This window comes from Geobacter sp., from assembly GCF_030834625.1.
In the GTDB taxonomy this organism is placed as follows: Bacteria; Desulfobacterota; Desulfuromonadia; order Geobacterales; family Geobacteraceae; genus Geobacter.
Map to the genome: position 1 here is coordinate 1 of NZ_JAUQXO010000072.1, position 115,343 is coordinate 115,343.

Genomic DNA, 115,343 nt, shown 5'->3' on the forward strand with positions numbered 1-115,343 from the left:
AATGCCAAGCAACTTGAGTCAAAGGCCAGAAAGCATATGCGGCATTTACAGAACAACCGAACCAAAGTGAAAAAGTTCTTCGAGCACCCCTGTGCTGCCTATGCATCTTAATTGCTCTGTTTATTTGCCGGAGTAATACCATAAAGTCGTTGCCACCGAGGTAATCTATGTCAAAGTGCAATAAGATCATTGATTTCGTTAAACATACAAAAAATGGATATGTAATACCGGAAAATATTTCGTTAGAAGAGCGTATGGATAAATTCCCAATTATATCTGATGTTGTTGCAGTAAGTTGGTATTGTAATCACAATGAAATAAAAATAGAACTCGGTGCAGATTTTCTATCACCCGGAATATTGCCAGATCGGACAGGAGTAGTATTACTTCAGCCTAGTCATAAATTTGGTCATAATAATGCTGTAATAGTTAATGCTGATGGTACTACAAGATTTACATTGATAAACCCTTATCGGAAAAACCCTTATTATTACGATGGAGATGAATACGAATTCCTTTGCACTAAAATTGAAGGCAATCGTTTTGGAATGATAGTAGGAGTTGGTAGAAAAGATAAAGATACTGGAGGATATTTAACTACTGAATGGTTTTACGAGCTTGATGCTAATACAGGTAGTTTTGACAGTTATCATGTTGTGAGATGATTAGACAATTGCATTGAAGTTTTTCTTGGGAGGCCAGGATGGCATTATTCGATTCCGCATCTGATGCGCGATTCCTCTTTGAAATAACAGGGCTTGATTTTGACCTGTCACTGGTGAGTTTCACCGTCAGCGAAGCCATTTCTGCTCCCTTTTCGGTGAGTATGTCCGTCGCGAGCGAGTTCGACATCCCCGACATTGGCGCCGTGGTCGGCAAGGAAGCCCTCCTGACCATCGTTAACGACACCAGCGGCGGCATCACCCTCGACCTCGACGCGGACATCGACACGAGCCGGTATTTTCACGGCATGGTCCGCAAGTTCGAATACTCCGGGATGTCCGGTTCCTACTACCTCTATGATGTGCACCTCGTGCCGACCCTCTGGACCCTCTCCCTCAAGACCAACTGCCGCATTTTTCAGGACAAGAACGCCCAGGACATCATCAAGGAGGTTCTTGAAAAGGTGGGAATCACCGGAGAGAGGGTCCGCTTCGCCCTGACCAACAGGAACCGCATGCGCGGCTTCTGCGTCCAGTACCGGGAGACCGATTTCAACTTCATCTCGCGCCTCATGGAGGAAGAGGGGATTTTCTACTTCTTCGAGCACTATGAGGACAAGCATGTGGTCGTGCTCAGCGACAGCCGGGTGGTCCACGTCCCCATCGAGGGTGAGCCGGAAATCTGCTTCCGCCAGGGGGGAAGCATGGTGGCGGATCAGGAGAGCGTCCATGCGTTCACCGTTTCCCACCGGCTGCAGCCTGGGGCGTACACCGCGCGTAATTTCAGCTTCAAAAATCCCGCCCTCAATCTCACGGTTGAGAAAAAGGCGCAAACGAACCAGCACTACGAGATCTACGACTACTCGGGCAATTATGTTGATCCCAAGCGTGGAGGGGATTTTGCCAGGGTGCGCCAGGAGGAGTTTGCGGCCCAGGCCCAGCGGGGCCACGGGGCCAGTTCTTCCCCGCGGCTGATTCCCGGCTATACCTTTTTCCTGGCGGATCATGACTGTGCGGATTTCAACCAGGAATACCTGCTTGTGAGCCTCGAACACTCAGGTACCCAGCCCCAGTCCCTCGAAGAAGGTGCCGGCGGCACCGCCTCATACCACAACCAGTTCACGGTCATTCCCTACACCGTAACCTTCCGCCCTGCCCAGAACACCCCCAAACCCTTCGTCACCGGTGTTCAGACCGCCATCGTCGTCGGACCGAAGGGTGAAGAGATCCACGTGGACGAGTTGGGCCGCATCAAGGTTCAATTTCATTGGGACCGCCAGGGGCAGGGGGATGACAAGAGCTCCTGCTGGATCCGCGCTGCCCAGGCATGGGCCGGCGGAGGCTGGGGGGCGGTCTTCACCCCCCGCGTGGGAGACGAGGTGCTGGTGGACTTCATCGAGGGAGACCCCGACCGCCCCATCGTTGTCGGCAGCGTCTATAACGGCAACAACCCGACCCTCTACAATCCTGCCGCGAGCAAGACGGTCAGCGGGTTCAGGACCAAGAGCTACAAGGCCGCCGGATTCAACGAGCTGCGTTTCGAGGACAAGGCGGGGAGCGAGCAGATTTACGTTCACGGGCAGAAGGATTTGGCCATCCAGGTCAACAATGACCGGACCCAGAGCTATGGCGGCAATAGCACCACGTCGGTCAAGGGAAACACAAATGCCACCGTCGGCGGCAACAGTCAGACCAGCGTCACCGGCACCATGACCAAGAGTGCCAAAGAGATCACCCTCTTGGCTGATTCCAAGATCACCCTGGTCTGCGGGGGGAGCACCATCGTCATCGACCCGGGCGGCATCAAGATCAACGGAACGCTCGTCAAAATCAATACCTGACAGGCAGTTGGAGCGATACATACGGAAACAGAGAACCCCGGACCCTTTCATGACTATTGCTGACACCCACGATCCTGTAACCGATTCCATCAAACAGAAAGCGCTTGAAGTCCTATGCAGGCAGGGCAAACCGCTCTTTGCGCTCCTTGACACCGCCCGTAACAACGAGATCCTGCCCCTGCTTTCCGGAAGCGGCTGCACGTTCGAGTGCCTCTACGGGGGCGCCTTTGCCGCAACCATGTCCGATTATGCCCCCTATCTGGTTGCCGTGCCTTTCGACTCCCCCTTTCTCCGGGCGCTGCTCGATCGGGGCTGGGGAGAGAGTTGGGGGATATTCCTGGCGACCGAAGCGGAGCTGAAAACCCTCAGGAGGCACCTCAGGCGGTTTCTTTCCGTCAAACTCCCCGACGGCAGACAGGTGCTCTTCCGTTTCTATGACCCCCGGGTGTTGCGGGCGTTTCTCCCCACCTGCACAGGCGAAGAGCTGGAGCGGTTCTTTGGCCCGGTAGAAACCTATTTCCTGGAGTCCGGCACCGGCGAGGAGCTTCTCTCCTATGGCATCACGTCGACCACAAGTCAGGAAGGGGCAATAGAGCCCCCTCAACTTTTGCAGCGTAGTTGGAAACTCGGATAGGAAAGGGAATGGCAGTGTTTCAGATACGGCCGGAACAGATGGAGATGTTTTCGCAGCAGCGGGAAGAGCGTTACATTGACACGCTCGTCGAATACATCCACACCACCTTCCCGGAAGTTGCCTGGGAAAAGAGTGATGAGCAGATTCGCGGCCTTGTCAGCGTCATCCTCGAAGAGGCCGAAGGGTTCGACCTGACCACCGAATACACCATCGGCCGGTTCCTCGTCTATCGACTGCTGATCCAGGAAGAGCTTTATACCGACCCTGACTGGAAGCCGATACTCGACATCCTCGGCAATGACTATCTGCATGAAGACGACAAGGTCGAGCAGGTCGACACCCTTCTGTTCGGCGGGCCAATCAGGCCGGAGGAAATGGAGTATGAGTAGTTTTGTGTCATTTGGGGATAAGCTGCAGAAGATTCTTTCCCGTCGCGGAGCGCAGCTTGCGAAGATATTGTCCGCCAAAGGCAGTGAGGCCGAAGCCAGGATGAGCAAGGCCGGCGATACTGTTCGCAAAAATGCGGAAAAGGCTGCCGAGAACGTCAAAGCGGAACAGCAGGCGCGTAAGGAAGGGGACAAGAAGAAGACAAAGGATGCGGCGAAGAAGGGTCAAGCCCCACAGGGGAAGAAGCAGTCGCCGAAGCAGCCGTGTAAGAAATGTGGGGAGAGGGATGAGCCTCAGTGGAGATACTACAAATTGGGTAATCCGAATGGTGGCGGGTATGTTATTAAGGGAAGCGAAATCAACTCTTTGAGGAATTATTCCAGGTGGAATGACTTGTTTAACGCTAAAGATTCGAAGGGAAGGCCACTGAAAACTGTTCACGAGAAAAAAGTTATGTGTGCAGTGTCAGGCAGCGAAGGTTTTTTTGATACAGTACAGACTTATGACAGTGAAGTAGCAACTGTAGGTGCTATGCAAAAAACACTTAAAATAGGTGGTGGAGGTGAATTCAAAAATCAACTAGAAGAATTTAAGGAAGAAAGTCCTAAAAAATATCATGAATTGTTTGAAAGTAAAGGCTGGAGCATTGTAGAGCGTGAAATAAAAACGAAGAAAGGAACAACAGTTAAAGATACAACCCTCCAGTATAAAGATCCATCTGACAGATCAATGAAGCCGCTCAGTGGTGAAGAGTTGAAAGCTTGGCTAAATAGAAAAGAAGAACCTGTGCCCAATAATATTAAGAAGGCCATGGAAGTACTTCGGGATGCAGGTCGCGATCCGGCCTTTCAAGAAAAACAAGTTATGGATTTCAATGCTCGGCTATTACGTGCCCTCAATAAGAAACCGGAAGGATATAGCCATCCAACTAAAAAGTACCTTACGTCTGAAAAAGGACGTGCAATGGTGCTGGACACGTCGGTTAATGCGGGCGAGAGTGGAGCAAATAAAGCTTTTGGTCAAGTGCTTGACAAATTCTACAAGCGGCATCCAGATGCTAGTCAGGATCCTTCTCTTTGGCCTTCGGAGAAAAAACAGTCGTATGAGTATGAAATACTGGAGATATTTCAAGAAAGAAGAATGAAGATATACAAAAACGGAAAAACTCTTGTTACGAAACCAGACAAAAGAAATGCCGCTATTATGGGCAACAACGAATTAAGTGGCATCATTGGTTCCATGCTACTGCCGGAGGATTTCTGATTCACATTGTTATATAGCAAGAAATTGATTTAATAGGAGGAGACAGTGGAGACAAACCATCTAACTAAAAAGCTTCTAGCCAGTTTGACTATTGTTTGTATCACCTGTTTACCAGTTGCAGGACCTGTAAAAGGCAATGATCTAGAACCGAAAAAAAGTTCTAGGCATAGGTTTAAGGAAAAGAAGCAGGTTAAGGAGAAGAAACAAATGAAAAAACTCGAACTGGAAAGCCCTGATAAGCAACATATAGTTATCTTTTCCAAGCCAACTCCTGGATACGAAGATAATGACATGGCATATTGGAGAAAGGTTGAGCTACTGGATAAAAACAGTGATAATATTAATGTGATAGAAGACGCTACAATAAGTGATCAGTCTGATTCAATAGCGTTTGAACCACTGGATGAAAAAGATATAAGATGGTCGCCAGATGGAAGGTTTTTTGTCATGTTTCACTACCAAAAAATTGAACCTCAACCAGTTAAAGAAGAAAAAAAATATTTGGATGTATGCCTTGGTGAGTATCTCATGTTTAAAAGTAAGGATCGTAAATTCTTAGCGACAAGCGATAGATTTTCGGGCTGGAAAGATGGCGAACCTCATACAATGATTATTCTTGGACGTGGACAAGATTATCTTGATGCTTATCCAGACTTAACTGGCGAACTACCTCCCTGTGATTGAAGAGCTACTTTAGCATGAATGTTAAGGCTAACCCCCTCCGTATAAGTCTGTTTGTCAGTTTGTGTGTTGGGTTTGTTTCATGCTTGCCCATTGTCGCATCTGCACAAAAGAAAGCTTTGGCCAATAAAAGTTCCTCACAATTAACCTTCAAGGAAGTAATCACGGAAGAAGACATTGAGAGAAGCCCCGATGGCAAACACTTTGTCGTATTTGCCGGATCGGTCAAGAGTGGTATCGACCCAGAACGAAGTATTCAACTCGCCTCGAATTTCACCATATAAGCAAGGGATTGATTAACGTGGTTGATGTTAGTAGATTTGATGTTGCATTTGACTATTATTATTATGATCCAGATGAGAGTTGGTCACCAGATGGAAGATATCTAGCCGTTTACAAACTTGGACCAATTCCTTCACGGTCAGAAAGATATTGGCTCAACTTTTTTGATGTTTGTACTGGTGAAGTGGTGGGATTCAAAAGTGATAAAGAAATAGTTGATTACACCAATTTTGTCGGCTGGAAGGAAGGTGAACCCCATACCGCGTTGGCAATGGGTAAAGCGCCTAAATTTAAAGATTACAGTGAAAACTGCCCTAACAACAATCCAGACCCAAAGCAGTGCGAATAGCGTAGAGCGGTTGTTTTTTTATTCAGATTAAAGAATTGAGTTAATAGAGAATTAGATATTATGAAGACAGTTCCAAGATGCAAACTGCTGTCTCTTTGGTTTATCATCACTTGCATTTCCTGCATACCCATAGCAGCATCAGCACAAGGCAAAATTTTGACAAAGAATAGTGCTTCAAAACAAATAAAGAGCCCTAATGGAAAACGAGTAGGTTTGTTTTCTGAGCCATTGAATGGCAGGGATAGAAACATTAATTACTGGGGGAAAATTACTGTCTATCAAGTTGAGGGAAGAGGACTAAAGGAGCTCGATATTCAGCCCCTCTACGAGACAAGTAATGCAGAGGCATTTCTTGCTGACAGTAGGGATGTTCAATGGTCTCCTGATGGACGCTATTTGGTTGTTTGGAAAATAGACAATTTGAATTCAGACAGTGAAAAGCAAACTGTTGATTTTATCGACGTTTGTGTTGGAATGTGGGAAGGTTTTCGAGGAACACGATGGGCTACCAGTGATAATTTTGTTGGATGGAAAGAGGGCGAGCCACATACGATGCTCCTCGTTAGTGAAAGAGGCAATATTGAGGCGCAACCGATAAACAAGCCTGAACCGAATGCTTGTGAGTAGGCAAATGCGTCTAAACTAAGGAACATGATACCATGGGACAACCGGCAGCACGTATCGGCGACATGCACACCTGCCCCCGGAAGGAAGGGAAGAAGCCCCACAAGGGAGGCCCCATCCTGGAGGGCTGTGGTTCGGTCATCATCGGGGGCCAACCGGCCGCGCGGGTGGGGGACAAGGCCCAGTGCGACGGGCCTGTTGACGTCATCGCGAAAGGGGAGCCGTCGGTGATTATCGGCGGCAGGCCCGCCGCCAGGCTCGGTGATCAAACGGTCCACGGCGGCGTCATCGTGACCGGCTGCGCCACGGTCCTGATTGGCCCGCCGCCCCAGGGGCGCTGCATGAAGCGGGCGGCCCAGGAGGGGGCGATGTTTGTGGAGCTGCTCCCTCCTGCTCCCTGGCAGGGGAAACCTGCCCCCGAAATGACCTCGGCTGATGAGGTTCCGGAGAAGCCGAGCGACGCAGAGTCACCTCCCGCCGAAGCGTCTGCGGAGCCTGCCGAGATGGCTGACGCCGACCTGCCGGACGACGCCTCTTCACTCCAGCCTATCGAAGCGGCCCTCCCCCACGGCGGGCCGACACCGGGGGGATGGGGTAACCCCTCATCCCCGCTCACACGGGGCACGATGCCATCCTCAACCGGCATCGGGGGCTTTGCCGGGAGGGTATCCGGCGTTGCCAGCTCGGGGATGGGGATTGATCCGTCAAAACTTCGGGTCAGCGGCATTGCCGGCAATCTGGAACTTCCCCAGGGGATGGGGAGCAAAGGTGCCATGGGCGATTTGGCAAAGATCGGGGTTGGAGGGTTTGCCGGCGGGGGAGCCGGCATCTCCGGCAAGGGTGTTGTTGAATCCCTCAAGCAGAAGGCGATGGACGAAGCTGCCGAAGCAGTTTCCTCAAAGGTAGGGGAGCTTGCGAAGAAAATCGATCTCCCCGTGGACCAGTTGGTGAAGAACTACAAGCATGCGGTGGACTTCGGCATCGTCGAGCCGATGGGGCCAAAGGGGATTGAACAGTTTGGTGCTCGTATTTCCACGTTCATCAACGAACCCGCCACCACCTCAATCGGGGGGACATTCCAGGGCAGCCCTGCCGTATTCCACGTGAACCCGCAATCCCGCCTGGCAGTGGTGCAGAACTCTGCCGGCGCCCTTGAGAAGTGCGGCAGGCTCAATGCCACCCAATATGGAGATCTTCTGGTGAAGGGCGGGATTTAGGCCGGCATTGTCCCTATGACAATATTGCCAGAAGCGGCTCTCTCCGGTTTTCCCCCTCCGTGTGCCAATCATCTGGAAAAACCAACACCAATCTGCTACGGTTCATGGTCTCGGAGGGGGGTATCGGCAGCGTCTGCGGCGGTTCCCCTCCGGGCCTTTCCCTTCCGGCAGGGGGAGGCACCATTCGGAACCGAAGGAGAATTGTCGTTGTGACCTCCAAGTACGACCGCTACAGCAAGGAAGAGCTGATCAAGATCATCGAGGAGCGCGACCGCAAGCCGCGGCTGGGGCTGGTGTGGGAGCGGGACGAGATCGATCACGACCGCTCCCTGAATCAGGATTTCGTGGCCCTCGACCTGCTGCCGGAATTCTCTCGCGGCGACGGGCCGTGGCACAACCTGCTCATCGAGGGGGACAACTTCGACGCCCTCCGCTACCTGCGCATGACCCATGCGGGCCGGGTCAAATGCATCTACATCGATCCCCCCTACAACACCGGCAACAAGGATTTCATCTACAACGACCGCTTCGTGGACAAGGACGACGCCTGGAAGCACAGCAAGTGGCTGGAATACCTCTACCGCCGCCTGCTCCTGGCCCGGGATCTCCTGGCCGAGGATGGTGTGCTGCTGGTCTCCATCAACGACGAGAACCGGGCCAAGCTGGAGCTGCTGCTGGATCAGGCGCTGCCGGGGATGCGGCTCGGCTCCTTTGTCTGGCGGACTCGGCAGGGGTCGAACGCGGATCAAGGCTGCTTTCTGAGCGTGGACCACGAACATGTCCTGGTATATGGGAATGTTGGCTTTCAGTTTGTTGGATACGGCAAAAGTTATGAGATGTATTCCAACCCGGACAACGATCCGAGAGGCGATTGGAGAACAGGTGATTTAACTCTCGGATTTTCATATCAAGAACGTCCAAACCTTTATTATCCGCTAAAAGACCCAAAGACAGATATTTATTATCCTGCAAGCCCTATTGGGGTTTGGAGATACGCGACGAAAGAACGTGTGAAGCCTGGCCAGCGTTTGCAAGCCAAAACAATGGAAGAATTCATTGAACTCGGTCAGATTCTCTTTCCGCAAGAGCAGCGGGTGGTGGTCTGGAACAGCCGGGAAGAGCTGCTTGCCGCCATCGAAAATGGTGAAGTTCCGAAAACAGGCAAGGTTCTGATGCTCAGGCCTGACCTGCCCGACCTCGATTTCTGGATCGGGAAGAAGGTTGGCTTTGGCCGGCCCGCCTTCAAGCGGTACAAGGCCGATCTGCGAAACCTCAACCAGCCCCTCAGCAGTTGGGTCGTCCCCTCGGCGGAACAGAAGAGATACGAGGCGGAAAACAGCTTTGTCTCCGGCACCAACCAGGAGGGGGCAAAGGCTGTTTCCGCCATCTTCGGCACCAAATCCTTCAACTATGCCAAGCCCCCCTCACTCATCAAGGAGCTGGTGCGCCAATCCACCGGCGCCAACGACCTGGTCATGGACTTCTTCGCCGGTTCCGGCACCACGGCCCAGGCGGTGCTGGAGCTGAACCGGGAGGACGGGGGGGAGCGGCGCTTCATCATGGTCTCCGCCACCGAGGCGACGGCGGACGACCCGGACAAAAACATCTGCCGCGACGTCTGCGCCGAGCGGATCCGGCGGGTCATGGCCGGCTACGGCGGCCGGGAGGGGACCGGGGGGGATTTCGCCTATCTGCGGGTGCAGCGGATGCCCCAGGAGGATGTGCTGACGGAGATCGACCACTCCCAGGTCTGGACGGCGCTGCAGCTGATCCACCGGCAGAGCTTCATGCCGTTCACGCACGGCATGGCGCTTCAGGAAGCCATCAGCCCGGACGGCGGCTTGGTGTATGCGACCGCCATCAGCAACGACACCGCCGATCGGATCGCCGCCCTTGCGGCGGAGACGGCGCACCTGACGGTCTACACCTGGCAGCCGGGCCTCCTGCGGGAGCGGCTGGCGTCCCAGGGGATCACCGTGGAGCAGATTCCCCAGTTTCTGGTCAACCGGTTCGGAGGGGTGGCATGATTGTCAAACCGAAAGGCTACCAGTCCGCCGCCAAGGAGAACGTGCTGGAAATCTTCCGCTATGCCTGTGCCCAGATCGACGGGGCGCCGGACCCGGACAGCCGCCGCGCGGCCAGCGCCCACAACGGCTGCGTGCTGATCCAAGCCCCCACCGGCGCGGGAAAGACCCTGATCGCCGGTCTGGTGGCGGAGGAGTTCTCGAAGGAGACCGCCATCGTCTGGCTCTGGTTCACCCCCTTCGCGGGGCTGGTGGAGCAGGCGCGCATCTCCATCAGGAATCATTTCCAGGGACTGCGGGTGCGGGACATCGGCTGCGACCGGGTGGCCCACAGTACCCGGAGCGGCGACGTGTTCGTCACCACCTGGGCCGCGGTGGCCGGGAAGAAGGACGCCAAGCGGCTGCGGCGGGACGGGGATCTGTCGGTCTCCCTGGATCACCTGCTGGGGCAGCTCAGGCAGCGGGGCTTCAAGATCGGCGTGCTGGTGGACGAGGCCCACCATACCTTCACCGCCGGGACGGAATCGGTCAGGTATTACCGCGAGGTGGTGCAGCCCGATTTCACCCTGATGATCACCGCCACCCCCGACGACCAGGACGCGGAGAGCTTCCGCAAGGCCTCCGGCATCGCGGTCATGCACCGGGTCACGGTGAGCCGCCTGGATGCCGTGGAGGCCCGGCTCATCAAGGGGGGGATCAAGTCGGTGGCCTATCTGGCCGGGGACCAGCACCGGGAGCTGATCGACTTCGGCCAGGCGGCCCTGGCCGACGGGGTCCGGGTCCACAACGCCGTCAAGGCTCAACTGGCCGCGGACGGGATCGATCTGGTGCCGCTCATGCTGGTGCAGGTGGCATCCACCGACAAAAGCGTGGACAAGGCCCGGAAGGATCTCATGTCCCTCAGCATCCCGGAGGAGGCCATTGCCGTCTACACCGCCGACGAGCCCGATGATGACCTGATGGCCGTGGCCCGGGACGAGGCGAAGGAGGTGCTGATCTTCAAGATGGCCGTGGCCCTGGGCTTCGACGCCCCCCGGGCCTTCACCCTCGTCTCCATGCGGGGGGCCCAGGACAAGGATTTCGGCACCCAGATCGTGGGGCGCATCCTGCGGGTGGACTGGCGGCTCCAGGGGCGGGAGCTGCCGGAGCTGCTCCGGTACGGCTACGTCTTTCTGGCCGACGCGGAGAAGCAGGCCGGCCTGGTGGGGGCCGCCGACCGGATCAACACCCTGCGCACCGAACTGGCCACGGTGAGCCCCTTCACCATGCTGGTCAAGGTGGGGGAGGCCGCCTCGGTGCAGGTGGTGCAGAACGGCCAGCCGACCCTGATCCCCAAGCCGTGGACCCCGCCTCAGGCGCCGCCCCTTAAGGACGCCCCTGCCGCCGGGGAGCCAACGCCGGCCGTGTCAACCCAGGATCTCCTGGCGGGCTTCATCTTTCCTTTCTCGGCACAGCCTGAATCCGTCAAATATCCCGAAGCCGCCTACTCCGCGCCGTTTCCCCCCGGCACCCAGCAGTATCGCCTGAAGGAGGGGATGCAGCGGGTCTTCAAGAAGGAACAGCTGAACCTGAACACGGCGGGGCTGTTGCAGTGCGTGGAGAAGCGGCTCCGGATCGACGACCGGGTGTTTACCGAGGCATTCCGGCAGGCGGTGAACGTCAAGCGGAAGGAAGAAGAGATCTTCACCCACGACATCAGCTACGGCGAGTTCCAGGCCACCCTCTCCGATGCCGAAATCGCCCGCCGGGCCCAGCGGCTCCTGTTCGAGCCCGATTACCTTGACCCCCGAGACCTCCAGAAGGCCCTGATCAACAAGCTGAAAGCCGAGATCAGGGAGCGGGGGATCTTCCTCGAATTTCTGGACTCGCCGGAAAAGCTGCGCCGGGCGGTGCACCTGATCCTCGTGGCCTACCCGAACCTGCTCCGCGACACGGTGCGGGGTTGCTGCGCCGACAACGCGGAGCTGGCGGACACCGCGCCGTTGCCGGAAACTGTCGATTGGCCCGCCGGCTGCGCCACGGCCCTCCTCGGCGACTACGGGGCGTTTCCGCCGGACATGAACAACGACGAAACCGCCTTTGCCCGGCTGCTGGACGCCGACCTGGGGGGGACGGTGGCGTGGTGGCACCGCAACGAGCCCCGCAAGCCCTGGTCCGTGGGGCTGGTCATGCCGGACGGGAGCCACTATTACCCCGACTTTGTGGTGAAGGTGAAAGGGCGAACCAGGGGGGGCGGCATCCTGCTGGTGGAGGTGAAGGGGGAGCACCTGATCAACAGCCTGAAGAACCCCGACAAGGCGGTGGCCTCCCACAAGCTCTACCGTCAGCCGCTCATGGTGATGAAGGAAGGCTCGGGGCGCTGGATGACGCTGCGGTTCAACGACAAGAGCGGCCGGAACGAACCGGACGCGGTCTTCCGGATCGAGGCGATGACGGAGTATTAGCCCGAAGAAATCACAAAAGCCGCCCGGAACATCCGGACGGCCTTTGCTTTTACCCTATCCGCCGAACGCGCAACCTACCAGTTCCGCCTGATTTTCTCCAGGTTGCCGGCGATGACGGTGGCGGTGGCGGCCAAATTGGTTAATTGCTGCGTCCCTGGCCTCGTTCCTCCTCTTTCCCCTCTCTGTTGTGCCCTTGGCCCCGACCGGGTTCCTGCGGCTTCCCTCTATGTTGCAACCCTTGTTCCTGTCCTTGCGGCCTTGGCGCCTGCCTGACAACCCTTGGCTGCACCCTCTGTTCCTGCACTGCCGGTCCTCGCTGCTGTGGAGAGGGCTGGTGCGGTGGCTGCGAGTGTGGGACAGCCTGCTGCCCTGGGCCTTTCACCCGAGGCTCTTCCTGCCTTCCCCGCTGGACAGGCGCGGGTGTTCTGTGTTCTCCCTGCTGCCTAGGGCCTTTCACCCGAGGCTCTTCCTGTCTTCCCCGCTGAGCAGGTGCAGGTGCTCTCTGCACTGCTCCCGGCTGCTGAAAGTGCTGGCGGACCGCCTTGTCGCGCGGCTGGTAACGATAATGCTGACGGCGTATCGTCTGCTGCTGCTCCACCCGGGGGTACCGATCTCCCGAGTACTGCCGCTGGTACACAGGCAGCGGGGCGCGCGCCGGAGCGGAGCTGCGCTTCCACTTGTCCCATCCCCTTCGATGCTGCTCCCATTCATGGCCCCAGTGCTTACCCCAGCGGGGGGGCGCATCCGCCCGCCATCCGCGGAAGTACACGGGGGGATGCCGGTAGTAGCGGACGGGGACGCGCAGGATGTACACCGGCACGACCTGCGGCTCCACAATCCACCAGGGGCCGTTGTACCAGTAACTCGCGTACCAGTCGTCGTCGAGGTAAACCCAGTACAAACCGTCGTAGAAGAAATAGTTGGCAGCCACCCGCGGAGCGTAATAGACCGGGTAACCCGGCACCGGAACGAGTTCCGGGTACAACGGCAGGTTGATCCCGATGCTCACGTGGGGCAACCCGATGCCGATGCTCACCTGGGCTGAGACAGACGTCGCCGAGCAGCACAACAGCATCCACAGCACAACGACTCCGTAGCGAATTTTCCGCATGTTGTCCTCCATCTGCGATAAGCAGGGTCGCGGGCAGTGCCTACCGATGGAAAGTCACATCGGCCCCCGTTCTCGGCAGTGACTGCACAGGCAGGATACGATGGTGCAGGCGTTGATGCCGAATTGAGCACGTCAAGTTTATCCAACGCTGCTGCTCTGTCAATGGGGCCCACGCGGCGTCAACCCGCCTATGGGATTGCGGCAAGCTTAAAAATGCCCGAAATCTCCCTTGGCATGTCGGTCGCATCCATCTTCGCTTCCTGGAGCAGCGCCCCCCAACTCTTGGCTCCACTTTTGACCTCACGATGGAGTCGTGTGGCCGGCTGCCGTGTCTTGCGGGCGATGAGGGAGGCGATAATCAACTCCTGGTTCGTGGCCCCCGCCTTTCGCAGCGCCGCCACGTCCCCATCGCCAAGCAGTTGGTTGCGAACGAGAAGATCGTCGACCACCGCGTCAGCAAGGCGGGTGCTAGAGAACGTTGTATTCAGGGCACTGGAGAATTTGGCCCCCAGGGATTTCGGGGCAATTCCCAAGGGGGCGATGACGTCCTTCCACGTCTCCTTTGACTGCCTGGTCTGAAGCAGGGTCTCCGGTGACACATTTGATTTCGAAGCGACCCAGTAGGCGACCCAAAGGTCCTCTGAAGAGGTCCCCTTTTGCTTCTTCATGACAATGGTCTTTTTCTCGACATTAAATACGTGGGCAAAGAAGGAGTTTTGTGTTGTTGCCAGAAAATAGGGATCGGCCCCCGTGGGGCGCGAGGGATCATACGCACGGTCGGTGAAGCAGTGGCAGGTGATGGCCGGCATAGCCATGAGCGACAGAGGGGAAAGCAACAGAAGGGCCAGGCTGAGGAGATAGTGTCTGCATGTCACATGACGCATACATTTTCCTATTTTTATGGGTTTGGCATCGTTATACCTGGAATCTTATTCGACAGGGGCTGAAGGTCATTGACTCAAATCAAAAACATCTTCTTCTCGGCCAGTGCAGTAAGCGACGCACGGTAAACCCAGCAGGATTCTTCTCCGATTCGCTCCAGCAGTCCCTGCGCTCGCGGTCGTCGGCAACACAAAGGCCGCCCGGAACATCCGGGCGGCCTTGTGTTGTGCTTGAGCGGCTTAACCGGTGGATCAGAACCGCACCTGCACGCCGTAGGGGTCCTTGATCTCCACTTTCGGGTCGAAGTTCAGCTTATGCTCGCCCCGGTTCTCCAGATACTTGTTCAGTTCCAGGTTGACGGTAAGGGGTACGTCGACACCGGCCTTGGCCAGGGCCTGACGGAGCAGGGCCTCGGCCTTGGTGGCGAAGGCGGTGGCGTCCCCCAGTACCCGCATGGCCTCCGTGGGGTTGTGGAAGCCGACGGAGTTCTCGGCGCCTATGAAGGTGCAGCGGTAGAAGGCCTCCTCGTAGTAGTCCCTGGCCTTGTCATAGAGGGCCTTGTCGATCTGTTTCCCTTCGGCCTGGACCGCATGGACCTTCTCGAAGAGCTTGGCCACGGTGGCGGTTGCGTAGCCGGAGCGGAGCATGAGGGAGACGGTCCGGTCCTGGATGGCGAAGACCTGGTCCCGGAGCCATTCGGGTTTTTCCGAGTGGCACTGGGTACAGGCCTTCATGTCGCTCTTGAGGGGGCTCATGACCCGGTGGTCCGATACCTTGAAGGCCCCGACCCGGGTGTAGGGCATGTGGCAGTCGGTGCAGGAGGCCCCGGCCTTCCAGTGGACGCTGTTATTGGAGAAGAGTTCGTACTCGGGGTGACGGATGAAGCCCAGCTTGAAGCCGGTGACATTCTGCTTCCACTCGCCCACGCTGGCGTCGCTCCGAATCTGCTTGATGATGTTTTCGACGGAGATGTTCCCCATCGTGCTCCCCTGCCAGGGGAAATAGACCCCCACCGACTTCATTTCGGCATCCTTGGGGATGTTGTAGGTGACGTGACACTGGGCGCAGACGAGGCTCCGCATCTGCTGGCGGGTCAGTTTCGTCTGGTCGACCCCCATCTTCTTCAGTGCCTCCGTGAGGGTGAAGCCGCGGGAGATCTTGAGGGTCATGTCCTTGTTGTCATGGCAGTCGATGCAGGCTACCCCGAGGGTCCGATGCTTTTCGGGGATCTGGGCAAGGACATCCTTGAAGGGCTTCTTGTAATAGTCGGCCGCCATCTCCTTCTCAAGCTTGGGTGCGTAGGGGGTCTTGCATGTGAGGCAGACGCCGCCTGCCTTGATGCGGGTTGCGTCGATCTCCAGCTGGTCCCGCACCATGTTGGCGTGGCCCCGGGGCTCGTTGTAGGCGACGCCGAATCCCCAGCCGTTAAAGAGAAGCGCCATGTAGGGGAATTCGGAAAGCTTGTCGTAGGTGATCTTGTCGGCGTCGAAACCCCGCTTGTACTTGCTCTTGCCGGCCGGAGACGGCTCTTCGGTCTTCTTCCACATTTCATATTCCGTGGGATAGGCCTTGCCCCAGATTTCCGGATCGATTTCGCCGTCGGGGATCTGGACCGTCTTTACTGGCTGGGCTTTCTCGGGAGCACACCCCCCCAGGGCAAACAGGATTGCCGCGGCGGACAGTGCGATCATGGATGCTACAGGGTTAAGTCGTCTCATCGTTGAGCCTCCTAAAGGGTTTCCATGGCCCCGCTCCGCGTGTGGGCGATGCGGCGGTGGCATTTCCAGCATGGGCGTTCGTTGTCGATGTGGGTCACGGTGGTGTCGTGGCAGCGGACGCAGTTTTTCTGGAGCACCTTCTCTCCGTGGTCCGAGAGCCTGATGATCTCCGGCACGTGCCCCGAATAGAAGAAGAAGGCGTCCTTTGTGCCGTCGATGGATTTCCAGATGTAATGCATCGCAGGGTTTTCATTGGGGAGGTGACAGTCAACGCACTTGATCCGCCGGTGGGCCCCGGTGTGGATCCATGATTCGTACTGGCTCTCCATGGTGTGGCACCCCACGCAGAAGTCGGGGGTGCTCGACTTGGCCAGCAGCTTCGGCGGGCCGAAGAGGACGAAAAGGGCAACAGCCAGCACGATCAGCGCGCCGGTCACCAGGTAGATGACCCGGTTTCCGGTCCTGGTCGATCCCATGACATTCACCTCCTTGTGCGTGATGTGTGTGCAGTAATGATAAACTGCTAACAAGTATATCTCTTCATTTTCTCGTGGCAACGATGAAATCCTTCCTTTTGACTTATGTCAAAGTGACCAGCGGAATAGTTAGTACTCTTATGGGAAAACAAGCCGGTAATTGATAAAGGTTCCCGGACACTCTCCACACAAGGCACCATTCATGACCCACCATAATTCCAATTCACGCATCCCCCTCTGGCGCGCCATTGTCCAGTGGGTTTTTTTCGCCTGGGTCGTCTTCATCGGCATCCGCTTCGACACTTTTGTCCGCCACTTCGAGACGTCGGGCATCACCCCCCTGGTCTCCCGGCCGCCGGGGGTGGAGGGGTTCCTTCCCATCGGCGCCCTGGCCAGCACGAAGCTCTGGCTCGCCACGGGGACCATCAACCCGGTCCACCCGGCGGCCCTGGTCATCTTCCTCACGATCGTCGGCATGAGCCTTGTGGCGAAGAAGTCTTTCTGCTCCTGGCTCTGCCCGGTGGGGACCCTGTCGGAGGCGGCCTGGAAGCTGGGGCGGCGCCTCTTCGGCCGCACCTTCCGCGTCTGGCCGTGGCTCGACGGGGCGCTGCGGGGGGTGAAGTACCTGCTCCTTCTCTTCTTCGTGAAGATCATCCTCGTGGACATGCCGGCCCTGGCCGTGGCGGCCTTTCTCGATGCCCCCTACTGGGCGGTGAGCGACGTGAAGATGCTCCATTTCTTCACCAAAATGTCGGCCACGACGGTGGTGGTCCTCGCTCTCCTCACGGGGCTGTCGCTTCTCTATAAGAACGTCTGGTGCCGCTACCTCTGCCCCTACGGCGCGCTCCTGGGAGTGGCAAGCTTTCTGAGCCCCTTCAAGGTCCGGCGCGATACGGCCGGCTGCACCGGCTGCCGCAGCTGCAGCCGGGCCTGCCCGTCCGGACTCCCTGTTCACGGAAAGGAGAAAATCCGCTCCGCCGAGTGCACCGGCTGCCTCACCTGCGTGGCCAGCTGCCCCGAGCTGGAGGTGCTCCGGATGGCGCCCTCCTTCTGGAAACGACCGCTTCCCGCCTGGACCTTCCCGGCCCTGGTGGTGCTCCTCTTCGCCGCCGGAATCGGCGCCGGCATGGCTACCGGTTACTGGCACAGCTCTCTCACCTACGACGACTACCGCCAGCTCATCCCGATGGTGCCGTACCTCAACCATTAAAAGGTGGCAATAAAACCGCAGGGCTTGACCCAGGTCAAGGACCGGGTACCGTTTTCTCAGGTAAGGTGACCTAAACAGGAGGTGTTCCCATGACAGAGACTACGAACCAACTCTACCGACTCATCGCCGACGGCGTCTCCGACGCTGTCATCTTCGCCGACCGGGAAGGGATCATCCGGATCTGGAGCCCCGGGGCCGAGCGGATGTTCGGCTTCCCCGCCGGCGAGGCGGTGGGGCAATCCCTGGACCTCATCATCCCCGAGAATCTGCGGGCCCGGCACTGGGAAGGGTACCGCCGGGTCATGGAGACGGGGGAGACCAACTACGGCACCAAGCTCCTCAGTGCCCCGGCTTTGCAGGGGGGCGGCGGCCGCATCTCCACCGAGTTCTCCATGGCGCTGGTCCGCGATGACAACGGTGCCATGGCCGGCAGCGGTGCCATTGTCCGTGACGTCACCGAGCGGTGGCAGAAGGAGAAGGCCATGAAGGAGCGGCTGGCGGAGCTGGAGCGGCGTGAGTCGGAGAGGGGCGGGTAGGTGGAGTATTTCATCGCAGGACATGCCCTCTGTGGGGGCTCATCGCGGCGGTCGCCCTGACTCGCAGGTCGGAGTGAGACGGCTCGCCCTATCACATGACGTGAAGGAGGATTTACCATGAACAAGAACGCCCTCATCGCCCCCGCCCTTTTTTTGACCGTGCTTGCCTCGGGGCTGCAGCTCTCCGCTGGAACTGCCCGGGCGCACTGCGACACCCTCGATGGCCCGGTCATCCAGGACGCCCGCAGTGCCCTGGACAAGAATGACGTGACGCCGGTCCTGAAGTGGGTCAGGGAAAAGGAGGAGGCGAAGGTCCGCGCCTCCTTCAAAGAGGCCGTAGCGGCGGCGAAGAAAGGTCCCAAAGTTAAGGAAGCGGCCGAGCATCGCTTCTTTACGAATCTCGTGAAGATCCACCGGGCGGGGGAGGGGGCACCATTCACCGGCCTCAAGCCCGCCGGTTCCGTGGAACCCGCCGTTGCGGCGGCCGACAAGGCCCTGGAATCGGGTTCCTCCGTTGATCTCGTGAAGCTCGTCACCGACGCGGTTGCCGACGGCATCCAGAAGCGTTACGAGCGTGTCGCCGAGGCGAAGAAACACAAGGATGAGAGCGTGGCGGCCGGCCGCGAGTACGTGGCGGCCTATGTTGACTACACCCACTACGTGGAGCGCCTCCACCAGGATGCTGAAGGGCATGGCGCCCACCACGGCCAGCCGGAGGCCCCGAAGGACCACCCTGGCCACGGCGATGCCCACAAAGAGCATGGCCACTAAGGCGGGAGTGGATGGTAGGTTTTTTCCTGGCGCGCGACCGTGAATTGGATGAAAGGAAGAGAGAGCAGGTGAATCACCGGATTATTCAACAGCCCGGCACGATGAAAGGGCCGGGGAGGGGAAAGGAAACCCGTTCTCCACCGATACTCCCCTGAGCACTGGTGGTAGGGTCTCCTGTTGGGGGGAGCCAACACCCTTGGGGAAATAGCGCTTGCCCGGTCACCCCGGATCAAGGTAATCTGGACCGTGACACCACTGTCGTTCCTTTTGCCACCGGCTGGTGTTTTCCCGAGGCCCGCGTCATCGATGGAGAGCCCCCCCCTTTACAATAGCAGGATTTTTGATACCTATCTGAAGCTCCTCAGGAAACGGTATCCCCACGTGCAGATCGACGAGCTGCTCCGTTGCGCCGGAATGTCCCTCCATCAGGTCATGGACCCAGGCCACTGGTTCAGCCAGGAGCACGCGGACCGCTTCTATGCGCGGCTCGTCCAGATGACCGGCAACCGCACCATCGCCCGGGAAGCCGGCTGCTACGCGGCTTCGCCCGAGGCGCTAGGCACGGTGCGGCAGTATCTCCTCGGGCTGGCCGGCCCGGCGCGGGGCTTTGCCCTCGTTAACCGGGCCGCGGCCCACTTCACCCGGTCGTCGGTGTTCGAATCGCGAAAGATCTCGGATACCCGGGTCGAGGTCGTGGTCAGGTTCCGGGATGGAGTTAGCGAGCGGCCGTATCAGTGCGCCAACCGCATGGGGTTCCTTGAGGCATTCGTCTCCCTTTTCACCCATTGCCTCCCGGAGATCACGCACCCCGAATGCATCTTCCTGGGCGGGGAGGTCTGCCGCTACGAGATCTCCTGGCGCAAGGGGCGTGCCGACCTCTGGCGGCTGGCGCGCCGCTGGGGACTCCTCGGAGGGACGGCGCTCGCCCTCGCCATCCTCGCCCTCCGTCCCGGGATCTTCTCCGTCGCCGCGGCAATCATCATTCCCCTGGTCCTGCTCCTCGTCGTTGCCGCCGAGCATGCCGAGAAGAAGGAGCTTGGTGCAGCCCTCGACAGCCTGCGGGATTCGACCGAAAAGCAGCTCGTCCAGAGCCAGGCCAACTACGACAACGCCCTCCTGGTGAACGAAATCGGGCAGGTCGTCAGCAGCAGGAGCGACATCGACCAGATCCTGGCCAGGGTGACCGAGCTCCTGGAGAAACGGCTCGACTACGACCGGGGGGTGATCCTGATGGCCGACGCCGGCCGGTCCGCCCTCCGGGTGCGGACCAGCTATGGATTCGGCGAGGAAGGACGGCGGGTGATAAACGAGACTTCCATTCCCCTTGGCGGCTCCGGGACACCGGGCTTGATCGCTGCCTCGTTCCTCGACCAGAAGCCGTTTCTGGTGAACGACATCGACGAGATCGGTAACCTCATTCCCTCTCGCCATCGGGAGTTGGCCCGGTTGCTGGACATCCGTTCCTTTATCAGTTGCCCCATCGTCTGCGAGGGGGAATCGCTCGGTGTGCTGGCGGTCGACACCAACCGCGCCGGCAGGCCCCTTCTGCAGAGCGACCTAAGTCTCCTCATGGGGGTCGCGCCGGTTATCGGCATCAGCATCCACAATGCCGAGCACCTGGCCAAGGAAAAGCGCCAAGCCGCTGCCCTGGGGGCTGCCAACCGCGAGCTGGAGGCGTTCTGCTATACGGTCGCCCATGACCTGCGCTCCCCGCTTCGGGCCATCAACGGTTACTGCACCATCATCCGGGAAGAGTGTGCCGAGAGCCTCGTCCCCCCCGCCCCTGCCTACTTCTCCCGAATCGGGGCGGCGGCGGTGCGGATGGGGGAGCTGATCGACGATCTGCTCGACCTCTACCGGGTGACCCGCAGCGAGCTGGTATGTGAGGAGGTGGATCTGAGCACCCTTGTGGGGGAGGTGGCGGAGGAACTGCGGCAGCGGGAACCTGGCCGCGCGGTGGAGTTTGTCATTGCCGCCGACGTCACCGTTTGGGGAGACCCGCAGCTTTTGCGGATCGCCCTGGAGAACCTGGTGGGCAATGCCTGGAAATACACGGGGAAGCGGCCCCGGGGGGTCATCGAGTTCGGTACGGTGGAGGCAGACGGCGCGCGGGCGTGTTTTGTCCGCGACAACGGCACCGGCTTCGACATGCAGTATGTCGACAAGCTCTTTCGCCCCTTCCAGCGGCTCCACCGGGGCGACGAATTCGAGGGGACCGGCATCGGCCTCGCCACGGTGCAGCGGATCGTGAACCGCCACGGTGGGGAGGTCTGGGCCGATGCCGAGGTGGACCGGGGCGCCGTCTTCTTTTTTTCCCCGGGACGATGGCGCCGGGAGGTAAAACCCCTTTGACTATTCGCCCCACTCGCCTTTACAATTCACCCATGGATGGTGCATACCTCTCCGACGTGACCGGCGTGATTCTCGTAGGAGGAAAGAGCCGGCGCATGGGGCGCGACAAGGCGCTCCTTTCCTTCGGCGGGACCCCCCTCGTGGAGCGGGTCATCGACACCTTCCGGCCCCTGTTTCCACGGACGATTCTCGTGGGAGACCGTAGCGAGCGCTTCGCACCCTATGGCCTGCCGGTCTATCCCGACATCCATCCCGGGAGCGCCTTGGGCGGTCTCCACACCGGCCTCGCTCGGGCAGGGACCCCCTACATCTTCGTTTCGGCCTGCGATGTGCCGTGGCCCGATCCGCGGGTTATCGAGCGGCTCTGCTCCCTGCGGGAAGGGTACGACGTGGTGGTCCCCTGCACCGACGACGGGCTCGACCCCCTCTTCGCCGTCTACGGGACGGGGTGCCTGCCGGCCATGGAGCGGATGCTCCGGGAGGGTGACTACCGGATCTACGATTTCTATCCCGAGGTGCGCACCCGCCATGTGGAGCCCGCGGAACTGGCCGACCTCGTCACGCCGGGACGGACTTTCGTCAACGTCAACACTCCGGAAGAGTTTGAAACCGTTCGATACAGGGAGGAAGGGATGGCGATCAAGGCACTATCGTTCGTGGCAAAATCAGGAACGGGAAAAACGACCCTTCTCGAGAAGGTGATTACGGAACTGAAGGGGCGGGGATACCGGGTGGGCGTGATAAAGCACGACGCCCACCGCTTCGACATCGACCACCCGGGGAAGGACTCCCATCGCCTCACCGCTGCCGGCGCCGACACCATGCTCATCGCCTCTCCCGAAAAGCTGGCGATGGTGAAGAAGCACGCCGAATCTCCCCCCCTCGAGGATCTCCTTGCCACCTACTTCGGCGATGTGGACATCGTTCTCACCGAGGGGTTCAAGAAGAGCGGCCTGCCAAAGATCGAGGTTCACCGCAAGGAGCGGAGCGCTACGCTGCTGTGTCGGGGCGAGGAGCACGATCCGACCCTTGTGGCCGTGGCGAGCGACGAGGCCCTGGAGCTTGACGTCCCGGTCCTCGACCTGAATGATCCGGCCCAGGTGGCCGGCTTCGTGGAGGAGCGGTTTCTCCGCTGACTCCAAAAGAGCGGGTGTATCATGGAACTTGTTGACAACTTTGGCCGCAGGATCAACTATCTCCGCCTCTCGGTCACCGACCGCTGCAATCTCCGCTGCCGCTACTGCATGCCGGCCGAGGGGGTGGAGAAGCTGTCCCATGGCGACATCCTCTCCTACGAAGATCTCTTCCGGATCGCCCGGGCCGCGGTGGCCATCGGGGTCGAGAAGATCCGGATCACCGGCGGCGAGCCCCTGGTCCGCAAGGGGATCGTGCCGTTCCTCGCCCGGGTCGCGGCAATCCCGGGGCTGCGGCAGCTGGTTCTCACCACCAACGGTGTCCTGCTCCCTGAGATGGCAGCTGACCTGCGCCAGGCTGGGGTCCAGCGGCTCAACATCAGCCTCGACTCCCTCAAGCCCGACACCTTCCGCACCATCACCCGCACCGGCGACGTGGAGCGGGTCATGGCCGGCATCGCCGCGGCCATGGCCGCCGGGTTCCCTCCGCCAAAGATCAACATGGTGGTGATGCGCGGGCTGAATGACGACGAGGTTGTGGACTTTGCCCGCCTCACCCTCGACCACCCCTACACGGTCCGCTTCATTGAGTACATGCCGGCCACCCGTGAGAAGAACTGGCAGCAGTTCTGCATCCCGGCCCAGGAGATCCTCGACCGGATCGCCTCCGTTTACGAGCTTGAGCCGGTTGAGAAGGGGGCCATGGCAGGCCCGTCGCGGGATTTCCGCATCCGCGGCGCCACCGGGACCATCGGGGTTATCTCTGCCGTCTCGGGGCACTTTTGCGGCGAATGCAACCGGATCCGGGTCACCTCAACGGGCATGGCCAAGAGCTGCCTCTTCTCCGACGACGGACTCGACCTGAAGCCGTTTCTCGGAGTGGAAGTTCCGGCCCTGCTGGAGGATGCCCTGCGGCGACTGGTGGGAGGCAAGCCGGCGCGCCACGGCATGGATGCGGAGAAGGCGGAGCATACAGCGTTCTCCATGGCGAAGGTGGGCGGGTAGCAGGAAGGACACTACGAGAGGTCTTTATGTCAGCGAAAGTTGTAGCCGTCTGCATCAGCAAGAACAAGGGTGAGCGCAAGACGCCGGTGGCCAGCGTGGAACTCAGGGAGAACCACGGCATCGTCGGCGATGCCCACGCGGGAGAGTGGCACCGGCAGGTGAGCCTGCTGGCCACGGAGAGTATTGCAAAGATGCGGGCCATGGGTCTCGACGTGGACAGCGGCGACTTCGCCGAGAACATCACCACCGAGGGTATCGACCTGCCGGCGCTTCCGATCGGGACGCGGCTCACGGTGGGGGAGACGCTCCTGGAGGTGACCCAGATCGGCAAGGAGTGCCACACCCGCTGCGCCATCTTCTACCAGGCCGGCGACTGCGTCATGCCTAAGGAGGGGATCTTCGTCAGGGTCCTGACGGGCGGGACGGTGCGGCCGGGGGATGCTATCGAGCTCGTTTGACCGTTACGCAAAAGTGGATGATGTGCCAGCGCCCCCTCCTGTCCGTGGAGGGGGCGCTTTTCTTTGGTCGTATGGCGGGCTCGGAGGTACTAAGTTGGGAAATTCCGCGTCAGATGGAGCCGGATCATGTCCTCAAACGCCGCTTCCCGGTCACCCTTGTAGACCATGGACGAGCCGATCTCGGCGGCGAGTATGGCCGAGAGGTACTTCTGGGGGAGCCGGGCGAGGCGGCGGCGGAAGCGGGGCTCCTCGGCGATGATCCTGGGCAGGTGCGCGAGTATCGCCCGGCGGTAGAGGGGCTGGAGGGAGAGCTCGGGGCGCCCCTGGAAGAAGGCGAAGAGCCGCCCGTAGTTGGCGTTGATCTCGGTGCTGAGGGAGTCGGAAATCTCGGTGCAGAGGAGCCCCGGCTGCTCGCGGCGACGCCTGAGGATGAGCCGCGCCTCGTCGCCGGCCCGCTTTTCGAGGATCGCGAGCACGTCTGCCACGTAGCGCTCCTTGTGCTCCAGGAACTCCTCCTCCGAGAGCAGCAGGTTGGCTATGATCTCGTAGGAGGAGGAGATGACGCCGCACTTGTTGGCCGAGGCGTCGCGCATGACGATGATCCCCTTCTTCTGGAGCTCGATCCGGGCCGCAGGGGTGATAAAGGAGTTGGCCCCTTCCACGATGGCCCGGGCCGACGGGGTGCCGTCGGGGAGAAGGAAGCGCTCCCAGTTGTCCCTGTCGATGGTCTCGGGGCGGCCCCCGGCCGGGATGAAGAGGTCGGCCGGGACGGTGAAGACCAGGTCGCCGTACTCCTTGGAGAACTCGTCCAGGGAGATCCACTCATCAACGAGCCCCCTGTCGGTCTTCGTCACCCGGCGGAAGAGCTCCCGCAACCCCTCGCGGCGGCTCCCGGTCCGGAAGAGCATGAAGCCGCCGGGGTGGAGCGCCGCCGGGTCGAAGGCGTCCAGGTCCTGTTTCAGGAGGATGCGCCCCAGTTCCCTGTGGTCGGCGCCGGCCGGGTCGCAGAGGGCCGCGGTGCCGTCGAGGATGAGGGTGATGGTGGCCTGGGGCGAGCGTTCCAGCAGCAGCCGCAGGGCGTTGCCGGCCACGTCGCCGCCCGGGCCGCCGGTGAGCTTGACGGTGAACGGGTCGCGGCGGATGTCGATCCCCAGCTCGGCCATGGTGATCTCGGCGAACTTCACCACCCCCGTGGAGGTGACGCCGTACTCCTTGTGGTTGATCCCGACCCGCTTGCTGGACATGATGCCGATGCCGAGCATGTAGCCGCGCCGCTTCGACAGCCAGGCGATGGTCTCGATCATGGAATCGTGCATGTTCTCGTCGGGACCCAGCTCTATGGGCTCGTCCTCCCGGTAGTAGTCGATCACGGCCGGGTGTCTGGCCACGCCTCTGTCGGTAGTGAAGATGTCGAGGAAGGCGCCGGTGATGCCGTACTGGAGCTTGTAGAGCCGCCAGGTCTCCAGCTCCCGCTCCTTTGCCTTCAGGTCCGATGCGTCCAGGAGCACCACGAGCTTCGACCCTCCCTCGTAGATGTCCTTGTTCTTCAGGTGCTGGGTGTGGGCCAGGACGAAGTTCTCGCGGAAGAGGGTGTTGGCGTTGGTGACCAGGTCGTCGGCGGTGCGGCAGATGACGGTGCGCCAGCCGCCCCGGGCGATGTCGGAGAAGCCGATGTGGTACCCGAAGCCGTAGCGGCTGAAGAAGTAGGTGATACGGAACGGCATGACCGGCGGCAGATCGGCCGTGAAATCGGAACTGAGCTCCGTGAGATAGGCCGGGTCGAGCCGGAAGGCCAGGGCCTGTTTCTCCAGGACGAAAAAGTTGGTCTTGAGCGTATGGGTGATGAAGGAGAGGCAGGCGCGGAAGATGGTCCGTCGCACCTCGTCCAGGTAGCGGTGCCCCGTGTTGTACCCCGCCACCTCCCGCCGCGTCTCGGCAAGGGCCTGCTCATAGGCCGCGTCCCGGTCCGCAATGGCGGGGTCGAAGCGGGCGCGGAAGAGCGTGGCCAGCTGGAGCGCGATCTCCGGGTGGGAGAGGAAGGCGCCGCGCACGTCGTCAAGGCCGAAGCGGTCGGGCTGGTTGTGGGCCAGGTTCGAGTGGCAGAAAGCGATGAAGGCGTTGGCGAGAGTGGCCTCATCGCCGCTCATGGAGCCGGTGATGACGAATTCGCGGTAGGCGTGGGAGCTGGTCGCCAGGAGCTGGGTGTTGGAGAGCTCCCTCTCCAGGCGGCAGAAGAACTCGGAACCCCGCTCAAGTACTCTGCCGCCATGGTGTCGTACATAGAAGGTGCCGAGGAAGTAGGGGTGGACGCCGTTGCTGATGGTGAGGCAGTAGGCGCGGTTCACGCCCAGTTCGAGGCGCTTGAAGACCTCCATCACCTGGAGGAGAAAGTCCTTCTGGGGAGGGTTCCCCACGGCGAAGAAGACCCGCGACTCGTTGCCAGCCGTGCTCTGCTCCATCTCCTCCACGTCCAGGTAAAGGCCGCCGCGGCGGTTCCCCTCCTGGAAGAGGCGGAGCACCTGGGCAACCCGGCGGGGGGGGGAGATTCGGACGTAGTTCTCGTTGTTGAGCCAGAGGATGCGGAGGAGCCGGTCCAGGTCGGCTAGATCCATGTCGGGGTAGTAGGTGCGCACCGCCGTTGTCACCTTCCGCCGGATGGCGGCCGGCACCTCCACCTCCTGACCGGCGAGGATCTCCTCGTTGCTCCGGCGGTCGAATTCGAAGCGCTGGATCTCCAGGTTCTGGGCGAGCCCCGGGATCGGGTCGTCCGAGTGGGCAATCATGGCGTAGGAGATCTCCCGCTCCGGGATGCGGCGCAGGGTGTCATAGAGGGTCCCCGCCTGGTTGACCACCGCCATGATGAGGGACTTTTCCCGGTCGGCCAGCAGGATGCGCCGGTTGCGCCGCAGCATCCCCAGTTCCCGCGTCAGGATGGCGAGGGCCTCGGGCTCGTCCTTCATGGCGATGAAAAAGTAGGGGTTCATCTGCTCCTTGAGCCAGCGGCGGTTTTCTGCCCGCTCCGCGCTCGGGGATCTGGTGGTTGCCGGTGCCGCGGTCATGGTCTGGGACTCCTCTCTTGCGTTGGGGGATAGGGTGGAGTATACACGATGTCGCTCCCCTTGTGCCGCGCCGTTTGGTGCTCCGACCGGCTTTTCGGGCGTCTCTTCCCGGCTTCGGAAACTATTTTTCACAGGGTGCAAATTAATCGTGGACTTTTCGGTATGAAAGCTGATAGTGTTGCATCTGTCTATGGGTATGCCCAGACAAACTAACACACAGCAGCATCAGGAGAAAGAAAGAACATGGCAAACGGTACAGTAAAGTGGTTCAACGACAGCAAGGGGTTTGGTTTTCTGGAGCAGGAGAACGGTGAGGACGTATTCGTCCACTTCTCGGCCATCACGGGCGACGGTTTCAAATCCCTTACTGAGGGCGATAGGGTAACGTTCGACGTCGTCAAGGGCCCGAAAGGTCTGCAGGCGGCCAACGTAACCAGGGTGTAAGCGATTCGAACCCTGCAACACGAGAAAGGCCCCGGAGCAATCCGGGGCTTTTTTTATGCCCATTCCCTCCGGACGTCGGCAGCGTGACGTCTCCCTTCCGGTCTTTGTGAGTATCTATCTATTTCCATGAACAGGCTTGTTTCGGTCATTCTGGTTGTATTCGTCCTCTCCCTGGTTTCCTTCGGGACCTGGCAGCTCTTCCTCGGCAACTTCGAGGCGGCCTTTTCAGCTGCCCCCTTCCTGCTGATTATCTATTTTTTCCTCAAGCCGTGGCGGAAATAGGCCGTTAAACCTCCTGAACAAGGATCTGGCGCAACGGCAGCGTCACCGCCCCGCACGGGCCAGGGGAGGAGACTTTGTCCTTGACTTCTGCCTTCTGTCTGTGTAAGAAATGGCACATTAAGTTTTGTGGTGATTATGTCCATCGGTTCCATGGAAGGAACCACCTTTAACGACATGCAGCGGCCCCACCGGCATCCAGCCAGTGGGGCCGTTTTCGTTGCAGTGTGCCGCTGTGCTGCGGGGGAGTTGCAAAAACAGGAAGCCTTCAAATTGAAGATGCCTTCTGTGCGGTTATACTGTGTGAAAACTATCCCTTTTCTTCAAGGAGTACTTTTCGATGCTGACGATGCAGGAGATAAAGTCTCACTACTTCTTCACCGACGAGGATGCGGAGACCCTGAAGTCGCTGCGTCCTCTCGCCGAGACCAATGCGGATCTGCTGATCGATGAATTCTATGACAATCTTCTGGGGGTACCGGAAACGGCCGGATTCCTCAATGGCGATCCCGTTCTTGAGAGGCTGAAACAAAAGCACAGGTTTTGGTTTATCAACCTTTTCTGCGGGGTATACGACAATCAGTACCTCCACAACCTGCAACGGGTCGGCCATGTCCATGTAAAGATTGGCCTCAACGCCCATTACGTCAATTCGGCGATGCACCTGGTGCGACGGTTTGTCGTCAATATGATCCGGGAAAACTTCGCCGATCGGGAAGAGCGGCGGAAAAAGACCGAGGTGGTAGAGAAGATCATCGATATCAACCTCGACATCATGAGCGCCTCCTACATGGAAGAAGAGCTAAAAAAAGTCTTCATCTCCCACCGGTTTGAATCGAATCTTATCCGAGCGGCAGAGCGGTTCACCTACGGGCTCAATCTGATCCTCGTGGTGGCGCTCATGGGGGCGTCAATTTCCGTGGTGGGGTTGTTCATTTCCGATATCATTCATGTCTTCAGCGGGAACCTGGAAAAGGGGATATTGGCGGCCCTGGGGACCCTTCTGATCCTCTGGATGATGGTGGAACTGATGGAAAACGAGATCAAGGCACTGAAGGGGGCGAAGTTCAATATTTTGGTTTTCGTCGGGGTTGTCATTGTCGCCATCATCAGGGAAATCCTGATCTCGACCATCCGGCACGACCCTTTGACTACCCAGGCCTTTCTGGCCGGCACGCTCCTCATTCTGGGAGTGGTTTACTTTCTGGTGGCCAAGAGTCAGAATACATCATCCCTATCCTAACTTTTGCCATGAGGCGATCATGCTGCCCGACAGAGGAGTAATGACATGATATCCATTGAAGAGGCCCGGCGCATCATCCTTTCCCACTCGCAGCGTCTCGGAGCCGAGGAGGTTCCCATTCTCCACTCCTTGGGGAGAATTGCGGCCGAAGACACCTTTGCCCCCTGGGACATCCCTGCCGCTGACCACTCGGCCATGGACGGCTACGCGTTCGCCCATGCCGATGCTGCGGCAGGAGACCTTACAATCTGCGGCTTTCTTCCGGCAGGGGAGACGCGAACGGAGCCGGTTCTCACAGGCTGCGCGGTGAAGATCATGACCGGCGCCCCGCTCCCCCCCGGCTGCGACACCGTTGTCCCGCAGGAGGACGTGGAGGAGTCCGACGGGGTGATCCGCTTCACGGGCACGGTGAAGAAGGGCGACCATGTCCGGTGCCGCGGCGAAGATGTCACGGCCGGCGAACGGGTAATTTCAACGGGGGCCTGTCTCCGCCCCCAGGAGCTCGGCATGCTCTCCTCCCTGGGGAAAACGGCGGTTGCGGTGTTTCGCCGGGTCCGGGTCGCGGTCCTCTCCACCGGTGACGAACTCATCCAGCCCGGCTCCATGCCGGTGCCGGGGAAAATCATCAACAGCAACAGCTTCAGTATTGCCGCTCAGGTCCTTGAAGCCGGAGGGGAGCCGGTCATGCTCGGCATAGCCCGGGACGACCGGGAGATCACCAGGACCAAAATCCTCGAAGGGATGCAGGCCGACGTTCTCATAACCACGGGCGGGGTTTCGGTGGGAGACCGGGATTTCGTCCGGGAGGCGCTCCAGGAGCTGGGAGGAGAGATTCTCTTCTGGAAGGTGGCCATGAAGCCGGGGAAACCGGTGGCGTTCGCCATGGTCCGGGGAAAGCCGGTCTTTGCCTTGCCGGGGAACCCGGTTGCCGCCATGGTGGCCTTCGAACAGTTCGTCCGGCCCTCCCTGCTGAAAATGATGGGGCATTCCCGCATTTTCAGGCCCATTGTCAGGGGCACCCTGGTCGAAGCGGCGGCAAACCGTGGCAACCGTCCCCATCTGGTCCGCTGCGCCGTAGAGCTGGTCGAAGGGTGCTACGTGGTCTCCGTCACCGGCAACCAGAGCTCCGCCCGCCTGTCGTCACTGACCAGTTGCAACGGTCTGCTGAAGCTCCCCCCCGATTCCCTCCTTGACGCCGGCGCTGAAGTTGACGTGCAGCTTCTGGACCGGCACTTTGAAATGGGGGAGGGACCCAGCGAAGCTGATCGATAAAGGAGAAAGAAAAGACTGTGGAGGAGGTTGAACACCGGCCGTTCATGGTGGCGGAGGTGGAGAGATACCAGAAAGCCCGGACTGCTGATGCGGTCCGGGCTTTCCGCGTTACGGCTTCTGTTTTATTACTTTTTGTGGCACTCACCGCATTTGGTCGGACCGGCTTTCTTGCTCTCGTGACAGCCTTTGCAGGTTGTGTGCGCAAAATCCTTGCCGAATCCCTCAATCTTGCCGGGACCCTTCTCATGGCAGAGTTTGCAGTTTTTCAGCATTTCCTGATGCTTTTTGTGGGGGAAGGTCACATTGCCGTTCTTGTTTTCAAAAACCATGGTGTCGGCGGCGAATGCCGTTGCCGCACAGAAGATGGCGAGTGCGGCTGCTGAGACAACTTTTTTCATGTACTGCTCCTTTCGATGGTGACCCGTGAAGGGGAATTAACACCACGACCTCCCTGCAGGATAGGCCGTGGTGTGGCTACAGCAAGGGTAATACTGAGCGCCAGCGTGTTATCCCTCAGCAGGGAGCCTCGGCGTTTTTCCGCGAGTAGTACCACCATGTCATGACGATACAGCTAACATAGAAACCGATGAATCCGTAGAGGGCCATATCAGGGCTGCCGGTGGCGGCGATTGAGGTGCCGAAGCTCTTGGGGATGAAAAACCCGCCGTACGCCGCGAACGCCGAGGTGAAGCCGAGCACGGCGGCCGCCTCCTTGTTGGCGTCTTTGATCGCCTGCTCCTGGGCCGCCTCTCCCTTGCCCGCCGCATCCCGCTGCCGTTCGGTCATGAAGATGACCGGGATCATGCGGAAGGTGGAGCCGTTGCCGATGCCGGTGGTGGCGAAGAGGAGGATGAACATCGCCAGGAATCCCCAGAAATTACCGCCGACTCCGCCGTGGGGGAGGAAGTAGAGGACGCCGAACACGGCGGCGGCCATGACGATGAAGTTCCAGAAGGTGACCCTCGCCCCGCCGAGCTTGTCGGCCAGCCACCCCCCTACCGGACGGACCAGGGCGCCCACGAGGGGTCCGAGGAAGGCGTATTGGACCGGGTTTACGCCGGGGAACTGGGACTTGGTCAGGAGCGGAAGCCCCGCCGAGTAGCCGATGAACGAACCGAAGGTGCCGAGATAGAGCCAGCACATCAACCAGTTATGCTTGCGCTTGAAGATGATGGCCTGGTCGCTGAAGGAAGCCTTGGCGCTGGCGATATCGTTCATGCCGAACCAGGCTGCTATGGCGGACAGGGCGATGAACGGCACCCAGATGAAGCCGGCGTTTTGCAGCCAGAGCGGCTTGGTCTCGCCTTTGATGACACACATCTGCGGATCGCCGCACAGGGCGGCGAACATGCCGGTGGTAATAACGAGCGGCACGATGAACTGCATGGCGCTCACTCCCAGGTTCCCCAGCCCTGCGTTCAATCCCAGGGCGGTCCCCTTCTGGGCCTTGGGAAAGAAGAAGCTGATGTTGGCCATGCTGGAGGCGAAGTTGCCGCCGCCTAAACCGCATAACACCGCCAGGATCAGCATGGTCGTGTAGCTCGTGGAGGGGTCCCTCACGGCAAAGCCGATTCCGATGGCGGGAATCAGGAGCGAGGCGGTGCTGATGGCGGTCCATTTGCGGCCGCCGAAGATCGGCACCATGAATGAGTAGAAGATGCGGAGTGTCGCCCCCGCCAGCCCCGGCAGGGCCGTCAGCCAGAACAGCTTGTTGGTGTCGTACTTGAAGCCGATCAGCGGGAGGTTCACGCAGACCACGCTCCAGACCATCCAGACCGCGAAGGCCAGAAAGAGCGCCGGGATGGAAATCCAGAGGTTGCGGTTGGCGATGGCCTTTCCCTTGGTCTCCCAGAAGTGCTTGTCCTCCGGGTTCCACTCGGTCAATACGCGGGGTGACCCGCTCTTTTTCGTTTCCGTTCCTGTCATTACATCCGCTCGCATCGTTTTTCTCCTTCCATGGGAATTGGCTGGTTATTCCAGAATGTCCGCTGTTTTCAGTTTGCGATGAACTTTTTCCTTCTTCAGTGCCAGATACATCCAGAGAAGGGAGACGCACGTTGAACCGTACAGGAGCATGAAGGCGGTGCTTCGGATACCGGTCAGGTCCACCAGGGCGCCGAACATGATGGGGAGGAGGAACCCTCCGAGTCCTCCGACGAGCCCCACGATGCCGGAGATTACGCCGATGTTGTGGGGATACTCATCGGCAATGTGCTTGAACACTGACGCCTTGCCGAAGCCCCAGGCTATCCCGACAATGAAGAGGAGGGCCGTGAAGATCCATACATTGAGCCCCACATGGCGCGACACGGGGCCGTTCACCGTCTTGACGACCACATCAAAGTGGGGCAGCGAGAGGAGGAACAGGCACCCGCCGGAGATCCACATGACCCAGCAGGTGACGGTGTGGGCGCCGAACCGGTCCGAAAGCCAGCCGCCCAGGGCGCGGATCACCCCGGAGGGGAGCACGAATATGGCGGCGAGCAGGGCGGCGGTTCTGATTTCGAACCCATACTCATTAATGTAGTACTTGGTCATCCAGAGGGACAGCCCCACGTAGCCGCCGAAGACGATGGCGTAGTACTGGCAGTAGCGCCACACCTTCGGGTCCTTCAGCGCCGCCAGCTGGTCCTTGATGGTCACGGTCGAATCGACCTTGTGGCTGTGCTCGGTGAAGGTGAAGAGCCAGAACATGATGGCCGTGACGAGCATCGCCACGGAATAGACCTTGGGGACCGCCTGCCAGCCGTAGGCCACCACCAGGGAGGGGGCCAGGAACTTGGTCACCGCAGCGCCCGCGTTCCCGGCGCCGAAAATCCCCATGGCGAACCCCTGCCGGGCCTTCGTGAACCAGCGGGCGGTGTAGCTGATCCCCACCGAGAAGGAGCCGCCGGCAAGCCCGAGGAACAGCCCCAGGAGGAGGAAGTGCCAGTATTCGGTGGCGGCACTCACCAGGTAGATGGGGATGATGGTACAGAGCATCAGGATGAAAAAGACGATGCGCCCGCCGTACTTGTCGGTCCACATCCCGAGCGGCAGCCGGATCAGGGAGCCGGAGAGGATCGGGGTGGCGGCCAGGATGCCGAATTGGGTCTCGTTCAGGCCCAGGGCGGCCTTGATCGGAATGCCGATGATGGAGAACATCACCCACACCGCGAAGCAGACGGTAAAGGAGAGGGTATTCATCGTCAGAACCGATATCTGCCGGTGCTTGTGGGTCGCCATGGCGCGCTCCCTGATCTGGGTTCCCCACGTTGCCACCGATGCCATCTTATTCTCTTGCGTTTCCATGACGTACTCCTCCGACTACCGTTACCCCACCCTTTCCTTTGGCTTGGATTGCCAGCGGTAGAGGATGGGAGGATCCTTCAGGAACGTGAACGGCTGATAGAGCATATGGACCAGCTTGGTGAAGGGCAGGAGCGCCACGATCAGGAATGCCCCGGCCGCGTGCAGCTTGAAGATGAGGGGGAAGTCGGCCATATACTCCAGCTGCGGGTTGAAGGAGATGAGGGAGTAGAAATAGGGAACCACCGTGTGGAGGTACCACTGGGAGCCCCAGCGCATGAAGAGAGAAATATAGACCCCCGTGGCGGTCTGGGTGATCAGGAGCAGGAGGAGGACCCAGTCGCTCACCAGGGTCAGCCGCTTCAGGGTGGTGGAGTTGGCCCGGCGCAGCAGCAGGATGATGCTGCCGAACAGGGCAAGGAACCCCAGGCCGAGGCCGACGCTCTCCAGGAAGATCAGGGCGTCCTTGTTCCCCAGGAGCCGTTTCATGACTCCGGGGGCCACAATGCCGGCCAGGTGCGCCAGGAGGATCAGGATGATCCCGTAGTGCCACGGGTTGATCCCCCAGTAGAGAGTCCTGCGCTCCAGGAACTGGGTGGAATAGGCCGTCCAGCCGAGGCGGTTGCTGAAAAAGCGGTAGGGGGTCACCACCAGGACCAGCGCCAGGGCCACGTAGGGAAGAACGACGAAAATGAGCGTATTCAGCATGGTCTTACCTCCGGGTGCATAACCATTTTCGGGCGGCTTTGTTCGGGAACGCCATGGCCGATGGCTTCAGCCGGGCGCACTCCCTGGGCGGCGTCCTCGCCGCAGATGAGGCGGATGGCCTCCACCACGGGCCTCCAGGGGGAATCCCGGCGGGATGCGGCGAAGCTGCCGGCGAGCTTCTCGACCCCCGGCACCACGTACCGGTCGATGAACGCTTGCCGTGCCCCGGTCTCCCCCTTGCTGGCCAGATGGGCCAGGAACCAGAGGATGAGGGGGAGGTGGTCGGGGAGCTCGTTGCCGAGGGGGGTGTAGTCATGGAGGCGATACTCCCCTTTCAGGGCGATGAGATACTCCCCCTTCTTCTGGTTGTCGCCGAACAGGTGGTGGCCCAGATAGGGGGCGACCGACGGGTTGAAATCGAAGGTCGCCACATATTCCTCCTGGATTTCCGCCAGGGTCGATCCGGTCACGAACTCCCCGAAGGGGCCGAGGGAGCACTCCAGGCGCTCAGCCACGAGATACCCCTGGACGAGGCCCAGGGCCGACAGGAGGCCTTTTTTCTCCTGGGGGTAGTCGAGCATCCGGGCGAGGGATGCATAGAGTTCAGCGGTTATCATTTTCCCCTCCCCGTCTTCTTCAGGATGCCGAAGCCGCTGGCCCCCTTGCGGGTGTGCGAATCGAGATCCTCCCGCTGCTGGGGCGGAATGATGTTCCGCTCGTTGTAGCCGCCGACCGTGAAGAGGCGATAGAGACGGCCGGCTCCGGCTTCGTCCAGCCCCGCCCTCGCGAGGATCGCCTCGTCAGGGGGCTGGTTCAGGTTTTTGGCCCGCATGTGGATGCGGAGGGCGATGAGCTTCTCCAGGGCCGCCGCCACCACCTCCCGGTTGCCGCCCCCCAGGAGGCTCGCCAGGTACCCGATGGGGGCCCGAAGAGACTCCCGGGGCGGGATCGTCCCGTGCTCCACCAGTTCATGGAGTTCGCCGCCGGCTGCCAGAACCGGCGAGAGGGACGGGATGTAGTAGGCCATGGGCATGGTCCGGAACTCGGGGTGGAGCGGCAGGGCCAGACCGAACTCCTTGACGAGGGCGTAGACCGGCGACTTCTCGGCGGCCTCCAGCCACTGCTCGGGGACGCCGTTCTTCCGGGCCCCTTCCCGGACCGCCTCGTCCCGGGGGTCGAGGATCACGGCCCGGTGGGCCTCCACCAGCTGGTTGTCGGGCTTCAGGAGGGCCTGCTCCACCTTCGCGGCGTCGTAGAGGAGAACCCCGACGTAGCGGATCCGGCCGACGCAGCTGTGGGCGCAGGCGTTGCACTGGCCCGTCTCGGTCCGGGGGAAGCAGAAGATGCACTTTTCCGCCTTGCCGCTGTTCCAGTTGAAGTAGACCTTCTTGTAGGGGCAGGCGCTGGTACAGAACCGCCACCCCTTGCAGACCTCCTGGTCCACCAGAACCACCCCGTCCTCGCCCCGCTTGTAGATGGCCCGGGAGGGGCAGGAGGCGACGCAGGCGGGGTTCAGGCAGTGGTTGCAGATGCGGGGGAGGTACTGCATGAACATGGTGCTGTACTGCTCGATGATCTTCCGGTCCTCCAGGTTCACGTCCTCCGCCGCGTAGACCTGGGAGCCGGAGAGGTCGTCGTCCCAGTTGGGGCCGGCCTTGATGTGGGCCATCTTCTCCCCGGAGATCTGGGAGAACGCCTCGGCCACCGGCTGGTCGTCACCCCCCTTGGCGCCGTAGAGGTTGCCGTAGTCGAAGTCGAAGGGCTCGTAATAGTCATCCAGCTTCGGCATATTGGGCTGGAAGAACATGTTGAGGAGCGTCGGCCCCTTCCCCATGGCCTTGAGCCGCAGGTTCTGGCCGTCGGCGACCCAGCCCCCCTTGAACTCCTCCTGGTCCTCCCACTTCTTCGGGTAGCCGACGCCGGGCTTGGTCTCCACGTTGTTCCACCACATGTATTCCGCGCCCTTGCGGTCGGTCCATATGTTCTTGCAGGAGAGGCTGCAGGCGTGGCAGCCGATGCATTTGTCCAGGTTGAACACCATTACCAGTTGCGCTCTGACATCCATTGTCTCACCCCCTCAGCTTTCTGACGACCACGTAGCTGTCCCGGTTCACGCCGGTGGGTCCCCAGTAGTTGAAGTAGTAGCTGAACTGGGCGTAGCCCCCGAGCATCAGGGTCGGCTTCAGGCGGATGCGAGAGAGGCTGTTGTGGACCCCGCCCCTCTTGCCGGTCTTCTTCGATTTCTGGATGTTGATGGTCCGCTCCGGCGCGTGGTACATGACCGCCGCCCCCTTGGGAATGCGGGAGGAGACCACGGCCCGGGAGACCACCACGCCGTTGAAGTTGTAGACCTCGATCTCCTCGTTGTCCTCGATGCCGGCCCCGGCCGCGTCTTCGTGGTTGAGCCAGACCACCGGTCCGCCCCGCCCCAGGGTGAGCATCCGGAGGTTGTCGCTGTAGGTGGAGTGGATGCTCCACTTGCCGTGGGGGGTGAGGAAGTTGAGAACCAGCCCCGTTTCCCCTTCGGTCTCGTCCAGGATCGCCGGGTTGAGCTTCGCCTTGAAGGTGGGGAGCCCCTCGTGGAACTCGCCGTAGTACGGGTGGTCCAGGTAGAGGGACTGGCGGCCCGAGAGGGTGCGCCACGGCACGTCGTATTCCACGTTCAGGGTGTAGGGGGCGTAGGGGCGCCCGTTGTTCACGAGGCCGCTCCAGACCGGGGTGCTGCAGTAGCGCTGGGGCTTCTGGGTCACGTGCTCCCACTTGATCCGCAGGTCCCGGCTCCCGGCGGCGATCTGGGCCAGGGGCTTGCCGACCCGCTTCTCCAGGTTCTGGTAGGCCCGGTAGGCCAGCTCGCCGTTGGTCTCCGGGGCGAAGGAGAGGAGCACGTCGGCCACGGCCTTCTCGTCCTCCAGGTCCAGGAAGGTCTTGCCGTTCCAGCTGCGGGTCGGCATGGTCTCCAGGAGCGTCTCGTGGACGTCGTCCGCCTCCCAGCTGACCCCGTGGGCGTGGAGGTGACCCATGTGGGGCCCCACCGACACGTAGCGGTTGTAGAGGTTCACGTAGTCCCGCTCCACGATGGCCAGGTTCGGCATGGTCTTGCCGGGGATCGGCTCGCATTCCCCCAGCTTCCAGTCCTTCACGGTCCGCTGGGCGATCTCGCCCGGGGTGTCGTGGAGGAGCGGCGCGGCGATGATGTCCTTCACCGGCGTCGGGAGGTGCTTCACCGCCAGCTCGCTCACCTTTTTGGCGATGCGGGTGAAGATCTTCCAGTCGGACTTGGATTCCCACGACGGCGGCACGGCGGCGTCCAGGCAGTTCACGAAGGAGTGCATGTCGGTGGTGTTCAGGTCCGATTTCTCGTACCAGGTGGCCGTGGGGAGGACGATGTCCGAGTAGAGGGTGGAGGTGTCCATGCGGAAGTTCAGGTCCACCACCAGGTCCATCTTCCCTTCGGGGGCCTTGTCGTGCCAGACGAGATCCTTCACCTGCCCCTTGGCCACCTCCTTGGCGGAGAGGCTGCTGTTGGGGGCGCCGATGACGTGCTTCAGGAAGAACTCATGCCCCTTGGCGCTGGAGGAGATGGCGTTGGCCCGCCAGATGAACCAGACCTTGGGGGAATTCCCCTGGCCGTCCGGGTCCTCGATGGCGAAGCGGGTCTCGCCGCTCTTCAGCCGCCCCACGAGCCAGGAGCGGATCTCGTCATCGCTCTGGGCCCCCGCCGCCTTGGCCGCCTCCACCATCCGCAGGGTGTTGTCGTTGAAGTGGGGAGCAAAGGGGAGCCACCCGAGCCGGACCGCCTTGGCGTTCATGTCCGCCGCGTGGAGCGGCATCTTCTCGCCGGTTTCGGGCTTGAAGTAGTCCACAAAAGTCCGGTCGTAGCGCCACTGGTCCGAGTGGATGTACCAGAAGCTGGGTGTGTTCTGAAGCCGGGAGGGCTTCACCCAGTCCTGGGCCATGGCGATGGAGGTCCAGGGGGCCAGGGGGACCACCTTCTCCTGCCCCACGTAGTGGGCGAGCCCCGCGCCGTTGCGGCCGACGCTGCCGGTGAGGATCAGGGCGGTGATGGCGGCCCGGTAGATGAGGTCGTTGTGGTACCAGTGGTTCACCCCGGCGCCGATGATGATCATGTTCCGGCCGCCGCTCTGCTCGCCGTTCTCGGCCCATTCCCGGGCGATCTTGATGAGGGACTGGGCGGCGATGCCCGTGTACTTCTCCTGCCACTTCGGCGTGAAGGGCTTGTCGGAACCGTAGCTCCCGGGGTAGTCCCCCCCGAGGCCCCGGGAGACCCCGAACTGGGCCATGAGGAGGTCATACACGGTGGCCACCGTCACGGGGCCGTTCTTCGTCTCGATCCGCCGGACCGGCACCTCACGGATGCTGTCGCCGTCGGACTCGAACGTGAAGCGGACCTGGCCGGTCTCGCCGCCGATCAGGGTCAGGCGGCAGTCGATGTCGGAGCCGTCCACCAGGTCCTTCATGTCCAGGTTCCACTTCCCCTCCTGCTTGCTCCAGCGGGTGCCGAGGCTGCCGTGGGGGATTTTCACGTCACCGGCGCCGTCGGCCACGCAGAGGGTCCAGTCGGCATGTTCAAGTGAGGCGCTCCGCTCGAACTCGGCGGCCCGGAGGAACTCACCCTGACGCAGGGCCCCGCCCTTCTCATCCAGCTTCACGAGGAACGGGAGGTCGGTGTACTTCAGGGCGTACTCCTGGAAGAAGGGGACCTGGCGGTCGGCGTAGAACTCCTTGAGGATCACGTGGTTCACCGCCATCCAGAAGGCGCCGTCGTGCCCCTGCTCCACCGGGAGCCAGTTGTCGGCGAACTTGGTGGCGATGTTGTAGTCGGGGGACATGACCACCACCTTGGTGCCCCGATAGCGGGCCTCGGTAAGGAAGTGGGCGTCCGGGGTCCGGGTCATGGGGACGTTGGAGCCGCAGAGCACGATGTAGGAGGCGTTGTACCAGTCGGCCGACTCGTTCACATCGGTCTGCTCCCCCCAGACCTGGGGCGACGCGGGGGGGAGGTCGCAGTACCAGTCGTAGAAGCTCATGGCGACCCCGCCGAAGAGCTGGAGGAACCGGGTGCCGGCCGCGTAGCTGATCATGGACATGGCGGGAATGGGCGAGAAACCGATGACCCGGTCGGGGCCGTATTTCTTCGCGGTGTAGATGGAGGAGGCGGCGATCAGTTCGGTCACCTCGTCCCAATCGGCGCGGCGCATCCCCCCCGTCCCCCGCTTGCCCACATAGGCCTTGCGGGATTCCGGGTTCTCCACGATGCTCTTCCAGGCATCCACCGGGTCCTCGTGGCGGCTGCGGGCCTCGCGCCAAAGGTCGATAAGGGCGCCGCGCATGTAGGGATACTTCACCCGCAGCGGGCTGTAGAGGTACCAGGAGTAGCTGATCCCCCGGGTGCAGCCCCGGGGCTCGTGGTTGGGAATGGTGCCGTCGAACTGGGGGTAGTCGTTGGCCTGGAGCTCCCAGCCGACGATGCCATCCTTCACGTGCACCATCCAGCTGCAGCTGCCGGTGCAGTTCACCCCGTGGGTGCTCCGCACCACCTTGTCGTACTGCCAGCGATTCCGGTAGAACTCTTCCCATCCGCGGTCACATCCGGTCCGGTCGTCTTTTATTCTTTCATGTGACATTTATCTGGTCCTCCTTTTGTAGAGAATCAACACCGCGAGACAGAAGATAAAGAAGCCGGCGCCGGCTATGGGGAAGATGTCGAAGGACCACCCCCCCCGCTTCTGGGCCGCCGCATCTTTGGAAAAGGCCACCACGGCGGTGATCTCCTCCTCGGTCAGGGGGCGGTCGGCATACATCTTTTTCATGACCGGGAACTTGAGGCTCTTGAGCACGCCGCGCAGCCCCTGCTCCCCCATTCCCTCGTAGTGGTCCGAAAGGTCAGTGGCCATGTTGCCGCCGGAGACCCCCGGCGCCCGGAACGGGTGGCAGGCCGCGCAGGGGGCGCCGCCGTTGGCGAAGGGACTGGAGCCGGTGAAGAGTGCCCTCCCCTGGGCCACCAGCTGCGGCGTCACCACGGTTTCCACCGGCTTGGCCGGCGCGGCGGCCGGCTGGGCCCCTGCCGCGGCCCCGCCCCCGCCTGAACTCCTGAGCCAGGCAATGATCTTCAGGGCATCGTCATGGCTGATGCCGAGGTTCGGCATCTCGTAGCCGTATTTCTTGATCAGGTCCACGCGGGACTGATCTTTCGCCATCTTGTCCGGCTCAATGATGATCGACTCGAGCCACTCCTCGGACCTCCTGTCGGTTACCCCCTTGAGATCCGGCCCCCCCCCGTCGCCGCCGCCGACGGTGTGGCAGCCGGAGCACTGCTTGTCGAACAGATCCTTGCCGGGATCGGCGTAAGCGAGCGCTGCAAGGGACAACATCAGCAACAGGCAAACCGTACTGATTGCTGCTCGAGACATTCCTTTCATCATGGTGTTCCTCCCGCACTGGATAGATGGTTCTCAAACCGAGTGTAAGCCGGAGCTTATAAATATATTGTAAGGATAACTGTAGAATAACGTTTTACAAATCCGGGTCCTTGATTTAGATCAAATTTATGAAAGTTCAAAAAAAATTTTGCTAATGGGAGTCATCATACTTGAACACGGGAAAGATCTTGTTCAGTCCCCAGAAAAAGACAAACGGCGTAATTCCAACCAGTATGGCGCCGATGAGCCCTTCCTTGAAGGTCTCGATGTCGTGGGGAATGATGGGAAGTTCGTAGTGCATGAATCCGGAGAAGGAGGCCGAGAAGGCCTGTCCCCCGATGACGAGGTTCCAGCGCATCATGAAGACCCCCATGAGGACGAGGATCGTGGCCACCGCCGCCCTCTTGGCCGTGATGCGCGGCAGAAGGAAGAGGGTCAGGGGTACCAGGTTGCCGAGGCCGTACTGCACGATGAAGATATTGACGAAGTCCTGGCCGAAGATGACGCTCCGCACGATTTCCCACGACTGGAACTTGGCGTAGTCCCTGAAAAGGAGATCCAGCAGTTCCAGCCCCAACGCGGCAATGAGGGCATAGACGAGATACCGGGATGTCATGGTGATCTCGTACATCTCCATGCTCTTGATCGCTTCCGGGGAGGGAAGGGAGGGGTCCTGCTTCCTCTTCCACCCCGCCATGAGCTTGCGGATCTCCATGGTAACCATGTAAACGAGCATGCAGAGGGCGATGCCCGAGACCACCGCGGAGCAGATGAAGATGAACGGCATGAGGGGGGTGGTCCAGAGGGCGTTCGCTTTGACCGAGCCAAAGATGAAACCGGCGTAGCCATGGAGGAGGCAGGCGACCGGGATCCCCACGGTTGCCATGATTTTCACCGCTTTTTCGTCTTTTTCCAGGGCATGGGCGCTGATGTCCCAGGCGCCGAGGGTGAGGGTCGAAAACAGGAGGTACCTGAATCTCTCCAGGGGGCTCTTGTCCGGTTTGGCCCGCAACGCGAGGGCCGTCTCCACGAAATGCCGCCGGTAGACGAACCAGAGCTCCGAGGCGACGATCATGCCGTAGGTGGAAAAGGCGATGCCGAAGGCGGCGATGGCCGAGGTGAAGTGGGGGGTCAGCATCACCTCGATCCCCCGCTCCGGGTGCTGGAGATGGAGCTGGAGCGGTATCATCGCCACCGGGAGGAGGGCGAAGGAGAAGACCAGTGAAAAGCGCGCGATGTCCTTCAGCTGCTTGATCCCGAAGACATGGTAGAGGGAGGAGAGGACGAAGGCGCCGGCCACCAGGCCGGTCATGAAGGGATACATGACAATCTGGATGGTCCAGTAGATGTATTCGTTTGGGTAGACAAACAGCTCTTTCAGTGTCCAGGCTTCTCCGTGTACCATGGCTATTTAACCTCCTTGGAAAGGCCTATGTAGTAGACCTGCGGCTTGGTGCCGTACTGTTCCTTCAGGACGCCGATCCGTCCGGACATGATGGTTTTGGTCACCGGATCGTCGGGATCCCGCAGGTTCCCGATCTTTCGTGCGCCGAAGGGACAGGCGTCGACGCAGGCCGTCTTCATCCCCTTGGTGATCCGGTGATAGCAGAAGGTGCACTTTTCCGCCGTCTTGTACTCCGGATGGAACGAGCGCACCGCGTAGGGGCATGCCATGATGCAGTAGGCGCAGCCGATGCAGTGCTTCCTGTCCACCAGCACCACCCCGTCTGGGGTCTGGTAGGTGGCCCCCACGGGGCATACCTGGACGCAGGCGGGGTTTTCGCACTGGTTGCAAAGCTTGGGGACAAAGAACGCCTTTTCAACGTCGTCCTTGTTGATCTCCTGAAGCCCTTCTTCGTTGAGGTCAATGCGGTCCGTGGTGAAACCGTCCCGCGCCCCCTTGGGGGAGTCCACATAGGTCTTCCCCTTTTTGGTGACCACGTACCGCTCCACCCAGGTGCGCGTTATGTTGGTCTCATGGGGGATCTCGTTCTCCGTCTTGCACGCCTTCACGCAGAAGCCGCAGCCGACGCAGGCCTGGGTATCCACCAGGAAAGCCCACCTTACCCTTGATCCGTCCGGCTTCTCGGCAAGGAGCTTTCTCGGGTTGATGAGTTCCAGAGCAGAGAGAGGAACTGCCAGTCCTGCGATAACTGTAATGCTATTTTTGAGAAAGTCTCGCCTGTTCATCGCTGTGACTCCTTGAGATGGGGTTGTGCGGGTCATGACACAAGCTGCATTCCGCGCCGGGGTTGTGGGTGTCGGGGTTTATCCCAACAATGTTTGCCCTGCCGCTGGTCGGTGTGGTGAGGGCTGCATGACACCGCAGGCAGAGCGCCCGACTCCTGTCGATGGTGAGGGTGGGAGGGTCGTCGGGATGGTTCAGGGCCGGACCGTGACAGTTTTCACAGTTGATGATTCCGTGGGGAGTGCGGCTGAGGCTTTCCACCTTGTCGGCGTGGCACTCCTTGCAGTACGAGGCCGTCCTGTATTTCACGGTTACGGCTTTCCATTCGTTTTCGTTCCCTTTGCGGTGCATGCCGTACATGTATCCCCGTTCATGGACGCCGAAGTCTTCCGGCACCAGGAACGTTCTGGCAATGAGGACCAGAACGATCAGGGCTACGGCGATATAGAGCGGTCTCCAGACATGACTCCCCATGTAATTATCCCCTCTTTCTTGGCGTTTTCATCATATTCCGGGATGTTTTGAAAGTGTCCGGGCGATGAAGCCAAATGATGTTTTATTGGTGGCGGGTCCAGCGCCATTCCACTCAAACGCTTTCCCCACACGAATATTCGGAATCGACAGGGTAACAACATAATGGCAAGTCACGTACCAAAAGCGCCTGGCGGGATAAAAAATCATAACCATGTAATAAATATAAGCTAACACAATTATGGAACGGCTCGATGAATGTGTGCAGACGGATGTGACGTTACCTTGCAGTAACACATGGGAGAGAAAGGTTACGTACCCCGGTTCTGCGCAAACCTTGGTAACAGGGAAAAATGGGGGAGCGTCCCGCCACGCCGTCAGTTGGCCGGCAGAGGGATCATGAGCTTCTTGCTCCCCATCAGGAGACCTCGATGGACAACAGGAAATTTCGTGCGATACTTCCCCCATGAGCAAGGTTCATAACTGAGCGAAACAAATGGCATTAATGGAACTGCGGAGGAACCCATATGGCAGGGGGAACCATCTGGAAGGGGAGTATCCATTTTGAGGATACGGATGTACCGGTGAAGCTCCATGCGGCGGTCAGGGAGGAGCGGATCCAGTTTCACCTCCTGCACAGGCGCGATCAGGTGAGATTGCGCCAGCAGATGATCTGCGCCTTCGAGAAAAAGCCGGTGCCGGCGGAAGCGCAGATCAAGGGATACGAGGTGGAGGAGGGGAAATACATCATCATCGATCCGGCGGAACTGGAGGAACTCGCCCCGGAGAGCAGCCGGATGATCGAGGTTCACGAATTCGTCAGGTCCGAACAGATCGATCCCCTCTTTCTCGACCACGTCTACTACCTGGAGCCGGACATTCCTTCCGCGGGATACAGCGAGCTTGTGGCGGCCCTGAGTGAGATGGGGGTGGCAGGCATCTGCACCTGGACCATGAGAAAGCGGGCCTATCTCGGGGCTCTGCAGGCAAGCGGGAAGATTCTTCGCCTGAATACCCTCCGGCATGCCGACGAAGTGATTGCGGCAGCTTCTCTCGAACTGAAGGATATCCCTCTGTCGGAAAAAGAACTGAAGATAGGGATCGACCTGATCAATCAGCTGGCTGCTCCTTTTGAGCCGCAGAAATTCGAAAACGAACATCAGAAGAAGCTGCAGCAGCTGATCGAGAAGAAAGCCCGGGGCGAAAAAGTCGCGATCCTGCGCCCCAAACGCCTGACGCCGACGGCACCGGACAAGCTCCTTGAAGCCCTTGAAGCGAGCCTGAAGAAGGTGGCCTGAAACGGGAGAATGACATGCAGGGGATATGGAGCGGGACCATAAGTTTCAGTCTGGTGGCGATTCCTGTGGAGCTGGTGAAGGCTGTGGAGCCCGGCCGGATCTCCTTTCGCATGCTCCACAGTGAGGACTTCTCCCCCCTCGCACGAAGGATGTTCTGCCCGAAAGACGATGTGATGGTCCCTCCCGAGGAGATCATCAGGGGATACGAAATCGCGCCCGAGAGATACATACCGATCACGGACGAGGAGTTGGAATCCGTGTCGCCCGAGCGGAGCCGCACCATCGAGATCGTCGACTTCATCGATATGAAGGAAGTGGATCCCATCTACTTCGATCACCCCTATTACCTCGTTCCCTTGAAAGGGGGCGAAAAATCCTACCGGCTGCTGGCCGAGGTCATGGGCCGGACAAACATGGCCGGGCTCGCGAAATTCGTGCTGGCCGAGCGCGAGTATCTCGTGGCGGTCAAGAGCACGGAGGGGGCACTGGCCGTGACCACGCTCCATTACAGCGAGGAAATACTCTCCGCTGACGATATCGCCCCGAAGGAAGGAACGATCGAAGCCGAGGCGAAAAGCCGCATGAAAAAGAGCATCAAAACCATGATGGCGGATTTCAACCCCGGGAAATATGCGGACGAGCGCCGGGAAAGGCTCATGGATCTCCTGAAGAGGAAGGCACAGGAGAAAGCCCCGGTGGAAGCCCCTGTCATGGAAGGCGAAGAGGAAGAAGGGCCCATCGACCTCGTCGCCGCGCTGGAGGATATCATGCGCAAGGTGAAGAAGAGCCGGTGAGCCGCACATTCGTCGACATCGCCGGGAAAAGGCTCTCCCTGTCGAACCTGGAGAAGGACCTCTATCCGGCCCATGGCTTCGCGAAGGCCCATGTCCTGGAATACTACACCCGCATTGGGGAGTGTATCCTCCCCCACCTGAAGGACCGGGCACTGACCCTGAAGCGCTATCCCGAAGGGGTGGAAAAGGATTTCTTCTTCGAGAAGCGTTGCCCTTCCCACCGTCCGGCCTGGGTGAAAACGGCCGAGGTGCCCCTAGATGACGGGGAGCCGATGACGGTCTGCCTGGTGGACGACCTGGAAACGCTCATGTGGGTGGAGAACCTTGCGTCCCTTGAGCTCCACGTCCCCCTGGCCCGGGCCAGCTCCCCCGATACGCCGGATTCCATGGTCTTCGATCTCGATCCCGGCGACGGGGCGGACATTCTGGACTGTGCCCGGGTGGCACTGATCCTTCGGGACCTCTTCTCCCCGTTGCGGCTTGCAAGCTATGTGAAAACCTCGGGGAGAAAGGGGCTCCATGTGTATGTCCCCCTGAACCGAAGGGAGACGACCTTCGAGGAGACCAAGACATTTTCAAGGGCCGTTGCGCTGATCCTGCAGAAAAACTATCCGGACCTGGTGACCGCGAAAATGGCTAAGGGAGAGCGGAAAGGAAAGGTTTTCATCAACTGGTCCCAGAACGACGCGTCCAAGACGATGATCTGCGTCTATTCCCTGCGGGCCCGGGAAAAACCGATCGTTTCGTTTCCCCTTGAATGGAAGGAACTGGAGCGCCTGGCCGAACGCGGCGACCCGGAAAAGTTCCATATCACCCACGCTGAAGCCGTGAGCAGAACCGAGAAAACGGGGGACCTCTTTCGGGAGGTGTTGACCAAAAAACAGAAGCTTCCCCATCTCTGACGGCTTGCGAGGAAACGGTTAGAACATTATGGGATTGAAGGAATACGCCTCCAAACGGAAATTCGGGGAAACGCCCGAACCGGAACCGACGCCTCGCCGCGGGGAGAAGCGGCTCGTTTTTGTGGTCCACAAGCACGCCGCCCGGGCCCTTCACTACGACCTCAGGCTCGAAATGGAAGGGGTGCTCAAGAGCTGGGCCGTCCCAAAGGGGCCCTCCCTCGATCCTTCCCTGAAAAGGCTGGCCGTCATGGTCGAGGACCATCCGTTCGACTACAAGGATTTCGAGGGGGTCATCCCGGAGGGGAATTACGGCGCGGGGAGCGTCATCATCTGGGACAGGGGCTTTTATCGCCCCCCTTCCGCAGCCGGAGACGATAGCGAGAAGCAGCTTCTGGCCGGATTGAGGAAAGGGGACCTGAAGTTCGTCCTCGAAGGTGAGAAGCTCCGGGGCGAATTCGCGCTGGTGAAGACGGGGAAGGACGGGAAGTCGTGGCTCCTCCTGAAGAAAAAGGATCGCTACGCCACCAGGGAGGACATTCTCGGCGAAAACCGCTCGGTACACTCCGGCAGGACCCTGGAGGAGGTTTTCGAAGCCGGGCCGGGGACAGCTGCAGGACAGAAAAAAATTGAGCAGATCCGTCTTCGGGAGACCATGGAAAGCCCGGAGTTGAAAGATGCGCCCCTCCAGCCGATGCCCCACGGCATCCAGCCGATGCTGGCGACCATGGCCAAGGTACCCTTCGACCACCCCGACTGGCTTTTCGAGGTGAAATGGGACGGGTATCGGGCCATCGCCGAGCTCCGGGACGGAGACGTTTCGCTCTACTCCCGGAACCAGACCCCCTTGGAGAAAAAGTTTTTCCCCGTGGTGGATTCATTGCGGAAACTGGAGTTTGATGCCGTTCTGGACGGTGAAATCGTCGTGGTTGACGCCCAGGGCCGCCCTGATTTCCAGATGCTCCAGAATTACCAGGAATCCGGCAGCGGCCATCTGCTCTACTACGTCTTCGACCTCCTGTACTTCGAGGGCCATGACCTGACCGGCCTCCCGCTGCTCACAAGGAAAGAGCTCCTGAAGAGGATTCTTCCCTCTTCCCCGAGAATCAGGTTCAGCGACCACGTCTGGAAAGACGGGGTCCTGTTTTTCACTGTCGCCAGGGAAAAGGGCCTCGAAGGGATCATTGCCAAGCATTCCGGCAGCACCTACCAGATGGGGAGCAGGAGCCGGCAGTGGCTGAAGGTGAAGAGGCAGCCCACGCAGGAGGGGGTTATCGCCGGATTCACTGAGCCGCGGGGGGGAAGAAGGTCTTTCGGCGCCCTTGTCCTGGCGGTGTTCGAGGGGGACGAACTGGTCTACATCGGCCATGCGGGAGGGGGATTCTCGGGAAAAGATCTGAAGGAAATCCGCGAGAGATTTGATCCCCTGATCCGGAAAGAGTGCCCCTTCACCGTGGAGCCGAAGACCAACACCCCGGCCACCTGGGTAAAACCGGAACTGGTCTGCGAGGTAGCCCTGTCCGGCTGGACCCAGGACGGCATCATGAGGCACCCCGTTTTCCTCCGTCTGCGGGAGGACAAGGCCGCCGGCGAAGTGGTACGGGAGGTGAAACCATGAAAATCCATATCGGCACCAGCGGTTACGCGTACAAGGAATGGAAGGGGATCTTCTATCCCGAGAAGATATCCCCCAAAGAGATGCTCCACTTCTACGGGGAGCGCCTCAACGCGGTGGAGATCAATTACACCTTTCATCACATGCCAACGGAACGGATCATCACTCCCTGGGCGGAACAGGTCCCCGACGATTTTACCTTCGCGTTCAAGGCCCCCCAAGTCATGACCCACCTGAAGAAGCTCCGAAACGTGAGTGAAGAGGCTGAATACTTCTTCAGGACGCTGTCGGTCCTGGGGGGGAAGCTGGGGCCAGCCCTGTTCCAGTTTCCCAAGAGTTTCCACGCGGAAAAGAACCGCACGGCGCTGGAGGAGTTCCTCCCCCTTGTTCCCCGCAACGTGCGCTGCGCCTTCGACTTCCGCAGCCCCTCCTGGCTCGATGCCGGAATTGCCGATCTCCTTCGCGAAAGAGGATGCAGCCTGTGCCTGGAGGATACCGACGAGAGTCCGGCAGGTGAGATCATCAGCACAACCGAATGGGGCTATCTGCGCCTGCGCCGCACCAATTACACGGAAGCCGACCTGGCACAGTGGCTGGAAAGAATCCGTTCGCAGCGATGGGAAAGGGTTTACGTCTTTTTCAAGCACGAGGAAGAGGCCGACGGGCCGATCACGGGGCCCGAAACGGCGCTGCAGTTCCGCACGCTTGCCGAGGGTCCGTAATGCCGCCCGCCTCCTCAGCGGCGTTGCGCTCGGGAAACCTCCTTTTCGAATCCGGGCAGGATCGCCTTGAAAAAAGCGTTTCTCACCAGTCCGGCGACGATCTGCCATGTGCTGACCTGGGGGTTTTCCACCCTGCCCGAGATGTCCGCCTTGGTGGCCACCACCTCACGCGGGCTTCTTTCAAGAAGTGTGGCGATGCCGCCAACCAGCATTTCGTACATGCGGCGAAAAAGGCTTTTCTCTTTGTCCGTCCTTTTGTCATACACCTTTACATCCTTGAAAAAGGGCTTCACGTAGCCGGTAATGACATTATTTCTGACCTGCAAGTCTGAATAAAACGAAAACGTCCCCTCTGACACATCGAATTTGCCGTAGGCGCGAAACAGGTCATTCATCGACGTGAGCCGCGTATTCTCGATTTTGACATGGACATCGAAATCGGGGCCGTCTTTCTCCGGCCGGAACGAAGCAGTCGCCTGGGTTGAGCCGCTTCCCATAAATTTGCCATTAATTTTCACCTTGGCCGGCCCCTGCAGAAACTTGTTGGAAAGATTGGAAAGGGTAAGAGCCGTGTCGGCAAGGAAGACGCGATAAGCAGGACTGGCGCTCTTATTGACGAAACCGAGGTTACAGTTGGATAAAGCCAGCTGATCAAGGCGCAGGAGTATGCCAGGTTTGCCGGCTACTTCGCTGGCAGCCTTCTTCACCTTCTCGACGCGGCGCTTTTCGGCGGCAGCAGTACGAGGCGAATGAATGTAGTCGAGCTCCATCCCCTGGATGGTGAGATTATGAACATGCGCAACTTTTACTTGAGGGGCGTACTCTGTTTCGCCGGAAGCAAAGAGAATCCCATTGCGTATGGAGAGATTCGAGCGGGCGATCACGGGCCGGAAGTAGTCAAGGGGGACCTTCTCCGCGGTGAAGCGGGCGTTAATCCCCGGATGGGGCTGAGCGAGGAAATTGGCTTTGCCGTCCACGACTGCGCGTCCTGTGTCAAATACGACGGTTTCCAGATGGAATGAGGATGGATAGACCTTCTCCGGGAAATGGATGTTGCGGATGTTGCTCGCCTGCAGAAAAAGGTGGCTTAAGCGAAGGGGCCGTTTTGGATCCTGATCGATATACACCAGGTTACCGTCAGTAACCTCCAGCTTGTTGATTTTGAGGGGGTAGATAGCTTCTATTGCCTCCTGCCATCCGCGATCTTTGAATGGTACTTTGCTGGCGACCTCACTTCGCAGCTGCTTCAAGTTGATATGGACTTCCGGGCGGTCGAGCGACAATTCCGAAACGAGCCTGCCGGCGAAGATCTCTCGCCAGTGGATGCTCACATGCAGCATCGGAAAGCGGGCAACGGGCGTGTCCGGATGGGCCTGCTGGGTAACGGTAAGTCCTTTCAAGGTCATGGATAGTCCAACCAGTTGAAAGTGCAGTCCCGGCAGACGCACTGAATAACCCTTCAGATGGTGGTTCATCTTCTTTTCCATGGAGCTGCGGAGCGGTTCATCCAGGAAGAAGGACGCTATGAAAAGAGCAACCACAAGGAGGACGAGTGTGCCGGCAAACCAGCACAACACCTTTGGTGCCAGACGTAAGGCCTTTGACAAGAAAGACGCTTTTCCGTTATCCACGTTGACTTCCCCGGAACAGTGGTCCGTCTGCAAAACAAGGGCGCCGATGTACCGCCAACCTGTATCAGTATCCAACTTTATTTTCCGGTTTCCATCTTTATTTTGAGCGCCTTCAACATCGAGCTGAAGCAGTCTCTAATGTAAAAGACGTGACCATGAAAATTGTTGCATCAACGCTATCCACCGGGTGTGTGGATAAGTCACCCCGAGCTGTGGATATGTTTCAAAATTGTCACGTATCATTGGGCACTTCTGCATCCTGCACAACTAATGGGCACGGCACGTAACCATTTGAAATATCGTGTCAATAACAAATTTGACCTGTATGCAATTCTGGTTGTATCAGGAATGGAACAGGTACTCGAAAATTACCCGACAAAAGTGGATAAGTGTCACGAAACGTACCGGAGAAATTTGTCGCTGGTTTGCCGGGGTTCTGTATTTATTACGGCCACGCAGTCTTCCGAATACATAAAAAAAGCCGGGGCGTCCCCCGGCTTTGAGAAAGAAGCGCATATGGCTGAAATGCGCTCGCCTATCTTCGGATAAATCTATGCATCAATGATGGGGTCGAGGCCGGTTATTCCTGGCCGTTCTTCACCTCGTTCCCGATGGAAAACGCCTTGCCGATGGCATCGCCGACGCCGTAGTAGACCTTGGCGCCCGGATCATAGACGATGGGCCTCACCTTGAGCATGTCGGGGAGACCGTTGGCGTCGAGAACGGCTTCGTCGGCCCGGACGTTGACGATTTCGCCGATGAACTGGATGTGGGTGCCGACTTCGATGATCTGGGCCAGCCGGCATTCAATAACGAGGGGGAATTCGTCCACGAAGGGTGCGTCAACCAGGTCGCTCGGCACCGACGTAAGCCCCGTGGCGGCGAACTTGTCACCGGCCCGGCCCGACACGATGCCGGCATAGTCCGTTTCCCGCACGAAGCGGTCTGAGGGGACATTGACGGTGAAGGCCTTGCGGGCCACGATGGCGCCGTGGGAGTGGCGGGCCTTGCGCAGCGACACGGCAATGCTGGGCGGCTCGGTGCAGCAGACGCCGCACCAGGCCACGGTGGCGATGTTGGGTCTGCCGTCGGCGTCGTAGGTCCCCACGAGCCAGGCGGGGGTCGGAAGGGCCAGGGGCTTTGCCCCGAGGGATACTTTCATTAAACAAAAAACTCCTTCTCTCTTCCACTCCGTATCACATTGGCATACCTCACCTTGAACAGAGTTCTGGGCTTGCCCTGGAATTCCTCAACACGGCTGTCCAGCACCTCGAACTCGGCGTCAATATCGATCTCTCGCTTGTATTGAAACCGATCCCACCGCGTCTGGTCAACAACGCGAATCTTTCCTCCTTTTTTGCACAATGCAATGAGCACCGGCATGGCGTCCCGCTCGTTGTTGTCCCAGAGATACGCCGCATCGACCTGGGGGAAAATCCTCTCGACGGATGCCGGCATGTCGCGGTGCGCCTCCAGAAAGATCCTGAAGCTGGGCCGCAGGGCCTCGGCAATATTGGAGTCCTTGCTCAGAAAGACCGTGAAGGCGTTGTACTCGCCAGCCACATGCCTGGTCAGGGATCGTTTCCACGCTTCGGTGGCCTGGGCGGTGAAGAAATTGCACTCCACAAAGCGGTCGGCATTGCGGCCGATCGAGATGTACTCCTCGGCCCGCTTGGAGACGCAGAAGGGCCAATCCACGGTTACCCTCGCAGGATCACCGTAAATGACCGTGGATCTCTCGAAGCCATACACCATGCTGACATGGTCTCTCACGTCCTGCTCGGCAACCCTTCCGCACGACCGTTCAACTTCCTTGACCACCATGGCGTCGTAGTCGAGATGCACGAATTCCCGGTTACTCTGGGACCCGTACTTTACGCGAATGTAGGTGCTCTTTCCCGAGGCGGGGGGACCGCCGACCAATTCAAGAACTTTTCCCATGATCTTCACCTCCTGCGAGACGTGGGTGCGTCATCCGGAACCCTTGGAATGATTTCATAATCGCAATCGGCGTACCAATAGCGCCTGGCGCGATAGAAAATCGTAACCTGTTGATAATGTGAGATTAAGCGAGGTGGGAATCCACAAGAGAAGGGGTGCGGAACAGCGTTGGCGTTACCTTTAAGTAACATGCGGGAAGAAAAGGTTACGTGCCTCGCCTTGGGAAAGGCCGCGGCGGAAGGGAAAGGATTGATGCCAGCTACCAAAAAAAAGGCCGGGGCGTCCCCCGGCCTCCGAAAGGAGCGCCCATGGCTGTAAGCGCTCGTTCTACCTTGGAAAATCTATGCGGCAATCATGTGGCGGTCTATGCCGAGCTCCTCTTTCGAATACCCCAGGGCCAGGCCCACCATCTGGGAGAGGTGGAGCACCGGGATGTTCCGGGAAACGCCCCTGCCGTCCAGCGCCTTGTCCTGGTAGGCATCAAGGGCGGTGTGGCACAGGGGGCACGGCGTAACGATGTAGTCGGCTCCGGCCCGGACCGCATCTTCGAGGGCGTTTCCCGTCATGGCCAGGGACTGTTGTTCCGCCACCAGGAGGGTATGGAAGCCGCAGCACTTGTTCTTTGACCCGTACTCCACCAGGCTTCCCCCGAGGGCCTCCACCAGGCGGTCCAGGGACGAGGGAGCTGTGGGGTTGTCCCTGCCGAGGAGGCTGGACGGCCGCAGGATATGGCAGCCGTAAAAGGGGGCGAAGCGGACCCCCCACAGCGGCGCGGTCACCTTCGCAGCGAGTCTGTTCAGGCCGTAATCCTCGGTGAGGACCCACAGCAGGTGTTTCACGTCACTGGTGCCGTTGTAGCGCAGCCCTTCGCCTGCCAGGTGCCCGTTCACCAGCTCCCGTTTTTCCGGTGAGGAGTCCAGGGCCTGCTTGGCCCGGCGCAGGGTCATCAGGCAGGTGCTGCACGACGTCACCAGGTCGAGCCCCATTTTTTCCGCAAGAGCGATGTTTCTCCCGTTGATGACGAGAAAATGGTCGGGGCTCACGTAATCGAGGTTGCTTCCGCCGCAGCAGGTCCCTTTCTCCAGGTTCACCAGTTCGATGCCCAGGTCCTTTACCCATCTGGTGAGGGACAGGTCCACTTCCTTTGTCATGGATTCGTTGATGCAACTCAAAAAGTAGGCGTATTTCATAAAGACCTCGCTCCCTGCCGCCGATTGCTACTCGCCGCCCTGTTTTGCCGCTCTGTTTGCTTCCAGCCTGCGGTAGATTCCCCTTACCCGGTCGATTCCCGGAACCGGTTTCACGACGAAGGGGGGTGTTCTCCCTTTCATCCCCATCTTTGCCGCCAGGGGGACCATGCGGAGGGTTTTCACCACACCGAGGGTGCGCAGGGGGAGGGTGGCCTCCCTGAGCCTGCCGGTGGAACGGATATCGTCGAAGAACGCCTGGGCATGGCGGGCACCTTCCGAGCGGGTCATGTGCCGTTCGAACATCTCTTCCCGCAGGCGGTGAATTCCGTCCACGATGGGGATATGCTTGACGCAATGCTCGGCGCATTTGTAGCAGTGGGCGCAGTCCCACAGGCCGTTGTCGCCTGATACCTGCCCGAGTCGCTCGCACCCCAGCGTATCCCTCGTGTCGTTATTCATGCGGAACGCCTTCAGGAGCACCGGCGGGGAGATGTAGCGCGGGTTCACCTCCGTCATGCTGCACTCCGAATAGCACGATCCGCAGAGGATGCAGTCGGTGGCGGCGTTGATGGCCTCGAACTCCCCGTCGCTCACACAATGCTCTTTCCGCCCCATCTCCCCTTCGGCAATGGCCGGCCTGACCCAGCTGTAGTTCTGTTTCAGCTTCTCCATGACCGGGTCGATGTCCACCACCAGGTCGCGGATTACCGGGAGGTTGTTGAGGGGTTCCACCAGGATCGGGTCGTCGCCGCTGCCGGTGAGCTCGTCCCAGACCTGGGTCGTGCAGGCGAGCTTGGAGACCCCGTTGATGCGGACCGCGCAGGAGCCGCAGATTCCCGCCTGGCAGAAGGCGCGAAAGGTAAGGCGTGGCTCCAGATGCTCCTTGATGTAATTCAGGGCCCTGAGGATGGTGATCCCCCTTTCCACGGCAATCTTGAAGTTGTCGTAGAAGGGCTGACGGTCCACCTGGGGGTTATAGCGGTAGATGCGGAATGCTACCTCTTTCCTCTCCATCAGTAACTCCTTGTCTCAAGGGAATATTTCCCCATGGTTACGGGCTTGTGGGCGAGGCGGACATCGCCCCCTTTCTCCAGGGTGCAGAGGGAGTGCCGGTGCCATGCCTCGTCATCCCGGCGCGGGAAATCTTCGCGGTAGTGGGAGCCCCTGCTTTCCTGTCGCACCAGGGCGGTTTCTGCCACGCAGAGGGCCAGGTCGAGCATGTTCTTCAGTTCCAGAATCTGGACGAGGTTGGTGTTGTAAACGGTTCCCGTATCGAAGAGCCGGATGTGCCGGAAGCGCTCCCGCAGGGCACGGATCTCTTCGACCCCCTGCCGCAGCCTCTCTTCGGTCCGGTAGATCCCCACCTTGTCGGCCATGGTTTTCCCCATCTCCTCCCTGATGATCCCGTAGCGCTCGTACCGTTCGTGGCTTGTGTACGATTTGAGCTCATCGGCCGCCTTCCAGAGCGCAGCGGGCGCAACCCGGCGCAGAGGCCGCCGGGGTGCCTCCAGAGCCGCCTCCTGTCCGGCTCTCTTCCCGAACACGAGGATGTCCAGAAGCGAGTTCCCACCGAGGCGGTTCGCTCCGTGTACGGAAACGCAGGCACATTCCCCCACGGCGTAGATACCGCTGACGGCGGTTCTGGCCATGTTGGCGTCGATCCCCCCCATGGAGTAGTGGGCGGTGGGGCGCACCGGGATCGGTTCCTCGATGGGGTCGATCCCCTCGAAGTGCATGGAGAGCTCCCTGATCTGCGGAAGCTTTTTCTTGATCGCCTCGGCCCCCAGGTGGCGCAGGTCCAGCTCGAGGTAGCTGCCGGCATCGCTCGTAAGAGCATTTCCCTCCAGGATTTCCGTTTCCATGGAACGGGCCACCAGGTCGCGGGGACCCAGCTCCATCTTCTGGGGGGCGTAGCGGGCCATGAAGCGCTCGCCGTGACGGTTGAGGAGATACCCTCCTTCGCCCCGCGCCCCCTCGGTCACCAGGAGCCCGCTCTTGCGCAGGCCGGTGGGGTGGAACTGGATGAACTCCATGTCCTTCAGGGGGATGCCGGCGCGCAGTGCCGCGGCCTGGCCGTCGCCGGTGTTGCCGGCGGCGTTGCTGGAGCGGTTCCAGTACATCTTGGCGTGTCCGCCGGTGGCCAGGATGACGATCTTGGCGGAAAAGGCCTCGATGGCGCTGGTGCGCATGTTCATGGCGACGATCCCCTGGCACTCGCCGTCGGCATGCTCCAGGGAAAGGAGGAAGTATTCGTTGAAAAATTTCACCCCCCGGCGGAGGCACTGCTCAAAGAGGGTGTGGAGGAGGGTGTGCCCGGTCTTGTCCGCGCAGTAGCAGCAGCGGTCCTTCACCGTCCCGCCGAATGGCCGCTGGGCGATGGTGCCGTCCGGAAAGCGGGAAAAGGGTGCCCCCAGGTTCTCCAGTTCCCGCACCACCTCGGGAGCCTGGCTGCAGAGGTAATCGACCGCATCCTGGTCCGCCAGGTAATCGCTCCCCTTCACGGTGTCGAAGACGTGGAGCTCCACGGTATCGTCCCGGTCCTTGTTTGCCAGGGCGGCGTTCACCCCCCCCTGGGCGGCGGACGTATGGGACCTGGTGGGATAGAGCTTCGAGACAACGGCGATACTGACCTGGGGATTGGTGCGCACCGCCTCCAGGGCGGCAAAAAGTCCCCCCCCTCCCGCGCCCACTATGATGATGTCGAATTTGTGCTCCATGTCTGCCTCCTGCAGCGGGTAACGTAGGCTAGAGTGCCACCTGCGCCACCGCGGGCAGCTCTTCCACTGCGCGGAAGATCTCGATTTCGCTGATGATCCCCGCCAGCTCGTTTCCCCGGAGGACCACCAGCCGCCGGACACCGAGCTTGTTCATCATGCGCAGCGCGTACTTCACCCGCATCGTCGGGTCGATGCTGAAGACCGGCTTGTTCATTATGTCGTGCACCTGGGTGTTCCAGATGTCACGGTAGATATCCTCGCCGGGATCGATGACCTTTCCCAGGATGTCGCGCACCGTGAGAATGCCGAAGGCATCGTCATCGTTTCGCGGCACGACGACCAGGCTGGCAACCTTGTGGGTCTTCATGAGCTGAATTGCCTGGGCCACGTTCTGGCTGCCGTCGATGGTGATGACATCTCTCTGCATAAGCTCCGACACGGGGGTATTGCGGATCTTCTTCAGCGCTTCCATACATCCTCCTCCTTGCTCTCGTTGCCATCACACCAGGAATACGAGTTCCTCCGGAAGGGTCCGGCAGTCAAGGTCCTGGCCTCTGCTCCTGTGGTCGGCGATCTCCGCCGAAATCCCCGCCATCCTGCCGTAGAGGAACAGGGTGAACACGATCTCCTGGGCCTCCTTTTCGCTCAACTCTCCCTGCTGCAGCTGTTCCCAGAACAGGTCGAGCGAAATGCAGGCAATGGCCGCATCCACATTCACACAATAAATGCAGGGTGATATCCCTTCGGCGTGCAGCTCCTTGACCAGGAAATGGTAGTACTCGAGGAACGGATTCGCGACGTCCCTGGACTTGAGCAGGGTGCGCAGCCGCACCTCGCGGGGGTCATGGTTCTCCGGCTTGCCGCGGAATACCGGATGGTTGATGCAGGGAATCCTTTCCGTAACCCCTTCGAGCTTCGCCTTCTTCTTCCGGATGACGAACTCCTGGGTTGCTTCGGAGGCAAGCCTTTTGAACACGGATTCACGTTCCTCCGTGTCAGCCTGGTACGGATCGGTGCCGGCGAATGTCTTGAGCAGATAGCTCACCGCCTCGAAACCGTTGCCGCCATGGGCAAGGCCGGTATTGGTCATGAACCCGGCATAGGCGGTGGCGATATGGTTCCTGGCGCTGACGCTCTCCTTGGCCCCTTTTGCGCTGAGGGTTCCCGGACCGTTGGTCAAAGTCAGGTTGAGCAGGGTGTTGAAGGCGAAAAGTTCGTGATCTTCCGGTACCCGGTTGAACAGCACCTGGAAACAGGTCGACGAAAAATCGGTCTCGAGGATCGCCAGGTCGGTCGGCGCATGCAGTTGCTGCCAGAAATGGTTTTTCTCCGGGGCCACCGGGGAGACGCCGACGATGACCCCATTCAACCCGAGGTAGGTGCCGAGATCCTGTGCGGTTTCCCTGCTGATGCGCCGCTCCACGAGGGGTTTCCAGGCCAGCCCGGTCAGCATGGCGGCAAGGAGCGGCCTGAGCGGATCGACGTCTTCTCCTGCCTCGTTCTGCATCCTGCTGTACTCTTGGGCAAAACGGGTGAGGATCGTCTCTTGGCCGTGATTTCTCAGCAATGCCCCGAAGTAGTCCGCCCATTGACCGGAGCCTTCTTCACGGTGCATCCGGGGGAACGGCTCGGCGGCGTGGCATTTTTGTGCAATGAGCTCTTCGTCGATGGCCAGGTCGAGGCCGGCCTCGTCATGGAACTGGTCGATGAGCCAGGAACTTGCGGTGCGCAGGTCCTCGAAGAGCCGATTGTTGCCGGCCAGGAGCACTTCGGCCGCTATGGAGGCGTTCGGTGTGCATCCGTTACCGCGGCCCCGGACAACGGTGGCGATATGCTCGCTCCCCCGGGCCGCGAACCAGTTGAGGAGAGGGTTGACAAGGGCCATGCTTCCCGCGTCCGGCATGGTTTTCAGTACCGAATAGAGGCAGATCGCTCCGAAGGGGTTCTCGATGAGGTCGAGCAGCTCTCGGCCGTGCAGGGAGATGGAGTGATCGTCCGGACTGATGGAGCTTGCGCCGGAGCGGTTCCGCATCGGCTCCCGGATGATGCGGGCGCCTATCAGCTGGTTCGACTTCTCGATTTCCTCGCCGTAGGGTGAAATGGCCTTGACCACCTTCATCCGGAGGTCATCCGGAAGGGATAACGCCTGGTCGTTGACAAACCAGGGCTTGAGGCTCAAATCCCCCGTCGGTTCGAAATCGGGGAGTTCACCATAGAGCTTCATGCAGGCGTTAACCGCCTCGGGGACATCCTGGATGGATTTGATGCGGACCCCGCGTTGCGACACTTCCGGGCTCCCCGGATCGAACTCCGGAACGCCGAAGTAGGTGTCGAACCATCCCTCTTTCGCTTCCGCGTCGTCACCGCAGCCGGCCATGGCGCCGGCATGGCCGCACGACCGGGTGAGATTCTTCTTCCACCGTCCCGTTACGCAGGCGATGATCGGCTTGGTAAGCTTGAAGCGCCCCTGTTCGATCCAGTCCAGGGCCTGTTTTTCGTAGTATCCTCCCGGTTCCACATAGACGACGATCGCCTTGGTGCGGGGATCGTTCTCGGCGCAGTACAGGAATTCAGCCAGCGCGAAATGGATGTAGACATCCTTGCCGCTGCTCAGGATCGTCGAGGTGCCGAAGCCGGCGGTTTTCAGATACTCGGAGATGGTCGTGCTGAAATTCCCCGAGTTGCTGTAGATGGCGACGCTTCCCTTCTTGAGGCTTTCTCCCGGGCTGTCTCCGCCCAGAGCCCCGCCGATCCGCACCTGGTCCCAGGAGTTGGCGATCCCCAGGGTGTTGGCCCCGATGACGTCCACTTTTCTGCTCTGGCACCCGTAGCGGATCAGGCGCGAGTCGCGGACCGGCACCTTCTCGGTTACGATGATGATCCTCTTGAGATCCACATTGCGGGCGCACATTTCCGACACCGCATGGGAAACCGCCGTCGGCGGGAGGTAGATCACCCCGGTGTCGAATTGCACCCCGTTGCGGATGACATCGGAAATGCTGCCGAAGACCGGGATGTCGCCGGCGGAGGTTTCAAAGGTCCCCGAGGATTCACCGTACTGGACGCCGGCAACCACATTCCCGCCGCTGTAGGCGTGGGATACTGGCGTGACCAGCGAACTCTCGGTGCCCCGGATGTTCATGATGCAGACGCGGGAGTGTTTGTTTGCCAGCTCGTGCAGAGACTGAACACCGACGAAATATGGAAAGGGATTGTTGAGGTAGCTCATGGGGTTTCTCCTCGCTCGTCTTTGTTGTTAGACAGCTGCAAAATTCAGTTTATGAACTGTCTGCTTGTGCTGTTGTTCAACCAGCGTGGTCGCGTCATCCCGTTGCCCGAGAAACGTGTCAATCTCCATTGCATGCTGCAGGACGCTCATCATGCTGCTGTCATGGCCGAAAAAGCGGTGCGGGACACGAAGGCTGTCGAGCACGTCCCTGCCGTACACCATTCCTTCAATGACCTTGGGGCCGCCCCGTCCCGCTACCACAAAGATGTTGGGGTTCAGGCCTATATGCTCCTTCAGTGAATCGAAGATGGCTTTGAAGGTGGTGAAGATGTTGGTGTTGTTGGCACGTCCTCCGATCAGCAGGATCACGTTGGACTGGGGGAGCCAGTGGCGGAAGGTTATGTCGGCGATGGCCTTGATCTTCTCGTAGGGAGGATTGCCCCCGAAATCGGAAGAAATGATGGCCTTGTCTCCCAGTATTTCCGTTGCGGCGCTGTTGGCGCCACCGCCGAAGATGAACGGCAGGATCGTCCCTTTCGGGTTGACCTCCGTGACGTCGCTCTGGCCCTGATGGGTCCTGAGAACGTTGATTTCAGCCTCGAACTGGGTGATGGTCGTGGAAAAGATTTCCTCCGGATATCCCAGCCGTTTCCATGCCTGGTTGTCCTGATCGAACGATGCCTTTATGTCGCAGGCGAAGGGGACGTAACGTCCCTTTACCTTGCCCATCCGTATCGGGTTGAGCTCCAGAGTGGTAAGGCCGTAGCTGTCGTAGGCCTGCCAGAGTTTCGGAAGATGCTGAACCAGCGCACTGATGTACTGTGGCGGGCAGTTGAGCTCGCGCAGGGCATCGTTGATGTGAAACGACTTGACCCCGGTGACCGGATTGAACAGGATCGTGCGTTTTTTCTCGGCCGGGACATCCTCGACGTCGACGCCACCCTCGGTCGTCAGGAGCAGCACCGGCATGCGATGTTCGCTTGAATCAGTAATGCTGGCGTAGATCTCGATGTCGGATGCTATATACCCCTCGAAAGTCACCCCGCACGCCTGAACCGGACGGTTCCCCTGATAATGGGTGGCGAAGAAGAGGTCCCGCTTGGCGACCATTGCATCAAAAACATTGGTGACAATACGCACCAGGCCGGCCTTCCCCTTTTTTCCCACCCCGCCGAGAAATACCGGCTTGACGATGCATTTCCCACCATGGGATTCAATGAGGTGATTGATTTCATCATGGGATGCCTCCTCGGTAAGCACCGGCGCCACGGGAAATTCCACCAGATCCAGAAGCCTTTGACCATACTTCAAGCCTGTGAGTTGCATATCTATCTCCCTTCCGTAATTCCTTAGAAATCTAACGTGAGTTTTGCTTTATATTGGCAATCCCCGTACCAAAAGCGCGAAAGGAGGCAAATATTTATAAGTGTTTGATATTGAAGTTATTTTTTTGAGGTATGAGCTGTGTGACGATGAGGAGCGGCAGAAATCATGTTCCCTTAAGGTAACGTTTGAGTGAGGGAGGTTACGTAACACCAGACGGTTTGCAGCTCTTTCCAATTGTGAAAAGTGGGGTACAGTAGGTAGCACAACTCCGGGGGCGCAGGTGTTCCCTCACGGACATGGAGGGGATGACTATGGTGGAAACTGAACTCTTCTGGAAGGCGGACGATCAGGCCGCACGGTTGAACGAACTCATTGCCCGTGACCCCACGCTGAAGGATGTGCCGCTTCGTCGCGACGTCCGTTCTCTCGGTCGTCTGCTGGGAGAAGTGATAAAGGAGCAGGAGGGAGAGAGGGCATACGATGCCGAAGAGGAGCTTCGGCACCTCGCGATCAGGCACCGGGCGCTCACCGACCAGCAGGAAGCGGTGATCCTTGATCACCCCGTCGAACATGAGCTCCAGGAGCAGGCAGTCCGGATCGTACGGGCCATGACCGTGGCCGAGGCCTACCAGATCGTCAAGGCGTTCGGGACGTTCTTCGAGCTCACCAACCTGGCGGAAACCAATCACCGCATGCGCAGGCGCAGGGCGGCAGAGCTTTACCCGGACGCTCCCGTGAAACCGGGGTCACTGCTCGGCACCCTGCAGCGGATGCACGATGGGGGGATCACCGCTGAAAAGGCCCTGGAGTGGCTGCGGCAGGTGGAGGTGATGCCGGTGTTCACTGCCCACCCCACCGAGGTGGCACGGCGCGTTGTCCTCTTCAAGCGGCGCCGTATCGCCCGGGAGCTGGCCGGGCTCGATCGGCTCCCCCTGTCCGGTGACAGAGCCGCCAGGGGGCAGGAAGCCATTTTGACTGAAATCACCGCCCTCTGGCAGACGGACGAGGTCCGTCGCCGCAAGCCGAGCGTCGACGACGAGATCAGGATGGGGCTTGACCATTACCCCGACGCCCTGATCGCTCCCCTTCCGGACTTTTACGAAGACCTGGCACGGGAATTCCGCCAGGTTTACGGCGGGGAACATGACGCTCCCGATTTTCCGACCGTGATTCGCTTCGGGTCCTGGATCGGCGGAGACCGGGACGGCAACCCAAATGTGACGACCGACTCCACCCGGCGTGCCCTGGAAGCTGCCAGGGGAACGATCATCACCCATTACCTCAACGCCGTGGAAGGGCTGAAGGAGCTCCTCACGCCATCAACGAACCGGGTGGCTGTGTCATCGGAGATGCTGGACGTGCTGGGCAATTACGCCGTCGCGCTAACCGCTGCCGTTCCGGAAACCGAGCTCTATCCAGTGTGCGAGCCGTACCGGAAATTTCTCGGCATCGTTCATTACCGCCTCGAGAGTGCCCGCGCCGGGACAGACCATCCCGATGCCTACCCCGATGCCGCTTCATTTGCCGCGGACCTCCTCCTTGTGCGGAGAAGTCTTGCCGAGAGGGGAGGAGACCGGCTGGCGCGCCGTTATGTGGACCCGCTTCTGAGGCAGGTGGACACCTTCGGTTTTCATCTCCACAGCCTCGATGTCCGGCAGCATGCCCGCGTCCATGCAAAGGCGGTGGCGGAACTGGCCGCGGGGGCCGGCACGGGTGGGAACCAACCCTCCGTCCTTCCCCCGACCCCCTCTGCGGAAACCATCGAGCTCCTGGACATGCTCCGGGCCATCGCGAAACAGAAACGAAGCTTCCCCCCCGAGGCGATCAGGACTTACGTCATCAGCGGCGCCGGTTCGGTACAGGATACCCTTTCCCTCCTCTGGCTCATGGAGCTCTGCGGCGTCCGCGCCGCCGCGTCGCCGGACGGGAAGGATCCGGGAGTCATGCCGGTTCCGCTCTTTGAATCGATCGAGGACCTGCGCAATGCCCCGGAAGTCTGCCGCACGCTCTGGTGTTCACCGGAATACTCGCCGTTTCTCGATTCGTGGGGGCGCCGGCAGGAGGTCATGCTCGGCTATTCGGATTCCAACAAGGATGGGGGGATGTTGACTGGCACCTGGGAGATCTACAAGGCCCATCGCGCTCTGCACCGGGTTGCCGAAGAGTGCGGGGTGCACCTGCGCCTTTTCCACGGGCGCGGCGGCACGGTCGGTAGGGGGGGCGGCCCCACCCATCGGGCAATTATCGCCCAGCCGGCCGCAGCTTTCTCCGGTTCCATCAAGATCACCGAGCAGGGTGAGGTCATCAACTGGAAATACTCAGACCCGATGCTCGCAAAGCGGAACCTTGAGCTGATGGTGGCAGCGTCCCTGGAGGCGTTGGCACATACCGGTCTCGTGGAGACGGAGGCCGACGTGGCGTGGGAGGAGGCGTTGGAGGAGATGTCGGGGATCGCCTTCACCTTCTATCGGGAGAAGATAATCGACAACCCCGATATTCTTCAGTATTTCGAGGAGGCCACGCCGGTCCGGGAGTTCGAGCTTGCCAAGATCGGCTCCCGCCCGGCACGCCGCGCCCAGAGCCGTGATCTCTCGGAACTGCGGGCCATCCCCTGGGGGTTCGGCTGGATGCAGAGCCGGCATGTGATCCCTGGCTGGTTCGGGGTCGGCTTTGCCCTGGAGCGCTTCGCCGAAAAGGGGAACCAGAACGGGGAGCTCCTCGCGACCATGATGCGCCGCTTTCCCTTCTTTTTCGACTTCATACGGAACGTGGAGCTGGCCCTGACCAAGGTGGACCTTCCCCTGGCCCGGCTCTACGCCTCGCTCGTCACCGACACCCCCCTGCGGGAGAGGGTCTTCGCCATGATCGTCGAGGAATACCAGCGCACCAGGAGAATGGTCCTCACGGTGACCGGTCAGACGCGGCTTCTGGAGAAGAACCCGCCGCTGGCCAGCTCCATTCGCCTGAGAAATCCCTACGTGGACCCCCTGAGCATGATCCAGATCGAACTCCTGCGCCGCAAGCGCGGGGGAGAAGAGAGCGAGGAGCTGAACTACGTTCTGGCGGCAACCATCAACGGCATTGCCGCGGGGTTGAGGAACACGGGGTGAGGGGAAAATGGCTCGGTTGACAGCCGAAATGCCGTCCGGGAAGGAAAGGGGCGGGTCTACGCCGGACCTCCGGCCTCCTGTTCGGCAATCTCCAGAATTTCCCGGTAGATGGCGATCATCACCCCTGCCTCGCACCATTTCCTGGCGGCGAAACAGATGAGTAAGAAGGCGCTTGCCAGAGTGCCGGAGAAAATCAGAATTCCGGTTAACCGGGACTCTTCCATTTCCATCAGGTAGCAGCTGGCCGCGACTACCGTGAGCATCGACGCAAACCACGCCAGTTCAGGTCCTTTCAGCGGGTTGCCCATGACCTTGAGAAAGTCGATATAGTACCGCGTCAGCCCCCCCACCTTCCTCATGAATTCAGGCACCTCGTCCCCGCTGTATTTCACGTAAGCATAGGAAAGGAAACGCTCTGCCGCCGGCTGCTTCCCTTTAGCCATCCGTTCCTGGACATATTTGTCGAGTGCCTCGTCAATGGTTCTTGTCTTCATGACTGCCACCTCTTGATTATCCTGTCGGATTCCATGGACTAAGAAGAGTAGGGGAGTATGGTTTTGCTCTAGGGTTGAGCAAGCGCCATGCCACATGTATAAGACGAGGTTAATTTGGAAAACTGTCTGTTGTTGTTGGATTTTTTACGAAAGGATTTGTAGGACGGAAGTAAGTGGTGGGCTGCATGTTACCTGTTGGTAACATGCGGGTGGAAATAGTTACATGATTCCCATCTGTTTCATTTTTTCCCAGAGGGTTTTTCGGGAGATGCCGAGGAGTTTTGCTGCTTCCGCTTTTCGGTTTCCCGTGGTGCGCAGGGCCTCCTCTATGGCGGTTTTTTCCCAGGACTGGACACTCTCGGCCAGGGAGCCTGAGCCCGCTATCTGGGGAGAAGGGGGAGCCAGGCGCGGAACGGTGAATTCGGAAGGGAGGTCCCCAATCCTCAGCTCGCCACCAAGCGACAGTGCCACGGCCCGCTCGACGGCGTTTTCCAGTTCCCGGACATTGCCCGGATAGTCGTATTCAAGCAGGGCCTTTTGGGCCTCCGTGGCGATCCCCATGACCGGCTTGTGCATCTTCTCGGCAAACCGGTTGAGGAACTGCTTGGCCAGGGGGAGGATATCCTCGCGCCGCTCCCTCAGGGGGGGGAGATGGATCGGGATGACGTTGAGGCGGTAGAAGAGGTCTTCCCGGAACCTCCCCCCCTCCACCTCCCGGCGCAGGTCCCGATTGGTGGCGGCGATGATCCGCACGTCCACGCGGATTTCCCGGTTGCCGCCAAGCCGCTCCACGGTCCTTTCCTGCAGAACCCTGAGAAGCTTGGCCTGGGCCGCCAGGGGCATTTCGGCGATTTCGTCGAGGAAGATCGTCCCCCCGTGGGCCTGCTCGAACTTCCCCTTGCGCTCCTTGACGGCGCCGGTGAACGCCCCCCTCTCATGGCCGAACAGTTCCGATTCCAGGAGGGTGTCCGGCAGGGCCGCGCAGTTTACCTTGATCATCGGGTTATCCTTGCGCAGGCTGTGCTGGTGGATGGCTCGCGCCACCAACTCCTTGCCGGTGCCGCTCTCGCCGGTGAGCAGAATGGTGGAGTCGACGACGGCGGCGGCGCTGATGATCTGGAAGACCGGCAGCATGGCGTCGCTTTTGCCAATCAGGTCGCAGCATCCGAATTCGGAGAGTACCTGCTCGCGCAGGGCGGTGTTCTCCTCCTTGAGCCGCTCCTTCTCGGTGATGTCGCGGCTTATCATGAGAGTGCCGACGTAGCTCCCCGCGCTGTCTCGGATCGGATAATAGCTGTTCTCGAAGATCTTTCCCTTGACCTCGATGGACTTGATGTGAAAGGGGAGGGCGCCGCTCCTGAGGGCGTTGAGAAGTCCCTGCACCCGCTCGGATGTATGGCTGGAGTGGGCCGAAAAGATGGAAAGGATATGGCGTCCCAGGTAGTCCTCGGCCCGGATGCCCCGGATCTTTTCCGCCGCCGCGTTGATGTAGGCGAAGCAGTCTTCCTGGTCGAGAAAGACGATCCCCTCCCCCATGCTGGCCAGAATGGCGCGGTAAATGGACGGTTCGATGATCCCTTTTTCTTTGCCCATGGCTTCTATCCATCCTTGTTGCTTTTTAGTAACGTCTCTCTGTTAAAGCTTGTTTACGATAAACTCGGGAAACAGCGTGGGGGATTTAGCCACGCTGGATATCCTGAGGGACTTGAGCCGGTCATAGTACCGGGTGACGTGGTTCAGGGTAACATTTCCCGGCGTATGGTACATTTTTTTTGAAGCCGCTATTCCGGCCCTCCTGCCGAAGACAAAGATATCCAGGAGCGAGTTTCCCATGGCCCTGTTCCTTCCGTGGATCCCTCCGGCCGCCTCTCCGGCCACAAACAGATTTTTTACCGTCGTCTCACCCTGCTCGTCAATGAGAATCCCGCCATTCTGGTAGTGGAGGGTCGGAAATACCAGGAGTGGCCGTTTCGAGATATCTATGCCGACGCGCATGAAGTGCCTGAAGAGGGAAGGGAAGCGCTTCCTCAGGAACCCCTTCCCCTGGGCTTCCTCAATCAGGGGAGAATCAAGCCAGATCCCCACCTTCCCGAAAGGGGTCGTGACGCCGTTGCCGCTTTCGCACTCCCGAATGATGGCCGCGGCGCAGACGTCCCGTGTTTCGAGCTCGTTGACAAACCGTTCCCCCCTAGCATTCACCAAGTGCCCTCCGAGGCTCCGTATCGCCTCGGTGACGAGCACCCCCACCATGTGCTCGGGAAACATGACGCCGGTCGGGTGGTACTGGAACGAATCCACCCCTTCGAGCCTCGCTCCCGACCGGTAGGCGAGAACGAGCGCATCTCCCGTCGCACCGAAGTTATTGGAGGTGGGAAACCCCTGCATGTGAAGCCGCCCCGATCCGCCGGTTGCGAGAATGACCGCCTTGGCCCGCACGACAAAATGCCGCTTCCTTCCCAGGTCGTACAGGATTGCACCGTTACATTCGCCGAACTCGTTTGTGGTCAGCTCCACCGCCGGGGTGAACTCGGAAACCTCGATTGAGTCCCGCTTTCCAATCTCATCCTTCAACACCTTCATGATATTCAGGCCGGTATGGTCACCAATGGAGATAATCCGGGGGGCCGATATGCCGCCTGCCTTCTTTGTCGTGAGATTCCCGGCCTCGTCCCTGTCGAAATCGACGCCGGTGTCCAGGAGCCATTTCACGATCCGAGGCCCGTCTTCCACCATGACCTTTACGAGATCTCGTCTCCCACTGAATTTGCCCGCGACCATCGTATCGCAGAAGTGCCGCACGGGAGAATCATGCTCATCCACCGAGGCCTGCATCCCCCCCAGCGCCATGATGGTGTTGGAATTGCCGAGTCTGAGCTTTGTGGCAAGGATAACCCGTGCCCCCATGCTTTGGGCAAAAAGCGCGGCCGTTACCCCCGCCCCGCCGCCCCCCAGCACAAGGACATCCGTATCGCATTCAGGCTTGAGATCTATCTTGGAGTAGTCGAGATCGCCGAAGGCCTCGAAGAGGTCCGCTATTTCATGGGTCGTCCTCTCCCCTCTGTTCACGCCTACCCTGAGATTTCTGAAGGCCGATTCCTTGTAATCCGGATGGAATCTCTTGAGAAGTCCCTCTGCCTCCTCCTCTGACAGCATCTCCATCGCGTCCATTTTTCGTTTCTCACGGGAGGCGTCCACGACCTCAATGGAGCCGAGCATAATCTCAGGATACATTTACGCCCCCTCCCTTTGGCGGCAGTGGGCTTCAAGCGCTTCGTTTCCCATGGCAGCTATCTTTTCCCATTCGGCGCCGAATTGAAACGATTCAATCTCCGCGATGCGCTGCTGGAGATTGGGTGGAAACGTCCTCTCTTTCGCAAGGGCCCTCTGGATGAAAAGGGCCACATTCTGGGGTGCTATCCCCTTCGGGCACCGTGAGGCGCATAGCCCGCACATGATGCAGTCCATTATGTGCTCGGTTGCCGTTTCATAGTCAGCGCCCTTTGCGGCCTTCATCACCCCGGCCACGTTGATCCATTCGGGACATATGTTGCATGCCATGCAATCGTTGCAGGTATAGAGCTCGGGATAAATGTCCTGCAGTTGCTCCAGAGGGGTTTCCATCCTCTCAAGGAGGTAGTGTGCAACCCGGGAGGGGAAGTACGGCATCATGATGACGTTCAATCCCTCCTCCACAACCTTCTGGCAGCCGAGCCCGAACTTGACTTTCTTGCTTTCTTTCGCCAGATAGGCGACGGTACAGGCTCCGCACAGGCCGGAAAGGCATCCGACACCGCGTTTCACGTCATGCCCCGTATCCCAGAGGGCCTCGATAACGGTCAGCCCCTCAGGCACCTTTATCTTCCTTCCTTCGAGCTCGATGGTGATTGACTTTCTGTCATCCTTCATGCGCTCCCCCCGGAAACGGCCTCCTGTTTATAACGCTAGTTTACAACCTTTTCCAGGAATTAACAGATAGTGAATCCCCTGTGGTTCAGGGAGCTCTACGGAAAGATACAGGCCAGGATTTATATTGATGGTTACTGAGTTGAGCGGCGGTGACCCATTAAAGCCGGTGCATTGATTTTTGTTCAACAATTGACATTTGGTCAAAAGCTACTATTATGTGGGAAAAGATTCACTTTCGGAATCTCTTGTCTAGTCGGATGTGGCCTGGAGAGAGGGTTTGACCCGCAAGACATTGAATTTCACAACAAGGAGGTATGGAATGAAGAAGCAAGTTGCAACATTTGCCGTCGCAGCGGCGTGTATGGCGTTCTCCGCCACCGCCCACAGTGAGAGCTACATCAAGGAGGGAGCGTTTTCGATCAGCCCCTTCGGCTCGTACACGTTCTACGACCATGAAGCGGACCTGAAGCACCATTATGGCGGAGGGCTCAGACTCGGCTACAACTTTACCCAGAACTGGAGCGCTGAGGCTTCAGGAAACTACACCGACACCGATTTTGATAACGGCGGTGGGAATGTCAACGTTTACCGGTATGGTCTCGAGGGCCTCTACCACTTCATGCCCCAGTCGCGGTTCGTGCCGTTCCTGGCAGCTGGCCTCGGCGGCATTACCTTGGATGGTCGTCAAGTGCATGACGACGATCAGTTACTCTCCGCCGGCGGCGGGGTGAAACTCTTCCTGACGGACCGTATCGCGCTCCGTGCCGATGCCCGCAACCTGTTCACCTTCAATGAAACGCAGAACCACCAGGAAGTCACCGGTGGCCTCGATTTCCAGTTCGGCGGCGCCAAGCCCGCGCCGAAGGCCGAGCCGAAGCCTGAGCCCAAGCCTGAGCCCAAGCCCTATGTCGCCCCTGCACCCTTGGACAGCGACGGAGATGGCGTGATCGATCCGAACGACAAGTGCCCCGACACCCCGAAGGGTGTGAAGGTTGACAAGGACGGTTGCCCGCTCGACACTGACGGCGACGGCGTACCCGATTACCTGGACAAGTGCCCAGGCACCCCGGCCGGCGTGAAGGTTGACAGCGTCGGCTGCCCGCTGGACACCGACGGTGACGGCGTGTACGACTACCTCGACAAGTGCCCCAACACCCCGAAGGATGCCGCGGTTGACAAGAACGGCTGCCCCGAGAAGCTCTGCATCACCCTCAAGGTGGAGTTCGACTTCGACAAGGCCGACATCAAGCCCGACTTCCATGATGAAATTAAGAAGGTGGCCGATTTCTTGAAAGAGTATCCCCAAGCCGAAGCGGTGATCGAAGGGCACACCGACAGCAAGGGAACCGCGAAGTACAATCAGAAGCTTTCCGAGCGTCGGGCCAAGGCCGTCATGAAGAACCTGGTCGACGAGTTCGGCATCGCTGCCAAGCGGCTTTCCTACAAGGGGTATGGTGAGTCCAAGCCGGTGGCCGACAACGCCACTGACGAAGGGCGTCAGACGAACCGCCGCGTAGTTGCCAACATCGACTGCGGGCTTAAGAAGCGCAAGTAGCCGTTAACGGTAGTTTTCCAGATGAAAAAAGCGCACTGCTTCCGGGCAGTGCGCTTTTTTTTTCGTTCTTGCCGGCCATTAACCCCGTCGGTTACAGGTCCCCCGTCAGTTCCTGCAGGAGGTAGATCTTCGGGTTCAGCCCCTTGACGCAGGCAACGATCTCCCGCAGACGTTCCTCGTCGATTCCCTCTTCCTGATCGATCGCCTGGAACCAGGGGTACCCCTTGGGGAGGGGTGAGTAGGAGCCATCCCGGAGCAGTGACACGTCCACCAGGTCGTTTACCCGTCCGGCCCCCTCCCACGGGTCCCGGTAGTTGAATTGGCGCGCCACGATGTGGAGCCCCATGCCGTTGGGAAAGAGGGCCTTTACCTCGAAGGAGAAGTCCCGCGGTGCCCCGTAGCTTTCGGATCGTCCCGAACGCGCCATGACCTTCGCCCCCGCCTCTTCCAGGATATCCCGCACCGACTCGGCCGTCATCGGCTTGAATTCGTCCATCATCATACCTCCAGTCTGACCTCAACCCCCCACGGTGCCGGCTTTTCGCCGTCCCGCGTCAGCACCCAGAGGGTGGGGAAATCCATCCGTTCCGGCGCCGGGCCGACGCCGTCGGTGAGATAGATGACCGCCGCGGGGAGGGGGTGCATGGTCCGAGCGTAATCAAAGACCGGCCGCAGGTCGGTGAATCCTCCCCCGATGTAGACTTCGGCCACGGACGAGGCTCCCCGGAAACTCTCGACCCGCTGGATGCGGCTCGTGGCGTAAAGTACTGTAATTTGGGCTTCCCGTCCCTGGGAGACCCGGACCAGCTCCTGGGCGAAGGCCTCCCGCAGTTTCGCGATGTTGGTGGAGTCGCTCACGTCGATCCCCACCAGGAGGTTCAGTCGCCGCATCTTCCGGACCCCCGGTGTGATGTGGGCGAAGCGGCGATGCTCCTTCATCCACGTGGTCTGCCGGCCCGTTCTTCCCGCCGCCGCCACGAACTGCCGGAGCACCTGGCGCCACGGGATCGGCGACGGGGCAAGCATCCCCACGACCACTTCCCGGATATCGGCCGGCACTTCCCCGTCGCAGGCCCGGAAGGCGTCGCGCACCATCCCCCGCACCACCTCTTCGGCAAGCCGCACTGGCGTGGCGTCAGCATTATCCCAGATGGCGTGGTCGTCCACCGTCGTCACGGAATGCTCCTCATCCTTCCCCGTGCCCCTCTTCCCCCCTGCGTCCCGGGAGGCGCTCCCCGTGCCGAACCCCTTCAGGCTTCCCGTGTCGAAGGGGTCGGCGAGGAGGGCGTAGTACTCCTCGGCTGCAAGCCCCTCCTCCAGCCTGAAGGCACGGGGGAAGAGCGCGTCGACAGGGAGATGGTCGATGGACGGGTTGATGGCCAGATCGCAGGCCAGGTCCCAGTCGTGGCTGTTCCGTCCCTTGCGGCGGAACATGTGGAGGTGGATCAGGTGTTTGATGCCATGCTCCAGGAGCCCCTCCTGAATCTGGAGATGCTCAGCGCCGAAGAGGGAGGCGTTCACCGCAAGGGTTGGCACTCCGTCCCGGACCGTCACGCCGAGGGGATGCCCGTCTCCTCCTTCTACGCGGCGCAGCCCCAGGAGGAACTGGCCGTAGAAGGGCTTGCGCTTCAGCATCCTTACGATGGCGTTTTCGATGACCCTGTTGGACATCACATCCCCTTTACGGTGACCCAGGCGATGAAGGCGTAGCGGGCCAGCTTCCCGCTTCCCACCAGGAGCGAAAACCGGCCGAATCCGACTCGGAGGATTCCCCCCATGAGGCACAAGGGGTCGCCGATGACCGGCAGCCAGGAAAAGACGAGGGACCAGGAGCCGTAGCGGGCATAGAGCCGGTCGGCCCGACGTTCCGTCTCTTCGTCGATTCTGAGCACCCTGCGTACCAGAAAGGGGCCGCCCCACATGCCGATGGCGTAAGTGGTGCAGGCCCCGAGCCAGTTGCCGGCAGTTGCTACGGCCACCGCCAGAGGCGGATCGTGGTGTTTGAGGAGGAGCGTCACCAGGAGCCACTCGGAACCGATCGGTACCAGGGTCGCGGCGAGAAAGCTCATACAGAAGAGGGCCGGCAGGCCGTGGGTCGCGAGTAGCTGCTCCATCGGCTAACCGTAGCGGAAGGGGGTGCATAATGTCAAAGGGTTTGCCGATTGGAAGGCCCTCTTGACATGCTTAACCGTTTCAACTACGGTCAGCAATGACTCTGTTGGATTAACCTGCAACATGCTGATGCTGCTCGTCTTGCGGTTGGCGAGGTTGGCAGGAATACAACGAACAATTGGTGCTATAAGGATAACCATTTCCCTGGAGGGAATTCTTCTGGATGAGTGTCTACGGTAAAGATTTTGCGGCGTTCTATAGCGAAAAATGGGACCTCTGGGGAGCGAGGATGTTGCCCTTTTTATCGGCGGTTGTTGCGAAGGAGGCACCCCAGGCGAAAACCTGGCTGGATCTGTGCTGTGGTGCCGGCTCGCTGCTCAAGATCGTGGGAGAAAATGGTTTCCAGGCGACCGGCATCGATCTCTCGGAGCATCAGGTCGAGCATGCCCGTCGCAAAGCCCCCGGCGCTCGTGTACTAGCCCACGACATTCGGGCTTTGGAGCTCAATCAACGATTCGATATCGTGACCTGCATGTTTGATAGCCTTAACTACCTCGTGGACGAGGAGGATCTATTCACGGCCTTCAGTCGGGCGAAGAGTCACCTTTCCGATGACGGTATCTTCATCTGCGACATGAATACTTACGAAGGGCTGAAGAATCAGTGGTGCGCCATGTCGGTGACGCACGAACCCGATCTGACGCTGGTTATCGAGGCGTCCTTCGATGCTGACACCGCCATCGGCCGCCTGCTGTTCACGGGATTCTCCCGGAAGAGAAAGCACTACCAACGGTTCCAGGAAGAACATGTTGAACGCGGCTACCGGCCTGAAGAGATAGAGAGATCGCTGCATCACAGCGGTCTGATCTTCAGAAAATATGACGGGTATTCGTTCGGTCGTCCCAAGAAGCGGTCTGGACGGCTGCTTTACGTCTGTAAGAAGAATCCCCCCATCTCTATTGGTGGTAAAATTAAGGCTTGACATTTTTTAATGATTTGGGCGACTATACAACCCATGATAAATTTCAGCCTCTTTTCCTACTTTAGCTTTAACTTTTGGTGCGGCTTTTATTTTAGGCCGTCTGCCCAGGGTAGAGGTTTATTGTAGGGGAAGCTGAAGACACTACACACTAAACCGGAAGCCGAGGGTGGACAGAGAGACCATCCCCGGCTTTTTCAGTTGTTAAGACCAATATCGCAGATATGACAAGGCCGGGGGGAAATCCTCCGGCCTTTCGTCGTTCCGGGACCACAGGGAGGAAAGGATGATCATCGTCATGAAGGCAGGTGCAGCGAAAAAGGACCGGGACGAGGTAATCAGGCGGATCAAGGAGCTGGGATACAAGCCCCACGTGATCCACGGAACCACGCGGGACGTGATCGGGGCCGTGGGGGACGAGCGGGGGAAGCTGGTGCTGCAAAGCATCGAGTCGATGCACGGCGTGGAGAGCGTGGTGCCGATCCTCAAACCCTACAAGCTTGCCTCCAAGGAGGTGAAGGTGGAGCCGAGCGTCATCCGGATCAGCGATGCGGTCAGTATCGGCGGCACGGAGATCATCGTCATGGCCGGTCCCTGTTCGGTGGAGGGGGAGGAGCAGATCATCGAGACGGCCAAGGCAGTGAAGGCGGCCGGCGCCCAGGTGCTCCGCGGCGGGGCGTTCAAGCCGCGGACCTCCCCCTACTCGTTCCAGGGGCTCGAAGAGGAGGGGCTGAAGCTTTTGGCTAAGGCGCGGGAGATCACCGGCCTCCCCATCGTAACCGAAGTGGTGAACCCGGAGACGGCGGATCTGGTGGCCGAGTACTCGGACATCCTCCAGATCGGGGCCCGCAACGCCCAGAACTTCGCCTTGCTGAAAAAAGTGGGGCAGTTGAAGCGGCCGGTGCTCCTCAAGCGCGGCATGTCCATGACCATCCAGGAGTTCCTCATGAGCGCCGAGTACGTCATGAGCGAGGGGAACCAGGCGGTGATCCTCTGTGAGCGGGGGATTCGCACCTTTGAGACAGCCACCCGCAATACCCTCGACCTTTCCGCCATTCCGGTGCTGAAGCAGATGACCCACCTGCCGGTCATCGCCGATCCCTCCCACGGCACCGGCAACTACCACTACGTGGCCCCCATGGCGCTGGCGGCCGTGGCAGCCGGGGCCGACGGGCTCATGATCGAGGTCCATCCCGATCCGGAGAGGGCCTCCTCCGACGGTCCCCAGTCCCTCAAACCGAAGAAGTTCGAGGCCCTCATGGTGAAGCTCAGGCTCGTGGCCGAGTCGGTGGATCGCACGGTCTAGCAAAACCCTTGCGCCTCTTCCGATGCTGCGCTACGATGAGCGAGCGTTAACGCCTGAGTATCCGCAGCAGAGGGAGGGATTTCATGCACACCATCATTCGTCGGGCGGCAGCAGCGGCCCTTGTCATACTTGCCATGGCCGGCCCGGCCCAGTCCGCCGATCCGCAGGTGGCTGCCGAGGCCCAGAGGAGCCTGGAAGAGATTCTTGACCTGTGGCGCGACGGCAACTACGCTTCCCTCCATGAGCGGACGAGCGCCGGGGGGAAGGAGAGCCGGGAGGGGTTTGCCCGCAAGCTGGCGAGGGCGGCACACCGCCCCGCCTGCTGCTGGGAGAAGCTCCAGGAGGTTAGGGTGTCGGCCCGCAGCGGCGGCGCCGTCGACGTCCGGGGGAGGTTTGGACTGGACGGGGGGCCGGCCGGGACCGAGTATGCCACCCGGTCGGTCCGCCTGGTCCGGGAGGACGGGGCGTGGAAGGCGTCCCAGGCCGATCTCCTTTCGCTTGCCGGCGCAAAGCGCAAAAAGTAACGCCATGAGGGGGGGCGCCCAAGCGAGCTCGCCGAGCCGAACCTCCAGCGCATCCCCCGCCTCATCCCGCTTAAACCTCTCCCCTGACGGGGCGGACACCCTTTCGGCCGGGCGTTTTGGTGATATAGTTGTATCCCATGAAGACGCTCATTTTTTCTCTTGTTGCCTTCGTTTCGTCCCTCGTGCTCCTCTTCGCCTGCTCGGCCCGGGGCGAGGTTCGGCTGCTCCGCCAGGAGATCGCGGTCCGCCTGGAGCCGGAGCGCCATCTCCTGTCCGGCGAGAGCACCCTGGAGCTGGCTCCGGGAGCTTCCGGCCAGCTTCTCCTCTCCCTCAACCCGGGGGCCGCGGTGGAGGAAATTGCCGTCGACGGGCGAGGGACTCTCTTCCGCCGTTCCGGCGAAACCCTTGCCGTGACGCTCACCGGAGAGGGGAGCGCAGCCCCTCGGCGGGTAACGGTCCGCTATCGCTGCACCTTCAATGATCCGGCGCCGGAGCGGCCGGTGGTCACCGAAGATCCTTCCTACGGCGTGAGTGGCGCCATCACTCCCAAAGGAATCTATCTCGGCAGCGACGCCGGTTGGTACCCGGCTCCGGAGATCCTGCCGAAGACCCGGCGCGTGACGGTCACGGCACCGGCAGGCATGGAGGCCATTACTGCCGGCCGGCGCCTAGCACGATCCCCTGAGGGGGGAACCACCACTTCCACCTGGGAGGAGGCCCGGCCGGTGGAAGGGATCTCCCTGTCGGCAGGCCCCTACGTCATCGTGGAGCGGAACGTCGACGGCATTTCCCTCTACACCTACCTCTATCCCGAAAACGCGGCCCTTGCGGAGCGGTACCTGGCGGCGTCAGCCGACTACCTCCGCTTCTATGCCGGAATATTCGGTCCGTATCCCTTTGAGAAGTTCGCCGTGGTGGAGAACTTCTTTCCTACCGGCTACGGCTTCCCCTCCTACACCCTCATTGGCGGCACGGTGATCCGCCTCCCCTTCATCGTTCACACGAGCCTCCCCCACGAAATTGCCCACTGCTGGTGGGGAAACGGCGTCCTGGTGGACTACCGGCAGGGGAACTGGTCCGAGGGGCTTGCTACCTACGTGGCCGACCACCTCCTGGAAGAGCGGAAATCGGCCCGGGAGGGGCGCGACTACCGCTTTCGCATCCTGGCCGACTACGCAGCTTTGGTGGGGGCGGGTGATGACTTCCCCTTGGGGCGGTTTCTCGGCCGGGTGGACCCGGCTTCCCGGTCCATCGGCTATGGCAAGGGGGCGATGCTCTTTCACATGATCCGGAAGCGGATCGGCGACGAGGCCTTCTTCGGGGCGCTTCGGGAGATCTACCGGGAGAAGCGGTTTGTTGCCGCCTCCTGGGATGATTTCGTTGGAGCCTTCTCCAGAGCTTCGGGAGAGGACCTGGGGTCTTTTGTAGCTCCCTGGCTCCACCGGCCAGGGGGGCCGCGCCTGGTCCTTGCCGGGGTGACGAACCGGCGCGACAGGGCCGGATGGCTCGTGACGGGAGCGGTTCGCAGTGCCGGCGAGGACTATCCCCTGGGGGTGACGGTGCGGGTGGAGGCGGGCGGGACGGGGTACGATCGGACCGTGGAGGTGTCGGGGAAGGAAACCCCTTTTGCGATCGTCGTCCCGGCAGCGCCGGAGCGGGTGGTGCTCGATCCTGACGTGGATATCTTCCGGATCCTGTTGCCGGCCGAGCTTCCCCCCACCGTGAACCGGGTCAAGGGGAGCCCGGGCTTAACGGCGGTCGTCACGAAAGGGTGCGGGGCCAGCGACGGAACTCTCCGGCTCCTGCTCCGCTCCCTGGGCCAGGGGGACGCGCCGGTGATCCGCGAGGAGGCTGCCGATGCCGCCCGTCTGGCGGAGCGCGATCTCCTGCTCTGCGGAGTGCCGGAGCGGCCTGGTCTCCTGCCTCTGTTGCCGCTGGAGGTGACGGCGGAGACGGGCGGATTCTCCGTGCATGACACGGCGTACAGGGAGACCGGCGACCTCCTTCTGGCGGTGGCAAACCGCCCCGAAGCTCCTGGCCGGGTGGCGGCGCTGCTCCTTGCCAATTCGCCGGCAGGGGCCGAGGCGGCAGCCCTCAAGATCACCCACTACGGACGGTACGGGCTTCTCGTCTTTTCCGGCGGCGAAAACCGGGTCAAGGAGACCCCTCTTGCCATCGGCGGGGAGAGCGTGGTGACGTTCACTAAATGACGGGGCAGAGGGATAGTTGCGGGGAGGAAACATGAAGCGTTTCGGCAGGTTCGTCGGCATCGCCCTCATTCTGGTCATGACAGCCGTGGTGGCACGGAACTGTTTCAGCCACGACCTGATCGTGCGGCTCAAGGACCGGAAGGAGATTCCCTTCAACGAGATGGTCACGGATCTGAAGGGGGCGAAGGTCATCTACGTGGGGGAAACCCATGACAATCCGGACCACCACGACCTGCAGTTGCGGATCATCCGGGAGCTCCACCGGGCCGGGGTCCCGCTGGCCATTGGCATGGAGATGTTCACCGCCGAGAGTCAGAAGGAACTGGACCGCTGGGTGGCGGGGAAGACTGACAAGGGGGCATTTCAGCGGATCTATCTGAAGAATTGGAATCTGCCGTGGGCCATCTACGGCGACATTCTTCTCTTTGCCCGGGACCAGCGGATCCCCCTCATCGGCCTCAACGTCCCCCGGGAGGTGACCCGCAAGGTTGCGCGGCAGGGATTCGAGTCCCTCTCTCCCCAGGAGCGGCGGCAACTCCCTCCCGACATCACCTGCGACGTGGACGGTGCCTATATGGCCATGATCCGGCGCTCCTACTCGGACCACGACACCAGTGCCAAGACTTTCAAGAACTTCTGTGAAGCCCAGATGCTCTGGAACAAGTCCATGGCGTACAACATGCTGGAATACATAAAGAAAAGCCCTCGGCGGACCGTGGTGGTCATCGCGGGGAGCGGCCACGCCATCCGGGGAGGGATGCCGGTTCAGGTGGACCGGGAGAAGCCCGGCCTTGCAAGTCGGGTGGTCCTTCCCGACCCGGTGGTTCAGAACGGCTCGATCACGGTGGCGGACGCCGACTACCTCTGGCTGTCACACTGAGGCCTCAGGCTGAGAGAGCACCCTCCCGTATCATTGGCAGCGAAACGAAGAAGGTGCTCCCGGCGCCGGGGGTGCTCTCCACCCAGACCCTGCCGCCGTGGGCCGCCACGATCTCCCGCACGAGGGTGAGCCCGAGGCCTGCTCCCCCCGCCTTCCGCCGATCGCTGTTGTCGACCCGGAAGAACCGCTCGAAGATCCGCTCCTGGAATTCGGGGACGATGCCGATTCCTTCGTCCCTCACCCAGATGATGACCATGTCACCCTCGGTCTTCCCACCGAGGGTGACGGCTCCCCCGTCGGGCGAGTACTTGATAGCGTTGGAAATCAGGTTGCTGGCCACCTGGTAGAGCTGCTCCTCGTTGCCGCGCACCGGGGGGAGGTCTGGCGGGCACTCCACCACGATATGGTGCTTCTTGGAAGCAGCGGCGTAGAGGGAGGCGGCGTCTGCCAGAAGGAGACCCACGGCCACCGGCATGATCCGGAACTTGACCATGCTCGCCTTGAGCCGCTGGAGCTGGAGGAAGTTGTTGATCAGCTCGCTCAGCCGCTCTGTCTCCTTGTAGATGGTCCGGAGGCAGTTCTTCTGCTGTTCCCGCTCCACCTCGTTCTCCAGCAGAAACTCGGTGAACCCCATCATGGCGGTGAGGGGTGTGTGCATCTCATGGCTCACGGCGGAGATCATCTCGTCCTTCATCCGCTCCATCTCTTTGCGCTCGGTGATGTCGATGGCGATCTCCATCCGGACGAGCCGTCCGTCGGTCCAGCGGATCGCCTTGTCGATGCACTGGTACCACCGGCCGGTGATCATGTTTTTGTACTCCCAGATGTAGGGGGGGAGCGGCTTGCCGTCCAGCATGAGTTTTTCGTTGGTGCAGAAGTCGCACGGCAACGTCTTCCCCCCCTGGATCACCTCGTAGCAGGGGCGACCCTCCCAGTTCTCTCCGAAAAGCTGGGCGCCGTACCTGTTCAGGTAGAGGAGCTTGAAGCTCTCCATTTCGACCACGTAGACCAGGGCATTGAGGGAATCAAAGATGGTGCTGATCTGGTTGAACTGGGTTCGCATGGCCTCTTCGGCCTGACGCCGGCGCCGGCGTTCGCCGGCCTCCCGGACCTCACGCTCGATGGCGGGCACGAGCCGCGAGAGATTCCCCTTCATGAGATAGTCGTGGGCGCCGGCCTTCATGGCGGCCACCGCCAGATCCTCGCCGATCTTGCCGGAGACGATGATGAACGGGATGTCGAGACCCCGCTCCTGGACGATGTTGAGGCCGGCCAGGGCGCCGAATCGGGGCATGTTGTAGTCGGCGATGACCACATCCCACTCCCGGTTGTCGAGGAGGGCGCGCATGCCCTCGGCCGTGTCGGTCCGCTCGTAGATGGGATCGACGCCGCCGCGTCGCACCTCCCGCAGCAGGAGGAGCAGGTCGTCCTCGGAGTCTTCCAGGATGAGCATCCGTATCTGTTGGTCCATGGGTGTCCTGCCCCCCGGCAGAAGATCCGAGGGGAGATGGTGGTGTGATTGATGGTGCTCCGTGCCCTCCATGGAGGTCATGCCGTGCATTCCATTTTCAATTCTAACCCCCCTTACCCCTCCGGTCAATGGGGGGAGAAACCCCGTCGCCGCACCCCCCTTTCACCTTGACTTTTCACTGGTATGTCAGTAACGTAAAGCGTTTTTCCGGCCCGCGCCGCGCTTCATTTTTCGGCCGATTACCCCGTTGTGGAGGACGTCCATGGAATACAAGAACACCCTGAATCTGCCGGTTACCGATTTCCCCATGAAGGCCAACCTCCCCCAGCGGGAGCCGGAGATCCTCGCCGGCTGGCACAAGAGCGACCTCTACGGCAAGCTCGTGGCGGCGGGTGAGGGGAAGCCCCGCTATGTCCTCCACGACGGTCCTCCCTATGCCAACGGCCACATCCACATCGGCCACGCCCTCAACAAGATCCTCAAGGACATCATCCTCAAGAGCAAGCGGATGCAGGGGTTCGACGCCCCCTACGTGCCGGGGTGGGACTGCCACGGCCTCCCCATCGAGCTTCAGGTGGAGAAAAACCTGGGGTCCAAAAAACATGACACCACCAAGCTCCAGATGCGCAAGCAGTGCCGGGAGTATGCCGAAAAGTTCGTGAAAATCCAGCGGGAGGAGTTCGAGCGGCTGGGGGTCATCGGCGACTGGGATCATCCCTATCTTACCATGACCGCCGACTACGAGGGGATCACCGCCCGGGAGCTGGCACGCTTTGCCGACAACGGCGGCCTCTACAAGGGGAAGAAGCCGGTCCACTGGTGCTCCTCCTGCGTCACGGCCCTGGCCGAGGCGGAAGTGGAGTACGCCGACAAGACCTCCCCCTCCATCTACGTGAAATTCCTCCTCCAGGACGACATCGCGGCCGCGGTGCCGGCCCTGGCCGGGAAGAAGGTGTCCCTGGTCATCTGGACCACCACCCCCTGGACCATCCCGGCCAACCTGGCCGTGGCCCTCCACCCGGAGCTGGACTACGTGGCCCTGGAGACCGGCGGAGAGGTCCTCGTGGTGGCCGAGGGGCTGAAGGATGCCTTCATGGCCGCCACCGGCGTGCAGGGGAGCGTCGTCGCCACTTTCCGGGCCGACATCCTCTACAGGAAACGGTGCAGGCACCCCTTCTACGACCGGGACTCCATCGTCCTCCTGGGCGAGCACGTAACGCTCGACGCCGGTACCGGCTGCGTCCACACCGCTCCGGGCCATGGACAGGAAGACTACGAGCTGGCCCTGGTGGAGGGGCTCGACATCTACAACCCGGTGGACAACCGGGGGCGCTACATCCAGAGCCTGGAGTTCTTCGGCGGCCAGTTTGTCTTCGACGCCAATGCCAGCGTCATGGAGAAGCTCCAGGAGGTGGGGGCCCTGGTGGGGCAGGGGAGCGTGGAACACTCCTACCCCCACTGCTGGCGCTGCAAGAAGCCGATCATCTTCCGGGCCACGGAACAGTGGTTCATCTCCATGGAGAAAAACGACTTGCGGAAAAAGGCCATGGAGGAGATCGACCGGGTCTCCTGGGTGCCCAAATGGGGCCGCGAGCGGATCCACGGTATGATCGAGAACCGCCCCGACTGGTGCATTTCCCGCCAGCGCTCCTGGGGGGTCCCGATCACTGCCTTCTACTGCACCGAGTGCGGCGAGATCCTGGCCGACGGCACGATCATGCACCACGTGGCCGACCTCTTCATGGAAGGGGGAGCCGACCTCTGGTACGAGAAGGAGGCGGCCGAGCTTCTCCCGCCGGGGACCGTCTGTCCCTCCTGCGGCAAGAGCGCCTTCGAGAAGGAGATGGACATCCTGGACGTCTGGTTCGACTCCGGGGTTTCCCATGCGGCGGTCCTCGAAAATCGCCCCGCGCTCGGCTCGCCGGCCAATATGTATCTCGAGGGGAGCGACCAGCACCGGGGATGGTTCCACTCCTCGCTTCTGGCCTCCGTCGGCACCCGGGGCACCGCCCCCTACAAGGAAGTCCTCACCCACGGCTTCGTGGTGGACGGCTCCGGCCGGAAGATGAGCAAGTCCGTTGGGAACGTTGTGGCCCCCGAGGAGGTGATCAAGAAGTACGGCGCCGAGATCCTCCGTCTCTGGGTGGCGGCCCAGGACTACCGGGACGACGTCCGGATCTCCCAGGAGATCCTGACGCGCCTTGCCGAAGCCTACCGCCGGATTCGCAACACCTGCCGCTACCTACTGGGGAACCTCTACGACTTCGACCCGGCCGCCGACATGGTGCCATTCGGGGAGATGACGGAGCTGGACCGGTGGGCCCTGCACCAGCTGGAGGTGCTGAAGGAGAAGGTCGTCGCCGCCTACGACGAGTACGAGTTCCACATCCTCTACCACGCGGTGAACGGTTTCTGCACCGTGGAGATGAGTGCCTTCTACCTGGACATCATCAAGGAGCGCTACACGAGCCGGAAAGACGCCGTTGAGCGCCGCAGCGCCCAGACCGTCATGTATCTCGTGCTGGAATCCCTGGTTCGGCTCATGGCGCCGGTCCTCTCCTTCACCGCCGACGAGGTCTGGGGGTACATGCCGAAGCGGGCCGAGGCGAACGTCCACCTGGCATCCTTCCCCGAACTCTGTCCCGAGCGCAAGGACGAGGCCCTGGTGGAGCGTTGGGCCCGGATCATGGCGGTGCGGGGGGAGGTTTCCAAGGCCCTGGAGCAGGCCCGGGTGCAGAAGGCCATCGGCCACTCCCTCGATGCTGCGGTGACTCTGGCGGCGGAGCCGGAGCTCCTTGCATTCCTGAAGGAGTATGTCGGTGAACTGGCGACAGTCTTCATCGTTTCCAAGGTGGAGCTGGTGGAGGACATTGCCGGCGAGTTCATGGAGGCCGAAGGAGTGAAGGGGCTGAAGATCGGGGTCAGTGCCGCACCGGGCGAGAAGTGCGAGCGATGCTGGCACTATGATGAGCAGATCGGCGGCGACAGCGAACATCCGACGCTCTGTCCCAAGTGTGTCGCGGCGGTCAAGTAGGAAGATGAAACCCAACTACCGCATTTTTTCCATCATCACCGGCGCCTCCCTTGTCCTCGACCAGGCAACGAAGGTCGTCGTGGACCGGACCATGGCGCTTTACCAGTCGATCCCGGTGATCGACGGGCTCTTTAGTATCACCTACATGCGGAACAAGGGGGCGGCGTTCAGCTTCCTGTCCACCTTCGATTACCGCCGCCCCTTCTTCATAGCGGTTACGCTGGTGGCCATCGTGGTCATTGCCGTCACCTTCCGCAAGCTGAGGGATGATCAGCGTCTGACGGCGGTTTCCCTCTCCCTTATCTTTTCCGGTGCCGTCGGCAACCTCATCGACCGGGTCCGGCTCGGCGAGGTGATCGATTTCCTCGACGTCTACTGGAAAACCCACCACTGGCCCGCCTTTAACGTGGCTGACTCGGCCATCTGCGTCGGCGTGGCGCTCCTTGCCTTCGACATGATCCGGGAGGAGCGGCGCCACACCAGCGATCGGGGCAACGGCTAAAACCGCTGCCGCAGGGCCAGGTGAAAGGTGACGTCGGGGGCGGTTTTTACGCTCAGGTCCTCGGATATGGCGATGTCCAGCGACGTCCGCTCCGTGAAGGCGAAGTCAAATCCTCCTGTTATCATGAGCGTGTCGTTATTGATCTCGCGGAGTTCGCTCCCTTGGTAGAGGGGGGAATGCCACGTGGCCTGGGCCGTAATGGCGAGCCAGTCCACGGGGCTCCAACCGAACCCGACCGTTCCCGCCGCCACCAGGTCCCGTTGCTGGTCCTCGAGCACGTTGCCGTCTCCCATCACCGTGCCGCCGGCGTTGGCGAAGAGGGTCAGGTGCCCCCAGTTGCCGAGCCGGTAGTCGTCGCTGGCGGCGAGCCAGAGGGCGAAGTCGACGCTGCCGCTTCCCCGCAGCCGATCGCTGTCGCCGGTGGGTAGCTTCAGCGCCCCCCGCAGGGCAAGGCGGCGGGGAGCCTCGGCCCGGTCGTCGTAGAGCTGGAACCCCCCCGTCAGGCGGATGTCGCCAATTCCCCCCCCGCTGTTGTCGATCCTGAACTGGTCGATGCCGTTTCTTTCGTACTGGTAGAGGAGCCGGTCTCGGGGGGCGTATTCCCTTCCGCCGTTGGTGAAGTTGAAGACGTCGTGGAACCCTTCGATGAACCCGTCGAGGAAACCTCCCGAATGGAAGACGAAGGGGATCTCGATGCCCGCCTCCACCCCGGAAGCGAAGCCGTAGCGCAGGTCGAGGCCGACCCGGTACGTCTCGCCGTCGAAGGTGACGCTTTCATTCCCTTTTGCGGTCACGGCGTAGTTGTTGGCCAGATCGACGACGACGGAGACCTCACCTTCCCGTGGTGCCAGGATGCGGGCGCTGTCCGGCACCGGCAGGCCGTGGATCTGGACCAGGGGGGCCATGTTGCCGGTCCGGAAGGGGGTCACTTCCATGCCGTGAGCAACCGCGCACGGGAGGAGCAGTGCCAGCCCCGTCAGAGCCCCTATCCCCCCCCGTCCCCTGTGCTTTCCCCCTCTCCCTCTCTTCGTCATGCCGGTTCCCTCCTGTGGTGATGGGGACAGGGTCTTGTCACCCTCACTGGTCATAGAATAACAGTCTTGAACTGCCATGGGCATCTGGGCTAAGGTGAAACGTTATCGACCACTAGCGCCACAGCAGTATATCAGATTCGGAGACCATCATGACGCTCTCCAGCGGCAGACAGAACCCCAACCCTCACCACGTTAACCGGCGGAGAGGCAAAAATCCATGGAAATTTGTCGTCATCACGCTCGTCACTCTCGGTGTTGCCGGCCTTCTCGCCGTATTCGGATATTTCACCTATCTCTATGCCTCCCTGCCGAAGGTTGACCGGCTCGCCGACTACAGGCCTCCCATTGTCTCCCAGGTCTATGGCGACGACGGTAGCCTCGTGGGTGAGTTCTACCTGGAGCGGCGCACCGTCGTGCCGGTGGAGAAGATACCCCGGAAGCTGATCCAGGCCTTCGTGTCGGCCGAGGATTCCAACTTCTACCAGCACAGGGGGCTCGACTACCTGGGGATCGCGCGGGCCGCCGTGAAAAACCTCCTCTCCCTGCGGAAGAAGGAGGGGGCATCCACCATCACCCAACAGGTGGCGAAGTCGATGCTCCTTACTCCCGAAAAGAGCTACTCCCGAAAGTTCAAGGAGGCGATACTTGCCACCCGCATGGAGAAGATGCTTTCCAAGGACGACATCCTCTACATCTACCTGAACCAGATCTACCTGGGGGGGGGCTCCTACGGGGTCCAGGTGGCGGCCGAGACCTATTTTGGCAAGAACGTGGAGCAGCTGAACCTGGCCGAGATGGCCATGCTCGCCGGACTCCCCAAGGCTCCCAACACCTACTCCCCCATCAAGCACCTGGACCGGGCCCGGGAGCGGCAGGCATACGTCCTGGAGCGGATGGTGCGGGAAGGGTACGTGACCCAGGCCGAGGCGGACCATGCCCGGGCGACCCCCATCGTGATAAAGTCCATGAAAAAGGTGAACAACGAACAGTCGGCATACTTTCTGGAACATATTCGGATCAAGCTGGAGGATACTTACGGCATGGACCGGCTCTACAAGGAGGGGCTGAAGGTCTACACCACCATGAACGCAGAAATGCAGAAGGGGGCCTTTGAGGCGGTGGTGAACGGCCTGAAGAATGTGGACAAGCGCCAGGGGTTCCGGGGGGCGGTCAAGTACCTTGTGGAGTCCGAGGTGGACGACTTCTGCAAGAAAATCGAAGATGGCATCGATACCGCTTCCCTCAAGCAGGGAAGCACCTATCAGGGGGTCGTCACCGCCGTTGACCCGGCTAAGGGTGAGGCGTTCATCCGCGTCGGCGAGCGAACCGGCATCATCTCCCGGAAAAACATGGCCTGGGCTGGCAAGGTCCAGTTCGTGAATGCCTGGGGCAAACAGGAGGGGAAAGGAAAGTCGCTGCCGCTGGGGAGTGTTGTTTTCGTTTCGGTGCTCACCCCCGACGCCAACAGGCAGGGGGCTGTATTCGCCCTGGACCAGGAGCCCGAGGCCCAGGCGGCGCTGGTTGCCCTCGATCCCCTGACCGGCGCCGTGAAGGCCATGGTGGGAGGGTATGATTTCCGCAGGAGCCAGTTCAACCGGGCCGTCCAGGCGAAACGGAATCCCGGTTCGGCCTTCAAGCCGATTATCTATGCCGCCGCCCTCGACAAGGGGCTCACGGCCGCAACCACCTTCGACGATTCCCCCGTTGAATACGAGAGCGGCGGGAGCAAGGCCTGGAAGCCGAAAAACTACGACAACATCTATCGGGGTATCGTCACCATGCGGGAGGCCCTCACCAATTCCATCAACGTGGTGAGCGTCAAGATTCTGGAGCAGATCGGCGTCGGTGATGCCATCGACTATGCCAAAAAGCTCGGCATCACCTCGCCCCTGGCTGCGAACCTTACCCTGGCCCTCGGCTCGTCCAGCGTCACCCCCCTTGAGCTGACCGCGGCCTACGGGGTCTTCGCCTCGGGGGGGTACCGGACCACCCCCTACGTCATCACCAAAGTGGAAGATGCCGACGGCAGGGTCCTTGAGGAGACGGCGCCGCAGGTCATCCCGACCTTCACCAACCAGAGTACGGTAACCCTTACGGATGCCTCGCTTCCCCCCGCGTCCGGTGCCGTCTCCGGGGGGCCTGCGGCGGTGCCGGTCATTGCGCCGGAAACCGCCTTCATCATCACCAACCTCATGGAGAGCGTCGTCACGAGTGGCACCGGCCAGCGGGCCCGTGCACTGGGCCGTCCGGTGGCCGGAAAGACCGGCACCACCAACGACATGAAGGACGCCTGGTTCGTAGGCTACGTGCCACAACTGGTGGCCGGGGTCTGGGTGGGGTACGACCAGGAGAAGTCCCTCGGCGCGGGGGGGTCCGGTGGTCAGGCCGCGGCGCCCATCTGGACCGAGTTCATGCAGCGGGCCGTGGCGGGTATCCCCGTGAGGGACTTTTCACAGCCCGCTGACGTCACCTTTGCCACCATCAATCCCCGTACCGGCCGCCTGGCACGGGAAGGGAGCCCGGGGGCGATCCAGGAGTGCTTCATCGCCGGTACCGAGCCCACGGCGTACGATGGCGAGCAGGACACGCCAGCTGCTGACGAAAACGCTAGTGATTCAGAGGGGTTGCCTGACTGGGTGCGTGCCGGGCGTCTGCCGCGACGGTACGAAAACCGCTAATCCCTTGCGGGGCAACGGTTTACAGCTCATAAAAAAATAATTTTCTTCTAAATAATCCCTTGCAAAGTGGGAATTTCTGTCTATAGTATTCGCCAGAATTACCTTAAAAAGGAGGGTTGATCATGACCAAAGCTGAACTTGTGGATGCTGTAGCGAAATCTGCCAACCTCACCAAGGCTGCCGCCGACAAGGCTGTAGGGGCCGTTATCAGCGCCGTGAGCGACGCCCTCAAGAAGGGCGACAAGGTGACCCTGGTCGGATTCGGGAGCTTCGAGGTGTCTACCCGCAAGGCCCGCACCGGCAGGAACCCCCAGACCGGCAAAGAGATCAAGATCGCTGCCGCCAAGGTTCCCAAGTTCCGTCCGGGCAAGGCCCTCAAGGACGTCGTCGCCGCCAAGAAGAAATAATTCCGCCTGCCGTCCCGAGGGTCGGTGCTGCTGATTCAATCAGAAATGCAATAAAAAGCCCCGCTCAAGCGGGGTTTTTTCATTCTTACCCATGGCGGGCCAGTGTCCATCACGGGCTCCTTCCGCCACCCCATGGGCACTTGTCATCGGTCTCCTTCCCGGTTACAGTCTCCTCACAGGGGGAAGCCACCGCAATGACCCACACCACGGAGCCACCAACACAGACGCCTCCACCGGCGCGCCGAAGGGCCTTCGCGTGCATCCTTGCGGTCGCGGTGCTCCTCATCCTCGCCGTCCTCTTCGCCCTGAAACTCTATCTGGCATCGCCTCCGGCGGCCCGTCATCTCTCCCGCATCCTCACCGACTCCCTCCATTCCCCCGTGACTGTTGCCGATGTGGAACTCCACGGCAGGACCGTCGTTATCCGTGGCTTGTCAATCGCCAATCCCCCGGGCTTTTCCGCAGCTCCTCTTGCCGCGGTCGATACCCTTGCCGTCACCCCCCGCTGGACTGGCCTGCTGCGCGGCGTCCGCAGCTTCAGGCGCATCGAACTCGACGGTGCGCGGATTATCCTGGAAAAAAGCAGCGCCGGGGCCTGGAATGTGGCGGAGTTCCAGCGGCGGCTCGCGAGAAAAAAGCCTTCCGCCGCCGAGACACGGATCGACGAGCTGATATTCCGCGATGGGGCGCTGACGGTGGACGGGCGGCGTCTGACCGGCATTGCGCTCCGGCTCCGGGATGTGACCACGCGGGGATCGGCCGATTCGCGCCTGGACCTGGCTTTTGCCGACGGAGCAGGGAACCGCTACCGGGTGGAGGGGAGCGCCCGTCCCGGGCCTGAAACTGCCTTTGACCTTGTGCTCACCGCCCCTTCACTGACCTTGGCGCCCCTTGCCGATCTGCTCAAGCGACGGGAGCTTTCGCTGGAGCGGGGGACCGCGGCGCTGCGGCTCCAGACGGTTTTCCAGGGGGGAATCATCCGGGCCGACGGGGCCGCGGAGTTCCGGAATGTCGCCGTGGTGGGCGGGAAGGCAACGATTCCCCTCGCCGGTCGCGTTACCCTGGGGGGGGAGTATGATCTCCGGCGCGACGAGGCGCAGGTTAAGAACCTCACCATAGCCCTTGCGGATCTCGCAACGGCCCGGGTTGCCGCCACCGTGAGCCGGGTGCGGGGGGAGCGGGCCTTCGTCGCCGATGTCAGCCTGGATGATGTGGATCTTCAGCGTCTGTCACCCATGGTCGCCGCCGTGACGGGGCGCTCCGTCTCCCTTGCCGGCCGGCTGGGAAGCCGGGGGCTCCACGTCACCGGCGACGGTGCCCGGGGGGTGACCGGCATCAAGGGGAGCGTCAGCGCGCAGGATGTGGCCGTCTCCCTCGACGGTCGGTCCCTCGTCCGGGGGCTTGCCGGCACAGTGTCCCTGGCGCCGGCCGGGGAGGGTTTCCTCGCCAAGGGGAAATTCGCCACCCAGGGACATACGGAAGGCGCCCTCATCCAGCGGGTCGACCTTCCCTTCACCCTGCTCCTGTCGGGCCGGTTCAGGCCGCGGGAACTCCAGGTCCCGTTGCTGGCGGCCCGGATCATGGGGCTGCCGGTCACGGGGCGCCTTGGCTTCAGGCCGGCCGCACCACGGCCCTTGGTCGTGTCTCTTCGGGTTCCCGCCGCACCCCTTGCGGCTCTTGCGCCCCAGACGGAACGCTATGGCCTCCGGCCCACCGGCGGCACGGCCTCCCTCGCCCTTGACCTGCAGGGGGAGGAGCCGGCGGCCTTTGACGGCGATGTCGTCATCAGGATAGATTCCCTGGCGGCGGATGCAAAGGGGAAGCGGGTCGCCCTCGGGAAGGGGGATGTCCGCTCCCGATTCACGCGCAAGGGAGAGCATCTGGCAGCCACGGGCACGGCCCGGCTCAATGGGGGGGAATTCGACGGGAGAAGGGGCGACCTCAGTACCTCCTTCGACTTCACGGACTGGACCCTTACCCTTGCCGATCTCCGGGGCCGCCTTGCCACCACGGCTGTCTCCGCCGACCGGCTTACCCTGAAACTTCCCGCCGGGAAACCGGCGCCGGCCCCGGCACCCGTTCCCCTCTCCCTTGAGGTGACCGGGGGGGCGGTGCGTCATGGCGATGCCGACGCCGCGGGGCTCTCGGCCTCGCTCCGGGGAAACCTCCGTGCCGATCCCCAGGGGCGCTGGTTCGAGGGGGGGGGAGTCGTTTCCGCCGACCGGTTCGTCATCCGGGGGATTGCGGCGGGGACGCCGTCGCTCAGGATAGCCCTGTCGCGGTCCCAAGGGGGAGCGGAGCTGGGGGGAAAGCTCTTCGACGGAACCCTGAGCGGCCGCGTTGCCTTTGATCCCCGCGCTCCCGCAACCGGCGCCACCTTTTCCCTGGGGCTCCGGGAGGGAAAGCTTGCGGCCATGGCCGGACTCCTTCCGGGAAAGCCCCCGGTCATCCCGGCAGATGGCCTCTTCTCCGGCACCGCCTCCGGTTCCTTCGCCCGCGCCGGAGGGCTATCGGCCCGGGTCGAGATGCGTGCCGACGGCATCGCCCTGGCGGGAGAGGGGGGAAAGCGCCTTCTCGCCGGGGGAGGCGCACGGCTTGCCGGCCGGGTGGAGGGTGAGCGGGTCGTGCTGCAGGAGGGAGTCGCCACCATGGGAGAGGGCGCCCTCTTCCGGCTGCGGGGAGAGGTGGACCGGGCCTTTTCGCCCCAGCGGGCCGGGCACCTTGCCTTCACGCTCCCCACAACCCCCCTCGACCGTCTCATCGACCCGGTGGTGAATGCCCTTCCCCGGTTCATTCAGGAAGCGACCGTGACGGGGAGCGTGGCCGCCGAGGGGACCGCCGTCCTGAAGGGGAAGGAGGGAGGAGTTGACGGCACCCTGACCCTCGACGGGGTGAGTATCGATGTCCCCTCCCAGAAATTTCTGGTGGGCGAAGTGCGGGGCACCGTTCCCCTCTCCTTTGACTCCTCTCCCGACCCGTACCGGCGACCCCGGGAAGAGGTGAGTTTCACGAAGGAAAACTTCCCGCTGCTCCTGAAGCGGTTCCGGCAGACGCCGGCGGGGGACCGGACCCTCACGGTTGGCAAGGTCCGTTTCGGTCCCCTGGAACTGGGAGAGACGACGGCGTTCCTGCGGGGCGACAACGGCGTCATGGAGTTGACGTCCCTTCGGTCGGGGCTCTCCGGGGGGGAGGTGCTCGGCAGGGGGTTTGTGGCTGTGAAGGGGGGGATTGTCTACGGAGGTGATATCCTGGTGTACGACCTGAGCATGAAGCGCCTCTGCGATGCCTTTCCCCAGATCAAGGGGTATGTCTCCGGCCGGCTGGACGGGGTCGTGAGTCTCTATGGTGAGGGGAAGGGGATAGGGGGGCTCGACGGTTTCACCGAACTCTGGGCGCGGGATACCAAGGGTGAGAAGATGCTCCTCTCCAAGGAGTTTCTCCAACGGCTTGCCGGCAAGAAGCTGCGGGGCTTTTTCTTCCGCGGCGACCGCCCCTTCGATCGCGGTGAGGTGAGTGCCTACCTGGAGGACGGCTACCTCACCTTCACCACCCTCGACATCTCCCACACCAATCTGTTGGGTGTCCGGGACCTGAGCGTTTCCGTGGCGCCGGTCCAGAACCGGATTGCCCTTGAACACCTGTTCACCGCCATCAAGGAGGCAGCGACTCGGGGGAAAACGACCTCGCAGGGCGAAGAGGGGCCGGCGGCGGAACCCCCCATCCAGACTGACTTCCAGTGGCGTGACTGAGAGCTCTGACCTTACATCCCGGGGCCGATGTGGTATAGTACCTGGACAACTATGCGAAACGAGGAGGAATCCATGAAACGTACGATCATGAAAGCCCTGATCGCCGGTCTGTGCGGAATGCTCGCCGCCTGCGCCATTATCACCGTCAACGTCTACTTTCCCGAGAAGGCGGTGAAGGAGGCCTACAAGTCCCTTGACGATATGCTCCTCCAGCAGGGCGAGGAGAAGCCGGCCTTTGACGGGCAGAAGCCGGCCGAGCAGAAACCCGCGCCGGACGCCGGTCCCCAGAGCAGGCTCTTCGAGAGGCTCCCCTCCTTTGCCCTGGTTGGCGAGGCCTTTGCCGCCGAGAACTATGCGGACCAGCTGGCCATTGAGATCTCCAGCATGCCCGAGGTGCTCACGGCCTACGACGAGATGAAGGCGCGCTTGCCACAGCTCGATGCCCTGCGGGACCGGGGCGTGGTGGGGGAAACCAACCAGGGGCTCGTGTCGGTCCACGACAAGGGGAAGGCCACCCCCCAGGACGAGGCCCTGGTCAAGGCGGAGAACGGGAACCGGAAGATCGTCATCACCGCCATGGCAAAGGCGATCCTCAAGCTCAACAAGCAGCCCGAATCAAAGGCGGCCATCGGCCAGGTGCTCCCCAAGGCGGCTGCCACCTACGCCGATGCCAAGCGGGAGGCGGCGAAGCCGGGGTGGTGGATGCAGCTGGCCAACGGCCGATGGGTTCAGAAATAGAAGAAACGGTCGATTTTCCGCAATCTCGGCGTCAGGCTCCGCGTCTGCTTGTGCGACGCACATGCAGTGCGTCTCCGCGCAGATGCTCGCCTTCCTTGACATTGCGAAAACTTGACCGTTTCAGTTAGATGATGACCGCGTGGAGGTCCCGCTGCCGGTAGCGCCACCAGAAGGCGGCGGCCCGCACGTACCAGTCGATGACGAAGACCCCCCATACGGCATAGAGGGAGAGGTGGAGCCAGTCGGCGGCGGCCCAGGAGAGAAAGACACGCACCCCCCACATGACGCCGAGGGTCACCAGGAAGACGTAGAAAGTGTCGCCGGTGCCGCGCAGACTTCCGGCGTAGACGAAGGAGAGGGCCAGGGGGACCTGGGCAAAGGCCACGAGCCGCAGAAAGACGATCCCCTTTTCGATGACCGCCGGGTCGCGGGTGAAGAGCCCGATGAGCGGCCCCGGCAGCGTCAGGAAGACCACCGCCATGGTCCCCATGACGAAGACCGCCAGACGCAGCGCCTCACGGTGACTGATCCGCGCCCGGCGGTATTTTTTTGCCCCGAGGGCCTGCCCCATGAGGGTGGCCGCAGCGATCCCCATGCCGGCCCCCGGCATGAAGGAGAGGGACTCGATGGAGAGCCCGATCTGGTGGGCCGCGTAGGCGGCGGTGCCGTAGCCGATGATGAATTTGGAGTAGAAGAGTTGTCCCCCCTGCTGGGCGATCCGCTCCAGGGCCACGGGCCACCCCACCCGCCAGATGCGGCCGAAGAGCCCCATGCCGGGCCATCCGATCCGGATGTAGCGCAGCCTCAGGGCCTGGATCAGCAGATACAGAAAGCCGATGGCCTCGGAGGCATTGATGGCGATGGCTGCGCCGGTCACCCCCAGGGCAGGGAAGCCGAGCTTGCCGTAGATGAGGGGCCAGGCCATGAGCACGTGGAGGACATTTACGAGGAGGATGGCCGTCATGGGGGTCCGGGTGTCGCCGTTGCCGTGCATGATGGCCGAGAGGATGTTGAGGCCCGTGGTGAAGGCCAGGTAGAGAAAGACCAGCCGGGTATAGCCGGAGGCCAGGTGGAGCACGTCGTCCCTGGCCCCGAGGAATGCTGCCAGGTCGCCGCCGAAGGCCCAGCCGAGGGTTGATGCCGCCGCGGTCATGGCGGCGCAGGCGAGGCAGGCGGCAAAGGCGGCCCGGCGGGCCTCATGGCGCTGTCCCGCTCCCCAGAGGTGGGCGATCACCACCGTCGTGCCGGTGGCGAGCCCCCAGAAGACCGTCATCGTGACAAAGACGAGGAGCTGGCCGAGTCCCGTGGCCGCAATGGCCGCTGCGCCGAGCCCCCCCACGAGGAAGATGTCGACGATGGCCACGAGCCGCTGGAAGAGCGACGAGAGGAGGACCGGGAGCGACAGGTTCATGACGTTGCGGCGGATGGAGATGCGTTTTTTCCGTTCCCTGAAGTGTCGTGCCGTAAACCCTCTTCCCGTCATCCCGTTTTCTTATGCCTCCTCGTCAGTCGCCGAGTTCCAAGTCCCCGGCCAGATTCATCACGAAATTTTTTGCCCGCCCCGACGGGGCGATGATCCCGTAGGCCAGGGCTTCCTTCAGTTCGGCGTCCGTAGCACCCGCTTCCTTCGCGCCCGCGAAGTGCTTCTTCAGTCAGGTGGGGCACCCCACCGCCACGGCGCAGCCAACCCGGATCAGCTCACGGGTCCGGGCATCGAGAACCTCTTCGTACTCGAAATCGAGAATCTTCTTGCGGATTTTCATGGTTGGCGCTCCTTTCCTCGAAGTCTGCTTCTAACCGGGAACTATGCTTTTCCCTCCGGCCATTTGCAAGCGCTTTTTCCATGGGGCGTCCCCGGAACGGAGCATGGAGGGGGCGGCCAAGGAGCGCAGAGTCTATGGGATATAAATAGATTGCGAGCAAATAAATAGCGTGCTATTTATATTATATGAACAGACATGATTCGAGAATCGACCGCGGCAACCTCTTTTACCGACTCGGGCTCCTGACGCGGCACTGGCGCCAGGTCCTGGATACCGAGTTCCAGTCTGCCGGGCTGACCGATGCCACCTGGCGGCCTCTTCTGCACCTCAATCTCCTCGGTGACGGGACCCGCCAGAAGGACCTGGCGGCGTCCGTCGGCATCGAGGGTCCCTCCCTTGTCCGCCTCCTCGACACCCTTGTTGCCAAGGGGCTCATGGAGCGGTCGGAAGACGTCACGGACCGTCGGGCGAAACTGCTCCGCCTGACTCCCGAGGGGCGCGAAATCGTGGCCCGGATCCGGAAAACGGTGGTGTCTCTTGAAAACGAGCTGCTCAGTCCCTTCAGCGATGGTGAAATTGCCCGGGTGGCGGAATTCATCGAGCGGCTGGAGTCAACCGTGAGCGATGCACGGCGGAGGGGAAAGCGGTAATGCATAACTCCATCCGACGATTCATCGCCCACCACTGGCCGCATCTGGTCATTGCCGGCCGGGGCGCGGCAGCCGCCCTCGCGGCGCTGGCGGCCGCCGTTTTCCTTAAACTGGAGAACCCCTACTGGGCGGCAATGACGGCGCTCATCGTGATTCAGCCAACGCGCGGTCTCCTGTTCGAGAAGAGCTTTTATCGCCTGATCGGAACGGCCATCGGCTCCGTGGCGGGGCTGCTGCTGATTCTGTATGCCGATTCGCCCATGGCGCTCACCATCGCCCTTTCCCTCTGGATCGCGGCGTGCGTAGGCATCGGTAATCTGCTGTACGGTCTTCGCTCCTACGCCTTCCTGATGGCTGCATGTACCTGTGCCGTCGTGGCATTGAGCGGCCACCAGAACCCGCTCCACGTCTACAGCATCGCTTTCGGAAGGATCGCCTGCATCGTTGTCGGGATTGTCGTGGCAACGGCAGTGACTGCCCTCTTCACCCCCCGCCAGTCCCGCGATGAGCTTGAAAACCGCCTGCGCCGTGTTGCAGCGGATAGCGTCGCGTGGCTGGCGCTGCTGCTGCGTCAGGGACGGGGGGGAACCCTGGTTCGCCGGGAGCAGGATATCCTGATCGAGATTGCGGAGATTGAAAGCGTGCTGGATGTGGTCGGGGCGGGGTCGTTGCGGTTAAAAAGGCAAAAACGTCACGCGCGAAGCCTTATCACGTCACTCCTCTCCCTGCTGGCCGTCGGACGGCTGGCCGGGGAACAGCTTGCCCGGCACAATGATAACGACCACCGCCACGGCTACTGGCGGGATCTCCTCGCCCGGCACCTGGAAGAGGTCGCCGACAAGCTGGAGAACTCATCGAGGGTGAACTGCACCTCCGAAATGGCGGCGACAGCGGCCGAGGCAAAGGCGCATCTCCCCTTGCTGGGCGAGTCCCTGACCGAAATCGTCACCTCGCTTCGGCTCGTACTGGATGGCTACGACACCATGGCCGACCCCCCCGACACGCAGCCCTCGAACCTGTTCCTCCGCCACCGGGATTGGCAGGAAGCGCGCCGGGCGGCCCTTCGCGCCTTCGGGACCATTGGTGTGGTGGGCGTTACCTGGTCGCTGACCGGTTGGACAAAGGGCCCCCTGATGCTGATGGCCATATCCATCATGATCAGCATCTTTTCCACCAAAGAACATCCCGCACTCTTTGTCGGACAGATTTTCTGCGGCGCGGCAATCGGATCGGCCACCGCTGTTTTCTGCCGGATCGTGATGCTTTCGGGGGTAACCGATCCGTTGGTCATGGGGGTCACCGTTGCTCCCTTCGTCTTGTGCGGCGTCCTTGCCATGTCGTACCGGCGAACGGCCATTCCCGCCACCGACGCCACGCTCTTTTTCATTTTTGTCACCCAGCCTGGAGTGCCGATCGTCGTCGTCCCTGCCGACCTCGCCCTTGGGGCGGTTGCAATGGTTATGGGAGTTGGCAGCGCCTGGATTGCCTACCGGTACCTGATACCGATCAATCCCGGAATCCGTCTGCGTTCCCTGTTGGCAGCCATCGCGAATGATATGCAACTCCTTGCCGCGGCGGATTCTCCGGTGGCGAAGGAAAGATCACGGGCGCGGATGCACCACCGGGTGATCCGCCTGGTTGCCATGGCAACGAGATATGATACCGATCACCTCGCCTTGGTTGAGGGGGGACTTGCAGCCCTGGCCATCGGCAGATGTATAGAGCGACTGCAAGAGGCTCGGGAAGACAGTCGCCCGTCGCCGGCCGTCGGCATCATCCGCGACACCTTGCGTGCCCTGTCCGATTCTGCCAGGCGGCCGCAGAGCGTCTCAACGGCACTGGAAAACGCCTCAATTGCCCTTTACGCGGTTCTGGGACAGGATGGGGAGATCGGCGGTGCTTCCGACCGGGCGGATGCCGATGCGCCGGATCTCTCCCGCGGGAGTGCACGATGCTGGGGCAGCAGGGGGGCTCGATGCCTTATCTGAGATTCTCGCCCATCCCTCTACTACAAGGAAGGAGTTCCGCTGAAAAACATAAGCTGGTTGCCCTGACAGAAGGGGATGCCCCTGGAGGGGAGTATTCACCGTAAGTCTGCGGCATCATAGAAAGGAATCGTTATGGATCTCAAGGGAAAAACAGTTTTAGTGACCGGTGCCAACGGCGGTATCGGCGGGGCCTTGGTCAAGGCGCTGCTTGACAAGGGGGTTGCAAAGGTCTACGCCGCTGGGCGGAGCACTGCCGCAGTCGCGGAATTGTCCCATAGTGGGGACGACAGGGTTGTCCCCCTCCGGCTGGACGTGACCCATGCTGCCAGCGTTGCAGGGGCGGCGGAGCAGTGCCGGGATGCGGACCTGGTCATCAATAACGCCGGCGTCAACCGGTGCATGGGGTTCATGGGGCCGGCCGCCATGGAGAACGCCCGCCAGGAGATGGAAATCAACTACTTCGGCACCCTGGCCATGTGCCGGGCGTTCGCGCCGGTGCTCGCCTCCCGGGTGAGCGGGGCGATCGTGAACGTCTGTTCCGTCATCGGCCTGGTCAACCTCCCGATCAACGGGACCTATTGTGCATCAAAGGCTGCGGTGCACTCCCTGATCCAGGGTTTGCGTGCCGAACTGGCTCCCCGGGGCATCCGGGTGATCGGCGTTTATCCCGGTCCGGTGGATACAAAAATGACGGCGGGTCAGCAAATGCCCAAGGCAACGCCGGATCAGGTTGCCGCCGCCATCCTGGCAGGGGTGGGGAAGGGGGATGAGTACATTTTTCCCGATCCCATGTCGCAGCATGTCCATGGCATGCTTGAAAAGGATCCCCGGCAGGTTGAGAAGGATTTCGGGGCAATGGTCGCCGAATAGCCCTGAAATACCATTAAAACGCAAGAAAGCCGCAGTTTCCCGGAATTGCGGCTTTCTTGCGTCTGAATCGGCGCGGAAATTTGACCACTATCGGTGACCCCTGGGAGACCCTCCGAGAATTGCTTCCGTGAAAATTGTGATGTCAGGAGCGTAGCTGGGTTTCGGTTCTGTGCGACCGGTAGTTCTCTCTACCCCTCTATAGTTGTTACTTACTAAAATACAAAACAATATCTTGCGTTGAATATGTCTGTTGAAGCATAATATTTAATGAGTTCGATAACATGCCGAATATACAAGAAATGACGTTGGCAAAAACAAGTTACATCGTTTTAGAAGCAAAAGCACTCGACGATACTCCGTCGGTGCCTAATGCAGCGACAGGCAATAGTTTATATATCCGTGGAGACACTATGGGGTTAACTAACAAGCCAGCGTCAAGCAATACGGATTTCTTCCTGGGGAAATTCAGCAATCTGGAACAGCTGTTCGAACAGGCCCAGTTTGGGATATCGATAATTGATCGCGACCTGCGCTTTATATATTTCAACAATCGAATGGCAACCATTGCCGATCTGTCAGCGCAGGACCACATCGGCAAAACCCTCGGAGAGGTGGACCTCCTGGTTGCTTCGGCTATAGAGCCGGTACTGTCCCGCACCATCGCCGAGGATTGTTCCTTTGTCGACCTCGAAATTGTTGTGCCCAAGCCGCTTCCGGACAAATCGTTCCAGGAGCGAATCTGGGTAATTTGCTCGTATCCACTAAGGGATAACGATGGAACCGTCACGCGCTGTGGGCTGGTGGTACAGGATGTAACAGCTCAAAAGTTAAAAGAAAGTGTTCAGGCAGAACGCATACAGGTGGAGGCCTTCCTTTCCAATCTCTCCTCGGCGTTCATTAATTTGCCAGTAAGTGAAGTGGACCGGAAGATTGAAAGGGGTCTGCGGGATGTCGTCGAGTTTCTGGGTTTCGAGCGAAGCAGCATCTGGCATCTGTCGACCGATCGCAGTTCTCTGCATATTACCCATTCTTTCGCCAAGCCAGGCATCAAGCCGCCGCCACCCGTCATTGCCGAGCTGATACCGGACTGGATCAGCATGATTCTGAATGGAGAAATTTTCCGGGTTTCTGATGTCGATGAATTGCCCGACAGATTTTGGAGAGAAAAACAATACTGCAAAGATCAGGGGGGCATAAAATCTATCATGTTTATTCCGGCCAGCATCGGCGGCACCATCGTCGGCGCCATTACCTTTGTTTCTTACCGGGTAAAAAGGGAGTGGCCCGATGAACTCACCCAGAGACTCCGCCTGTTATGGGAGATTTTTTCCAATGCCTTGGAACGGAAACGGGCCGATCAGAAAATTCAGAACGCCCTGTCGGAGATACAGCAGTTAAAGGACCGGCTGGAAGCGGAAAATGTCTACCTTCGCGATCAGATCGATGTTGAATACAAGCATGAGGAGATTATCGGCAAATCCGTGGCCATCAGGAATGTCCTTCTCCAGATAAAACAGGTGGCGGCTACCGATTCGACGGTGCTTATCCTTGGTGAAACCGGTACCGGCAAGGAACTGATAGCCCGGGCCATCCATAATGCCAGTGCCCGCAAGGCGCGGGCCATGATCAAGGTGAATTGTGCCGCATTGCCCGCGGCACTTATCGAGGCCGAACTGTTCGGTCATGAAAAAGGGGCCTATACAGGCGCGGTATCCACCCAGATCGGTCGATTCGAGGCTGCCAACGGTTCGACCATTTTCCTTGATGAAATCGGGGAATTGCCCTTGGAGCTCCAGTCCAAACTGCTGCGGGTCATCCAGGAAGGCCAGTTCGAGCGGTTGGGCAATCCAAAGCCGATCAAGGTAGATGTGAGGGTTGTTGCTGCAACCAACAAGAGCCTTGCCCAGGCCGTCAAAGACGGCGGTTTTCGCGAAGATCTCTACTACCGGCTCAATGTGTTCCCCGTTTCAGTCCCGCCATTGCGTGAACGGCGGGAGGATATCCCGCTGCTTGTATGGGCAATGGTCGAGGAGTTCAGTAAAGTCTTCGGCAAAGTTGTCGAGCGCATTCCCAAGAAGAACATGGAGGCCATGGAGCGCTATCGCTGGCCGGGGAACATAAGAGAATTGAGAAATCTGGTCGAAAGGGCCATGATTCTGAATAACGGCACCACGCTGGTGGTGGATATTCAGGATGGTTCCGCCATGGCCGCCAGCGAACCCATGACTATTGAGGGGGTGGAGCGGATGCACATTAACTCTGTCCTGGAAAAAACCGGCTGGCGGATCCGTGGCAGGAACGGTGCAGCTGAAATCCTCGGCCTGAAACCGACAACGCTAAACTCAAGGATGAAGAAGTTAGGGATCAAAAGAAAACATCCTTTATTCGAATCCACGTAATCAGCAGAAAAAAACTAGGTGCCCCTGCCTTTTGTTGTGTCACCTGTCGACGAAATATCGCCTCTCCGACGAAATATCGCCTCTTTTCAATTCCTCACCCATCAAATCCTTTGAACGATTTCTTGATTCTGTAATTTAAGCCCTTTTCCCCCATTTGCCCTAGTCCTGTAAGAGGAGTTTCTATGCAAGCAGCCGACGAAATATCGTCGGCTGCTTTGTTGTTTAAAACAATGTATTTACATTAATGTAACGAATTTTCTAGTAGAATTAGAGGTATAAGCAGATTTATCGATGAGATATTGAAAGGGCACGTTAGCTGCAAAACAATATTTTATATTAGGACAAGGTCAGAAGTGCTACTCACGACTTGCCTCCAGAGGAGCATCAAGGAATGACTAACCCTGTTTTTGTCGGCCTGGACATAGGAGCATCAAGAACCAAGGTCGCTGTCATTGATAATAACGGCAAATTGATAGGTCATGCGGTCAAAAAGTCCGGAACAGACTTTTCAGTGACTGCCGCCGCCTGTCTCGACATATCCCTGGAGATGGCCGGGACAACTCGGTCCCACGTGGCACGAGCCGTTTCCACCGGCTACGGGAGAGCCAATGTTCCTTTTGTCACTGAAACGAGCAAGACCGAAATCGGCTGCCTGGCCAGGGGATGCCGCCATAACTTTTCCGGTGAGCTCTCCATTATCGACATTGGTGGTCAGGACAACAAGATCATCAAGCTGGATAGTTCCGGCAGGCGCAGCAGCTTCAAGATGAACCGCAAGTGCGCCGCCGGCACCGGCGCCTTTCTCGAAGAGATGGCCGGCCGTCTCGACCTTCCCCTGGAAGGGATGAACGATCTGGCCCGCCAGTCTCATGAGATGGTCAAACTTGGCAGTTTCTGCACGGTTTTTTCCGGCACGGAAGTACTTGAGAGTATCCGGCAAGGCAAAAAGGTAAGCGACATCGTCAAGGGCATCTTCTATTCGGTGATCAAAAGGGTCTTGGAGATGGATTCCATCACAGACCGGGTCGTCATGACCGGCGGCGTGGTGGCCCACAACCCCTATATAGTCCAGATGACGGAAGAGATGATCGGACGTCCGGTCATGCTTCCGGAGTTCCCCCAACTGACAGGCGCCATCGGCGCAGCCCTCTACGCCCTTGCAGGAGAAGGTAAGGACTAAAGGCGCATGTTTGGAGCAGTAGGCCCCCCGGTGATTGCCAAGGAGAGATCGATGAAAGATGAAATCAAGCCGGCGAGAAAGAAAATCGAGGCAACCGACCTGATGAACAAGATCATGGCCGACTATTTTTTCGGTCTGAACGAGGCGGCCGCCACCGGCAAACAGAAGGTTGCCTGGTGCACCAGCGTGGGGCCGGCGGAACTTCTGAGGGCCATGGGTTTTGCCGTGCATTTCCCCGAAAATCATGCCGCCATGCTCGGCGCGACGAGACTTTCAACCGATCTCATTCCGGAGGCTAACGCCATCGGCTACTCGCCCGAGATCTGTTCATACCTGACATCCGATATCGGCGCATACCTGAAAGGGTTCACCCCCCTGTCAAAGGCCTATCCGGGCATAGAATCCGTCCCCAGACCCGATGTCCTTGTCTATAACACCAACCAGTGCCGCGATGTGCAGGACTGGTTCGCGTGGTATTCCAGACAGTTGGGGGTCCCCTGCATCGGCATAACCTCGCCAAAGAACATTAACGTCGTAAGTGACGCCCATATCCAGGATGTGATGCGGCAGATGGAAGCCCTGATCCCGACCCTGGAGGAGATCTCCGGCAGCAGGCTTGACATGGACAGGCTGAAGGAGGTGGTGGCGCTCTCCCGTGAGTGCACCGAGCTCTGGAAGCAGGTTCTGGAGACGGCCGTGGCGGCTCCAGCGCCCCTGACCTTCTTTGACGGCACGATCCATATGGGCCCGGCCGTAGTCCTCCGGGGGACACGGGAAGCTGTGGACTATTACAGGGTCCTGTTGGCCGAACTGCAACAGAGGGTCTCAGCAGGGGTGGGGGCAGTGGAAGGGGAAGGTTATCGCATCTACTGGGACGGCATGCCGGTTTGGGGGCGTCTGCGGCAGCATTCGGAGCTTTTTTCTGGTCTCGGGGCAAACGTGGTCGCCTCAACCTACTGCAGCAGCTGGATATTCCCTTCCTTTGACGAAATCTATCCCTTGCGCAGCATGGCCAAGGCCTACCTGGAACTCTTCATTGTCCGCTCCGACGCGTTCAAGGAGAGATACATCCGGGAGATGCTGCAGAAGTTCCGCATTGACGGAATCATTTACCATGATGCCAAAACCTGTCCCTGCAACTCAAACAGCCGTTACGGCATGCCCCAGCGACTTGAAAAGGAAACGGGCATCCCCCATCTGGTCATCTCCGGCGATCTCAACGACATGCGCTGCGTTTCCGACGAGCAGACCAAAACTAACGTAGAAGCCTTTATCGAACAGCTTGAGGAGGGAAGATAACTATGTTGGACTCACTTTTCAAACCCAGAGCCGTCGCCATAGTCGGTGCTTCCACCAAAGAACTCTCCATCGGCAACGTCATTATCCGCAATCTGCAGAAGTACGGTTACAAGGGAAAGATCTATCCTCTGAATCCCAGCGCTCCTGAGGTGTGCGGCATCAAGGCATACAAAACGCTGGAGGAGATCCCCGATCAGGTAGACCTGGCCCATGTCATCATCCCGAGCAGGTTCGTGCCGCAGACCATCGAGGATTGCGGCAAAAAGGGGATCAAGGCAGTCATCATCAACTCTGCCGGCTTCAGCGAGCTCGGCGAGGAGGGGGCGCGGCTCCAGGAAGATTTTCTCCGCCGGGGCAAAGAGTTCGGCGTGAGGGTCTTTGGCCCCAACTGCCAGGGGATCATCAATTCAGATCCCGAACTGAAGGCGTATTGCAACTTCACCTTCACCTACCCGGATCCCGGCTATGTGTCGGTTGTGGCCCTGAGCGGCGGAGTTGGCGCCCTTATCATGCAGGCCCTGGCGGATCTCGGCGTAGGCCAGCGGCTCTATGCCTCCAACGGCAATGCCTGCGATATCTCCATCCCCGAAATCGTCCGCTACTATGGCGAGGACGAGGGAACCAAAGCGGTAATCCTCTACACCGAGGGTTTCTCCAATCCCGGTGAATTTCTCGAAGCCGCCCGGGAGGTAACGGCAAAGAAACCGATCCTGGCCATGAAGGCCGGCCGTACCGAGCAGGGGGCCAAGGCGGCTTCCTCCCACACCGGTTCCCTGGCCGGAGTCGACATTGCCACTGAACTCATCTTCGAGAAGACCGGCATCCTTTCCTTCACCGATGAGGGGGAAATGGCCCGGGCAGCCATGGCATTCGCCAGCCAGCCGATCCCCAAAGGGAACCATGTCGGCATCATCACCAACACCGGCGGGCCGGCCGTCATCGCCACCGACGTCCTCGTCTCCTGCGGGCTGGAGGTGCCGAAGCTTGGGGAAAAGACCATCGAGAAGCTGAAGGAGAGTCAGCTTCCCGAAGCAGCCCTGGAAAATCCCATTGATGTCGTGGCCACAGCCGGCGGCTCCCAGTTCCGCGGCGCCCTGGATGTGCTCCTTGACGAGGATGGGGTCGACAGCATCTTCATCAATTTCGTCACAGCCCCCTTCACCGACACCCACGAGGTCGCCCGCCAGATTGTTGAGGTCAACAGGTTGGCGAAGAAGCCCATCGTCTGCAACTTCATGACCGACCTGAGCCAGGGGCGGTTCCAGATCACCAGGGATATTCTCAAACAAGGCGGCGTACCCATTTATGCCAACCCCAGCGACGCCGCCAAGGCTCTGGGCGCTCTCGTCAAGTATGGCTCCCTGAAGCGCCGTGACATCGGCCTGCCTGAGACCTTCACCGATGTCGATGCCGCAAAGGCACGATCGATCATTGAGCAGGCCCGGCAGGAAGGCCGCAGTGTCCTTTCCGCCACCGACGTCTACACCATCTTCGACGCCTACGGCATTCCCGTAGCACGCTGGCGGGTAGTGGCAAACGCCGCCGAAGGTGTCGCAGCCGCAGAAGCGATCGGCTACCCGGTGGTGGTCAAGGTCGACTGCGAGGAAATCGATCACAAGAGCGATATGGGCGGTGTTGCCGTTAATCTCAAGGATGCCGCTGCCGTGAACGCAGCGGTCGATGACATGGAGAGCCGCCTGGGCAGTTTCGGCAAGCTGCGATATTTCGTCCAGAAATTCCTTCCCGGCGGACGCGAACTGATCATCGGCGCCACTGCAGAGCGGGGGCTGGGGCACCTGGTAATGTTCGGTCTGGGGGGCATCTATGTGGAAGTGCTTAAGGACGTGTCCTTCAAGATCGCGCCGGTCACCAGGGTGGAGGCGGGGGAAATGCTTTCCTCCATAAAGACCGCGGCCCTCCTGGACGGCGTGCGTGGCGAGAAGGGGATTGACCGGGGTGCCGTCATCAACCTCATCCAGCGTGTCTCCCAACTGCTTAATGACTTGCCGATGATACAGGAGATGGACATGAACCCGGTCATGGCCTTCGAAAAAGGTGTCTACGCCGTGGACGGCAGAATCCGGATCTGAATCGGCAACCGCCCTTAACAAGACCCACCAAAGGAGGAACTACAATGTTGGAAAAGGCGTATATCCCCTACCGCGGCTACTACAGCACCCCCTTCGCCAAATGGCAGGGGGCCCTGGCCAATGAAAACGCCATCGTCCTTGGCGCTGCCACATCGAAGCGTTTCTTCGCGAGCAAGGGGTGGGATCCCCGAACCATCGAATATGTCCTGGTCGGCAGCACCGTCTACCAAAAACAGTGGTTCTACAGCGGCCCCTGGGCCGCGGCCCTGATGGGCGCGGAAGGGGCCCCCGGCATCCTGGTCAGTCAGGCCTGCTCCACCTCCACCTTCTCCATCTATCAGGCCGGCATGGGGATAGAAACCGGAATGTTCAATAACAGCTGGTGCCTTCTGGCTGACCGCCTTTCCAACGGCCCCCACGCCACATGGCCCAATCCGAACGGTCCCGGAGGGCAGCAGATTGCCGAGGACTGGGTCATGGACAATTTCGGCAAAGACCCCTGGGCAGGGGGGGCCATGATCCAGACGGCGGAAAACGTTGCGAAAGAGTATGGCGTCACCCGCGAAGAATGCGATGCCGTTACCCTGCGGCGGCAGGAGCAGTACCTGGACGCCCTGGCCAATGACCGTGAGTTCCAGAAACGCTACATGTTCCCCGCCGAGGTGCAGCTATCCAAGAAGAAGTCAATTTTTCTCGAGACAGATGAAGGGATCACCACCAGCACCAGAGAGGGACTGGCCGCCCTCAAACCGGTCCTGCCCGAGGGGGTGCATACCTTCGGCGCCCAGACCCATCCGGCCGACGGCAACGCGGGCATCTGCGTCACCACCCGGGAGAAGGCGAAGGAGCTGAGCGCCGACCCTGGCATCGAGATCCAGGTAGTCTCCTTTGGCTTCGCCCGCACCAAGAAGGCATACATGGCCGCGGCTGTCGCCCCTTCGGCGCAGATGGCCCTTGAGAATGCCGGCATCAGGGCCGGCGACCTGGGAGCCGTCAAAACCCACAATCCCTTTGCCGCCAACGACATCGTCATGGCCAAGGTCATGGGACTGGATCTGGACGGCATGAACAACTACGGTTCCTCACTCATCTTCGGCCATCCCCAGGCCGCCACCGGAGCCCGACTCATGATCGAAGGGATCGAGGAGCTGGCCATCAAGGGGGGAGGGTATCTGCTCTTCTCCGGCTGTGCCGCCGGTGACACCGCCGCCTCTATCGTGCTGAAGGTGAACTGAAAATTAATCCCACAACAAACGGAGCAACCACATGGGCTACCACTACATCACACTGAAGCAGGAAGAGCGGGTCCTGACCATAAGCCTCAATCGGCCGCCGACGAATCCCCTCAGCAGCGAGTTTGGCCTTGAGTTGTTCAAGGCCTTCAGGGAGGCCGAACAGAGGGACGACGTGACGGTGGTCGTTGTCACCAGCGCGCTGGAAAAGGCATTCATCGCCGGAGCTGATATCAAGGAAATGGCAGCCATGAGCCAGGCGGAATCGGAGGCATTCTCGAAGCTGTTGCAAGACGCCAACAACACCCTTGAGCGGATGAAGAAGGTAGTGATTGCCGCCATTAACGGCCATGCCCTCGGCGGAGGATGTGAGCTGGCCATGGCCTGTGACTACCGCTTCATGGCAGCCGGCAAGGCCCTGATCGGCCTGCCCGAGGCCGGCCTCGGCATCGTCCCCGGCGCCGGCGGCACCCAGCGGCTGCCACGCCTCGTCGGTATTGCCAGGGCCAAGGATATCCTCCTGTGGGGGAAGGTGATGGGCCCTGAAGAGGCACTGGCCCTTGGCCTCATCGACAGGATCATCCCTGCCGAGTCATTCATGGCCGAGGTGATGGAATTCGCCCACAAACTCGCCTCAGGCGCGGGCAAGGCCCTGGGCTATATCAAGGTGGCGGTAAACGAGGGGGTAGACCTCCCCATGGAGCAGGCCCTGGCGGTGGAGCGCAGATATGGTCTGGAGAACCTCCTGACCCACGACGCCAGGGAAGGGCTCACCGCTTTTGGAGAAAAAAGGAAGCCGAACTTTCTGAGCAAATAAGAGCTCACAACGACTACCAAAGGAGAACGAATCATGAAACTCGATGATATCACGACGGTAGGAATGGCGGGTGCCGGCAGTATGGGGGCAGGGATCGCCCAGGTTGCCGCCATGGCAGGCTTTCAGGTCAACGTGGTGGACGTAAGCGAAGCGGTCTGGAGCCGGGCGGAGAAGACCATCGCCAAGAGCCTGGAGCGGATCGTCAAGAAAGGGGCCATGACCGAACAGGAGATGAAGGAGACCCTGGCCCGGATCAGCTTCTCCACCGACGTCAGTACCCTGAAGGAAGTTTCTTTCATCTTCGAGGCGGTCTTCGAAGATATTAACGTCAAAAAGGAATTGTTCGCCAAGCTGGACGCAGTCTGCGGCGACGACACCATCTACGCAACCAATACCTCCTCCATCGCCATTACCGAAATGGCAGCCCTGGTGAAGCGCCCTGCCAACTTCGTCGGCATGCACTTCTTCAATCCCGTGCCGGTAATGAAGCTGGTGGAGGTCATCCCGGCCCTCCAGACTGCCGAGGCTACCAAGAACCTGGCTCTGGAGATGGCCAAAAAAATCGGGAAGACCGCCATCACCTGCAAGGACACCCCCGGCTTCGTCGTGAACCGGCTGTTTGTTCCCTACATCATCGACGCCGTCCGGTTGCTTGAGGAAGGTGTGGCCTCGGCCGAGGACATCGACACCGCCATGAAGCTCGGTTGCAACATGCCCATGGGGCCCCTGGAATTCCAGGATTTCGCCGGGGTCGACATCGGCTACCACGTCAGCAACATCTTCTACGACTACATGAAGGAAGAACGCTACGCTCCTCCCGGCCTGCTGCGGAACATGATCAAGGCCGGCTATGTGGGACGCAAAGCCGGCAAGGGGTTCTACGACTATCCGGAGAACTGATACGGGCGGATTTGGATTTCATTCACGCGAAAAGGAGAACTAATCATGGCCGCAACCATTTGGAAAGAAATCAAGAATTGGCGGGAAATTTACAATTCACGAGTGACGACCGCTGAAGAGGCACTCCGGTCGGTCAATTCCGGCGACCGTCTCTACCTGACGGGGAACGCTTCCGTTCCTCTGCAATTGCTGGAAGCGCTGGTGAAACGAGCGCCGGAACTCCATGACGTGGAAGTGTCCCAGGTGCTGACCATCTGTCCGCAGGACTACGTTTCCCCTGAGATGCAAGGACACGTGCGGGTCAACACCATGTTCATCAGCCCCAATGTCCGCCAGGCAGTCAACGAAGGTCGCGCGGATTTCACCCCCGTGCTGCTCTCGGAATTTCCGCTGTTGTTCAAAAATGGCCATCTGCCCCTTGACGTGGCACTCCTCAACGTCTCGCTTCCTGACGAAAACGGGTTCTGTTCCCTGGGGGGCGAAGCGGGTCTCACCATGACGGCTGCGGAATCCGCCAGGATAGTCATTGCCCAGGTAAACAAGAAGATGCCACGGACGCTGGGGGATACCTTCTTTCACGTCTCCCGCATGACACACATCGTCGAGGTGGATGCGCCACTTACCGAAAGACACATGGCCGAAGAGGGGGACCCGGAAATCGTCGAACAGATCGCCGGCCATATTTCCAGCCTCATACCCGACGGCGCTACCATGCAGCTGGGCATCGGCGCCATTCCCGATGCCGTGCTCAAGCACCTGTTCAGTAAAAAGGACCTGGGGATCCATTCAGAATTGATCTCTGACGGAGTCATCGACTTGGTGGAGGCGGGTGTCGTCAACTGCTCCCGCAAGACACTCCATCACGGCAAGATCGTCTGCGGTTTCCTTCTGGGCACAAAGCGTCTTTACGACTGGGCCCACAACAATCCCATGATCGAACTGCACCGCACTGAGTACGTCAATGATCCGTTCGTGGTCGCGCAGAATGACCGCATGGTTTCGGTAAATGCGGCGATCGAAGTGGATTTCACGGGGCAGATCTGCGCCGACAGCATCGGCCCGAGGATGTATTCAGCGGTGGGGGGGCAGATGGACTTCGTCTATGGGGCGTCCCGCTCAAAAGGAGGCGTGGCGGTGATCACCATGCCGAGCACGTCAACGATGAAGGACGGAACCGTGGTCAGCAAGATCACCCCGCTCTTGAAACACGGCGCTGGGGTCGTTACCAGCCGCAACCATGTGCGTTACCTGGTGACTGAGTATGGGGTAGCGGACTTGTATGCAAAGAGTGTCCGTCATCGCACCCAGGCACTGATCAATGTGGCCCATCCCCGATTCCGCGACGAACTGACCGAAAAGGCAAAGGAGCTGAAGTACCTGCCTGCATAACGATCGGGATGCTTCGCGCACATACAGCCAGAACGAGAAGGAATATCACTTATGAAAACAATAATTTCCGGCAACGAAGCAATAGCCCTGAGCTTTGAGGACTCCGGCGGTGTCTTCGCCTCCGGCTATCCCGGAACGCCCAGCACTGAAACACTGGAAGAGGTGGCCCGCCTCGGCAAGGTGTACTGCGAATGGGCGCCCAATGAAAAGGTCGGCCTCGAATCGGCAATCGGCGCATCTCTTGCCGGCGGCAGGGCGTTGGCTACCATGAAGCATGTGGGGGTGAACGTTGCCGCCGATGCACTCATGACCCTGACCTATACCGGAGTCAACGCCGGCCTGATTTTGATGGCCGCCGATGACCCGGGGATGCACTCTTCCCAGAATGAACAGGACAGCAGGAATTACGCGAAGTTTGCCAAAATCCCGATGCTGGACCCGGCCGATTCCCAGGAGGCCTATGACTTTGTCCGGACGGGGTTCGAGATTTCCGAGCAGTTCGACACCCCGGTAATGCTGCGCACCACCACCAGGATCTCCCACGCGAAAGGGATCGTGGAACCGACGGGAAAAATCCAGCCGAAGGTTGGAGAGTGGGTGAAAAACGTACCGAAGTACGTGATGCTCCCCAATTTCGGCAAGATCAAGCACGTGGAGGTGGAGGCGCGCCTTCTCAAGCTGCAGGAATTTGCCGAGACCTCTCCTCTTAACCGGCTGGAGATGGGGGATACCGACCTCGGCATCGTCACCTCCGGCATTTCCTATCAGCACGTGAAGGAGGCGTTCCCCACCGCCTCGATCCTCAAGCTCGGGCTGGTCCATCCGTTACCGGAAAAGAAGATCCGGGAGTTTGCCGGCAAGGTCAAGCGCCTGATGGTCGTCGAGGAGATGGACGCCATCTTTGAGGAGCAGATCCGGGCCATGGGGATTGGGGTCCATATCGGCAAGGACAAGATCTCCTTTTGCGGCGAGGTGAACGCCGACATTATCCGGGCCGCGGCAGGGGCGCCGATAACGACTGGGACCGCGGCTCCCGTCGAGAACCTGCCGCAACGCCCCCCCACGTTCTGCCCCGGCTGTGCTCACCGCGGACTGTACTCCATCCTGAGTAAGCTGAAGGTCTTCGTATCAGGCGATATCGGCTGCTATACCCTGGGCGCCCTCCCACCCTTGAGCGCCATGCATACCTGTATCTGCATGGGGGCCAGCATCAGCGCCGCCCACGGCATGGCCAAGGTTAATGAAATTGCCGGCCGAACGGAAAAACCGGTTGCCGTCATCGGCGATTCCACGTTCTTCCACTCGGGAATCACCGGCCTTTTGAGCATGGCCTACAACGGCGGCAATGCCCTGGTCATCATTATGGACAACCGCACCACCGGCATGACCGGAGGGCAGGAAAACCCCGGTTCCGGCCAGGTCCTGCAGGGTGAGCCGGCCCAGCAGGTGAACATGGTGGATCTTGTCAAGGTGCTCGGGATCCACAATGTCGTTGAGATCAACTCCTATAACCTCGAGGAAACCGAGGCTGCCATCAGGAAAGGGCTGGAAACCCCTGGACCCTACGTCCTCGTGGACAAGAATCCCTGCATCCTCCGCTACAGGGTGAAAAAGCCCCTGTACAAGGTTGCTCAGGATAAATGCACCGGGTGCCGTGCCTGCCTCAAGGCCTCTTGTGTGGCACTGGGTCTGACCGCATCCGGCGAAAAGCCGAAGGTGGGCATCGACCCCAATATCTGCAACGGATGCGGTGTTTGCGCACAGCTCTGTAAATTTGACGCAATGTCTGAAGTCTGAGAACTGGAGGAAATGATGAAAGTTTTCAATATCGTTATTGCAGGGGTCGGCGGACAGGGGGTCTTGATGGCCTCCAAGGTTCTTGCCGAAAGCGCCCTCGCGAGCGGCATGGATGTGAAGCAGAATGAGGTGCATGGAATGGCCCAGCGGGGAGGGAGCGTGATTTCCTTCGTGCGGATCGGAGATCAGGTTTATTCACCCGTGGTCATGCCGGGTAGCGCCGACATCCTGATTTCTTTCGAGCCGCTGGAGGCGCTGAGGTATGTGCACTATCTCAAGCCCGGCGCCATGCTGGTGTACAACAAGGGCACCATCAATCCCAGTACCGTTGCCTCCGGGCTGGCGACCTATCCTTCTGACGTGGAGGAGCAGATATCCGGGATATGCGGCGATGCCCACGGAATTGAGGCGCTGTCTCTCGCGCAAGAGGCCGGCAATGCAAAGGCGGTCAACATGGTCATGGTCGGCTCAGTGCTGAAAAATCTACCCATAGATGCGCAGGTCGTTGAAGGGGTCGTTAAGGCGCTCTCCAAAGATAAGGGAGTCGAGGTCAACCTGAAGGCACTTCGGGGCGGAGCCGCTGCTGCCTGACCATCGTGCGGCGGCTTACACCCAGCCGCACGCACCTTCGAGGCACCGCCGGTTCGGAAGGTCGAAGTCAGTTTTCGAGGGAGGTTCTCATGAAGTTGAAACAGCTTTCAGTTTTTCTTGATAATGCCCCCGGCCGTCTCTATGAGGCCACCCACGCGCTTGGTGCGGCGGGTATCAACCTGAGGTCGCTCAGTATATGTGATACCGCCGGGTTCGGCATTCTGCGCATTCTGGTCTCCGACGTGGCCAAAGCCCGCAAGGTGATGATGGAAAAACAGATTCCTGCGCGTGTTGACGATGTAGTTGCCGTGGAGATCGAAGATGTCCCTGGCAGCTTGTCCAACAAGGTTCTCAAGCTGTTTCTGGATGCCCAGTTAAACGTGGACTACATGTATGCCTTTGCCGGCACAGGCCCCTCGTTGGGAAAAGCGGTGATGATCTTCCGTTTCAGCGACAACGATCGGGCAATCGGGATCATGCAAGGCAGCAACATCAAGATCCTTGATGCGGAGTCTTTCGGAATGCTTGAAAGCCCCAGTTAGTAGTCCGTGGTTCAGACCAGCCTCAAGGAGTCACGATATGAAGGAAAAAAACAGCTACAAACCAACAAAATTTGCCGTGATCGGTGCCGGACCGGTGGGCGCGATCGTGGCCGCCTTTCTCGCGAAGGGAGGTTACGATGTCACCCTCTGCGATGTGGTCCCGAGTCTTCTCGAACCCGCTCTGGAGCGGGGGATAATCCTGGAAGGGGTCGATACCCTGCAGGCCAAGGTCGCAAGGGTTACCACCAGCGTGGACGATCTCATCAACGATCCGCCGGATGTCATTATAGTTACGGTCAAGGCCACCGCTCTGCCCCTGATCGCTTCCGCCCTTGAAGGATTTGTCGCCGAGGGGCGTTACGTCATCAGCTGGCAGAACGGCATCGACACCGAACTGGTGCTGGCAGAGCATCTCGGTCGCAAGCATGTCATGCGGGGAGTCGTCAATTACGGCTGTGTCCCGGTGAGCCCTTGCCATATCCGGCTTGCCTTCCATCATCGCCCTCACTTCATCCAGGAACTTGACCCGCAGTCCCGGGATGCGGCCATCGGCATCTGTAACGTCTTTACCGAGTGCGGGCTCGATACCATGCACACCGACAAGATCACCGACATGGTCTGGCGCAAGTCAGTCATGAACTCGTGCATGAACGCCATCTGCGCTGTCACCCGCAAGACCATGATCGAGATCACCATCGATCCGATCCTCTCCGACTTGGTTGACGCCCTGATCAAGGAAGGTGTTGCCGTGGCCCGGGCCAACGAATTTTCCCTCGGCTCCGACTTTTACCCTTACTGCATCAATTACCTCAAGAACGCCGGGAACCATAAGCCGTCCATGCTGCAGGATCTTGAGGCCGGGCGCAGGACAGAAGTGGACTTCATTAACGGCAAGATTATCGAATATGGAGCCCAGGCCGGGATGCCAACCCCGTACAACAACATGATTCGCGGCTTGGTAAAGGCCCTCGAATCCAAATAGGGTGGAAGCCCTGAGAGAAATGAAGAGGAGGTGGAGGTGATCTAATCCGTGCAGGGACTGATGTTAACGGCGGAATCGTGGATGGTAAAGAATAAGGGGGACCTATGACAGAAACGAATATCAATTGGGTAGCAATAGCCAGTCATCCGAAATTTGTGGAGCTGCACCGGGCAAAAATGCGGTTTCTGGTCGGATTGTGGGTTGTGGGGGCAACTTCGTATTTTCTGTTACTTATCGGAGCGATTACTGCACCTGGACTCTTTAATACGAAGATAATCGGCAGGCTGAATTTCGGTTATCTGTTTTGCCTGTTTCAGTTTGTTTTGTCGTGGGCCATTGCCATCTACTACACCCGCAAATCAAATAAAGAATTTGATCCTCTTACGAAAGAACTGGTCGACCTGATTATCGAGGAGAAATTCCAATGAAAACTATACTTCTTTCTTTGATGATCGGGCTCATTTTCGGTTCATCGGCGCTGGCTGCAGATCCTCCGACAAAGCCTGCGGCCCAGGCCGGGGCGGTGGCTTCGACACATACACCCCCGGTTGCTGGTACGCCGGCCCCGCTCCTCGCCACCCGGAACAACCCCGGCACTCCGGCCGTCAAAGCGGCCGCCATGCCTAAAAAGATGCAAACCAACCGGGGTTTCACCATCTCTATGTTCCTGGTGATTATCGCCGCAACGGGAGGGATTGTCGTCTGGGCGTCAAAGAGCACCAGTACCGCTGCTGATTATTATGCTGCCGGTGGGGGTATTTCCGGGATGCAGAATGGGTGGGCAATTGCCGGAGATTTCCTGTCTGCTGCCACCTTTCTCGGGATAACGGGGCTGATGTCGCTCTTTGGCCCTGACGGCTTCATGTACTCGGTGGGGATCATTATCAGCTTCTTGACCATCCTGCTTATCATTGCCGAACCGTGCCGCAATGCCGGCAAGTATACCCTCGGAGATATTCTTGCCTTTCGCTCATCATCAAAGACAGTCCGCGCGGTCGCTTCCCTTTCTGCCGTTGTAGTCTCCATCTTCTACCTGCTCGGGCAGATGGTTGGGGCCGGCAAGCTGATGCAGCTACTGTTGGGCATCCCTTACAAGGCTTCGATCATCGGCGTCGGCGCCCTGATCATTGTCTATGTGGCACTAGGAGGGATGAAGGCTACAACCTGGGTGCAGATCATCAAGGCCGCGCTCCTCATGTTCACCGGTCTTGTCCTGAGCATCGCGATACTCTGGAAATTCGGCTTCAACCTGCTCAGTTTCTTCGACAGCGTGGCAGCGAGCCAGGCAATTCAGGACCACGTGCGTGGGGTCATGAAACATCCCAGCGCCGAGCCGGGTTTCGATTACGGTCAGCGGTTCCTGGAACTGGGGCTGTTCTTCAAAAATCCGCTGGACCAGATATCGCTTGGGCTTGCCTGGATTCTTGGCGCCGCCGGGTTGCCTCATGTCATGATGCGGTTTTTTACCGTTCCCAACGCCAAGGAAGCGAGAAAGAGCGTGGTCGTCTCCATGTTCCTGATTGGCGCCTTCCTGATCATGGTTTCTTTCCTTGGGTTCGGTGCCGCCCTCTATGTTACTCCCCAGCAGATCACCGCCCTCGATAAGGGTGGAAATATGGCGGGGCTCATGATCGCCCAGTATGTGGGGGGCGGCGCCGGAACCTTTGCCGGTGACCTGCTGCTGGCCTTTGTCTGTGCCGTCGCCTTTGCCACCATCCTGGCGGTGGTCTCGGGGCTCGTTCTTGCTTCATCGGCTGCAATCGCCCATGACCTCTATGTCAATGTCATCAAAGGCGGCAAAGCCGATCAGGGCACGCAGATAAAGGTGGCCAGGGTCGCTTCCTTCTTTGTCGGCGCTATTGCAATCGTGCTCGGCATTGCCTGCGAGAATCTCAATATTGCCCAGTTGGTCGGCCTGGCGCTTGCCGTTGTCGCCTCTGCCAACTTCCCTGTCCTTATCTTTGCCCTCTTCTGGAAGCGCTTCAATTCTGCGGGCATCATCACCGGTTTAGTTGTCGGCACGGTGGTTACTATCGCAGTTCTGATGGTCTCGCCAAATATGACCTATCCGAAAAAAATCGCGGCTGATGCCCAGAAGATCATTCTCGCAATGGAGAAAAAACAGGCCGAAGGAGCTGTGCTGGCCGAAAAGGATCTGAAAGCTCTGGAAAAAGCGAGAGTTGATTATGCCCAGAACAAAAATGGTACCTCGCTGGTTGGACTCGATGCCCCGCTTTTTCCACTCAAAAATCCGGGTATTGTGTCGGTACCGGTCGGCTTCCTGGTCACGATTGTTGCTACCCTTCTCTTCCGCAACCGACGTGAGGAGGAGATGTTCGAAGAGCTCTTTGTCCGGCAGACCACCGGTTACGGCGTAGCGAAAGCGGCCAAACACTGAAATATGGCTTATCCACAGAAAGGGGCAGGAATTTTGAATTCCTGCCCCTTTCGGCGCCCTGCTGACCCGTCATGACATTTTAATCCGCCATATAAACAGTGTGTTATGAAGTAGGCGGGAAAATTCGACGCCGATGGCGGGTCAAAGCTCTGATATATAAAAAAGAGATGAAAGCTCAAAGGCTTCCATCTCTTTTCATTACATTATGGTTTTAGGTGAGTCTCAAAACGGAATGTCGTCATCGGGGTTGAAGGCCGGCTCGTCGTAGGCCGGCCCGCCGCCGAATCCGCTCTCCTGGCCTCCGCGTCCGCCGGAGCGTCCACCGCCCCCCTCACCCTTGCCGCCAAGCATCTGCATCCGCTCGCCCACCACCTCGGTGCTCCAGCGGTCGCGACCCTCCTTGTCCTGCCACTTGCGGGTCTGGAGCCGCCCCTCGATGTAGACGGTCCGCCCCTTGGCCAGGTATTCGCCGGCGATTTCAGCCTGGCGACCCCAAAGGACCACGTTGTGCCACTCGGTCTTCTCTTCGAACTCGCCGTTTTTGTTCTTGAACTTCTCGCTGGTGGCGAGGGAGAAGCTGGCCACCGCCGTGCCGCCCGGGGTGTAGCGGACCTCCGGGTCCTTGCCGAGATTGCCGATGAGCATTACCTTGTTGAGACTCGCCATGGGAGCCCTCCTTCGGGGCGTTGATGTATGTCGAAAACCGCTGCAGTGTATAGGAATTGAGGGGGCTCTGGCAAGCTATATTTGGTTTGACGAACCCGGCAAAAAGTCGTAAGGTTAACCGGATTTACGCCCGGAGTCGTGAATGCTTAACGGTTTGATTTATCTGCTCTTTTTTGTGCCGATCACCGGCTTTTTCAGCATGCTCGCCATGATCGGCGGGCTCATCGATTCAAAGGGTGGCTTCGCCCACCGGTGCGCCCTTGGCTGGAGTCGTGTCGGCCTCATGA

Annotated in this window: 94 protein-coding genes (1 of these 94 running past the window's edge); 58 read left to right on the plus strand and 36 right to left on the minus strand. The window is 60.1% G+C overall.

What is annotated here, in order from left to right:
* Positions 1 to 167: 167 nt before the first annotated feature.
* The 11 genes from RCH91_RS16905 to RCH91_RS16955 all read left to right on the plus strand — a co-directional run bounded on the left by RCH91_RS16905 (position 168) and on the right by RCH91_RS16955 (position 12,408).
* Positions 168 to 665, plus strand: a complete 498-nt coding sequence (locus RCH91_RS16905; RefSeq protein ID WP_306536179.1) for a hypothetical protein — start codon at positions 168 to 170, stop codon at positions 663 to 665.
* Positions 666 to 703: 38 nt separating this feature from the next.
* Entirely contained in the window at positions 704 to 2,503 is a 1,800-nt protein-coding gene (gene tssI, locus RCH91_RS16910; RefSeq protein ID WP_306536180.1) for a type VI secretion system tip protein TssI/VgrG, read from the plus strand.
* 49 nt (positions 2,504 to 2,552) lie between these two features.
* Entirely contained in the window at positions 2,553 to 3,137 is a 585-nt protein-coding gene (locus RCH91_RS16915; RefSeq protein ID WP_306536181.1) for a DUF4123 domain-containing protein, read from the plus strand.
* 8 nt (positions 3,138 to 3,145) lie between these two features.
* The gene (locus RCH91_RS16920; protein ID WP_306536182.1) at positions 3,146 to 3,526 is read left to right on the plus strand and encodes a hypothetical protein; all 381 of its coding nucleotides are present in this window, start codon (positions 3,146 to 3,148) and stop codon (positions 3,524 to 3,526) included.
* Positions 3,519 to 4,787 carry a hypothetical protein gene (locus RCH91_RS16925; RefSeq protein ID WP_306536183.1) on the plus strand — a complete coding sequence of 423 codons (1,269 nt, stop codon included), beginning with the start codon at positions 3,519 to 3,521 and terminating at the stop codon, positions 4,785 to 4,787. The genes RCH91_RS16920 and RCH91_RS16925 overlap by 8 nt, the downstream gene beginning before the upstream one ends.
* 45 nt (positions 4,788 to 4,832) lie before the next feature.
* Complete coding sequence (locus RCH91_RS16930; protein ID WP_306536184.1) at positions 4,833 to 5,471, plus strand: hypothetical protein; 639 nt, start codon at positions 4,833 to 4,835, stop codon at positions 5,469 to 5,471.
* Positions 5,472 to 5,769: 298 nt separating this feature from the next.
* On the plus strand, positions 5,770 to 6,099 hold the full coding sequence (locus RCH91_RS16935) for a hypothetical protein (protein WP_306536185.1): 330 nt from the start codon (positions 5,770 to 5,772) through the stop codon (positions 6,097 to 6,099).
* Between the two features lie 60 nt (positions 6,100 to 6,159).
* Positions 6,160 to 6,726, plus strand: coding sequence for a hypothetical protein (locus tag RCH91_RS16940; protein WP_306536186.1), 567 nt, complete (start codon positions 6,160 to 6,162; stop codon positions 6,724 to 6,726).
* 32 nt (positions 6,727 to 6,758) lie between these two features.
* On the plus strand, positions 6,759 to 7,940 hold the full coding sequence (locus RCH91_RS16945) for a PAAR domain-containing protein (RefSeq protein WP_306536187.1): 1,182 nt from the start codon (positions 6,759 to 6,761) through the stop codon (positions 7,938 to 7,940).
* A gap of 209 nt (positions 7,941 to 8,149) precedes the next feature.
* Positions 8,150 to 9,967, plus strand: coding sequence for a site-specific DNA-methyltransferase (locus RCH91_RS16950; RefSeq protein ID WP_306536188.1), 1,818 nt, complete (start codon positions 8,150 to 8,152; stop codon positions 9,965 to 9,967).
* Positions 9,964 to 12,408 carry a DEAD/DEAH box helicase gene (locus tag RCH91_RS16955; RefSeq protein ID WP_306536189.1) on the plus strand — a complete coding sequence of 815 codons (2,445 nt, stop codon included), beginning with the start codon at positions 9,964 to 9,966 and terminating at the stop codon, positions 12,406 to 12,408. The genes RCH91_RS16950 and RCH91_RS16955 overlap by 4 nt, the downstream gene beginning before the upstream one ends.
* A gap of 1,299 nt (positions 12,409 to 13,707) precedes the next feature.
* Here RCH91_RS16955 and RCH91_RS16960 read toward each other — a convergent pair.
* The 3 genes from RCH91_RS16960 to nrfH all read right to left on the minus strand — a co-directional run bounded on the left by RCH91_RS16960 (position 13,708) and on the right by nrfH (position 16,595).
* Complete coding sequence (locus tag RCH91_RS16960) at positions 13,708 to 14,403, minus strand: hypothetical protein (protein WP_306536190.1); 696 nt, start codon at positions 14,401 to 14,403, stop codon at positions 13,708 to 13,710.
* A gap of 249 nt (positions 14,404 to 14,652) precedes the next feature.
* The gene (locus tag RCH91_RS16965) at positions 14,653 to 16,119 is read right to left on the minus strand and encodes an ammonia-forming cytochrome c nitrite reductase subunit c552 (protein ID WP_306536191.1); all 1,467 of its coding nucleotides are present in this window, start codon (positions 16,117 to 16,119) and stop codon (positions 14,653 to 14,655) included.
* Between the two features lie 11 nt (positions 16,120 to 16,130).
* Positions 16,131 to 16,595 carry a cytochrome c nitrite reductase small subunit gene (gene nrfH / locus RCH91_RS16970; protein ID WP_306536192.1) on the minus strand — a complete coding sequence of 155 codons (465 nt, stop codon included), beginning with the start codon at positions 16,593 to 16,595 and terminating at the stop codon, positions 16,131 to 16,133.
* 202 nt (positions 16,596 to 16,797) lie between these two features.
* Here nrfH and RCH91_RS16975 point away from each other — a divergent pair, with 202 nt between their 5' ends.
* The 7 genes from RCH91_RS16975 (at position 16,798) to RCH91_RS17005 (ending at position 24,060) form a co-directional block, all read left to right on the plus strand.
* Positions 16,798 to 17,805: a 4Fe-4S binding protein gene (locus RCH91_RS16975; RefSeq protein ID WP_306536193.1), complete on the plus strand. Its 1,008-nt coding sequence runs from the start codon at positions 16,798 to 16,800 to the stop codon at positions 17,803 to 17,805.
* Positions 17,806 to 17,894: 89 nt separating this feature from the next.
* A complete protein-coding gene (locus RCH91_RS16980) occupies positions 17,895 to 18,341 on the plus strand; it encodes a PAS domain S-box protein (protein ID WP_306536194.1) in 447 nt (148 codons plus the stop codon).
* A gap of 117 nt (positions 18,342 to 18,458) precedes the next feature.
* Entirely contained in the window at positions 18,459 to 19,112 is a 654-nt protein-coding gene (locus RCH91_RS16985) for a DUF6448 family protein (RefSeq protein WP_306536195.1), read from the plus strand.
* A gap of 306 nt (positions 19,113 to 19,418) precedes the next feature.
* Positions 19,419 to 21,464 (plus strand): ATP-binding protein, encoded by a 2,046-nt coding sequence (locus RCH91_RS16990; protein WP_306536196.1) that lies wholly within the window; start codon positions 19,419 to 19,421, stop codon positions 21,462 to 21,464.
* Between the two features lie 32 nt (positions 21,465 to 21,496).
* Positions 21,497 to 22,600, plus strand: a complete 1,104-nt coding sequence (gene mobAB / locus RCH91_RS16995) for a bifunctional molybdenum cofactor guanylyltransferase MobA/molybdopterin-guanine dinucleotide biosynthesis adaptor protein MobB (RefSeq protein WP_306536197.1) — start codon at positions 21,497 to 21,499, stop codon at positions 22,598 to 22,600.
* A gap of 21 nt (positions 22,601 to 22,621) precedes the next feature.
* A complete protein-coding gene (gene moaA, locus RCH91_RS17000; protein WP_306536198.1) occupies positions 22,622 to 23,602 on the plus strand; it encodes a GTP 3',8-cyclase MoaA in 981 nt (326 codons plus the stop codon).
* A gap of 26 nt (positions 23,603 to 23,628) precedes the next feature.
* Positions 23,629 to 24,060 carry an MOSC domain-containing protein gene (locus RCH91_RS17005; RefSeq protein WP_306536199.1) on the plus strand — a complete coding sequence of 144 codons (432 nt, stop codon included), beginning with the start codon at positions 23,629 to 23,631 and terminating at the stop codon, positions 24,058 to 24,060.
* A gap of 89 nt (positions 24,061 to 24,149) precedes the next feature.
* Here RCH91_RS17005 and RCH91_RS17010 read toward each other — a convergent pair whose 3' ends face one another.
* Positions 24,150 to 27,119, minus strand: a complete 2,970-nt coding sequence (locus RCH91_RS17010) for an NAD-glutamate dehydrogenase domain-containing protein (RefSeq protein WP_306536200.1) — start codon at positions 27,117 to 27,119, stop codon at positions 24,150 to 24,152.
* Positions 27,120 to 27,362: 243 nt separating this feature from the next.
* Between RCH91_RS17010 and RCH91_RS17015 the strand changes: the two genes are divergently transcribed.
* From RCH91_RS17015 to glp, 4 genes are all read left to right on the plus strand, one after another.
* Complete coding sequence (locus RCH91_RS17015; protein WP_306536201.1) at positions 27,363 to 27,563, plus strand: cold-shock protein; 201 nt, start codon at positions 27,363 to 27,365, stop codon at positions 27,561 to 27,563.
* A gap of 126 nt (positions 27,564 to 27,689) precedes the next feature.
* Complete coding sequence (locus tag RCH91_RS17020) at positions 27,690 to 27,845, plus strand: hypothetical protein (RefSeq protein WP_306536202.1); 156 nt, start codon at positions 27,690 to 27,692, stop codon at positions 27,843 to 27,845.
* Between the two features lie 337 nt (positions 27,846 to 28,182).
* A complete protein-coding gene (locus tag RCH91_RS17025) occupies positions 28,183 to 29,085 on the plus strand; it encodes a protoglobin domain-containing protein (RefSeq protein ID WP_306536203.1) in 903 nt (300 codons plus the stop codon).
* Between the two features lie 45 nt (positions 29,086 to 29,130).
* The gene (gene glp / locus RCH91_RS17030; protein ID WP_306536204.1) at positions 29,131 to 30,357 is read left to right on the plus strand and encodes a gephyrin-like molybdotransferase Glp; all 1,227 of its coding nucleotides are present in this window, start codon (positions 29,131 to 29,133) and stop codon (positions 30,355 to 30,357) included.
* 125 nt (positions 30,358 to 30,482) lie between these two features.
* On the opposite strand, the gene RCH91_RS17035 is transcribed toward glp, so the two are convergent.
* From RCH91_RS17035 to RCH91_RS17085, 11 genes are all read right to left on the minus strand, one after another.
* Positions 30,483 to 30,755 (minus strand): cytochrome c7, encoded by a 273-nt coding sequence (locus tag RCH91_RS17035; protein WP_306536205.1) that lies wholly within the window; start codon positions 30,753 to 30,755, stop codon positions 30,483 to 30,485.
* A gap of 115 nt (positions 30,756 to 30,870) precedes the next feature.
* Positions 30,871 to 32,298, minus strand: a complete 1,428-nt coding sequence (locus RCH91_RS17040) for a NarK family nitrate/nitrite MFS transporter (RefSeq protein ID WP_306536206.1) — start codon at positions 32,296 to 32,298, stop codon at positions 30,871 to 30,873.
* Positions 32,299 to 32,328: 30 nt separating this feature from the next.
* Positions 32,329 to 33,582 (minus strand): nitrate/nitrite transporter, encoded by a 1,254-nt coding sequence (locus tag RCH91_RS17045; RefSeq protein ID WP_373694411.1) that lies wholly within the window; start codon positions 33,580 to 33,582, stop codon positions 32,329 to 32,331.
* A gap of 87 nt (positions 33,583 to 33,669) precedes the next feature.
* Positions 33,670 to 34,353, minus strand: coding sequence for a respiratory nitrate reductase subunit gamma (locus RCH91_RS17050; RefSeq protein WP_306536208.1), 684 nt, complete (start codon positions 34,351 to 34,353; stop codon positions 33,670 to 33,672).
* Positions 34,347 to 34,970, minus strand: a complete 624-nt coding sequence (narJ, locus tag RCH91_RS17055) for a nitrate reductase molybdenum cofactor assembly chaperone (protein ID WP_306536209.1) — start codon at positions 34,968 to 34,970, stop codon at positions 34,347 to 34,349. The genes RCH91_RS17050 and narJ overlap by 7 nt, the downstream gene beginning before the upstream one ends.
* Complete coding sequence (gene narH, locus RCH91_RS17060; protein ID WP_306536210.1) at positions 34,967 to 36,418, minus strand: nitrate reductase subunit beta; 1,452 nt, start codon at positions 36,416 to 36,418, stop codon at positions 34,967 to 34,969. The genes narJ and narH overlap by 4 nt, the downstream gene beginning before the upstream one ends.
* Positions 36,419 to 36,422: 4 nt before the next feature.
* Positions 36,423 to 39,998 carry a nitrate reductase subunit alpha gene (locus tag RCH91_RS17065; protein WP_306536211.1) on the minus strand — a complete coding sequence of 1,192 codons (3,576 nt, stop codon included), beginning with the start codon at positions 39,996 to 39,998 and terminating at the stop codon, positions 36,423 to 36,425.
* Positions 39,999 to 40,796, minus strand: coding sequence for a cytochrome c (locus RCH91_RS17070; protein ID WP_306536212.1), 798 nt, complete (start codon positions 40,794 to 40,796; stop codon positions 39,999 to 40,001).
* 148 nt (positions 40,797 to 40,944) lie between these two features.
* A complete protein-coding gene (gene nrfD / locus RCH91_RS17075) occupies positions 40,945 to 42,198 on the minus strand; it encodes an NrfD/PsrC family molybdoenzyme membrane anchor subunit (RefSeq protein ID WP_306536213.1) in 1,254 nt (417 codons plus the stop codon).
* A gap of 2 nt (positions 42,199 to 42,200) precedes the next feature.
* A complete protein-coding gene (locus RCH91_RS17080; protein WP_306536214.1) occupies positions 42,201 to 42,983 on the minus strand; it encodes a 4Fe-4S dicluster domain-containing protein in 783 nt (260 codons plus the stop codon).
* Positions 42,955 to 43,455, minus strand: coding sequence for a cytochrome c3 family protein (locus tag RCH91_RS17085; RefSeq protein ID WP_306536215.1), 501 nt, complete (start codon positions 43,453 to 43,455; stop codon positions 42,955 to 42,957). The genes RCH91_RS17080 and RCH91_RS17085 overlap by 29 nt, the downstream gene beginning before the upstream one ends.
* Before the next feature lie 524 nt (positions 43,456 to 43,979).
* On the opposite strand from RCH91_RS17085, the gene RCH91_RS17090 reads away from it, so the two are divergent.
* Genes RCH91_RS17090 through RCH91_RS17110 form a run of 5 tightly spaced genes read left to right on the plus strand, consistent with a single transcriptional unit; the run spans position 43,980 to position 48,780 of the window.
* Entirely contained in the window at positions 43,980 to 44,750 is a 771-nt protein-coding gene (locus RCH91_RS17090; RefSeq protein WP_306536216.1) for a Ku protein, read from the plus strand.
* Between the two features lie 14 nt (positions 44,751 to 44,764).
* Positions 44,765 to 45,544, plus strand: coding sequence for a Ku protein (locus RCH91_RS17095; protein ID WP_306536217.1), 780 nt, complete (start codon positions 44,765 to 44,767; stop codon positions 45,542 to 45,544).
* Positions 45,541 to 46,446, plus strand: coding sequence for a non-homologous end-joining DNA ligase (ligD, locus tag RCH91_RS17100; RefSeq protein ID WP_306536218.1), 906 nt, complete (start codon positions 45,541 to 45,543; stop codon positions 46,444 to 46,446). The genes RCH91_RS17095 and ligD (RCH91_RS17100) overlap by 4 nt, the downstream gene beginning before the upstream one ends.
* Before the next feature lie 28 nt (positions 46,447 to 46,474).
* The gene (gene ligD / locus RCH91_RS17105; protein ID WP_306536219.1) at positions 46,475 to 48,061 is read left to right on the plus strand and encodes a non-homologous end-joining DNA ligase; all 1,587 of its coding nucleotides are present in this window, start codon (positions 46,475 to 46,477) and stop codon (positions 48,059 to 48,061) included.
* Complete coding sequence (locus tag RCH91_RS17110) at positions 48,058 to 48,780, plus strand: DUF72 domain-containing protein (RefSeq protein WP_306536220.1); 723 nt, start codon at positions 48,058 to 48,060, stop codon at positions 48,778 to 48,780. The genes ligD (RCH91_RS17105) and RCH91_RS17110 overlap by 4 nt, the downstream gene beginning before the upstream one ends.
* A 14-nt stretch (positions 48,781 to 48,794) precedes the next feature.
* On the opposite strand, the gene RCH91_RS17115 is transcribed toward RCH91_RS17110, so the two are convergent.
* From RCH91_RS17115 to RCH91_RS17155, 9 genes are all read right to left on the minus strand, one after another.
* A complete protein-coding gene (locus RCH91_RS17115) occupies positions 48,795 to 50,411 on the minus strand; it encodes a DUF748 domain-containing protein (protein WP_306536221.1) in 1,617 nt (538 codons plus the stop codon).
* A 580-nt stretch (positions 50,412 to 50,991) separates the two neighbouring features.
* The gene (locus RCH91_RS17120; RefSeq protein ID WP_306536222.1) at positions 50,992 to 51,573 is read right to left on the minus strand and encodes a flavin reductase family protein; all 582 of its coding nucleotides are present in this window, start codon (positions 51,571 to 51,573) and stop codon (positions 50,992 to 50,994) included.
* Positions 51,573 to 52,352, minus strand: a complete 780-nt coding sequence (locus RCH91_RS17125; RefSeq protein WP_306536223.1) for a hypothetical protein — start codon at positions 52,350 to 52,352, stop codon at positions 51,573 to 51,575. The genes RCH91_RS17120 and RCH91_RS17125 overlap by 1 nt, the downstream gene beginning before the upstream one ends.
* Before the next feature lie 341 nt (positions 52,353 to 52,693).
* Entirely contained in the window at positions 52,694 to 53,542 is an 849-nt protein-coding gene (locus tag RCH91_RS17130; protein ID WP_306536224.1) for a CoB--CoM heterodisulfide reductase iron-sulfur subunit B family protein, read from the minus strand.
* A gap of 27 nt (positions 53,543 to 53,569) precedes the next feature.
* Positions 53,570 to 54,556 carry a succinate dehydrogenase/fumarate reductase iron-sulfur subunit gene (locus tag RCH91_RS17135; RefSeq protein WP_306536225.1) on the minus strand — a complete coding sequence of 329 codons (987 nt, stop codon included), beginning with the start codon at positions 54,554 to 54,556 and terminating at the stop codon, positions 53,570 to 53,572.
* Complete coding sequence (locus tag RCH91_RS17140; protein ID WP_306536226.1) at positions 54,556 to 56,259, minus strand: FAD-dependent oxidoreductase; 1,704 nt, start codon at positions 56,257 to 56,259, stop codon at positions 54,556 to 54,558. Before RCH91_RS17140 ends, RCH91_RS17135 begins: the two co-directional genes overlap by 1 nt.
* 28 nt (positions 56,260 to 56,287) lie before the next feature.
* Positions 56,288 to 56,731: a CBS domain-containing protein gene (locus RCH91_RS17145; protein WP_306536227.1), complete on the minus strand. Its 444-nt coding sequence runs from the start codon at positions 56,729 to 56,731 to the stop codon at positions 56,288 to 56,290.
* 27 nt (positions 56,732 to 56,758) lie between these two features.
* Positions 56,759 to 59,488: a CoA-binding protein gene (locus tag RCH91_RS17150; protein WP_306536228.1), complete on the minus strand. Its 2,730-nt coding sequence runs from the start codon at positions 59,486 to 59,488 to the stop codon at positions 56,759 to 56,761.
* Positions 59,489 to 59,515: 27 nt separating this feature from the next.
* Positions 59,516 to 60,814: an ATP-grasp domain-containing protein gene (locus RCH91_RS17155; RefSeq protein WP_306536229.1), complete on the minus strand. Its 1,299-nt coding sequence runs from the start codon at positions 60,812 to 60,814 to the stop codon at positions 59,516 to 59,518.
* 311 nt (positions 60,815 to 61,125) lie between these two features.
* On the opposite strand from RCH91_RS17155, the gene RCH91_RS17160 reads away from it, so the two are divergent.
* Entirely contained in the window at positions 61,126 to 63,924 is a 2,799-nt protein-coding gene (locus tag RCH91_RS17160) for a phosphoenolpyruvate carboxylase (protein ID WP_306536230.1), read from the plus strand.
* 56 nt (positions 63,925 to 63,980) lie between these two features.
* Here RCH91_RS17160 and RCH91_RS17165 read toward each other — a convergent pair whose 3' ends face one another.
* The 4 genes from RCH91_RS17165 to RCH91_RS17180 all read right to left on the minus strand — a co-directional run bounded on the left by RCH91_RS17165 (position 63,981) and on the right by RCH91_RS17180 (position 68,324).
* The gene (locus tag RCH91_RS17165; protein ID WP_306536231.1) at positions 63,981 to 64,418 is read right to left on the minus strand and encodes a GSU0071 family protein; all 438 of its coding nucleotides are present in this window, start codon (positions 64,416 to 64,418) and stop codon (positions 63,981 to 63,983) included.
* A 219-nt stretch (positions 64,419 to 64,637) separates the two neighbouring features.
* The gene (locus RCH91_RS17170; RefSeq protein ID WP_306536232.1) at positions 64,638 to 66,011 is read right to left on the minus strand and encodes a sigma-54-dependent Fis family transcriptional regulator; all 1,374 of its coding nucleotides are present in this window, start codon (positions 66,009 to 66,011) and stop codon (positions 64,638 to 64,640) included.
* Between the two features lie 42 nt (positions 66,012 to 66,053).
* On the minus strand, positions 66,054 to 67,649 hold the full coding sequence (locus tag RCH91_RS17175; RefSeq protein ID WP_306536233.1) for an FAD-binding protein: 1,596 nt from the start codon (positions 67,647 to 67,649) through the stop codon (positions 66,054 to 66,056).
* Positions 67,650 to 68,324: a 2Fe-2S iron-sulfur cluster-binding protein gene (locus RCH91_RS17180; protein WP_306536234.1), complete on the minus strand. Its 675-nt coding sequence runs from the start codon at positions 68,322 to 68,324 to the stop codon at positions 67,650 to 67,652.
* A 319-nt stretch (positions 68,325 to 68,643) separates the two neighbouring features.
* On the opposite strand from RCH91_RS17180, the gene RCH91_RS17185 reads away from it, so the two are divergent.
* Positions 68,644 to 69,879 (plus strand): outer membrane beta-barrel domain-containing protein, encoded by a 1,236-nt coding sequence (locus tag RCH91_RS17185; RefSeq protein ID WP_306536235.1) that lies wholly within the window; start codon positions 68,644 to 68,646, stop codon positions 69,877 to 69,879.
* A 91-nt stretch (positions 69,880 to 69,970) separates the two neighbouring features.
* On the opposite strand, the gene RCH91_RS17190 is transcribed toward RCH91_RS17185, so the two are convergent.
* Genes RCH91_RS17190 through RCH91_RS17200 form a run of 3 tightly spaced genes read right to left on the minus strand, consistent with a single transcriptional unit; the run spans position 69,971 to position 71,993 of the window.
* Positions 69,971 to 70,375: a hypothetical protein gene (locus RCH91_RS17190; protein ID WP_306536236.1), complete on the minus strand. Its 405-nt coding sequence runs from the start codon at positions 70,373 to 70,375 to the stop codon at positions 69,971 to 69,973.
* Between the two features lie 2 nt (positions 70,376 to 70,377).
* Positions 70,378 to 71,550 (minus strand): VWA-like domain-containing protein, encoded by a 1,173-nt coding sequence (locus RCH91_RS17195; RefSeq protein WP_306536237.1) that lies wholly within the window; start codon positions 71,548 to 71,550, stop codon positions 70,378 to 70,380.
* Positions 71,550 to 71,993 carry a YqaA family protein gene (locus RCH91_RS17200; RefSeq protein ID WP_306536238.1) on the minus strand — a complete coding sequence of 148 codons (444 nt, stop codon included), beginning with the start codon at positions 71,991 to 71,993 and terminating at the stop codon, positions 71,550 to 71,552. The genes RCH91_RS17195 and RCH91_RS17200 overlap by 1 nt, the downstream gene beginning before the upstream one ends.
* 221 nt (positions 71,994 to 72,214) lie before the next feature.
* Here RCH91_RS17200 and RCH91_RS17205 point away from each other — a divergent pair, with 221 nt between their 5' ends.
* The 5 genes from RCH91_RS17205 (at position 72,215) to RCH91_RS17225 (ending at position 77,890) form a co-directional block, all read left to right on the plus strand.
* Positions 72,215 to 72,973 (plus strand): bifunctional 2-polyprenyl-6-hydroxyphenol methylase/3-demethylubiquinol 3-O-methyltransferase UbiG, encoded by a 759-nt coding sequence (locus RCH91_RS17205; protein WP_306536239.1) that lies wholly within the window; start codon positions 72,215 to 72,217, stop codon positions 72,971 to 72,973.
* A 283-nt stretch (positions 72,974 to 73,256) separates the two neighbouring features.
* Positions 73,257 to 74,276 (plus strand): 3-deoxy-7-phosphoheptulonate synthase, encoded by a 1,020-nt coding sequence (gene aroF / locus RCH91_RS17210; RefSeq protein ID WP_306536240.1) that lies wholly within the window; start codon positions 73,257 to 73,259, stop codon positions 74,274 to 74,276.
* Positions 74,277 to 74,359: 83 nt separating this feature from the next.
* Positions 74,360 to 74,800, plus strand: coding sequence for a hypothetical protein (locus RCH91_RS17215; RefSeq protein ID WP_306536241.1), 441 nt, complete (start codon positions 74,360 to 74,362; stop codon positions 74,798 to 74,800).
* Positions 74,801 to 74,937: 137 nt separating this feature from the next.
* Positions 74,938 to 77,010 (plus strand): M1 family metallopeptidase, encoded by a 2,073-nt coding sequence (locus tag RCH91_RS17220; RefSeq protein ID WP_306536242.1) that lies wholly within the window; start codon positions 74,938 to 74,940, stop codon positions 77,008 to 77,010.
* A gap of 31 nt (positions 77,011 to 77,041) precedes the next feature.
* The gene (locus RCH91_RS17225) at positions 77,042 to 77,890 is read left to right on the plus strand and encodes a ChaN family lipoprotein (protein WP_306536243.1); all 849 of its coding nucleotides are present in this window, start codon (positions 77,042 to 77,044) and stop codon (positions 77,888 to 77,890) included.
* Between the two features lie 4 nt (positions 77,891 to 77,894).
* Here RCH91_RS17225 and RCH91_RS17230 read toward each other — a convergent pair whose 3' ends face one another.
* On the minus strand, positions 77,895 to 79,361 hold the full coding sequence (locus RCH91_RS17230; protein WP_306536244.1) for an ATP-binding protein: 1,467 nt from the start codon (positions 79,359 to 79,361) through the stop codon (positions 77,895 to 77,897).
* Positions 79,362 to 79,623: 262 nt separating this feature from the next.
* Between RCH91_RS17230 and ileS the strand changes: the two genes are divergently transcribed.
* On the plus strand, positions 79,624 to 82,395 hold the full coding sequence (gene ileS / locus RCH91_RS17235) for an isoleucine--tRNA ligase (protein WP_306536245.1): 2,772 nt from the start codon (positions 79,624 to 79,626) through the stop codon (positions 82,393 to 82,395).
* Positions 82,396 to 82,399: 4 nt separating this feature from the next.
* Positions 82,400 to 82,897, plus strand: coding sequence for a signal peptidase II (lspA, locus tag RCH91_RS17240; protein ID WP_306536246.1), 498 nt, complete (start codon positions 82,400 to 82,402; stop codon positions 82,895 to 82,897).
* Here the strand turns inward: lspA and RCH91_RS17245 are convergent.
* Entirely contained in the window at positions 82,894 to 83,931 is a 1,038-nt protein-coding gene (locus RCH91_RS17245) for a DUF3187 family protein (RefSeq protein WP_306536247.1), read from the minus strand. The two genes, lspA and RCH91_RS17245, sit on opposite strands and share 4 nt — an antisense overlap.
* 149 nt (positions 83,932 to 84,080) lie before the next feature.
* On the opposite strand from RCH91_RS17245, the gene RCH91_RS17250 reads away from it, so the two are divergent.
* From RCH91_RS17250 to RCH91_RS17265, 4 genes are all read left to right on the plus strand, one after another.
* Entirely contained in the window at positions 84,081 to 86,609 is a 2,529-nt protein-coding gene (locus tag RCH91_RS17250; protein WP_306536248.1) for a penicillin-binding protein 1A, read from the plus strand.
* A gap of 122 nt (positions 86,610 to 86,731) precedes the next feature.
* Complete coding sequence (locus RCH91_RS17255; protein WP_306536249.1) at positions 86,732 to 87,016, plus strand: HU family DNA-binding protein; 285 nt, start codon at positions 86,732 to 86,734, stop codon at positions 87,014 to 87,016.
* 194 nt (positions 87,017 to 87,210) lie between these two features.
* Positions 87,211 to 90,765 (plus strand): DUF748 domain-containing protein, encoded by a 3,555-nt coding sequence (locus RCH91_RS17260; protein WP_306536250.1) that lies wholly within the window; start codon positions 87,211 to 87,213, stop codon positions 90,763 to 90,765.
* A gap of 72 nt (positions 90,766 to 90,837) precedes the next feature.
* Positions 90,838 to 91,503 (plus strand): DUF1318 domain-containing protein, encoded by a 666-nt coding sequence (locus tag RCH91_RS17265; RefSeq protein WP_306536251.1) that lies wholly within the window; start codon positions 90,838 to 90,840, stop codon positions 91,501 to 91,503.
* A gap of 124 nt (positions 91,504 to 91,627) precedes the next feature.
* On the opposite strand, the gene RCH91_RS17270 is transcribed toward RCH91_RS17265, so the two are convergent.
* Together RCH91_RS17270 and RCH91_RS17275 are read right to left on the minus strand one after the other, a co-directional pair.
* Positions 91,628 to 92,986 (minus strand): MATE family efflux transporter, encoded by a 1,359-nt coding sequence (locus RCH91_RS17270; RefSeq protein WP_306536252.1) that lies wholly within the window; start codon positions 92,984 to 92,986, stop codon positions 91,628 to 91,630.
* Between the two features lie 22 nt (positions 92,987 to 93,008).
* Positions 93,009 to 93,266 (minus strand): GSU3128 family (seleno)protein, encoded by a 258-nt coding sequence (locus RCH91_RS17275; protein WP_306536253.1) that lies wholly within the window; start codon positions 93,264 to 93,266, stop codon positions 93,009 to 93,011.
* A gap of 185 nt (positions 93,267 to 93,451) precedes the next feature.
* Between RCH91_RS17275 and RCH91_RS17280 the strand changes: the two genes are divergently transcribed.
* From RCH91_RS17280 to RCH91_RS17360, 17 genes are all read left to right on the plus strand, one after another.
* A complete protein-coding gene (locus tag RCH91_RS17280; RefSeq protein ID WP_306536254.1) occupies positions 93,452 to 93,916 on the plus strand; it encodes a MarR family winged helix-turn-helix transcriptional regulator in 465 nt (154 codons plus the stop codon).
* Entirely contained in the window at positions 93,916 to 95,904 is a 1,989-nt protein-coding gene (locus RCH91_RS17285) for an FUSC family protein (protein ID WP_306536255.1), read from the plus strand. The genes RCH91_RS17280 and RCH91_RS17285 overlap by 1 nt, the downstream gene beginning before the upstream one ends.
* Positions 95,905 to 96,036: 132 nt before the next feature.
* Positions 96,037 to 96,774, plus strand: a complete 738-nt coding sequence (locus RCH91_RS17290) for an SDR family oxidoreductase (protein ID WP_306536256.1) — start codon at positions 96,037 to 96,039, stop codon at positions 96,772 to 96,774.
* Positions 96,775 to 97,055: 281 nt separating this feature from the next.
* Positions 97,056 to 99,173: a sigma 54-interacting transcriptional regulator gene (locus RCH91_RS17295; protein WP_306536257.1), complete on the plus strand. Its 2,118-nt coding sequence runs from the start codon at positions 97,056 to 97,058 to the stop codon at positions 99,171 to 99,173.
* Positions 99,174 to 99,564: 391 nt separating this feature from the next.
* Complete coding sequence (locus RCH91_RS17300; protein ID WP_306536258.1) at positions 99,565 to 100,353, plus strand: acyl-CoA dehydratase activase; 789 nt, start codon at positions 99,565 to 99,567, stop codon at positions 100,351 to 100,353.
* Positions 100,354 to 100,404: 51 nt separating this feature from the next.
* Positions 100,405 to 101,652 (plus strand): 2-hydroxyacyl-CoA dehydratase subunit D, encoded by a 1,248-nt coding sequence (locus RCH91_RS17305; RefSeq protein ID WP_306536259.1) that lies wholly within the window; start codon positions 100,405 to 100,407, stop codon positions 101,650 to 101,652.
* Between the two features lie 2 nt (positions 101,653 to 101,654).
* Positions 101,655 to 103,742 (plus strand): acetate--CoA ligase family protein, encoded by a 2,088-nt coding sequence (locus RCH91_RS17310; protein ID WP_306536260.1) that lies wholly within the window; start codon positions 101,655 to 101,657, stop codon positions 103,740 to 103,742.
* 44 nt (positions 103,743 to 103,786) lie between these two features.
* The gene (locus RCH91_RS17315) at positions 103,787 to 104,977 is read left to right on the plus strand and encodes a thiolase family protein (RefSeq protein WP_306536261.1); all 1,191 of its coding nucleotides are present in this window, start codon (positions 103,787 to 103,789) and stop codon (positions 104,975 to 104,977) included.
* Positions 104,978 to 105,008: 31 nt separating this feature from the next.
* On the plus strand, positions 105,009 to 105,791 hold the full coding sequence (locus RCH91_RS17320; protein WP_306536262.1) for an enoyl-CoA hydratase/isomerase family protein: 783 nt from the start codon (positions 105,009 to 105,011) through the stop codon (positions 105,789 to 105,791).
* Between the two features lie 33 nt (positions 105,792 to 105,824).
* Positions 105,825 to 106,691 carry a 3-hydroxyacyl-CoA dehydrogenase family protein gene (locus RCH91_RS17325; RefSeq protein WP_306536263.1) on the plus strand — a complete coding sequence of 289 codons (867 nt, stop codon included), beginning with the start codon at positions 105,825 to 105,827 and terminating at the stop codon, positions 106,689 to 106,691.
* 45 nt (positions 106,692 to 106,736) lie between these two features.
* A complete protein-coding gene (locus RCH91_RS17330; protein WP_306536264.1) occupies positions 106,737 to 108,080 on the plus strand; it encodes an acetyl-CoA hydrolase/transferase family protein in 1,344 nt (447 codons plus the stop codon).
* 51 nt (positions 108,081 to 108,131) lie between these two features.
* Positions 108,132 to 109,877, plus strand: coding sequence for an indolepyruvate ferredoxin oxidoreductase subunit alpha (gene iorA, locus RCH91_RS17335; RefSeq protein ID WP_306536265.1), 1,746 nt, complete (start codon positions 108,132 to 108,134; stop codon positions 109,875 to 109,877).
* Between the two features lie 15 nt (positions 109,878 to 109,892).
* A complete protein-coding gene (locus RCH91_RS17340; RefSeq protein WP_306536266.1) occupies positions 109,893 to 110,468 on the plus strand; it encodes an indolepyruvate oxidoreductase subunit beta in 576 nt (191 codons plus the stop codon).
* 89 nt (positions 110,469 to 110,557) lie between these two features.
* Positions 110,558 to 111,010 carry an amino acid-binding protein gene (locus RCH91_RS17345; RefSeq protein WP_306536267.1) on the plus strand — a complete coding sequence of 151 codons (453 nt, stop codon included), beginning with the start codon at positions 110,558 to 110,560 and terminating at the stop codon, positions 111,008 to 111,010.
* Positions 111,011 to 111,047: 37 nt separating this feature from the next.
* On the plus strand, positions 111,048 to 111,992 hold the full coding sequence (locus tag RCH91_RS17350) for a ketopantoate reductase family protein (protein ID WP_306536268.1): 945 nt from the start codon (positions 111,048 to 111,050) through the stop codon (positions 111,990 to 111,992).
* A gap of 104 nt (positions 111,993 to 112,096) precedes the next feature.
* On the plus strand, positions 112,097 to 112,420 hold the full coding sequence (locus RCH91_RS17355; protein WP_306536269.1) for a DUF485 domain-containing protein: 324 nt from the start codon (positions 112,097 to 112,099) through the stop codon (positions 112,418 to 112,420).
* Positions 112,417 to 114,390 (plus strand): cation acetate symporter, encoded by a 1,974-nt coding sequence (locus RCH91_RS17360; RefSeq protein WP_306536270.1) that lies wholly within the window; start codon positions 112,417 to 112,419, stop codon positions 114,388 to 114,390. Before RCH91_RS17355 ends, RCH91_RS17360 begins: the two co-directional genes overlap by 4 nt.
* Positions 114,391 to 114,612: 222 nt before the next feature.
* Here the strand turns inward: RCH91_RS17360 and RCH91_RS17365 are convergent, their stop codons facing one another.
* Positions 114,613 to 115,056 carry a single-stranded DNA-binding protein gene (locus RCH91_RS17365; protein WP_306536271.1) on the minus strand — a complete coding sequence of 148 codons (444 nt, stop codon included), beginning with the start codon at positions 115,054 to 115,056 and terminating at the stop codon, positions 114,613 to 114,615.
* 142 nt (positions 115,057 to 115,198) lie between these two features.
* Here RCH91_RS17365 and RCH91_RS17370 point away from each other — a divergent pair, with 142 nt between their 5' ends.
* On the plus strand, positions 115,199 to 115,343 hold the 5' end (the start) of the coding sequence (locus tag RCH91_RS17370) for a 1-acyl-sn-glycerol-3-phosphate acyltransferase (RefSeq protein WP_306536272.1). The gene runs 560 nt beyond the window's last position; the window shows 145 of its 705 coding nt (coding positions 1-145); it begins with the start codon at positions 115,199 to 115,201; the stop codon falls past the right edge of the window.

Bases quoted from the DNA above. Each gene is read 5' to 3' on its own strand.
- RCH91_RS16905 (WP_306536179.1), top strand. From the start codon at position 168: ATGTCAAAGTGCAATAAGATCATTGATTTCGTTAAACATACAAAAAAT.
- tssI (WP_306536180.1), top strand. From the start codon at position 704: ATGGCATTATTCGATTCCGCATCTGATGCGCGATTCCTCTTTGAAATA.
- RCH91_RS16915 (WP_306536181.1), top strand. From the start codon at position 2,553: ATGACTATTGCTGACACCCACGATCCTGTAACCGATTCCATCAAACAG.
- RCH91_RS16920 (WP_306536182.1), top strand. From the start codon at position 3,146: ATGGCAGTGTTTCAGATACGGCCGGAACAGATGGAGATGTTTTCGCAG.
- RCH91_RS16925 (WP_306536183.1), top strand. From the start codon at position 3,519: ATGAGTAGTTTTGTGTCATTTGGGGATAAGCTGCAGAAGATTCTTTCC.
- RCH91_RS16940 (WP_306536186.1), top strand. From the start codon at position 6,160: ATGAAGACAGTTCCAAGATGCAAACTGCTGTCTCTTTGGTTTATCATC.
- RCH91_RS16945 (WP_306536187.1), top strand. From the start codon at position 6,759: ATGGGACAACCGGCAGCACGTATCGGCGACATGCACACCTGCCCCCGG.
- RCH91_RS16955 (WP_306536189.1), top strand. From the start codon at position 9,964: ATGATTGTCAAACCGAAAGGCTACCAGTCCGCCGCCAAGGAGAACGTG.
- RCH91_RS16960 (WP_306536190.1), bottom strand. From the start codon at position 14,403: ATGCGTCATGTGACATGCAGACACTATCTCCTCAGCCTGGCCCTTCTG.
- RCH91_RS16965 (WP_306536191.1), bottom strand. From the start codon at position 16,119: ATGAGACGACTTAACCCTGTAGCATCCATGATCGCACTGTCCGCCGCG.
- nrfH (WP_306536192.1), bottom strand. From the start codon at position 16,595: ATGGGATCGACCAGGACCGGAAACCGGGTCATCTACCTGGTGACCGGC.
- RCH91_RS16975 (WP_306536193.1), top strand. From the start codon at position 16,798: ATGACCCACCATAATTCCAATTCACGCATCCCCCTCTGGCGCGCCATT.
- RCH91_RS16980 (WP_306536194.1), top strand. From the start codon at position 17,895: ATGACAGAGACTACGAACCAACTCTACCGACTCATCGCCGACGGCGTC.
- RCH91_RS16985 (WP_306536195.1), top strand. From the start codon at position 18,459: ATGAACAAGAACGCCCTCATCGCCCCCGCCCTTTTTTTGACCGTGCTT.
- RCH91_RS16990 (WP_306536196.1), top strand. From the start codon at position 19,419: ATGGAGAGCCCCCCCCTTTACAATAGCAGGATTTTTGATACCTATCTG.
- mobAB (WP_306536197.1), top strand. From the start codon at position 21,497: ATGGATGGTGCATACCTCTCCGACGTGACCGGCGTGATTCTCGTAGGA.
- moaA (WP_306536198.1), top strand. From the start codon at position 22,622: ATGGAACTTGTTGACAACTTTGGCCGCAGGATCAACTATCTCCGCCTC.
- RCH91_RS17005 (WP_306536199.1), top strand. From the start codon at position 23,629: ATGTCAGCGAAAGTTGTAGCCGTCTGCATCAGCAAGAACAAGGGTGAG.
- RCH91_RS17010 (WP_306536200.1), bottom strand. From the start codon at position 27,119: ATGACCGCGGCACCGGCAACCACCAGATCCCCGAGCGCGGAGCGGGCA.
- RCH91_RS17015 (WP_306536201.1), top strand. From the start codon at position 27,363: ATGGCAAACGGTACAGTAAAGTGGTTCAACGACAGCAAGGGGTTTGGT.
- RCH91_RS17020 (WP_306536202.1), top strand. From the start codon at position 27,690: ATGAACAGGCTTGTTTCGGTCATTCTGGTTGTATTCGTCCTCTCCCTG.
- RCH91_RS17025 (WP_306536203.1), top strand. From the start codon at position 28,183: ATGCTGACGATGCAGGAGATAAAGTCTCACTACTTCTTCACCGACGAG.
- glp (WP_306536204.1), top strand. From the start codon at position 29,131: ATGATATCCATTGAAGAGGCCCGGCGCATCATCCTTTCCCACTCGCAG.
- RCH91_RS17035 (WP_306536205.1), bottom strand. From the start codon at position 30,755: ATGAAAAAAGTTGTCTCAGCAGCCGCACTCGCCATCTTCTGTGCGGCA.
- RCH91_RS17040 (WP_306536206.1), bottom strand. From the start codon at position 32,298: ATGCGAGCGGATGTAATGACAGGAACGGAAACGAAAAAGAGCGGGTCA.
- RCH91_RS17045 (WP_373694411.1), bottom strand. From the start codon at position 33,582: ATGGCGACCCACAAGCACCGGCAGATATCGGTTCTGACGATGAATACC.
- RCH91_RS17050 (WP_306536208.1), bottom strand. From the start codon at position 34,353: ATGCTGAATACGCTCATTTTCGTCGTTCTTCCCTACGTGGCCCTGGCG.
- narJ (WP_306536209.1), bottom strand. From the start codon at position 34,970: ATGATAACCGCTGAACTCTATGCATCCCTCGCCCGGATGCTCGACTAC.
- narH (WP_306536210.1), bottom strand. From the start codon at position 36,418: ATGGATGTCAGAGCGCAACTGGTAATGGTGTTCAACCTGGACAAATGC.
- RCH91_RS17065 (WP_306536211.1), bottom strand. From the start codon at position 39,998: ATGTCACATGAAAGAATAAAAGACGACCGGACCGGATGTGACCGCGGA.
- RCH91_RS17070 (WP_306536212.1), bottom strand. From the start codon at position 40,796: ATGATGAAAGGAATGTCTCGAGCAGCAATCAGTACGGTTTGCCTGTTG.
- nrfD (WP_306536213.1), bottom strand. From the start codon at position 42,198: ATGGTACACGGAGAAGCCTGGACACTGAAAGAGCTGTTTGTCTACCCA.
- RCH91_RS17080 (WP_306536214.1), bottom strand. From the start codon at position 42,983: ATGAACAGGCGAGACTTTCTCAAAAATAGCATTACAGTTATCGCAGGA.
- RCH91_RS17085 (WP_306536215.1), bottom strand. From the start codon at position 43,455: ATGGGGAGTCATGTCTGGAGACCGCTCTATATCGCCGTAGCCCTGATC.
- RCH91_RS17090 (WP_306536216.1), top strand. From the start codon at position 43,980: ATGGCAGGGGGAACCATCTGGAAGGGGAGTATCCATTTTGAGGATACG.
- RCH91_RS17095 (WP_306536217.1), top strand. From the start codon at position 44,765: ATGCAGGGGATATGGAGCGGGACCATAAGTTTCAGTCTGGTGGCGATT.
- ligD (WP_306536219.1), top strand. From the start codon at position 46,475: ATGGGATTGAAGGAATACGCCTCCAAACGGAAATTCGGGGAAACGCCC.
- RCH91_RS17110 (WP_306536220.1), top strand. From the start codon at position 48,058: ATGAAAATCCATATCGGCACCAGCGGTTACGCGTACAAGGAATGGAAG.
- RCH91_RS17120 (WP_306536222.1), bottom strand. From the start codon at position 51,573: ATGAAAGTATCCCTCGGGGCAAAGCCCCTGGCCCTTCCGACCCCCGCC.
- RCH91_RS17125 (WP_306536223.1), bottom strand. From the start codon at position 52,352: ATGGGAAAAGTTCTTGAATTGGTCGGCGGTCCCCCCGCCTCGGGAAAG.
- RCH91_RS17130 (WP_306536224.1), bottom strand. From the start codon at position 53,542: ATGAAATACGCCTACTTTTTGAGTTGCATCAACGAATCCATGACAAAG.
- RCH91_RS17135 (WP_306536225.1), bottom strand. From the start codon at position 54,556: ATGGAGAGGAAAGAGGTAGCATTCCGCATCTACCGCTATAACCCCCAG.
- RCH91_RS17140 (WP_306536226.1), bottom strand. From the start codon at position 56,259: ATGGAGCACAAATTCGACATCATCATAGTGGGCGCGGGAGGGGGGGGA.
- RCH91_RS17145 (WP_306536227.1), bottom strand. From the start codon at position 56,731: ATGGAAGCGCTGAAGAAGATCCGCAATACCCCCGTGTCGGAGCTTATG.
- RCH91_RS17150 (WP_306536228.1), bottom strand. From the start codon at position 59,488: ATGAGCTACCTCAACAATCCCTTTCCATATTTCGTCGGTGTTCAGTCT.
- RCH91_RS17155 (WP_306536229.1), bottom strand. From the start codon at position 60,814: ATGCAACTCACAGGCTTGAAGTATGGTCAAAGGCTTCTGGATCTGGTG.
- RCH91_RS17160 (WP_306536230.1), top strand. From the start codon at position 61,126: ATGGTGGAAACTGAACTCTTCTGGAAGGCGGACGATCAGGCCGCACGG.
- RCH91_RS17165 (WP_306536231.1), bottom strand. From the start codon at position 64,418: ATGAAGACAAGAACCATTGACGAGGCACTCGACAAATATGTCCAGGAA.
- RCH91_RS17170 (WP_306536232.1), bottom strand. From the start codon at position 66,011: ATGGGCAAAGAAAAAGGGATCATCGAACCGTCCATTTACCGCGCCATT.
- RCH91_RS17175 (WP_306536233.1), bottom strand. From the start codon at position 67,649: ATGTATCCTGAGATTATGCTCGGCTCCATTGAGGTCGTGGACGCCTCC.
- RCH91_RS17180 (WP_306536234.1), bottom strand. From the start codon at position 68,324: ATGAAGGATGACAGAAAGTCAATCACCATCGAGCTCGAAGGAAGGAAG.
- RCH91_RS17185 (WP_306536235.1), top strand. From the start codon at position 68,644: ATGAAGAAGCAAGTTGCAACATTTGCCGTCGCAGCGGCGTGTATGGCG.
- RCH91_RS17190 (WP_306536236.1), bottom strand. From the start codon at position 70,375: ATGGACGAATTCAAGCCGATGACGGCCGAGTCGGTGCGGGATATCCTG.
- RCH91_RS17195 (WP_306536237.1), bottom strand. From the start codon at position 71,550: ATGTCCAACAGGGTCATCGAAAACGCCATCGTAAGGATGCTGAAGCGC.
- RCH91_RS17200 (WP_306536238.1), bottom strand. From the start codon at position 71,993: ATGGAGCAGCTACTCGCGACCCACGGCCTGCCGGCCCTCTTCTGTATG.
- RCH91_RS17205 (WP_306536239.1), top strand. From the start codon at position 72,215: ATGAGTGTCTACGGTAAAGATTTTGCGGCGTTCTATAGCGAAAAATGG.
- aroF (WP_306536240.1), top strand. From the start codon at position 73,257: ATGATCATCGTCATGAAGGCAGGTGCAGCGAAAAAGGACCGGGACGAG.
- RCH91_RS17215 (WP_306536241.1), top strand. From the start codon at position 74,360: ATGCACACCATCATTCGTCGGGCGGCAGCAGCGGCCCTTGTCATACTT.
- RCH91_RS17220 (WP_306536242.1), top strand. From the start codon at position 74,938: ATGAAGACGCTCATTTTTTCTCTTGTTGCCTTCGTTTCGTCCCTCGTG.
- RCH91_RS17225 (WP_306536243.1), top strand. From the start codon at position 77,042: ATGAAGCGTTTCGGCAGGTTCGTCGGCATCGCCCTCATTCTGGTCATG.
- RCH91_RS17230 (WP_306536244.1), bottom strand. From the start codon at position 79,361: ATGGACCAACAGATACGGATGCTCATCCTGGAAGACTCCGAGGACGAC.
- ileS (WP_306536245.1), top strand. From the start codon at position 79,624: ATGGAATACAAGAACACCCTGAATCTGCCGGTTACCGATTTCCCCATG.
- lspA (WP_306536246.1), top strand. From the start codon at position 82,400: ATGAAACCCAACTACCGCATTTTTTCCATCATCACCGGCGCCTCCCTT.
- RCH91_RS17245 (WP_306536247.1), bottom strand. From the start codon at position 83,931: ATGACGAAGAGAGGGAGAGGGGGAAAGCACAGGGGACGGGGGGGGATA.
- RCH91_RS17250 (WP_306536248.1), top strand. From the start codon at position 84,081: ATGACGCTCTCCAGCGGCAGACAGAACCCCAACCCTCACCACGTTAAC.
- RCH91_RS17255 (WP_306536249.1), top strand. From the start codon at position 86,732: ATGACCAAAGCTGAACTTGTGGATGCTGTAGCGAAATCTGCCAACCTC.
- RCH91_RS17260 (WP_306536250.1), top strand. From the start codon at position 87,211: ATGACCCACACCACGGAGCCACCAACACAGACGCCTCCACCGGCGCGC.
- RCH91_RS17265 (WP_306536251.1), top strand. From the start codon at position 90,838: ATGAAACGTACGATCATGAAAGCCCTGATCGCCGGTCTGTGCGGAATG.
- RCH91_RS17270 (WP_306536252.1), bottom strand. From the start codon at position 92,986: ATGACGGGAAGAGGGTTTACGGCACGACACTTCAGGGAACGGAAAAAA.
- RCH91_RS17280 (WP_306536254.1), top strand. From the start codon at position 93,452: ATGAACAGACATGATTCGAGAATCGACCGCGGCAACCTCTTTTACCGA.
- RCH91_RS17285 (WP_306536255.1), top strand. From the start codon at position 93,916: ATGCATAACTCCATCCGACGATTCATCGCCCACCACTGGCCGCATCTG.
- RCH91_RS17290 (WP_306536256.1), top strand. From the start codon at position 96,037: ATGGATCTCAAGGGAAAAACAGTTTTAGTGACCGGTGCCAACGGCGGT.
- RCH91_RS17295 (WP_306536257.1), top strand. From the start codon at position 97,056: ATGCCGAATATACAAGAAATGACGTTGGCAAAAACAAGTTACATCGTT.
- RCH91_RS17300 (WP_306536258.1), top strand. From the start codon at position 99,565: ATGACTAACCCTGTTTTTGTCGGCCTGGACATAGGAGCATCAAGAACC.
- RCH91_RS17305 (WP_306536259.1), top strand. From the start codon at position 100,405: ATGAAAGATGAAATCAAGCCGGCGAGAAAGAAAATCGAGGCAACCGAC.
- RCH91_RS17310 (WP_306536260.1), top strand. From the start codon at position 101,655: ATGTTGGACTCACTTTTCAAACCCAGAGCCGTCGCCATAGTCGGTGCT.
- RCH91_RS17315 (WP_306536261.1), top strand. From the start codon at position 103,787: ATGTTGGAAAAGGCGTATATCCCCTACCGCGGCTACTACAGCACCCCC.
- RCH91_RS17320 (WP_306536262.1), top strand. From the start codon at position 105,009: ATGGGCTACCACTACATCACACTGAAGCAGGAAGAGCGGGTCCTGACC.
- RCH91_RS17325 (WP_306536263.1), top strand. From the start codon at position 105,825: ATGAAACTCGATGATATCACGACGGTAGGAATGGCGGGTGCCGGCAGT.
- RCH91_RS17330 (WP_306536264.1), top strand. From the start codon at position 106,737: ATGGCCGCAACCATTTGGAAAGAAATCAAGAATTGGCGGGAAATTTAC.
- iorA (WP_306536265.1), top strand. From the start codon at position 108,132: ATGAAAACAATAATTTCCGGCAACGAAGCAATAGCCCTGAGCTTTGAG.
- RCH91_RS17340 (WP_306536266.1), top strand. From the start codon at position 109,893: ATGAAAGTTTTCAATATCGTTATTGCAGGGGTCGGCGGACAGGGGGTC.
- RCH91_RS17345 (WP_306536267.1), top strand. From the start codon at position 110,558: ATGAAGTTGAAACAGCTTTCAGTTTTTCTTGATAATGCCCCCGGCCGT.
- RCH91_RS17350 (WP_306536268.1), top strand. From the start codon at position 111,048: ATGAAGGAAAAAAACAGCTACAAACCAACAAAATTTGCCGTGATCGGT.
- RCH91_RS17355 (WP_306536269.1), top strand. From the start codon at position 112,097: ATGACAGAAACGAATATCAATTGGGTAGCAATAGCCAGTCATCCGAAA.
- RCH91_RS17360 (WP_306536270.1), top strand. From the start codon at position 112,417: ATGAAAACTATACTTCTTTCTTTGATGATCGGGCTCATTTTCGGTTCA.
- RCH91_RS17365 (WP_306536271.1), bottom strand. From the start codon at position 115,056: ATGGCGAGTCTCAACAAGGTAATGCTCATCGGCAATCTCGGCAAGGAC.